This is a genomic window from Paracoccus zeaxanthinifaciens ATCC 21588 (assembly GCF_000420145.1).
Taxonomy (GTDB): domain Bacteria; phylum Pseudomonadota; class Alphaproteobacteria; order Rhodobacterales; family Rhodobacteraceae; genus Paracoccus; species Paracoccus zeaxanthinifaciens.
In genome coordinates, this window is sequence record NZ_ATUJ01000005.1 from 112739 (window position 1) to 225028 (window position 112290).

107 protein-coding genes, 1 tRNA gene, 2 pseudogenes and 3 riboswitches (2 of these 113 only partly in view) are annotated in these 112290 nt (G+C 68.9%); of the genes and pseudogenes, 60 read left to right on the plus strand and 50 right to left on the minus strand.

Annotated features, from left to right (window positions below):
* Together F804_RS17645 and cobA are read right to left on the minus strand one after the other, a co-directional pair.
* A protein-coding gene (locus F804_RS17645) for a calcium-binding protein (protein ID WP_022707002.1) crosses the window boundary here: on the minus strand, window positions 1–41 show its 5' end (the start). It extends 1645 nt beyond the left edge of the window; the window shows 41 of its 1686 coding nt (coding positions 1–41); the start codon lies at window positions 39–41; its stop codon lies beyond the left edge, outside the window.
* Between the two features lie 122 nt (window positions 42–163).
* Window positions 164–919 carry a uroporphyrinogen-III C-methyltransferase gene (gene cobA / locus F804_RS0106845; protein ID WP_022707003.1) on the minus strand — a complete coding sequence of 252 codons (756 nt, stop codon included), beginning with the start codon at window positions 917–919 and terminating at the stop codon, window positions 164–166.
* Between the two features lie 151 nt (window positions 920–1070).
* Between cobA and F804_RS0106850 the strand changes: the two genes are divergently transcribed.
* Both F804_RS0106850 and F804_RS0106855 read left to right on the plus strand, forming a co-directional pair.
* Window positions 1071–2447 (plus strand): cryptochrome/photolyase family protein, encoded by a 1377-nt coding sequence (locus tag F804_RS0106850; protein ID WP_022707004.1) that lies wholly within the window; start codon window positions 1071–1073, stop codon window positions 2445–2447.
* 6 nt (window positions 2448–2453) lie between these two features.
* On the plus strand, window positions 2454–3122 hold the full coding sequence (locus F804_RS0106855; RefSeq protein WP_022707005.1) for an SDR family NAD(P)-dependent oxidoreductase: 669 nt from the start codon (window positions 2454–2456) through the stop codon (window positions 3120–3122).
* Here the strand turns inward: F804_RS0106855 and F804_RS0106860 are convergent.
* On the minus strand, window positions 3104–3814 hold the full coding sequence (locus F804_RS0106860) for a TspO/MBR family protein (protein ID WP_022707006.1): 711 nt from the start codon (window positions 3812–3814) through the stop codon (window positions 3104–3106). The genes F804_RS0106855 and F804_RS0106860 overlap by 19 nt on opposite strands.
* Before the next feature lie 139 nt (window positions 3815–3953).
* Between F804_RS0106860 and F804_RS0106865 the strand changes: the two genes are divergently transcribed.
* Window positions 3954–4976 (plus strand): LacI family DNA-binding transcriptional regulator, encoded by a 1023-nt coding sequence (locus F804_RS0106865; protein WP_022707007.1) that lies wholly within the window; start codon window positions 3954–3956, stop codon window positions 4974–4976.
* Here F804_RS0106865 and mobA read toward each other — a convergent pair.
* A complete protein-coding gene (gene mobA / locus F804_RS0106870; RefSeq protein WP_028725727.1) occupies window positions 4949–5572 on the minus strand; it encodes a molybdenum cofactor guanylyltransferase MobA in 624 nt (207 codons plus the stop codon). The two genes, F804_RS0106865 and mobA, sit on opposite strands and share 28 nt — an antisense overlap.
* 118 nt (window positions 5573–5690) lie before the next feature.
* Between mobA and F804_RS15870 the strand changes: the two genes are divergently transcribed.
* The 4 genes from F804_RS15870 to F804_RS16900 are packed head-to-tail and all read left to right on the plus strand — an operon-like array spanning window position 5691 to window position 8070.
* Window positions 5691–6371: a MotA/TolQ/ExbB proton channel family protein gene (locus F804_RS15870; protein WP_022707009.1), complete on the plus strand. Its 681-nt coding sequence runs from the start codon at window positions 5691–5693 to the stop codon at window positions 6369–6371.
* Complete coding sequence (locus F804_RS0106880; protein WP_022707010.1) at window positions 6368–6775, plus strand: ExbD/TolR family protein; 408 nt, start codon at window positions 6368–6370, stop codon at window positions 6773–6775. Before F804_RS15870 ends, F804_RS0106880 begins: the two co-directional genes overlap by 4 nt.
* A gap of 16 nt (window positions 6776–6791) precedes the next feature.
* A complete protein-coding gene (locus tag F804_RS0106885; RefSeq protein WP_245540327.1) occupies window positions 6792–7160 on the plus strand; it encodes a biopolymer transporter ExbD in 369 nt (122 codons plus the stop codon).
* Between the two features lie 4 nt (window positions 7161–7164).
* Complete coding sequence (locus tag F804_RS16900; RefSeq protein WP_022707012.1) at window positions 7165–8070, plus strand: TonB family protein; 906 nt, start codon at window positions 7165–7167, stop codon at window positions 8068–8070.
* Between the two features lie 4 nt (window positions 8071–8074).
* On the opposite strand, the gene F804_RS0106895 is transcribed toward F804_RS16900, so the two are convergent.
* The 4 genes from F804_RS0106895 to F804_RS0106910 are packed head-to-tail and all read right to left on the minus strand — an operon-like array spanning window position 8075 to window position 11631.
* Window positions 8075–8833: an iron ABC transporter ATP-binding protein gene (locus tag F804_RS0106895; protein ID WP_022707013.1), complete on the minus strand. Its 759-nt coding sequence runs from the start codon at window positions 8831–8833 to the stop codon at window positions 8075–8077.
* The gene (locus tag F804_RS0106900; RefSeq protein ID WP_022707014.1) at window positions 8830–9786 is read right to left on the minus strand and encodes an iron chelate uptake ABC transporter family permease subunit; all 957 of its coding nucleotides are present in this window, start codon (window positions 9784–9786) and stop codon (window positions 8830–8832) included. Before F804_RS0106900 ends, F804_RS0106895 begins: the two co-directional genes overlap by 4 nt.
* Complete coding sequence (locus F804_RS0106905) at window positions 9779–10732, minus strand: ABC transporter permease (RefSeq protein ID WP_022707015.1); 954 nt, start codon at window positions 10730–10732, stop codon at window positions 9779–9781. Before F804_RS0106905 ends, F804_RS0106900 begins: the two co-directional genes overlap by 8 nt.
* Window positions 10732–11631 carry a siderophore ABC transporter substrate-binding protein gene (locus F804_RS0106910; RefSeq protein WP_022707016.1) on the minus strand — a complete coding sequence of 300 codons (900 nt, stop codon included), beginning with the start codon at window positions 11629–11631 and terminating at the stop codon, window positions 10732–10734. The genes F804_RS0106905 and F804_RS0106910 overlap by 1 nt, the downstream gene beginning before the upstream one ends.
* A 213-nt stretch (window positions 11632–11844) precedes the next feature.
* Between F804_RS0106910 and F804_RS0106915 the strand changes: the two genes are divergently transcribed.
* Window positions 11845–12135 (plus strand): DUF2218 domain-containing protein, encoded by a 291-nt coding sequence (locus F804_RS0106915; protein ID WP_169447684.1) that lies wholly within the window; start codon window positions 11845–11847, stop codon window positions 12133–12135.
* Here F804_RS0106915 and F804_RS15880 read toward each other — a convergent pair.
* Window positions 12125–12664, minus strand: a complete 540-nt coding sequence (locus F804_RS15880) for an ImuA family protein (protein WP_022707018.1) — start codon at window positions 12662–12664, stop codon at window positions 12125–12127. The two genes, F804_RS0106915 and F804_RS15880, sit on opposite strands and share 11 nt — an antisense overlap.
* Before the next feature lie 109 nt (window positions 12665–12773).
* On the opposite strand from F804_RS15880, the gene F804_RS0106925 reads away from it, so the two are divergent.
* On the plus strand, window positions 12774–13616 hold the full coding sequence (locus F804_RS0106925; protein WP_022707019.1) for a glucosamine kinase nucleotide-binding domain-containing protein: 843 nt from the start codon (window positions 12774–12776) through the stop codon (window positions 13614–13616).
* Window positions 13613–14764, plus strand: a complete 1152-nt coding sequence (gene nagA / locus F804_RS0106930) for an N-acetylglucosamine-6-phosphate deacetylase (protein WP_022707020.1) — start codon at window positions 13613–13615, stop codon at window positions 14762–14764. Before F804_RS0106925 ends, nagA begins: the two co-directional genes overlap by 4 nt.
* Here nagA and iolB read toward each other — a convergent pair.
* The 9 genes from iolB to iolG form a co-directional block, all read right to left on the minus strand.
* Window positions 14761–15567 carry a 5-deoxy-glucuronate isomerase gene (iolB, locus tag F804_RS0106935; RefSeq protein ID WP_022707021.1) on the minus strand — a complete coding sequence of 269 codons (807 nt, stop codon included), beginning with the start codon at window positions 15565–15567 and terminating at the stop codon, window positions 14761–14763. The two genes, nagA and iolB, sit on opposite strands and share 4 nt — an antisense overlap.
* A gap of 22 nt (window positions 15568–15589) precedes the next feature.
* Window positions 15590–16501 (minus strand): myo-inosose-2 dehydratase, encoded by a 912-nt coding sequence (iolE, locus tag F804_RS0106940; RefSeq protein WP_022707022.1) that lies wholly within the window; start codon window positions 16499–16501, stop codon window positions 15590–15592.
* A gap of 7 nt (window positions 16502–16508) precedes the next feature.
* Window positions 16509–18341 carry a 3D-(3,5/4)-trihydroxycyclohexane-1,2-dione acylhydrolase (decyclizing) gene (gene iolD / locus F804_RS0106945; protein ID WP_022707023.1) on the minus strand — a complete coding sequence of 611 codons (1833 nt, stop codon included), beginning with the start codon at window positions 18339–18341 and terminating at the stop codon, window positions 16509–16511.
* Window positions 18338–20272, minus strand: coding sequence for a bifunctional 5-dehydro-2-deoxygluconokinase/5-dehydro-2-deoxyphosphogluconate aldolase (locus tag F804_RS0106950; protein WP_022707024.1), 1935 nt, complete (start codon window positions 20270–20272; stop codon window positions 18338–18340). Before F804_RS0106950 ends, iolD begins: the two co-directional genes overlap by 4 nt.
* Before the next feature lie 226 nt (window positions 20273–20498).
* A complete protein-coding gene (locus F804_RS0106955; RefSeq protein WP_022707025.1) occupies window positions 20499–21275 on the minus strand; it encodes an ATP-binding cassette domain-containing protein in 777 nt (258 codons plus the stop codon).
* Window position 21276: 1 nt separating this feature from the next.
* Window positions 21277–22383 carry an ABC transporter permease gene (locus F804_RS0106960; protein ID WP_022707026.1) on the minus strand — a complete coding sequence of 369 codons (1107 nt, stop codon included), beginning with the start codon at window positions 22381–22383 and terminating at the stop codon, window positions 21277–21279.
* Window positions 22384–22453: 70 nt separating this feature from the next.
* Window positions 22454–23377, minus strand: coding sequence for a sugar ABC transporter substrate-binding protein (locus tag F804_RS0106965; RefSeq protein WP_022707027.1), 924 nt, complete (start codon window positions 23375–23377; stop codon window positions 22454–22456).
* An 87-nt stretch (window positions 23378–23464) separates the two neighbouring features.
* Window positions 23465–24277, minus strand: coding sequence for a sugar phosphate isomerase/epimerase family protein (locus F804_RS0106970; protein ID WP_022707028.1), 813 nt, complete (start codon window positions 24275–24277; stop codon window positions 23465–23467).
* Window positions 24270–25361, minus strand: a complete 1092-nt coding sequence (gene iolG, locus F804_RS0106975) for an inositol 2-dehydrogenase (protein WP_281166814.1) — start codon at window positions 25359–25361, stop codon at window positions 24270–24272. Before iolG ends, F804_RS0106970 begins: the two co-directional genes overlap by 8 nt.
* Before the next feature lie 63 nt (window positions 25362–25424).
* Here iolG and F804_RS0106980 point away from each other — a divergent pair, with 63 nt between their 5' ends.
* The 3 genes from F804_RS0106980 to F804_RS0106990 are packed head-to-tail and all read left to right on the plus strand — an operon-like array spanning window position 25425 to window position 28307.
* Window positions 25425–26435, plus strand: coding sequence for a LacI family DNA-binding transcriptional regulator (locus F804_RS0106980; protein WP_022707030.1), 1011 nt, complete (start codon window positions 25425–25427; stop codon window positions 26433–26435).
* 41 nt (window positions 26436–26476) lie between these two features.
* Window positions 26477–27712 carry a glutathionylspermidine synthase family protein gene (locus F804_RS0106985; RefSeq protein WP_028725730.1) on the plus strand — a complete coding sequence of 412 codons (1236 nt, stop codon included), beginning with the start codon at window positions 26477–26479 and terminating at the stop codon, window positions 27710–27712.
* Between the two features lie 19 nt (window positions 27713–27731).
* Window positions 27732–28307, plus strand: a complete 576-nt coding sequence (locus F804_RS0106990) for a DUF1190 domain-containing protein (protein ID WP_022707032.1) — start codon at window positions 27732–27734, stop codon at window positions 28305–28307.
* Here F804_RS0106990 and F804_RS0106995 read toward each other — a convergent pair whose 3' ends face one another.
* Window positions 28308–29327, minus strand: coding sequence for a LacI family DNA-binding transcriptional regulator (locus tag F804_RS0106995; protein WP_022707033.1), 1020 nt, complete (start codon window positions 29325–29327; stop codon window positions 28308–28310). It abuts the gene before it with no gap.
* Between the two features lie 104 nt (window positions 29328–29431).
* Between F804_RS0106995 and F804_RS0107000 the strand changes: the two genes are divergently transcribed.
* The 8 genes from F804_RS0107000 to F804_RS0107035 all read left to right on the plus strand — a co-directional run bounded on the left by F804_RS0107000 (window position 29432) and on the right by F804_RS0107035 (window position 36734).
* Window positions 29432–29959, plus strand: a complete 528-nt coding sequence (locus F804_RS0107000; protein ID WP_022707034.1) for a gluconokinase — start codon at window positions 29432–29434, stop codon at window positions 29957–29959.
* Window positions 29956–30975, plus strand: coding sequence for a TRAP transporter substrate-binding protein (locus F804_RS0107005; protein ID WP_022707035.1), 1020 nt, complete (start codon window positions 29956–29958; stop codon window positions 30973–30975). Before F804_RS0107000 ends, F804_RS0107005 begins: the two co-directional genes overlap by 4 nt.
* A 57-nt stretch (window positions 30976–31032) precedes the next feature.
* A complete protein-coding gene (locus F804_RS0107010) occupies window positions 31033–31599 on the plus strand; it encodes a TRAP transporter small permease subunit (protein ID WP_022707036.1) in 567 nt (188 codons plus the stop codon).
* A complete protein-coding gene (locus F804_RS0107015) occupies window positions 31599–32915 on the plus strand; it encodes a TRAP transporter large permease (RefSeq protein ID WP_022707037.1) in 1317 nt (438 codons plus the stop codon). The genes F804_RS0107010 and F804_RS0107015 overlap by 1 nt, the downstream gene beginning before the upstream one ends.
* Window positions 32916–33038: 123 nt before the next feature.
* Window positions 33039–33950 carry a glycine betaine ABC transporter substrate-binding protein OsmF gene (osmF, locus tag F804_RS0107020; protein ID WP_022707038.1) on the plus strand — a complete coding sequence of 304 codons (912 nt, stop codon included), beginning with the start codon at window positions 33039–33041 and terminating at the stop codon, window positions 33948–33950.
* A complete protein-coding gene (locus F804_RS0107025) occupies window positions 33947–35089 on the plus strand; it encodes an ABC transporter permease (RefSeq protein ID WP_022707039.1) in 1143 nt (380 codons plus the stop codon). Before osmF ends, F804_RS0107025 begins: the two co-directional genes overlap by 4 nt.
* Window positions 35086–36003, plus strand: a complete 918-nt coding sequence (locus F804_RS0107030) for an ABC transporter ATP-binding protein (protein ID WP_022707040.1) — start codon at window positions 35086–35088, stop codon at window positions 36001–36003. Before F804_RS0107025 ends, F804_RS0107030 begins: the two co-directional genes overlap by 4 nt.
* Entirely contained in the window at window positions 36000–36734 is a 735-nt protein-coding gene (locus F804_RS0107035) for an ABC transporter permease (RefSeq protein WP_022707041.1), read from the plus strand. Before F804_RS0107030 ends, F804_RS0107035 begins: the two co-directional genes overlap by 4 nt.
* On the opposite strand, the gene glgX is transcribed toward F804_RS0107035, so the two are convergent.
* The 4 genes from glgX to glgB are packed head-to-tail and all read right to left on the minus strand — an operon-like array spanning window position 36731 to window position 43692.
* The gene (gene glgX, locus F804_RS0107040; RefSeq protein ID WP_022707042.1) at window positions 36731–38815 is read right to left on the minus strand and encodes a glycogen debranching protein GlgX; all 2085 of its coding nucleotides are present in this window, start codon (window positions 38813–38815) and stop codon (window positions 36731–36733) included. The genes F804_RS0107035 and glgX overlap by 4 nt on opposite strands.
* The gene (glgA, locus tag F804_RS0107045; protein ID WP_022707043.1) at window positions 38812–40245 is read right to left on the minus strand and encodes a glycogen synthase GlgA; all 1434 of its coding nucleotides are present in this window, start codon (window positions 40243–40245) and stop codon (window positions 38812–38814) included. Before glgA ends, glgX begins: the two co-directional genes overlap by 4 nt.
* Window positions 40242–41501, minus strand: coding sequence for a glucose-1-phosphate adenylyltransferase (glgC, locus tag F804_RS0107050; protein WP_084686509.1), 1260 nt, complete (start codon window positions 41499–41501; stop codon window positions 40242–40244). The genes glgA and glgC overlap by 4 nt, the downstream gene beginning before the upstream one ends.
* 37 nt (window positions 41502–41538) lie before the next feature.
* Window positions 41539–43692, minus strand: a complete 2154-nt coding sequence (gene glgB, locus F804_RS0107055) for a 1,4-alpha-glucan branching protein GlgB (RefSeq protein ID WP_245540328.1) — start codon at window positions 43690–43692, stop codon at window positions 41539–41541.
* Between the two features lie 169 nt (window positions 43693–43861).
* Between glgB and F804_RS0107060 the strand changes: the two genes are divergently transcribed.
* Complete coding sequence (locus F804_RS0107060; protein ID WP_028725734.1) at window positions 43862–45457, plus strand: alpha-glucosidase; 1596 nt, start codon at window positions 43862–43864, stop codon at window positions 45455–45457.
* Here the strand turns inward: F804_RS0107060 and F804_RS15885 are convergent.
* A complete protein-coding gene (locus tag F804_RS15885) occupies window positions 45436–46377 on the minus strand; it encodes a LysR family transcriptional regulator (RefSeq protein ID WP_022707047.1) in 942 nt (313 codons plus the stop codon). The genes F804_RS0107060 and F804_RS15885 overlap by 22 nt on opposite strands.
* A 116-nt stretch (window positions 46378–46493) precedes the next feature.
* Between F804_RS15885 and F804_RS0107070 the strand changes: the two genes are divergently transcribed.
* From F804_RS0107070 to F804_RS15895, 4 genes are all read left to right on the plus strand, one after another.
* Window positions 46494–47432, plus strand: coding sequence for a ring-cleaving dioxygenase (locus F804_RS0107070; protein WP_245540329.1), 939 nt, complete (start codon window positions 46494–46496; stop codon window positions 47430–47432).
* A 24-nt stretch (window positions 47433–47456) separates the two neighbouring features.
* The gene (locus F804_RS15890) at window positions 47457–48359 is read left to right on the plus strand and encodes a LysR family transcriptional regulator (RefSeq protein WP_022707049.1); all 903 of its coding nucleotides are present in this window, start codon (window positions 47457–47459) and stop codon (window positions 48357–48359) included.
* Between the two features lie 100 nt (window positions 48360–48459).
* Window positions 48460–48870 (plus strand): DoxX family protein, encoded by a 411-nt coding sequence (locus F804_RS0107080; protein WP_051142320.1) that lies wholly within the window; start codon window positions 48460–48462, stop codon window positions 48868–48870.
* Window positions 48863–49606: a VOC family protein gene (locus F804_RS15895; RefSeq protein ID WP_022707051.1), complete on the plus strand. Its 744-nt coding sequence runs from the start codon at window positions 48863–48865 to the stop codon at window positions 49604–49606. The genes F804_RS0107080 and F804_RS15895 overlap by 8 nt, the downstream gene beginning before the upstream one ends.
* A 36-nt stretch (window positions 49607–49642) precedes the next feature.
* On the opposite strand, the gene F804_RS0107090 is transcribed toward F804_RS15895, so the two are convergent.
* Window positions 49643–51139, minus strand: a complete 1497-nt coding sequence (locus F804_RS0107090) for a VOC family protein (RefSeq protein WP_022707052.1) — start codon at window positions 51137–51139, stop codon at window positions 49643–49645.
* Window positions 51140–51293: 154 nt separating this feature from the next.
* Here F804_RS0107090 and F804_RS0107095 point away from each other — a divergent pair, with 154 nt between their 5' ends.
* From F804_RS0107095 to F804_RS0107115, 5 genes are read left to right on the plus strand one after another with little or no spacing between them, the layout of a single operon-like run.
* Window positions 51294–52226, plus strand: a complete 933-nt coding sequence (locus F804_RS0107095) for a pirin family protein (RefSeq protein WP_022707053.1) — start codon at window positions 51294–51296, stop codon at window positions 52224–52226.
* 35 nt (window positions 52227–52261) lie between these two features.
* Window positions 52262–52804 carry a DUF924 family protein gene (locus tag F804_RS0107100; protein ID WP_022707054.1) on the plus strand — a complete coding sequence of 181 codons (543 nt, stop codon included), beginning with the start codon at window positions 52262–52264 and terminating at the stop codon, window positions 52802–52804.
* Window positions 52805–52841: 37 nt separating this feature from the next.
* Window positions 52842–53885, plus strand: a complete 1044-nt coding sequence (locus F804_RS0107105) for a histone deacetylase family protein (protein WP_022707055.1) — start codon at window positions 52842–52844, stop codon at window positions 53883–53885.
* A gap of 27 nt (window positions 53886–53912) precedes the next feature.
* Entirely contained in the window at window positions 53913–55349 is a 1437-nt protein-coding gene (locus F804_RS15900; RefSeq protein ID WP_022707056.1) for an asparaginase, read from the plus strand.
* Window positions 55350–55397: 48 nt separating this feature from the next.
* Window positions 55398–55826 carry a type II 3-dehydroquinate dehydratase gene (locus tag F804_RS0107115; protein ID WP_028725737.1) on the plus strand — a complete coding sequence of 143 codons (429 nt, stop codon included), beginning with the start codon at window positions 55398–55400 and terminating at the stop codon, window positions 55824–55826.
* 247 nt (window positions 55827–56073) lie between these two features.
* Here the strand turns inward: F804_RS0107115 and F804_RS0107120 are convergent, their stop codons facing one another.
* From F804_RS0107120 to cobO, 3 genes are all read right to left on the minus strand, one after another.
* A complete protein-coding gene (locus F804_RS0107120; RefSeq protein ID WP_022707058.1) occupies window positions 56074–57447 on the minus strand; it encodes an alpha,alpha-trehalose-phosphate synthase (UDP-forming) in 1374 nt (457 codons plus the stop codon).
* 9 nt (window positions 57448–57456) lie between these two features.
* The gene (gene otsB, locus F804_RS15905) at window positions 57457–58185 is read right to left on the minus strand and encodes a trehalose-phosphatase (RefSeq protein WP_022707059.1); all 729 of its coding nucleotides are present in this window, start codon (window positions 58183–58185) and stop codon (window positions 57457–57459) included.
* Window positions 58186–58298: 113 nt separating this feature from the next.
* Complete coding sequence (gene cobO, locus F804_RS0107130) at window positions 58299–58943, minus strand: cob(I)yrinic acid a,c-diamide adenosyltransferase (protein WP_040595770.1); 645 nt, start codon at window positions 58941–58943, stop codon at window positions 58299–58301.
* Between the two features lie 16 nt (window positions 58944–58959).
* Window positions 58960–59148, plus strand: a riboswitch (cobalamin riboswitch).
* A gap of 95 nt (window positions 59149–59243) precedes the next feature.
* Here cobO and F804_RS0107135 point away from each other — a divergent pair.
* The 7 genes from F804_RS0107135 to cobJ are packed head-to-tail and all read left to right on the plus strand — an operon-like array spanning window position 59244 to window position 67025.
* The gene (locus F804_RS0107135; protein WP_022707061.1) at window positions 59244–59597 is read left to right on the plus strand and encodes a DUF1636 family protein; all 354 of its coding nucleotides are present in this window, start codon (window positions 59244–59246) and stop codon (window positions 59595–59597) included.
* Between the two features lie 3 nt (window positions 59598–59600).
* A complete protein-coding gene (cobW, locus tag F804_RS0107140) occupies window positions 59601–60644 on the plus strand; it encodes a cobalamin biosynthesis protein CobW (RefSeq protein ID WP_022707062.1) in 1044 nt (347 codons plus the stop codon).
* Window positions 60644–63826 carry a cobaltochelatase subunit CobN gene (cobN, locus tag F804_RS0107145; RefSeq protein WP_022707063.1) on the plus strand — a complete coding sequence of 1061 codons (3183 nt, stop codon included), beginning with the start codon at window positions 60644–60646 and terminating at the stop codon, window positions 63824–63826. The genes cobW and cobN overlap by 1 nt, the downstream gene beginning before the upstream one ends.
* Complete coding sequence (locus F804_RS0107150) at window positions 63823–64911, plus strand: precorrin-3B synthase (RefSeq protein ID WP_022707064.1); 1089 nt, start codon at window positions 63823–63825, stop codon at window positions 64909–64911. The genes cobN and F804_RS0107150 overlap by 4 nt, the downstream gene beginning before the upstream one ends.
* Window positions 64911–65540, plus strand: coding sequence for a precorrin-8X methylmutase (locus F804_RS0107155; RefSeq protein WP_022707065.1), 630 nt, complete (start codon window positions 64911–64913; stop codon window positions 65538–65540). Before F804_RS0107150 ends, F804_RS0107155 begins: the two co-directional genes overlap by 1 nt.
* A 4-nt stretch (window positions 65541–65544) precedes the next feature.
* Entirely contained in the window at window positions 65545–66297 is a 753-nt protein-coding gene (locus tag F804_RS0107160) for a precorrin-2 C(20)-methyltransferase (protein WP_022707066.1), read from the plus strand.
* Window positions 66294–67025, plus strand: a complete 732-nt coding sequence (gene cobJ, locus F804_RS0107165) for a precorrin-3B C(17)-methyltransferase (protein ID WP_022707067.1) — start codon at window positions 66294–66296, stop codon at window positions 67023–67025. Before F804_RS0107160 ends, cobJ begins: the two co-directional genes overlap by 4 nt.
* Here the strand turns inward: cobJ and F804_RS0107170 are convergent.
* Window positions 66998–67729, minus strand: coding sequence for a cobalt-precorrin-6A reductase (locus F804_RS0107170; protein WP_022707068.1), 732 nt, complete (start codon window positions 67727–67729; stop codon window positions 66998–67000). The two genes, cobJ and F804_RS0107170, sit on opposite strands and share 28 nt — an antisense overlap.
* Between F804_RS0107170 and F804_RS0107175 the strand changes: the two genes are divergently transcribed.
* From F804_RS0107175 to cobF, 6 genes are all read left to right on the plus strand, one after another.
* Complete coding sequence (locus F804_RS0107175) at window positions 67728–68891, plus strand: bifunctional cobalt-precorrin-7 (C(5))-methyltransferase/cobalt-precorrin-6B (C(15))-methyltransferase (RefSeq protein ID WP_022707069.1); 1164 nt, start codon at window positions 67728–67730, stop codon at window positions 68889–68891. The two genes, F804_RS0107170 and F804_RS0107175, sit on opposite strands and share 2 nt — an antisense overlap.
* On the plus strand, window positions 68888–69211 hold the full coding sequence (locus F804_RS0107180; protein WP_022707070.1) for a cobalamin biosynthesis protein: 324 nt from the start codon (window positions 68888–68890) through the stop codon (window positions 69209–69211). The genes F804_RS0107175 and F804_RS0107180 overlap by 4 nt, the downstream gene beginning before the upstream one ends.
* Entirely contained in the window at window positions 69208–69981 is a 774-nt protein-coding gene (gene cobM / locus F804_RS0107185) for a precorrin-4 C(11)-methyltransferase (RefSeq protein ID WP_022707071.1), read from the plus strand. Before F804_RS0107180 ends, cobM begins: the two co-directional genes overlap by 4 nt.
* Entirely contained in the window at window positions 69978–71303 is a 1326-nt protein-coding gene (locus F804_RS0107190) for a cobyrinic acid a,c-diamide synthase CobB (RefSeq protein ID WP_022707072.1), read from the plus strand. The genes cobM and F804_RS0107190 overlap by 4 nt, the downstream gene beginning before the upstream one ends.
* 18 nt (window positions 71304–71321) lie before the next feature.
* Window positions 71322–71539, plus strand: a riboswitch (cobalamin riboswitch).
* A gap of 35 nt (window positions 71540–71574) precedes the next feature.
* Window positions 71575–72240 carry an energy-coupling factor ABC transporter permease gene (locus F804_RS0107195; RefSeq protein ID WP_022707073.1) on the plus strand — a complete coding sequence of 222 codons (666 nt, stop codon included), beginning with the start codon at window positions 71575–71577 and terminating at the stop codon, window positions 72238–72240.
* Window positions 72237–72968 (plus strand): precorrin-6A synthase (deacetylating), encoded by a 732-nt coding sequence (gene cobF, locus F804_RS0107200; protein ID WP_022707074.1) that lies wholly within the window; start codon window positions 72237–72239, stop codon window positions 72966–72968. Before F804_RS0107195 ends, cobF begins: the two co-directional genes overlap by 4 nt.
* A gap of 67 nt (window positions 72969–73035) precedes the next feature.
* On the opposite strand, the gene carB is transcribed toward cobF, so the two are convergent.
* The 7 genes from carB to F804_RS17650 all read right to left on the minus strand — a co-directional run bounded on the left by carB (window position 73036) and on the right by F804_RS17650 (window position 79668).
* The gene (gene carB / locus F804_RS0107205) at window positions 73036–76374 is read right to left on the minus strand and encodes a carbamoyl-phosphate synthase large subunit (protein WP_028725738.1); all 3339 of its coding nucleotides are present in this window, start codon (window positions 76372–76374) and stop codon (window positions 73036–73038) included.
* A 108-nt stretch (window positions 76375–76482) separates the two neighbouring features.
* Window positions 76483–77259 (minus strand): DUF1217 domain-containing protein, encoded by a 777-nt coding sequence (locus F804_RS0107210; RefSeq protein WP_022707076.1) that lies wholly within the window; start codon window positions 77257–77259, stop codon window positions 76483–76485.
* Window positions 77256–77672 (minus strand): flagellar biosynthesis repressor FlbT, encoded by a 417-nt coding sequence (gene flbT, locus F804_RS0107215; protein ID WP_022707077.1) that lies wholly within the window; start codon window positions 77670–77672, stop codon window positions 77256–77258. Before flbT ends, F804_RS0107210 begins: the two co-directional genes overlap by 4 nt.
* Window positions 77669–77986, minus strand: coding sequence for a flagellar biosynthesis regulator FlaF (flaF, locus tag F804_RS0107220; protein WP_022707078.1), 318 nt, complete (start codon window positions 77984–77986; stop codon window positions 77669–77671). Before flaF ends, flbT begins: the two co-directional genes overlap by 4 nt.
* Window positions 77987–78100: 114 nt before the next feature.
* Window positions 78101–78943 (minus strand): flagellin N-terminal helical domain-containing protein, encoded by an 843-nt coding sequence (locus F804_RS0107225; RefSeq protein ID WP_022707079.1) that lies wholly within the window; start codon window positions 78941–78943, stop codon window positions 78101–78103.
* 168 nt (window positions 78944–79111) lie between these two features.
* Window positions 79112–79429, minus strand: a complete 318-nt coding sequence (locus F804_RS0107230; protein WP_022707080.1) for a hypothetical protein — start codon at window positions 79427–79429, stop codon at window positions 79112–79114.
* Window positions 79426–79668, minus strand: a complete 243-nt coding sequence (locus F804_RS17650; RefSeq protein ID WP_022707081.1) for a flagellar protein FlgJ — start codon at window positions 79666–79668, stop codon at window positions 79426–79428. Before F804_RS17650 ends, F804_RS0107230 begins: the two co-directional genes overlap by 4 nt.
* 100 nt (window positions 79669–79768) lie before the next feature.
* On the opposite strand from F804_RS17650, the gene F804_RS0107240 reads away from it, so the two are divergent.
* The 12 genes from F804_RS0107240 (at window position 79769) to F804_RS17140 (ending at window position 92880) form a co-directional block, all read left to right on the plus strand.
* Complete coding sequence (locus F804_RS0107240; protein ID WP_169447685.1) at window positions 79769–80935, plus strand: flagellar hook-length control protein FliK; 1167 nt, start codon at window positions 79769–79771, stop codon at window positions 80933–80935.
* An 11-nt stretch (window positions 80936–80946) separates the two neighbouring features.
* Complete coding sequence (locus F804_RS0107245; RefSeq protein ID WP_022707083.1) at window positions 80947–81612, plus strand: flagellar hook capping FlgD N-terminal domain-containing protein; 666 nt, start codon at window positions 80947–80949, stop codon at window positions 81610–81612.
* 59 nt (window positions 81613–81671) lie between these two features.
* Window positions 81672–82349, plus strand: coding sequence for a ribulose-phosphate 3-epimerase (gene rpe, locus F804_RS0107250; protein ID WP_022707084.1), 678 nt, complete (start codon window positions 81672–81674; stop codon window positions 82347–82349).
* 56 nt (window positions 82350–82405) lie between these two features.
* Entirely contained in the window at window positions 82406–83185 is a 780-nt protein-coding gene (locus F804_RS0107255) for an SDR family oxidoreductase (RefSeq protein WP_028725741.1), read from the plus strand.
* A 19-nt stretch (window positions 83186–83204) separates the two neighbouring features.
* Window positions 83205–84293: an ABC transporter ATP-binding protein gene (locus tag F804_RS15910; RefSeq protein WP_022707086.1), complete on the plus strand. Its 1089-nt coding sequence runs from the start codon at window positions 83205–83207 to the stop codon at window positions 84291–84293.
* 89 nt (window positions 84294–84382) lie between these two features.
* A riboswitch (glycine riboswitch) is annotated at window positions 84383–84472 on the plus strand.
* A gap of 153 nt (window positions 84473–84625) precedes the next feature.
* Complete coding sequence (gene gcvT / locus F804_RS0107265) at window positions 84626–85747, plus strand: glycine cleavage system aminomethyltransferase GcvT (RefSeq protein ID WP_022707087.1); 1122 nt, start codon at window positions 84626–84628, stop codon at window positions 85745–85747.
* An 11-nt stretch (window positions 85748–85758) separates the two neighbouring features.
* A complete protein-coding gene (gcvH, locus tag F804_RS0107270) occupies window positions 85759–86118 on the plus strand; it encodes a glycine cleavage system protein GcvH (protein ID WP_022707088.1) in 360 nt (119 codons plus the stop codon).
* A 76-nt stretch (window positions 86119–86194) separates the two neighbouring features.
* The gene (gene gcvP, locus F804_RS0107275) at window positions 86195–89032 is read left to right on the plus strand and encodes an aminomethyl-transferring glycine dehydrogenase (protein ID WP_028725743.1); all 2838 of its coding nucleotides are present in this window, start codon (window positions 86195–86197) and stop codon (window positions 89030–89032) included.
* 159 nt (window positions 89033–89191) lie between these two features.
* The gene (locus F804_RS0107280; protein WP_022707090.1) at window positions 89192–89554 is read left to right on the plus strand and encodes a hypothetical protein; all 363 of its coding nucleotides are present in this window, start codon (window positions 89192–89194) and stop codon (window positions 89552–89554) included.
* 5 nt (window positions 89555–89559) lie between these two features.
* On the plus strand, window positions 89560–91467 hold the full coding sequence (locus F804_RS0107285) for a pyrroloquinoline quinone-dependent dehydrogenase (protein ID WP_022707091.1): 1908 nt from the start codon (window positions 89560–89562) through the stop codon (window positions 91465–91467).
* A gap of 65 nt (window positions 91468–91532) precedes the next feature.
* A tRNA-Ala gene (locus F804_RS0107290) sits at window positions 91533–91608 on the plus strand.
* 192 nt (window positions 91609–91800) lie between these two features.
* Complete coding sequence (locus tag F804_RS17140; protein WP_022707092.1) at window positions 91801–92880, plus strand: Hint domain-containing protein; 1080 nt, start codon at window positions 91801–91803, stop codon at window positions 92878–92880.
* 43 nt (window positions 92881–92923) lie between these two features.
* Here the strand turns inward: F804_RS17140 and F804_RS15920 are convergent.
* The 14 genes and pseudogenes from F804_RS15920 to ubiE form a co-directional block, all read right to left on the minus strand.
* Window positions 92924–93322, minus strand: a pseudogene (locus F804_RS15920) (N-acetyl-gamma-glutamyl-phosphate reductase); the annotation flags it as partial.
* A gap of 60 nt (window positions 93323–93382) precedes the next feature.
* Window positions 93383–94429, minus strand: coding sequence for a Hint domain-containing protein (locus tag F804_RS17145; RefSeq protein WP_022707094.1), 1047 nt, complete (start codon window positions 94427–94429; stop codon window positions 93383–93385).
* A 142-nt stretch (window positions 94430–94571) separates the two neighbouring features.
* On the minus strand, window positions 94572–95489 hold the full coding sequence (gene argC, locus F804_RS0107310; protein WP_022707095.1) for an N-acetyl-gamma-glutamyl-phosphate reductase: 918 nt from the start codon (window positions 95487–95489) through the stop codon (window positions 94572–94574).
* A gap of 71 nt (window positions 95490–95560) precedes the next feature.
* Window positions 95561–95890, minus strand: a complete 330-nt coding sequence (locus F804_RS0107315; protein ID WP_022707096.1) for a DUF779 domain-containing protein — start codon at window positions 95888–95890, stop codon at window positions 95561–95563.
* Entirely contained in the window at window positions 95887–96960 is a 1074-nt protein-coding gene (locus tag F804_RS0107320) for a DNA topoisomerase IB (RefSeq protein WP_022707097.1), read from the minus strand. The genes F804_RS0107315 and F804_RS0107320 overlap by 4 nt, the downstream gene beginning before the upstream one ends.
* A gap of 101 nt (window positions 96961–97061) precedes the next feature.
* Complete coding sequence (gene adh / locus F804_RS0107325) at window positions 97062–98588, minus strand: aldehyde dehydrogenase (RefSeq protein ID WP_022707098.1); 1527 nt, start codon at window positions 98586–98588, stop codon at window positions 97062–97064.
* A 129-nt stretch (window positions 98589–98717) separates the two neighbouring features.
* Window positions 98718–99674 carry a GAF domain-containing protein gene (locus F804_RS0107330; protein WP_022707099.1) on the minus strand — a complete coding sequence of 319 codons (957 nt, stop codon included), beginning with the start codon at window positions 99672–99674 and terminating at the stop codon, window positions 98718–98720.
* 207 nt (window positions 99675–99881) lie between these two features.
* Window positions 99882–100973 (minus strand): annotated as a pseudogene (locus F804_RS15930) (ABC transporter ATP-binding protein); the annotation flags it as partial.
* Between the two features lie 14 nt (window positions 100974–100987).
* Complete coding sequence (locus F804_RS15935) at window positions 100988–102532, minus strand: alpha-amylase family glycosyl hydrolase (RefSeq protein WP_211214615.1); 1545 nt, start codon at window positions 102530–102532, stop codon at window positions 100988–100990.
* Window positions 102525–103652: a carbohydrate ABC transporter permease gene (locus F804_RS0107345; protein ID WP_022707102.1), complete on the minus strand. Its 1128-nt coding sequence runs from the start codon at window positions 103650–103652 to the stop codon at window positions 102525–102527. The genes F804_RS15935 and F804_RS0107345 overlap by 8 nt, the downstream gene beginning before the upstream one ends.
* Window positions 103652–104647, minus strand: a complete 996-nt coding sequence (locus F804_RS0107350; protein WP_022707103.1) for a carbohydrate ABC transporter permease — start codon at window positions 104645–104647, stop codon at window positions 103652–103654. Before F804_RS0107350 ends, F804_RS0107345 begins: the two co-directional genes overlap by 1 nt.
* 67 nt (window positions 104648–104714) lie before the next feature.
* Window positions 104715–106070, minus strand: a complete 1356-nt coding sequence (locus tag F804_RS0107355) for an ABC transporter substrate-binding protein (RefSeq protein WP_022707104.1) — start codon at window positions 106068–106070, stop codon at window positions 104715–104717.
* A 592-nt stretch (window positions 106071–106662) separates the two neighbouring features.
* Complete coding sequence (gene ubiB / locus F804_RS0107360) at window positions 106663–108201, minus strand: 2-polyprenylphenol 6-hydroxylase (protein ID WP_022707105.1); 1539 nt, start codon at window positions 108199–108201, stop codon at window positions 106663–106665.
* A 4-nt stretch (window positions 108202–108205) separates the two neighbouring features.
* Window positions 108206–108952 (minus strand): bifunctional demethylmenaquinone methyltransferase/2-methoxy-6-polyprenyl-1,4-benzoquinol methylase UbiE, encoded by a 747-nt coding sequence (ubiE, locus tag F804_RS0107365; protein ID WP_022707106.1) that lies wholly within the window; start codon window positions 108950–108952, stop codon window positions 108206–108208.
* A 76-nt stretch (window positions 108953–109028) separates the two neighbouring features.
* On the opposite strand from ubiE, the gene mutM reads away from it, so the two are divergent.
* The 4 genes from mutM to dnaA all read left to right on the plus strand — a co-directional run.
* Window positions 109029–109874: a bifunctional DNA-formamidopyrimidine glycosylase/DNA-(apurinic or apyrimidinic site) lyase gene (gene mutM / locus F804_RS0107370; RefSeq protein ID WP_022707107.1), complete on the plus strand. Its 846-nt coding sequence runs from the start codon at window positions 109029–109031 to the stop codon at window positions 109872–109874.
* A 73-nt stretch (window positions 109875–109947) separates the two neighbouring features.
* Complete coding sequence (locus F804_RS0107375) at window positions 109948–110724, plus strand: enoyl-CoA hydratase (protein WP_022707108.1); 777 nt, start codon at window positions 109948–109950, stop codon at window positions 110722–110724.
* A 154-nt stretch (window positions 110725–110878) separates the two neighbouring features.
* Window positions 110879–111145, plus strand: a complete 267-nt coding sequence (rpsT, locus tag F804_RS0107380) for a 30S ribosomal protein S20 (RefSeq protein WP_022707109.1) — start codon at window positions 110879–110881, stop codon at window positions 111143–111145.
* A gap of 539 nt (window positions 111146–111684) precedes the next feature.
* On the plus strand, window positions 111685–112290 hold the 5' end (the start) of the coding sequence (gene dnaA / locus F804_RS0107385) for a chromosomal replication initiator protein DnaA (RefSeq protein ID WP_022707110.1). It continues 747 nt past the right edge of the window; the window shows 606 of its 1353 coding nt (coding positions 1–606); its start codon is at window positions 111685–111687; the stop codon falls past the right edge of the window.

Sequence of the window (112290 nt, forward strand, 5' to 3'; positions counted from 1 at the left end):
TGCGTGACACCGAAGGTGGTCACGTGGCGATAGGCGATCATGGGATTTCAGCTGGGTTCGGAAAGGCGGATTCGGTTGCGGAACTATCCTAAGGAATAGGGCCGTCAGGCTTTCTGAACAAAGGATGGATGGCTTGCATTTTATGCAAGCCGGGCGCGGAGCCTCAGATCGGCGTCGCGTCCGGGGTGTCCGCCAGCGGACCGTAGAGGATCAGCCCCGGCTGGACCGCAGGCCCCTCGGCCAGCATCCGGGCCAGCCCCTCGACCGTGCTGCGCAGAAGCCGCTGGCCGGGATGGCCGACGGCCTCGGCGAACAGGGCGGGGGTGTCGGCGGGCAGGCCGTGGGCGATCAGCCCCTCGGACAGGCGGGGCCAACTGCGCTGCCCCATGAAGACCGCCGTGATGACGCCGGGATCGGCCAACGCGGCCCAGTTGATGTCCTCGGGCAGCTGGCCCGTGATGTCCGCCCCGGTGACGAACTGCACCCGCCGCGCGGTCAGGCGGCGCGTCAGCGGCATCCCCGCCGCCGCAGCCGCCGCCGAGGCCGAGGTCACCCCCGGCACGATCTGGAACGGGATGCCCGCCTGCGCCAGGGCCACGATCTCTTCCTCGAGCCGGCCGAAGATGCCGCTGTCGCCGGATTTCAGGCGCACCACGCGACGGCCCGCGCGGGCATGATCGACCAGAAGCGCGTTCACGGCCTCCTGCTTGGCCGAGGGGCGGCCCGCACGCTTGCCGACCGCGATCAGGTCCGCATCGGGATGGGCATGGTCCAGCACCGGCCCCGAGGCCAGGTCGTCGAACAGCACGACCTCGGCCTCGGCCAGAAGGCGGGCGGCCTTCAGGGTCAGCAGCTCGGGGTCACCCGGTCCCGCCGACACGAGCGAGACGAAGCCGGATTGTTCAGCGATGTCGGACATGTCGGAAAATGCCTTGCGGAACAGCGTTTCATCCCAGCTATACCACGATGACAGGTGTGACAATGCCGCGCATTTGCATGGCATCCATGCCGCGCGATGAAACCTTTCGGCCCCCATGCGTTGGGTGGGCAGAGGAGTTCGGAGGAACGGAATGACGGTGATCTGCTGGTTTCGGCGCATGTTGCGGCTGGACGACCATCCTGCGCTGGTCGCGGCGGCACGCGAAGGCGCGGTGATCCCGCTGGTCATCCTCGACCCCCAGGAGGCACGCCTGCGCCCCGCCAGCGCGCAGCGGCAGGCCATGTCGCTGCCCCGGCTGGAGGCATCGCTGAAATCGCGCCACAGCCGCCTGATTGTGAGGCGCGGCGACCCCGCCGAGGTGCTGGAGGCCATCGCCCGAGAGACCGGCGCCGACACGGTGCACACCACCACCGGCTTTCCCTTCTACAGCGATCACGGGCTGAAGGCCGCCGTCGAACGCGGCGGCGCGACCCTGTGCCTGCATCACCCCGCCGACCTGATCCCGCGCGGATCGGTCACGACCAAGACCGGCGATCCCTACAAGGTCTTCACCCCGTTCTGGAAATCCATGCGCCAATGCGACATCGCGCAGCCGCTGGATGCGCCCTCGCTGTCTTCGCCCGACAGCTGGCCCGACAGCGACGGGCTGGACTGGCCCGAGGCCCGCAATGCGATGCGCCGTGGCTGGGATGTCATGGCCGATCACATCCGCGCGGGCGAGGACGAGGCCCTGGACCGGCTGGACGCGTTCATGTCCGACGACATGGCCGACTACAAGGCGAACCGCGACTTGCCCTGGCGCGAGCACGGCACGTCGGAACTGTCCGACAGCCTTGCCGTGGGCGAGATCAGCGCCCGCCGCATCTGGCATCGCTGCCTGCCCGCGCTGCACGATGGCCGCAAGGGCGCCGAGACCTTCATGTCCGAACTGGCCTGGCGCGAATTCGGGCGCGAGCTGATGCATCAGAGCCCGAAGATGGACAGCGACAACTGGCGCGACGAATGGGCCGATTTCCCGTGGAAGCGCGACAACAACGATGCCGAGGCATGGAAGCGCGGCCAGACCGGCATCGCCATGGTCGATGCGGGCATGAGAGAGCTGTATGTGACGGGTCGCATGCACAACCGCGTGCGGATGATCACCGGCAGCTATCTGACCAAGAACCTGCTGACGGATTGGCGCGTGGGGCTGGAATGGTTCGAACATGCGCTGATCGACTGGGACGCGGCCTCGAACGCGATGAACTGGCAATGGGTCGCGGGCAGCGGGGCGGATGCCGCGCCCTTCTTCCGCATCTTCAACCCCGACACCCAGGCCGAGAAGTTCGACGCCAAGGGCAGGTATCGCGACTTCTGGCTGAACCCCGAATCCCAGGGCGCCAGAAGCTTTGCCGAGGCCGCGCCCGAATCCTGGAAGATCGACCTGAAGAAGAAGCACTATCCCGCCATGTCCCTGGGCGAGAGCCGCAAGCGCGCGCTCAGCGCCTACCAGGACCTGAAGGGCTGAACGGGCATGAGGGACGCGCTGATCATCGGGGCCTCGGGGGGGATCGGACAGGCGATGACGCGGCTGCTGGAATCGCGCGGCGTCGCGGTGACCGGACTGTCGCGCAGCCGTGACGGGCTGGATCTGACCGATGCCGCATCGGTCGAACGCCACGCCGGGGCGTTGCAGGGTCGCAGCTTCGATCTGGTGATGAACACGACCGGCGCGCTGGTGATCGACGGGCAGCAGCCCGAAAAGACCACCGCCGCCATCGACGCCGATGCCATGGCCGCGCAGTTCGCGCTGAACGCCACGGGGGTCGCACTGGCCGTTCGGCATTTCGCACCCCTGATGCGGCGCGACGCGCGGGCGGTCTTTGCCACGCTGTCGGCGCGTGTCGGCTCGATCGGGGACAACCGGCTGGGGGGCTGGGTCGCCTATCGCGCCGCCAAGGCCGCGCAGAACCAGATCCTGCGCACGGCGGCGATCGAATGGTCGCGCCGCAACCGGCATTCGGTCTTTCTGGCGCTGCATCCCGGCACGGTCGAAACGCCCCTGACCGAGAAATACGCGGCCCGCCACCCGACCATCACGCCCGAACGCAGCGCCGAAGCGCTGCTGGGGGTGATCGAACGCGTCCCCCCCGAGGACAGCGGCAGCTTCTGGGACTGGAAGGGTCAGCGCGTCCCCTGGTAGGCCAGCGCGCGCCAGCCGATCACCAGCGCGGCCACCGATGCCACGACCACCGGCAGCCATGCCCCTCGACCCGCATTTGCCGCGACGATCCCCACCAGCGCCCAGATCACGGCCAGGGAAAAGGCGGGCTCGTCCCGGCGCAGCGACTGGACGGCCAGCGCGATGGCCGTCACGGCAATCAGGCAAAGGATCGCCGCCACCATCGCGGGCAGCACCCCGTGCCCCGCCAGCCAGATCCCGACCGACACGCCCGACGCCGCCGTCAGCCAGCCCGCAAGGACCGCGACGGGGCGCCCCTCGAACCAGGGGTCGCGGCGACCGGCGCAGATCATCGCAAGGCACGAGGCCGCCCACATGATCAGGATCAGGATCGTCGCCAACCCCGGCAGCACCTGCGCCACGGGGATCCACAGGAACCCGACCACAAGCGCCACCAGAAGCGGCGCGCGCATGGGCAGCCAGTCCTCGTCCCCCGCGCGCCGCCACAGCCCGAAGCCCGCGCCGACGATCAGCCACAGATAGATCGGCCCCCAGATCGCGAAGGCCCAGCCCGAGGGCTGGATCGGCGGATCGTCCTGCGGGATCGGGAACAGATCGGCAGAGTAGCCCGCGAAGCCGGGAAAGATCACCGGCGACAGGGCAAAGGCGATGGCCGCGACCAGCACCGCGGCGGCAAGGGTGCGATTGGACATGTCCTTGGTCCTTCGGGTCGTTCTCAGGGCCAACCCCGGCGCGGCGGCGAATGTTCCCCCGGCCTTGACCCCGCAAGGGCCCGCGTGAATGAATGTCAGCCCGCACCCAAGGCCAGCCGCACGAAGATCGACGCACCGCATGAAGCTCAAGGAATTCGCCAAGCTGGTCGGCATGTCGCCCACCACCGTCAGCCGCGCCCTGAACGGCCACCCCGAGGTCAGCGACCGGACGCGCCTGCGCATCGTCGAGGCCGCCCGCGAGCACGGATATTCGGCCAACGCGCATGCCAGCTTCCTGGCCAAGGGGCATGGCAATATCATCGGCTGCGTCATCCCGATCACCGGCCGGAACGAGATCGTGAACCCGATCTATGCCGATTTCCTTGCGGGCGTGGGCGAGGAATGCGCCGCCCGCCGGTTCGAGATCAACCTGTCGGTCGTGCCCGACGACGACCAATCCGACGCCTACCGCGCGCTGCATTCGCGCGGGCTGATCGGTGGCGTGATCGTGCAGTTCCCGCGCCACGACGATGCGCGCCCGGCGCTTCTGGATGCGCTCGGGCTGCCATATGTCGTGCATGGGCGGGTCAGCGCGCATCGCGCGGATTACGGCTGGGTGGACGTGAACAACCAGCGGGCCTTCGAACGCGCGGCGGGGTTCCTGATCCAGCTGGGGCACCGCCGCATCGCCCTGCTGAACGGGGACGAGCGGCTGGACTTCGCCTTCCGCCGCCGCGAGGGGTATCTGAAGGCCCTGCGCGACGGCGGCATCGCGCCCGATCCCGCGCTGATGACCGCGGACGAGATGACCTCGGCCCAAGGATATGCCAACGCGCTGCGGCTGCTGGACGCGCCGAACCCGCCGACCGCGATCCTGTGCTCGGCCACCATGATCGCCATCGGCGTCCGGCAGGCGCTGGAGGAACGCGGCCTGCAGCTGGGCCGCGACCTGTCGGTCGTGACCTTCGACGACGACCTGTCCTATTACGCCAATCGCGACGGCGTGCCCGTCTTCACGGCCATGCGATCCTCGGTGCGCGAGGCGGGCAACCGCTGCGCGGGCCTGCTGATCGACCGGATCGAGAATGGCGGCGCACCGCGCCAGGACCTGCTCGAGGCCGAGCTGGTCGTCGGTCAGTCCACCGCCCCGCCCCCGGCCTGAGAAACCGCACGACGCGCCGCGCGCAGGTCGTCGGGCGTGTTCACGTTGCGGAACGGGTCCTGCGGCAGGGCGGGCCATTCCACCAGCACCGCGCCATGCGCACGGGTCAGGTCGCGCACGCGCCGGTTCCCCGCCATCAGCCGCGCCCGCAGATCGTCCCGCAACCCGACCGGCCACAGCCCGATCACCGGGTGTTCGTGCAATCCCGCCTCGTCGCGGCTGGCGGCCAGCGCCAGCCCGCCATCGCCCGCCGCCCCGGCCAGCCGTTGCACCAGGTCGGGCGGCAAGAACGGCGTGTCGCCCGCCACCGTGACGACCTGGGACGCACCGCCTGCGGCCGCCCATTCCATCGCCGCAAGAATGCCCGCCAGGGGGCCATGACTGCCCGCGATATCATCCGGGATCACCGGCAGGCCGTGATCCGCGAAACGCGCGGGATCGCCGTTCGCGTTGATCGCAAGCGGCCCCGCCTGCGGTGACAACCGCCCGACGATCATCGACAGCATCGAGGTTTTCCCCAGCATCAGCAGGGGCTTGTCGCCGCCGCCCATGCGGGTCGCGCGGCCTCCGGCAAGGATCACGGCGGGTGTCTTCATCCCGCGATCAGTGACCGCAACCGGCATCGCTGGCAAGAGGCGCGATTCTTGACTTCTTTCGTCGGAATCGTTACCCGCCGGAAACAGTCAAGTAATCCCATGCCGACGGAGATCGAAGATGACCGGACTTGGAGCAACCCTGACGGCCCTGCCGCTGTTCGGCATGATTCGCGACGGCGGCTGGACGATGTGGCTGATCGCCGCGCTGTCGGTCGTGACCGTGGCGGTGATCCTGTGGAAGATCTTCGCGCTGTGGCGCATGGGCGTCTGGGGCGGCTCGCATTCGCGCCGCGCCGTGACGCTGTGGTCGCAGGGCCGTGGCCGCGATGCGCTGATGGCCGTGCGTGGCCGCCCCTCGGCGCGGGCGCGCGTGGCGCAGGCCGCCATCGGCACCTCGCTCGATCCGCGCTTCGACGACCGCGCCGCCCGCGAGGAGACCACCCGCGTCGCGCGCCAGACCCTCTATCGTTCGCGCGAAGGGCTGCGCGCGTTGGAGCTGATCGCCACCATCGCGCCGCTTCTGGGCCTGCTGGGCACGGTTCTGGGCATGATCAGCGCGTTCCAGGTCCTGCAGAGCAGCGGCAACCAGGCCGACCCCTCGGACCTCGCCGGCGGCATCTGGGAGGCGCTGCTGACCACCGCCGCGGGCATGGCCGTCGCCATCCCGGCAGGGGTCGCGCTGTCCTGGTTCGAAAGCATCGCCGACCGCCTTCAATCCGACCTGGAAGATCTGGCCAGCCGCGTCTTCGTCAAGCGTGACGCCCCCGACACCGCCCCCATGCTGCAGGCCGCGGAATGAGCCATTCGCCCGAGGACACGGCGATCGACCTGGGCCCGCGTCGGCATCCCCGCCGGATGTCGCTGACGCCCATGATCGACGTTGTCTTCCTGCTGCTGATCTTCTTCATGCTGGCCTCGCGCTTCGGCATGGACGCGGTGCTGCCCATCGCGGGCGGGTCCGAGGGGGCCGCCAGCGAATGGCAAGGCGCGCCGAGGCTGGTCGATATCCGCCCCGACGGGCTGGCGCTGAACGGCACGCCGGTCGATCCCGCCGACCTGCCCGATGCGCTGGCGCGGATCATGCCGGACCCGACCGCGGGGGTCATCCTGCGCGCGCAGGATGACGCGCAGCTGCAGCGGCTGGTCGATGTCATGGACCTGCTGAACGGCGCGGGTCTGAACAACCTCATCCTGATCGAGTGATCCCATGCGCATCGACATGCCCCCAAGGCGCCCGCGCGGCGAATCGATCATCCCGATGATCAACGTGGTGTTCCTGCTGCTGATCTTCTTCCTGCTGACGGCGCAGATCGCCCCCTCGACGCCGTTCCCGCTGACGCCCCCCGACAGTTCCTCGGATATCGAGGCCGAGGCCCGCGACGTGCTGTTCCTGTCGGCGGATGGCGAACTGGCCTGGAACGACGCGCGGGACGAGGCCGTCTGGCCCGCCATCGCCGCGCGCGAAGCCGATGGCCCGATCGAGATCCGCGCCGATGCCGCCACCCCCGCCGCCACGCTTGCGGCGCATCTGAAGACGCTGCGCGAACTGTCGGATGGCGGCGCGCGCCTTGTCGTCAGCGGAGGTTGACCCCATGCCCACGCGCCGCCTTGCCGAAACCGCCGGGTTCTTCGTGATCGCAGCCTCGTTGCATGTCGCGGCCTTCGCGGCGTTCCTGCCCGATGACGGCCCGCAGAAGGGGGTCGCCGCCGATGCGCCCCCCGCCCAGCTGGCCGCGGGCGGCGCCGAGGTTCAGGCCATGGTCGCCGAATGGGAGGCCCCGCCCGAGATCGCCGAACCGGCGCCCGCACCGCAGCCCCAGCCGGAACCCGTGGCCGAACCCGCACCGCAGCAGCCCGAGCCTGCACCCGAACCCGTCCGCACGGCGGCCCTGCCGCAGCCCATGCCGGCCCAGCCCTCGATGTCGCAGCCGAACCTGCCCGAGCCGCCCGAAGCGCCCGAGATCGAGGCCCCCTCGGAACTGGCGCTCAGCAGCTCGCCCCGGCCGGATGCCCGCCCCGAGCGTCCCGCGCCGCGCCGTCAGCCCGAGCCGGAACCGGAACTGGACCCCCAGCCGCGCCGCGAGCCGCAGCGCCAGGCCCAGCCCGCGCAGCAGCCCCAGCAGCGCCAGGCGGCCCCCGCCCCGCAGCGCGCGGGCCAGGGCGGCGCGTCGCAATCCTCGCGGTCGGGCGGCGGTGGCGGCGTCAGCGCCGCACAACGCCAAAGCGCGATGAGCCGTTGGGGCGGGCAGGTTCAGTCCTGCATCGCACGTCGGGCGCAGCGTCCGCGCGGCATCCGGGAATCGGGCACGACGCTGCTGTCGATCAATATCGGCCGCGACGGCACGATCCGCGGCATCGGCGTCGCGCGGTCGTCGGGCAGCGCCGCGCTGGATCAGGCGGCGGCGCAGGCCGCGCAGCGCGCACGCCGCTGCCCCGCCGCCCCGCCCGAGCTGACGGATGCAAGCTATGCCTTCACGCTTCCGGTGACGCTGAACTGATCCGTCAGACGTGATGCAGGACCAGCGGTCGCCCCTGGTGGCTGGCGACCGCGATGGGCGCATCGTACAGATCGGACAGCACGTCCTCGGTCAGCACCTCGTTGGCACTGCCCTCGGCCACGATGCGGCCGTCCTTCATGGCGATGACGTGGTCGGCCCATGCGGCGGCATAGTTGATCTCGTGCACCACCAGGCCGACGCTGCGGCCCTGCCGGTCGACCAGGTCGCGCAGCCGGCCCATCAGGGCGCGGGCATGCGCCATGTCCAGGTTGTTCAACGGCTCGTCCAGCAGCAGCCAGTCGGTATCCTGCGCGAAGGCCATCGCGATATGGGCGCGCTGCGCCTGCCCACCCGACACCTCGTCCAGGAAACGGTCGGCCATGGGGGTCAGCGCGAAGGCCTCCAGCGCCTCGGCGACGCGGGCGTGGTCATGGGCCGTGGGGCGGCCCCGGTGATGCGGCCAGCGCCCGAAGCCCACCAGCTCGGACAGGCGCAGGCGGCTGGCGATGCTGGTCTGCTGCCCCAGGATCGCCATGACGCGGGCCAGGTCCTCGGTCGGGGTGGCGGCGATGTCGCGCCCCGCGACCGACACGCGCCCCTGCTGCAGCGGCTCGAGCCGCCCGATCAGCCGCAGCAGCGTGGACTTCCCCGCCCCGTTCGGGCCGATCAGCGCGGTCAGCCGCCCTTCGGGCAGATGCGTGGTGATGTCGTGCAGGATGGGCGCCTTGCCGATGCGGTGGCTGACCCCGTCGATACGGATCATCGGATATGCCCCCTGAGCAGCAGGTAGAGGAAGAACAGCCCGCCCGCGAACTCGACCACGACGGACAGGGTCGCGCCCTGGTCCAGCACGCGTTCGAACAGCCACTGGCCGCCGACCAGCAGGATGGCGCCCGACAGGGCGGCGGCGGGCAGCAGCGCGGCATGGCGAGTGGACCGCATCAGCCCATGCGCCAGCCCCGCGACGATCAGCCCGAAGAAGGACACCGGCCCGACCAGCGCCGTGGAAACCGAGACCAGCACCGCGATCAGCGCCAGCACCTGCAGCACGGTGCCGCGATGGCGCAGCCCAAGCGATACCGCCGGATCGCGCCCCAGTGCCAGCACGTCCAGCCGCGGGGCCAGCCGCCAGGCCGCAAGGCAGGCCAGCGCCGTGATCGCCGCCGCGAAGGGCAGCAGCCCCGGCTGAACCTTGTTGAAGCTGGCGAAGCTGACCGATTGCACCACCGCATAGGCATTGGGATCGAGGATGCGCCCGACGAAGCTGGACAGCGCCCGGAACAGCACCCCCAGGATCACGCCCGTCAGGATCATGCGCGGCAGGTCGCGCGACCCCTTCAGCAGCAGGACGCCGAACAGAAGCGATGCCATCGCCGTCATCAGCGCGATCTCGGCCATGAATTTCGGCCCCGGCGGCAGGCTTGCGAAGCCCGCCGTCCCGAGGGACGCGACCAGCAGCGTCTGCAGCAGCACGTAAAGCGCGTCGAAGCCCATGATCGACGGCGTCAGCACGCGGTTCGCGGCGACCGTCTGGAACAGCACCGTGGACACGCCGATCGCGAAGGCCACGACCACCAGCGCCGCCAGCTTGGACGCCCGCAGCGACAGGATGAAGCCGCGATTGCCGCCGCCGAGGCCCTGGAACATCCACAGCCCCGCGCACAGCAAAAGGCAGGCCGCAAGCGCCAGCAGGATCGACAGGCCGCGCTTATCCATGGCGGGGCCTGCGATAGAGCAGCCACAGGAACAGGACCGAGCCGACGCCCCCCAGGATCAGGCCCGCCGGAACCTCGTAGGGGTGGATCACCAGCCGCCCCGCAAGGTCGCAGGCCATGACCAGCACCGCGCCCGACAGCGCGACCACCGGAAGGGTGCGCCGCAGGTTGTCGCCCATGATCCGCGCGACGATGTTCGGCACGACCAGCCCGACAAAGGGGATCATCCCCACCGTCGTCACGACCATCGCCGTCACGACCGCCACCACCGCAAGGCCCAGCCGCAGCACGGCCCGCGTGCCCAGCCCCAGCCCGGTCGCGACCTGGTCGCCCAGCCCGATGATGGCAAAGCGGTCCGCCGCGAACCAGGCCAGCACGGCCGCGCCCCCCGCGATCCACAGCAGCTCGTACCGCCCCGAGATCACCCCCGAGAACTCGCCGCTGAACAGCCAGGTGCCGATATATTGCATCAGGTCCGTCTGCCAGCCGATGAAGGTCACGACCGAACCCAGCACCCCCGACAGCACGAGACCCGCGATGGGGACCAGCATCACCTCTCGGACGGGCAGGCGGCGGATGATCGCGATGAACAGCGCGGTCGTCGCCATGGCCGAGACGCTGGCCGCGACCATGCGCAGCCATAGCGGGCTGGCGGGCCACAGGATGGTGATGGCCAGCAGGCCCAGTGCCGCGCCCTCGGCGGTGCCGGCGGTGTCGGGACCGACGAAGCGGTTGCGCACCAGCGCCTGGATCAGCACGCCCGCCACCGCAAGCGCCGCGCCGGTCAATGCCACTGCCAGCGTGCGCGGCAGTCGCGATTCCAGCAGGACAAGCATGGTCCGCGGATCGCCGAAGGCATGGACCAGGTCGACGCTGGCGGCGCCGATGGTCATGCTGACCAGCATCATCGCGGCCAGCGCCACGGCAAGGGCGGGCGTGGGACGCATCACTCGGCGGCCGCGAAGGCCTCGGTCAGGCGGTCCAGCGTGCCGGTCAGCGCCCGGAAGCCCCCGGCCGAGATATAGGCCGCTGCCGGGTCCAGATAGATGACCTGCCCCTTGGACCAGGCCTTGGTGCCCGCGACCAGATCCGAGGACAGCGTCTGTTCCGCACCCTGCGATTCCTCGCCGATGGCGGCGCTGCGGTCGATCACGACCAGCCAGTCGGGATCGGCCTCGGCGATGAATTCATGGCTGATGCCCTGCCCGTGATCGGCGCGATCCACGCCCTCGACGGCCTCGGGCAGGCCGGTCGCCTCGTGGATCCAGCCGAAGCGCGAATCCGCGCCATAGGCGGCCATCTTGGGCCCGTTCGTCATGACGACCAGCAGATCGCCCTTGCCTGCGGAAGCGGATTTCGCGGCCTCGATGCCGGCGTCGATCTGGGCGATCATCTCGGCGGCGCGATCCTGACGCTCGAACAGGGTGCCATAGGCCGCGATGCGCTCCTCGGCCGAGGCCAGCAGGTCGTCGCCGAAGGTCATGTCGATGGCGGTGCCCACCTGCGACACGGCATCCAGCTGGGTCGAGGACCGCCCGCCCACGATGGTCAGGTCGGGGCCGACCCCGGCCAGCGCCTCGAGGTCGGGTTCGAACAGCGTGCCGACGCGCGCCGCATCGGCCACGCCGTCGCGCAGTTCCGGGACCAGGATCTGGTCGATGGTGGCCGTGGGCACGACGCCCAGGGCGGTCAGCGAATCCAGCGCCGCCATGTCGTAGACGGCAACGGTTTCGGGGTTCGCGGGCAGGGTGACATCCCCCCGCGCGGTGGTGATCGAGACGTCCTCGGCGAAGGCGGCGGTGCTCATGGCGACGGCCATCAGGCCGGACAGCGCGGCTTGGCGCATGGCAGATCCTTTCATGGTTTCCCCGCGTGTGGCTGGACGTCTGGCTTCACGCTTGCTGGCGGATTAGCGCGGCGGCACAGGGACGTAAAGCAAGCGGGGGCCGTTCCGGGGCCGGTTTGCACAAATTGTTGACGAAAATGCTTGGGAGACCTAGCTCCTGTGGCAGGAAGGTCGCGAAACGCGCCTTCGACACATATGCGAAAGGAAGACATGATGCAGATGGATGCCGCCTTTGCCTCGGATCGGGCACCCTCGCTCATGGCCACGATGGCCAAGCATTTCGGCCACAAGATCGAGGTCGAGCACACCGACACCGGCGCGATCCTGCATTTCGAGATGGGCGACGCCACGCTTGGCTGCGACGACAAGGTGCTGCACCTGTCGCTTCAGGCCCCGGACGAGGACCGGCTGGAAACCATGCGCCAGGTCGTCGAGAGCCACCTGATGCGCTTTGCCCACCGCGAGAACCCGCGCGCGCTGGACTGGAACCGCGTCAGCGGATGAACACCGGATCGCCGCCCCGTTGCGGCATCCAGCGCAGCCGCCATTCGCCGGTCGGTCCGCGCTTGTTCTTGACCGTCGCCCAATGATGCGCCCAGCCCTTGGGGTGGACGATCGGGCGGCAGTCCCACCGCGTCTCGGTCGCGTTAGATCCGTGCCCCGGCGCGATCAGCATCAGCCCGGTCGTGCCGCCCTGCTCGGCCGCCAGCTGCAGCCTGCGCCCCGCGGTCAGCGACAGGGGGCGCTGCGGTTCGGACACGACAAGCCCGGTGACGCTGGCGCGCAGCGCCTCTTCGGTGGCCCATAGCAGGTCCACCTCGGACCGGGCGCGCATCAGGTAGATGCGGCCGCCCAGCCCCTCGGGCATGCCGGGGGGATAGAGCATGGCGCGCTGGTTGATCGGGCATGCCCAGAAGACCGGCCCCGGATGACGTGCCGCCTGGAAGATCGTGAAGGCGTCGCGGCCCGTGCCCTGCACCTCGTGGATGCGGGCGTGGCGCAGTCGAAGGGGGTCGGGGTCGGCTGATTCCATACATGAACAATACCAGAACATTCATCCGCCGACAGCCCGCCCCGCACGAAACAGGGGCTTTTCATTTCCGCGCCGCTGGCGTTCCCTGTGGGCCAAAGACGGGGGCGACATGGTTCTGTATCTGGGCATAGACGGCGGCGGCACTGGCTGCCGGGCGGCGATCGCCGACGCGCGCGGGCGCATCCTGGGCCAGGGCACCGGCGGGCCCGCGAACATCAACTCGGACCCCGAGGGCGCGGTGGTCAGCATCCTTGCCGCGGCCACCGGCGCGATGGTGCAGGCCGATGCCACGCCCGCGCAGGTCATCGCCGTGCTGGGCCTTGCCGGCGGCAACATGACCGAGGCCGCCCGCCGGACCGAGGCCAGCCTGCCCTTCGCCCGCTGCCGCGTCCTGAACGATGCCGTCATCGCCGCGCGTGGCGCGATCGGGGAAGGCGACGGGATCCTGGTCGCGATCGGCACCGGCTCGATCTTCGCGGTCCAGCAGGGCGGCGCGCTGCGCCTGCACGGCGGGCGCGGATTTCTTCTGGGGGACGAGGGCAGCGGCGCGGTCCTGGGCCGCACCCTTCTGTCCGAGGCGATGCGCGCGGGCGACGGGTTCGCCCCCGACAGCCCCCTGCTGCGCGACCTGCGCGACAGGATGGGCGGGTTCGAGGGGATCATCGCCTTCGGCAACCGCGCCGCCCCCGCCGAATTCGCCCAGCTTGCCCGTCGGCTGGTCGAGGATCGCGACGACCCCGCCGCGATGCGCATCATGGAGGCCGCCGCCGCGCAGGTGTCCCACGCGGTCGAGGTGCTGCAGGGCACGGGCGATCTGCCCGTCACCTGCACGGGCGGCCTGGGGCCCTTCTATGCGCAGGTGCTGGAGCGGCGCTGGACCGTCGCGCCCGCTCAGGGCAGCGCGACGGACGGCGCAATCGCCATCGCGCGCGAGTTGGGCGTTCCGGCATGACCCGCTGGTACACCGCCGACCTGATCTTCGACGGCCATGAACTGCGCCGCGATCTTGCCATCGGGATCGAGGATGGCCGCATCGCGGGGCTGAAGCCCGCCGACCGTCTTCCGCTTGCGCCCGCGCCGCGCGCGGACGGGTCGCCCGGTTCGGACCACCTGCGCGGCATCGTCGCGCCGGGCTTCGTCGACCTGCAGGTGAATGGCGGCGACGGCGTCATGGTCGGGCCGGAAACCGATGCCGACGCGCTGCGCCGGATCTGCGCCGCGCATCGCGGGCTTGGCTGCGCGGGCGTCCTGCCTACGCTGATCACCGACCGCCCCGAGACCACGGCCCGCGTCATCGACGCCGCGATCCGCGCCCAGGGCACGCCGGGCCTTCTGGGACTGCATCTCGAGGGGCCGCACCTGGATCCGCGCCGCGCGGGCGCGCATGACCCCGCACTGATCCGTCCCATGACCCCCGAGGATCTTGCCGTCCTGTCCGAGGCCGCCCGCGCCCTGCCCGCGCTGATGGTGACGGTCGCGCCCGAATCGGTGACGCCCGACCAGGTGGCGACGCTGACCCGCGCGGGGGCGGTGGTCAGCCTGGGGCACAGCGACTGCGACCTGGCCGACGCGATGCAGGCCATCGCGGCGGGCGCGGGATGCGCGACGCATCTGTTCAACGCCATGAGCCAGCTGGGCCATCGCCAGCCCGGGCTGGTGGGCGCGGTGCTGTCGTCGGACCTCCATGCGGGTCTGATCGCGGACGGTGTGCATGTATCGCTGCCCGCGCTGCGCATCGCGCTGGCCGCAAGGCCCGAGGGGCTGTTCCTCGTCAGCGACTGCATGGCCGTGGCGGGCACCGACGCGGACGAGTTCACGCTGCAATCGCGGCGCATCCTGCGGCGGGACGGGCGGCTGACGCTGGCGGACGGCACGCTGGCGGGGGCCGACCTGCGGCTGGACCGCGCGATGCAGGTCGCGGTGCAGGCGGGGGCAAGCCGCGAACGGGCGCTTGCGATGGCCTCGCGCATTCCGGCGGACCTGATCGGCGCACCCCTGGGGCGCATCGCGCAGGACCGGGCCGCCGACCTGGTCCTGCTGGATCACGACCTGTCCCTGACCGCCATCTTCGACGGCCGGGACTGGGTCGCGCCGCGCTAGGCGTCGCGGGCGATGATCGCCTCGACCTCGGGGGCGGGGACGAAGCGCCAGTTGCGGCGCGGGCCCGCCATGACGTTCAGGTAATACAGCTCGAAACCGTAGGGCGCGCCGCAGGGGTGATGCCCGCGCGGCACCAGCGTCACGTCGTGATCGCGCACGGCCATCACCTCGTCCAGGCTGCCATCGTCGGTATAGACGCGCTGCACCGCCCAGCCATCCGCCGGGTTCAGACGGTGATAATACGTCTCCTCGAGATAGGTGATCCGGGGGAAGTCGTCCTCGTCGTGGCGATGGCTGGGAAAGGACGACCAATGGCCCGCCGGGGTGAAGACCTCGGTCACCAGCAGGCTGTCGCAGTAATCCTCGTTCTCCATGGCGATGTTGTTGATGTGGCGGGTGTTCGTGCCCTTGCCGCGTTCCGTCAGGCTGATGCCGTCAGGACCGATGCGCCGCGCCTGATGGCCGCCGCGACCGGGGGCCGAACAGACCGCGATGGTGCAGTCGGTCACCGCCGTCGCCTGCCATTCCTGCCCGTTCGGGACATAGAGGCAGTGCGGCGGCGTCTTCTCGAACACGTCCATCCGGTCGCCAAGCGTGCCCCAGTCGCGGCCCGCGGCGGTCATGTCGGCCTTGCCCTCGACTATGACCAGGACGACCTCGCGGTCGCCGGTGACATCGACTGCGGTTTCGCCGGGGCGCAGGCGGTGCAGCGCGAAACCGACATATCGCCAGCCCGCGTCCTCGGGGGTGATGCGGTGGGTTTCGCCATGGGTGCCGAAGGGACGGCGCAGCAGATCGGGCATCTTCTCCTCCTCGTGGTTCGGGTCAGGCCGGGACGGTCTGGTCCAGGCCGGCCTCGCGGGCCGCGGCCTTCAGCGCCTTCAGGCCCATCGTCTGGTATTCCAGCGGGTTGCGGATCTCGGGGTCCTGCTCGGCCTCGATCACCAGCCAGCCATCATAGCCCGCATCGGCAAGGATGCGCATCAGCGGCACGAAGTCGATCTCTCCCTCGGGGTCGCCCGGAACGGTGAAGGCACCGGCCAGCACGCCCTGGATGAAGGACATCCCTTCGGCGCGGACGCGTTCGGTGACGGGGCGGCGGATGTTCTTGGCGTGGAAATGCGCCACGCGACCCACATGGCGCGCCAGGACCTCCGCGGGATCGCCGCCGCCGAAGGTGCAGTGCCCGGCATCGAACAGCAGATGCGTCGCAGGCCCGGTCGCGGCCATGAAGGCTTCGATCTCGTCCGGGGTCTCGACCACGGTGCCCATGTGGTGGTGATAGGCCAGCGTGATCCCCTGCTTCGCCAGGTAGGCGGCGAACTGCTCCATCCGGGCGCCGAACTCGGCCATCTCGTTGGCGGTCAGGCGGGGACGGTCGTTCACGGCGACATCGGGGCTGCCATGGACCGTGTTGGAACATTCGCAGACGATGCAGACCTTGCAGCCATTGGCCTTCAGCCGCGCCAGGTGGCCCTGGACGGACGCGATCTCGTCCTCGACCGAGCGGGTCAGCAGGTGGGTCGAATACCACCCCGAGACGAAGCGCAGGCCGTAGCCCGCCAGCAGGGATTTCAGCTCGGACGGATCCTCGGGCCAGCGATGCCCGTTCTCGATGCCGTCGAAGCCGATCAGGCGGCCGGCCTCGTGCAGGATCTGTTCCGTCGGGATATGGGCGCCGATGGACTGGTCGTCGTCATTGGCCCACGCGATGGGGTTGGTGCCGTAAAGGATCATGGCTGCCTCAATTCGCCAGGGATTGCCGCGCCGCGCCGTCGAGATAGCGGGCATAGGCCTGTTTCAGCTTGTCGGTATGGGTCGTCTCGGGGACGGCGACGTCCCACCAGTTGCCCGCCTCGCCGAAGCCGGGGCCGGGAACTGCGGTGGTGTCGATGACGATCACCGTCGGGATGTCGCGCCCGCGGGCGGCGGCGATCTGCGCCTGAAGATCGGGGATGTCCTTCGCCTTGACGGCATGGGCACCCATCGCGCCCGCATGGGCGACGAAGTCGATCTGCGGCTGCGCCTCGATGTTGCAATCCTTGTAGAGGTTGTTGAACTCCTCTCCTCCGCAGCCCTGCTGCAGGCGGTTGATGCAGCCATATCCGCGGTTGTCGGTCAGGATCACGGTGAAGGGCACGCGGCGCATGACCGCCGTCGCCAGTTCGCTGTTGGCCATCATGTAGCTGCCGTCGCCCACGAAGCACAGCACCTCGCGGTCGGGGCGGGCCAGCTTCAGCCCCATCGCGCCGGCCAGCTCGTAGCCCATGCAGCTGAAGCCGTATTCCATGTGATAGCCGCCCTGGGCGGGCTGCCACAGCAGCTTCAGCGCGCCGGGCATGGTGCCCGCGGCGCACATGGCGATGCTGGCGGGCGTCGAGGCCCGCTGCACCGCGCCGATCACCTGCGCATCGGTCGGCAAGCCGTCGCCCGATGGCGCTGCGCAATGCGCGTCCACGGCGGCCAGCCATTCCGCGCGCGAGGCGACGTCCACCTCGGGCAGGCGATGATCCCCGAGCGCGCCGCCCAGGGCCTCGATCGCGACGCGCGCATCGGCGACCAGGCTGGTGCCGCCATGCTTGAACGCGTCATAGGGCTGCACGTTGATCCCGACCAGGCGGGCATCGCCGAACAGCGTCCGCGACCCGGTGGTGAAATCCTGCATCCGCGTGCCGATGCCCAGGATCAGGTCGGCCTTGCGCGCCGCGGCATTCGCCGCAGCCGAGCCGTCCACACCCGCCGCGCCAAAATTCATCGGGTGGCTCTGGGACAGGGCGGACTTGCCGGCCTGGGTCTCGATCACCGGGATGTTGTGGCGCGTGGCGAAATCGGCCAGCGCCTTCTCGGCCCCGGAATAGATCACGCCACCGCCCGCGACGATCACCGGCGCATGGGCCGCGCGGATCAGGTCCACGACCTCGGCCAGTTCGCGGGCATCGGGCTCGGGGCGGCGAATATGCCAGACGCGCGGCTCGAAGAAGGCCACGGGCCAGTCCCACGCCTCGGCCTGGACATCCTGGCAGAAGGACAGCGTGACGGGACCGCAATTGGCGGGGTCCGTCATCACGCGCATCGCGCGCGGCAGCGCGGTCAGCAGCTGTTCGGGGCGGGTGATGCGGTCGAAATAGCGGCTGACGGGGCGGAAGCAGTCATTCGCGCTGACGGTGCCGTCGTCGAAATCCTCGATCTGCTGCAGCACGGGGTCGGGGCGGCGATTGGCGAAGACGTCGCCGGGGATCAGCAGCAGCGGCAGCCGGTTCACATGCGCAAGCGCGGCGGCGGTGACCATGTTCGTGGCCCCCGGCCCGATCGAGCTGGTGACCGCCTGCGCGCGACGCCGGGCATGGCCCTTGGCAAAGGCGATGGCGGAATGCGCCATGGTCTGTTCGTTCTGGCCGCGCCATGTGGGCAGGGCATCGCCGATGCCGTGCAGCGCCTCGCCCAGGCCCGCGACATTGCCATGCCCGAAGATGGCCCAGACGCCCTCGATGAAGCGTTCGCCGGTCTCGGTCATCTGGACGGACAGCCAGCGCGTCATGGCCTGCGCGGCGGTCAGGCGGATGGTCATGCCGCTCATGCGTGCTCCTCCTGCTTGCGGGTATTGGTGTTCGCGCGCGCACGGTCCCACAGGGCCGACAGGCGGGCATAGCGTTCGGCCATCTGTTCGACGGCGGCGGCATCGTCCATCGCGCCCTGCATCCACGCGCGGGCGGCGTCGCCGAAGATGGTGCGCCCGACGGCAAAGCCGCGCACCAGGTCGAAACCGGCGGCGACCTCGAAGCTGGCCTGCAGTTCGGCCTCGGGGGCATCGAGGCCCAGCACCACGATGCCGCGCGTGTGGCGGTCGTGATCCTCGATGGCGGCGATGGCGTTCTGCCAGCCCGCGCGGGTCTTCATCGGCTCCAGCTTCCACCAGTCGGGATAGACGCCCGCGGCATAGAACTGGCGGATCAGCGTGGCGGTGGTGGTGTCGTCCACCGGACCGACCTTCGAGGGGATCACTTCCAGCAGGAATTCCAGCTGGTTGCGGCGACCGGCCTCGAACAGGCGCCTGACCGTGGCCTCTTGCGCGGCGCGAGTCTCGGCATCGTCGTCGGGATGGCAGAAGCACAGGACCTTGATGACGTTCTCGCGGGCCCATTCGACCAGCGTGCCGCAATCGCTGCCCAGTTCGGGTTCCAGCTGCAAGGGACGCGATCCCGGCCATTCGCAGGGGCGCCCGATCCACAGCCCGCTGCCGCTGGCACGGTGCAGGGCGCTGCGGCCGATGCGGTTGTCGCACAGGATCCCGTATCCCGAACCGCCATCCGCGACGCGCAGCGCCGCATCCAGGCACAGCTCCTTGAACCGCGCACCCTTGGCTTGGTCGTAACCGGGCATCTCTTCCAGTTGCAGGCGGTGGTCGAAGGCGAAGACGCGCATCTCGGACCAGTCGCCCGCGTTGCGGCTGGCGCGGGTCGTGGACCAGTGGATCTGTTCCAGTTCGGGATCGTTGCGCAGATCGGGGCGGACAACGCCGCGCTGCAGGAAGAAGTCCAGTTCGGCAAGGCTGGGATAGGCCGGGGTGCAGCCGTGGCGGCTGACGGCGAAGGCCCCGCAGGCATTGGCGTATTTCAGCGCGGTCGGCCAGTCGGCATCCTCCAGCCAGCCCTTCATCAGCCCGGAAAAGAACCCGTCGCCCGCGCCCAGCACGTTGAACACCTCGATCGGGAAGCCGGGACCGGCCTCGCCGTCGTCCAGGCTGTCGGGGATGTCGCCGGTAAAGGCCACGGCCCCCTTCGCGCCGCGCTTGCAGACCAGCGTCGCCCTGGACACCGCGCGGACCGCGCGCAGTGCCGCGACCGTGTCGGTGGTGCCGCCCGCGATGTGGAATTCCTCTTCGGTGCCGACGATCAGGTCGAACAGATGCAGCGTGCCCTGCAGCTTGGCGGTGACGGCGGCGCTTTCGACAAAGCGGCTCTCGCCGTCGCCATGACCCGCGACGCCCCACAGGTTCGGGCGATAGTCGATGTCCAGCGCGGTGCGCGCGCCATGCTTGCGCGCCAGTTCCAGCGCCTTCAGCACGGCGGCCTCGGTCTGCGGATGGCTCAGATGGGTGCCGGTCGCCAGAACGCTGCGGGCCCGGGCGATGAAGCCCTCGTCGATATCCTCGGGCGACAGGGCCATGTCGGCACAGTTCTCGCGGTAGAAGATCAGCGGAAACTGATCCTCGTCGCGGATGCCCAGCAGGACCAGCGCGGTCAGGCGTTCGGGATCGGTCGCGACGCCCGCGGTCTCGACCCCCTCGCGGGCCAGCTGCTCGCGGATGAAGCGGCCCATATGTTCGTCGCCGACCCGCGTGATCACGGCCGAACGCAGCCCCAGCCGCGCCGTCCCGCAGGCGATGTTCGTCGGGCTGCCGCCGATATATTTCGCGAACGAGCCCATGTCCTCGAGGCGGCCACCCACCTGCTGGCCATAGAGATCGACCGACGAACGGCCGATCGTGATCACGTCGAGCGTCTTCATTGCAAACTTCCTTCCGGGCAGAGGGCACGCCCGCCGGGCGCCGCGCCTTCGCAAGAGATGATTTCGGTCGGGCCCCACCCGCCGCAGGTTCGTGACACTCACGGGGTGGCGGTCGCGGATGATGGGCATCCATCGACCGCCGACCCCGTGGGTCATCCGCCGGAACCAGGGGAGGTGCTGGCCCGCGGAATTGCCGGACCCGGCCCCGGGCGGGGCCGGGCACCGATCAGATGGTGCCGCCCAAGCTGCCTTCCAGGGTCGCAAGCTCCTGCCCGCCGGCCATCAGGTCCTGCAGCTCGGCGGCGTCGATCTCGCCCTTCATGGCCGTGCCCAGGGTCTGGCCGCGGTTCAGCACCGTGAAGCGGTCGCCCACCGCCAGCGCGTGGCGGACGTTGTGGCTGATGAAGACCACGCCGACCCCCTGGCTGCGGACCCGCGCGATGGTCGCCAGCACGTTCGAGGTCTGGCGCACGCCAAGCGCGCTGGTCGGCTCGTCCAGGATCAGCACCTTGGCCCCGAAATAGACCGCCCGCGCGATGGCGACCGTCTGGCGTTCGCCGCCCGAAAGGGTGCCGACCGCCTGGTCCGGTGCACGCAGGTTGATGCCCATCTTGCGCATCTCCTCCATGCAGATCGCGTTCGCGGCATCCAGGTCGAAGCGCTTGACGAAGCGGCCCTTCTTCGGCTCTCGGCCCATGAAGAAGTTGCGGGTGACCGACATCAGCGGGATCATCGCAAGGTCCTGGAAGACGGTTGCGATGCCCGCCTCCATCGCGTCGCGGGGGCTGTCGAAGGACATCGGCCTGCCCTCGAAGCTGATGCTGCCCGCCGTCGGCTTGTGGACGCCCGACATGGTCTTGATGAAGGTCGACTTGCCCGCACCGTTGTCGCCCAGCAGGCAGTGACATTCGCCGGGGCGCACGTCGAAGGTGACGCCGTTCAGGGCGATGACGTTGCCGAAGTGCTTCTTGATGCCTTCCATGTGGATGATGGGATCGGTCATGTCAGCGCTCCCCCGTCACGCGCTTGCGGATCGCGTTGTTGAAGACCACGGCCAGAAGCAGCATCGCCCCCAGGAAGACCTGGAACCAGTCCTGGTCGAAGCCGGTATAGGTTAGCCCGATGGTGACCATGCCGAAGATGATCGCCCCGAAGAAGGCACCGATGGCCGACCCGTAGCCGCCGGTCAGCAGGCAGCCCCCGATGACGGCCGCGATGATGGCCTCGAATTCCTTCATGAAGCCGCGGCGGGCATCGGTCGATCCGGTGTCGATCACGGTGATGATGGCGACCAGGGCGGCCGCGCAGGCGGTCAGCATGAACAGCGAGATCTTGACCCGCCGGACCGGCACGCCCGAATTGCTGGCCGCGTTCTTGTCGCCGCCGGTGGCGAAGATCCAGTTGCCGGCAGGCGTGCGCAGCAGGATGAAGGTCGCGATCAGGGCCATGGCGATGAACCACAGGATCTCGACCGGGATGCCGGGGATGCTGGGGGCGCCGTTGCGCAGCGTGGGCACGATGCCCGCATCCGCCAGCCACACGAACAGCCAGCCGAACGCATCCCCCGAGAACAGCGGCGTCAGCCAGTCGCCCTCGACCGCGTCGCGCACGCCGCGCAGCTGGGTCGAGCCGCCGGTGAACAGCTTCAGCCCGACCAGCGAGGCACCGCGCAGGATGAACAGGAAGGCCAGCGTCACGATGAAGCTGGGCAGGCCCGTCTTCAGCACGATGGCGCCGTTGACCGCGCCCATCGCGGCGGCAAAGCCCAGGGTCAGCGGGATCGCGAAGATCAGCGGCAGGCCCATGTTGACCACCAGCACCCCGAAGATCATGCCCGCGAAGGCCACCATCGAGCCGATGGACAGGTCGAACTCTCCGCCGATCATCAGCATGGCGGCGGCGATGCCCAGGATGCCCAGCTGCGCGGCGGGCGTCAGGAAGTTCATGACCCCGGCCAGCGTGAACATGGAACCGCTGGCGGTCACCATGAAGAAGATCGTCACAAGGATCACGCCGCCGATCGCGCCCAGCTCGGGCCGCTTCATCATGCGGGTCGTGAATGATTCGGACTTGATGCGCTCGTCCGTCTGCGCGGTGGCATCCACTGCCATGGGTTCTCCCCTCCCCTGCCCTTGGATCGTGGAGCGGGCGCGCCGGAACGCGCCCGCGGCTGTCACGTGATCAGCGAATGCCCTGTGCGGACAGTTCGATGACCTGTTCGGCGGCCTCCTGGGTGACCAGGTTCGGACCCGAAGGCACGTCGCCGCCCGGCACCAGGCCGTATTCGGCGTTCAGCGCCAGGAACGTCACCGGCAGGTAGCCCTGCAGGAACTGCTGCTGGTCGATGGCGAAGGCGGCCTTGCCGTCCACGATCGCCTGCAGGAAGCCCGCCGACAGATCGAAGCTGGCAACCAGCACGTCGTCGCGGCCCAGCATGTCGACGGCGGCCACCGCGGGCTCGCCCACCAGGCTGGCGCCGAGGCCCAGCACGGTGTCCACCTCGGGATCGGATTCAAGCGCGGCACGGACCTTGGACTGGACCTCGGTCGGGTCGGCCATGGTCGGGATCACCTCGACCGGGTTGCCGAAACCCTCCGCGAAACCCTCGCAGCGCATGTCCAGCGCGACGTTGCCGACCTCCTGGTTGATGCAGACGCCCTTGGTGCCGCCCATCTCGGCCAGCTTCTCGCCCGCGGCCTTGCCGGCATCGAATTCCGACTGGCCGACATGCAGCAGCGCGCCCAGTTCCTCGGCCACGTCCGAACCCGAATTCATCGAGATAACCGGAATGCCCGCATCGACCGCACGCTGGATCGACGGCCCGAGCGCGTCCGCATCCGGGATCGAGACGACCAGCCCGTCGGGCTGCTGGTTCACGGCGGCGTCGATCAGCTGGCTCATGGCCACCATGTCGAACACCTCGGGCGAGCGGAAATCGACGGTCGCGCCGGTATCCTCGCCCGCCTTGGCGGCACCGTTCTTGACAACCGACCAGAAGGGGTCGTTCGCCTGGCCGTGCGCCACGACGATGATGTTCTGCGCCATTGCCGGGGCGGCGATGGTCATCAGTGCTGCAACGGCGGCTGCGGTCTTCAGTTTCTTCATTCTTTCCTCCCTGGTTTCAGACTGCGCGAAGGGGACTCCTCAAACCCCTCCGGCGGGTTCAACCGCGCCCTGATGCGGGCGCGGATCTCAGCTGCCCATGGCCCTGATCGCCCGGACCGACCGGGCAAGCATGTCCTCGAGCGTATCACGGAAACCCTCGCCCTTGTCCGTGTTGAACGGATCGGGGCCGGGGGCCGCGGGTTCGATGATGACCGGGCCGGCATAACCGATGGCATCCAGCGCGGCGAATTGCGCGGCGAAGTCGGTATGACCGTCGCCCAGCCCGCCCCGGTTGGAATCGGCCGCATGGTACAGCCCGATCCGGTCGCCCCCGGCACGCAGCGCGGCGGCGGGATCGGCCTCTTCGATGTTCATGTGATAGGCGTCGGGCAGAAGCGTCAGGTTTTCCGCGCCGACACGGTCCAGCAGCGCCAGACCTTCGGCGACGGTGCGGACCTGGTGGCTTTCATAGCGGTTCAGGATCTCGAAGACGACGGGCAGGCCCGCATCCGCGGCCCAGCCGCAGATCTTGCGGACGCTGTCGTCCAGCAGCGCATCCTCGGTCGCCTGGTCGGCGACGGGGCGGATGCGCTGGACCAGGCCGTGGCAGCTGATGCGCGGCTGGTGGCCAAGCGCGACCGCCCAGTCCATCAGCTTGCGATAATAGTCCAGCGCCTCGGCGCGGACGGCCTCGTCGGGATGGCTGATATCGGCGTCGCCCGGCGTGATCGAGAAGATCCGAAGCCCCGCGTCCCGGAAGATCCGGCCCGCCTCGGCAGGGTCCAGCGACAGGTCGCCATGCAGCTCGACCCCGTCCATGCCCGCGCGACTGACGCGGGCGGCGATGCCGGCGAGGTCCTCGTTGCCGAAGATCCAGGTGCAGCAGCCGGTATCACGCATTGCCGCCACCCAGCATCTCGGGGGTGATCTCGACCGGCTGACCGGTGGCCTGCGACCGGGTCGCGGCCTCGGCGCAGGCAAGGGCCGCGACGCCGTCGCGCAGGGTCGCGGGCATCTCGGTGCCGTTCTCCAGCGCCTCGACGAAGGCGTTCCACTCGATCTCGTAGGCGCGCATGTAGCGTTCGAGGAAGAAGTAGACCGGCTTGGCCGATGCCGCGCCCTCGGTCGTGATCTTCTCGACCGTGTTCTCCAGCACGTTGCGCGCCGACAGCAGCCCGTCCGAGCCCAGAAGCTCGATCCGCTGGTCGTAGCCGTAGCCCGCGCGGCGCGAGTTCTTGATGACGGCGATGCGCCCATCGTCCCAGGTCATGGTGACGGCGGCGGTATCGACATCGCCCGCGGCGCCGATCTCGGGATCGACGATCGACGACCCGACGGCGGTGACGCGGCGCGGCGCGCCCCCGAACAGCCAGCAGGCGATGTCGAAATCGTGGATCATCATGTCGCGGAACAGGCCGCCCGACACCTTGATGTAGCTGACCGGCGGCGGGGCCGGATCGAACGAGGTGATGGACAGCAGTTCGCCCTTGCCGATCTCGCCCGCGGCGAAGGCGGCCTTGAGCGCGGCGAAGTTCGGATCGAAGCGGCGGTTGAAGCCGATCATCACCGGCTTGCCCGTCGCCTCGGCGCGGTCCAGCGCCTGCAACGCGCGCTCCAGCGACAGGTCGACCGGCTTCTCGCACAGGACGGCCTTGCCGGCGGCGGTCGCACGCTCGATCAGGTCGGAATGCGTGTCGGTCGAGGTCGCGACCAGCACCGCGTCGATCGACGGATCGGCGATGATGTCATCGACGCTCCGGGCCTCGGCACCGATCTGGGCCGCAAGGGCCTCGGCCGCGGCATGGTTCACGTCGGCGATGGCCACGACCTTGCTGGCCTTGGTCGCCGTCATGGATTTGGCATGGACCTGGCCGATACGGCCAGCCCCAAGAAGCGCCACCTTCAGCATCCTGCACTCCCCCCTCGAATCACTTGCAGAACTATCTCCTGACGCAACGTCGCACGTCTTTGCACGCGCGTGCAATCATTTTCTGCACGCGCGTGCAAATCGCTTTGCCAGAAGCCCTCGGCAGGATAAGGTCGGCACATGGAAGACATTCGGGACAATGACGGCGCGGTCACCGCGGACGATGTCGCGGCGGCGGCAGGCGTGTCGCGCTGGACGGTGGCGCGCGCGTTCAAGAAGGACGCATCCATCTCTCGCAAGACGCGGGACAGGGTGCTGGCGGCGGCGGATACGCTTGGCTACGTGCCGGACCTGTCGGCGGCATCGCTGGCATCGGACCGGTCGAACCTGGTGGCGCTGCTGACCAACGATTTCAACAACCCCCACAAGCTGGTCCTGCTGGAACGCCTGACGCGCATGCTGTGGGGGCGCGGCTGGGGCACGCTGCTGGTGCACATGTCAGAAAGCGAGGATGCGTCGGCCGCGCTGATGGCGGCCAGCCAGCGCCGCGTGGATGCCGCCGTGGTGATCGGCACGCGATACGACGACACGCTGCTGGAAACCGCCCTTGGCGCGCGGCGCGTGAAGAAGCTGGTGATCTTCGCCCGCTACAGCCAGAATCCGAACACGCTGACCCTTGCCTGCGACGACGAACTGGCGATGCGCGACATCGCGGACCACCTGCTGGACAAGGGGTATCGCAGGCCGGTCTTCCTGGCCGGTCCCGACACGCAATCGGCCAAGCTGCTGCGCAAGCCGACCTTCACCTCGTACTGGCAACAGCGGACCGGGACCGAGGTTCCCGCCATCCATGCCGACGCCTATGCCTTCGATCCCGCGATCGACCGCGTCTGCGCCATGCTGTCCGAGGCCCCTGCCGAAACCCGCCCCGATGTCCTGGTCTGCGAGAACGACATCCTGGCCATCGGCGCGATGGACGCGATCAGGTACCGGCTGGGCCTGCGGGTTCCGCAGGACATCGCGGTGACGGGGTTCGACGACATCCCGCTCTGTGCCTCGCCGGCCTACGGGCTGACGACCTATCGCCAGCCGATCACGCAACTGGCCGAGAAGCTGCTGGACGTGCTGGAGGGCACCCAGACCGAGAACGTGTTCCTGCCGGGCCGCTTCGTCGCACGCGAATCGACCTGAATGCTCTGGCCCTCGGGGCGGGCGGCGCTTATGTCTTGGCCATGCAAAAGCTTGACCTGCCCGAACGCCCCGACCTTGCACGCATCGCCGACGAGGCGGGCTTCACCTTCGCCAGCATGCATGGCGAACCCTATTGGGACGAGACCAGCGCCTATCGCCTGACGCTGGCCCAGGTCGAGAACGACATCGAGGACCCCGCGACCGAGCTGCACGCCATGACGCGAGAGGCCGTGGCCCGCATCGTGACCGACCACAAGCTGATGGCGCAGATGGGCATCCCCGAGAACCGGATGGACCTGGTCTCCGACAGCTGGAACCGCTCCGAGCCCGAGCTCTATGGCCGGATGGACCTGGCCTATGACGGGACCGGGCCTGCCAAGCTGCTGGAATACAACGCCGACACGCCGACCTCGCTGTACGAAAGCGCGGCGTTCCAGTGGCAATGGCTGGAAGATCAGCTGGCGGCGGGGCACCTGCCGCAGGGCGCCGACCAGTTCAACGGCATCCACGAGGCGCTGGTCGAACGGCTGCGCGACCTGTTCCCCGAAGGCACCGACCTGCATTTCACCGGCGCCCCCGACAACCCCGAGGATTACGCCACGGTCGAACAGATGGGCTGGGCCGCGCGCGAGGCGGGCCTGGGTGCGCATTACCTCGACCTGGACAAGGTCGGCGTCAGCAAGGGCGGGCAGTTCGTGGACGACCAGGACCGCGTGATCGGCACGCTGTTCAAGCTGTATCCTTGGGAAGACCTGCTGCGCGACGATTATGCCCGCCACATCAAGGGCGCGGGCTGCCTGTTCATCGAACCCGCGTGGAAGGCGGTCGTGTCGAACAAGGGACTGCTGCCGGTCCTGTGGCAGATGTTCCCCGGCCATCCGAACCTGCTGCCCGCCTTCTTCGCCGATGACGTGGCCGATGCGCTGGTCGCGGGCGGACGCCCGGCCCCGCATGTCGGCCGCGCCTTCGACGCGGTGGCGGGCGATTTCGCACGCGCCCACGTGGTCAAGCCGATCTTCTCCCGCGAGGGGGCGGGCGTCGGCATCGTCGAGAACGGCACCGTGACCGAAGCCTCGCAGAACCGCGACTACGACGATCATCCCCGCATCGTGCAGGGCTATGCCCCCCTGCCCGAATTCGGCGGCTTCCGGCCCGTGATCGGTGCCTGGATCGTGGGCGAGACCTGCGTGGGCATGGGCATCCGCGAGGATGCCAGCCGCATCACCCAGGACCTGTCGCGCTTCAAGCCGCATTTCATCGCCGACCCCGCGGCATAGGGCGGCAAAGGAGGAGAGCATGAGAAAACGTTCGAGAACCGTCGCGCTGACCATCCTCGGCGCAGCAGCCTTCACCGTCGCGGGCTGCCGCGACGAACAGGTCGAGGCCCAGGCCTATCCCGATCTTGCCAGCTGCCAGCAGGCCGCCGCGAATGGCGGGCTGTTCACCGCTGACCAATGCGACCAGGCCTTCGCCGAGGCCGAGGAGCTGCATGTCGAATCCGCCCCCCGCTATGACAGCCTTGCCGTGTGCGAGGAACAGCATGGCGAAGGCAATTGCGGGTCCGAGGCGCAGCAGAACGCGGGCGGCGGGGGCAGCATCTTCATGCCGCTTCTGGCAGGCTATCTGATCGGGAACATGCTGGGTGGCGCGGGTCGCGGGATGGCGGCGTCGCAGCCCATGTACAACAACGGCCAGGGCGGATTCACCAACGCCTCGCGGACGACGAATTTCGGATCGAACGCGGGCCGCGCCACGATGGCCAGCCAGCAGTTCACCCGCCCCGCCGCGACCGCCGGCAAGGCGCCGATGACGCGGGCGACGGCCACGTCGCGCGGCGGTTTCGGCAGCGGCACGCGCAGCTTCGGCGGCTGATCAGCCCCCGCGGCGCGTGCTGTCGCGGGTCATCAACCTGAACCCCAGGTCCAGCGCATAGCCGCGCGGCTGGCCGCGACCCTCCAGCCGGTCGCGGATCAGCCCGATCGCATCGCGCCCCATGCGCAGCCGGTCCACCGCGACCGAGGTGACCGACGGCTCGGCCGCGGACATCATCTCGAGGTCGTTGAAGCCGCAGATGCCCAGGTCCTGCGGCACGCGGATGTTGCGGCGGCGCGCCTCGAACAGCACGCCAAGCGCGATGTCGTCATTGTTGCACAGCACCGCATCCGTGCGCGGGCTGCGCGACAGCAGGTCCGCGAACAGCCGGCACCCAAGGCTGACCGAGGACGGCTCGGGCGTGGTCACGACCGGATCGTCGGTGCCGATCCCGGCCTGGGCCAGGCAGTCGCGGAACGCCTGCAGGCGCTGCTGGCTGCGCGGGTCCATCTGCGCGCCCAGGAAGGCCGGCGCACGGTAGCCCTGCGCCAGCAGATGCGCCGCCCCCGCGCGCGATGCCTCGTAGTGGGACAGGCCCACGGCCATGTCGATCGGCGCAGGCCCGACCTCCATCAACTGCACGACGGGACATTCCGCGGCGATCAGCGCCGCGCGGGCGGCGGGCGACTGGTCGTGACCGGCCACGATCAGGCCAGCAGGCCGCTGCGACAGGAAGACCCGAATCAGCTCCTCCTCGGTCAGGGGGGAATACCGGGTGTTGCCCATCTGGACGCTCAGCGCGCTGCCTTCCAGCGCGTCATAGATCCCGCGCGTCACATCCGCGAACACATTGTTGCTGACCGACGGGATGATCACCCCGACGACATCCGTCCGCCCGGACGCCAGCGCCCGCGCGGCAGGGTTCGGGACATAGCCCAGTTCGCGAATCGCCTGGTCGATCCGGGCGCGGGCCTCGGGGGACACCTTGGCCGGATCGCGCAGCGCACGCGACACTGTGATAGGGCTAACACGGGCCTGGGCGGCAACCTCTGACAGCGTGATCTTGCGCGATTTTTCCATGATTTGGCAAACTAGCGCCAGTTGCGGGAAAGGAAAGCCTCTTGACGGATGACAGCGCTGTCATCAGTATCGCAAGTCAATTCGAAGGGGGGAGGGATACCGGCATGAGCGCACGGCCCGTTCTGGTCATGGGCATCTGCGGCGTCGGCAAGACGACCGTGGCGCAAGGCATCGCGGACCGCATCGGCGGCACCTATGTCGAGGCCGACCTGTTCCATGACGATACCAGCGTCGCCCATATGCGGGCGGGCAAGCCCCTGACCGACGACATGCGGTGGGGCTGGCTGGACCGGCTGGGCGCGGCCATCGCGGCCGAACCGGGCCGTGCCGTGCTGGCATGTTCGGCCCTTGGCCGCGCACATCGCGACCGGCTGCGCGCCGGGGCGGGCCCCCTCGACATCGTGTTCCTGCATGGCGACCGCGCCCTGATCGAGGCGCGGATGTCGGCGCGGCAGGGGCATTACATGCCCACCAGCCTGATCGACAGCCAGCTTGCCGCATTGCAGCCCCCCTCGCCCGAGGACGAGGGCGCGCTGTGGATCGACGTCGCGCTGACGCCCGACGCGATCATCGACACCGCCGCCAAGGCGCTTGGCGCGGACAAGGTTTCAACCGGAGGAGAACCGAAATGACCAACATGACCCGTGGCCTTCTGGCCGCCACCGCGGCCATCGCGCTGGCAGCCCCCGCCTTCGCGGCGGATTACACCTTCCGCTTCCAGTCCTCGGACCCGGCGGGCAACCCGAACTTCGTCCTACACCAGAGCTGGGCCGAAGAGGTGACCGAGCTGACCGACGGCCGCGTCGAGATCGAGCTGCTGCCCGTCGAATCCATCGTCGCCCATAACGAGACGCAGGACGCGGTCGCGACCGGCATCCTGGACGGCCACATCACCGACCTGTCCTATTTCTCGGGCAAGGACCCGGCATTCGGCCTGATGGGCAACCCCGTCGGCGCATGGTCCGACCCCGAGCAGATGCTGGACTTCATCGAGAACGGCGGCGGCGGCGAGCTGCTGAACGAGATCATGAACCCCTATGGCCTGCATTTCGTGGGCGCCATCACGCCGGGCCTCGAGGCGCTGGTCAGCGCGGTTCCGATGGACGGCGTGGACGACCTCAAGGGCGTCAAGATCCGCGCCCCCGAGGGGCTGGTCCAGAACGTCTTCGCCGCCGCGGGCGCGTCGCCCGTGAACCTGCCCGGCTCCGAGGTCTTCACCTCGCTGGACAAGAAGGTGATCGAGGCCGCGGATTATACCGTCTTCTCGACCAACCAGGCGCAGGGCCTGAACGACATCGCGCCGCATCCGGTCTATCCGGGCTTCCACTCGATGCCGCTGGTCGAGATCTCGATGAACAAGGCCAAGTGGGACGCCATGCCCGCCGATCTGCAGGACATCCTGACCCAGTCGGTGCAGGACTATGCCCGCCGCCTGATCCAGTCGCTGGCAGAAGCCGACGAGGCCGCCGTGGCCGAGGCCGAGGCAAGCGGCGAGATCACCATCCACGACTGGTCGGACGAGGAACGCGCCAAGTTCCGCGGCATCGCGCAGGGCGAATGGGAAAAGGTCGCAAGCCAGTCCCCCGCCGCGCAGCGCGTCTATGACACGCTGACCACCTATCTGAACGACAAGGGTCTGATTCAGTAACAACCCGAAGCGGGCCGGAACGATGTCCGGCCCCTTCCCTCCGGGAGGATTCTTCTGATGGCCGAACATGACACCGTGCCCGACGCGGCACCGGTCGAGGAACATGTGGCAATTCCGCAGGCGGGCCGTCTGGGCCGCTGGATCGACCGGCTGGCGCTGCTGCCCGCGATGGGCCTGGTGGTGGCCATGCTGATCCTGATCCAGGAGGTCGTGCTGCGCTACGTCTTCGGGCGCCCGACGATCTGGGCCCACGAGACGACCGTGTTCCTCTGCGCGATCTCCTTCGTCTATGGCGGCATCCTGTGCACGGCACGCGACCGCCACATCCGCGTGGTGCTGGTCTACGACCTGCTGCCGCCCGCCGCCCGCCGCGTGGCGGACATCCTGATCTCGGCCGTCTGCGCGGTCGCATCCGCAGCCTTCGCATGGGCCGCCTGGCAGATGGTCCAGCGCGCCGCATGGCGCCCCGATGGCAGCTTCCATCTGGAAACCTCGGGCAGCGCGTGGAACCCGGCATTTCCGGGCATGCTCAAGGTGCTGCTGATGCTGGCGCTTGGCGTGATGGCCGTCCAATTCCTGATCCTGACCGTGAACTATGCGCGCGGCACCAAGGGGGCCCGCTGATGGAGTTCTTCGGTTCGCTTTCATCCATGGGCATCGAGACGGGGACGCTGGTCCTGTTCGCGATGCTGCTGGGTCTTCTGGTCACGGGCATCCCGCTGGCCTTCGTCACGCTGCTGGTCACGCTGGTCTTCGCCCTGGGCTGGTTCGGGCCGATGGTGGTCCCGCTGATCACCAGCCGCGTCTATTCCTTCGTCAGCAGCTTCGTCTTCGTGTCGGTGCCGATGTTCGTGCTGATGGCCGCGATCCTGGATCGCAGCGGCATCGCGCGCGACCTGTTCGAGGCCATGCGCCTGATCGGCGGCCGCATCCGCGGCGGCGTGGCCGTCCAGACGATCTTCGTGGCCGTGATCCTGGCCGCCATGTCCGGCATCATCGGCGGAGAGGTCGTGCTGCTTGGCCTGATCGCGCTGCCGCAGATGCTGGCGCAGGGCTATGACCGCAAGCTGGCCATCGGCGTCGTCTGCGCGGGCGGCAGCCTGGGGACCATGGTGCCGCCCTCGATCGTGCTGATCATCTATGGCCTGACGGCCAACGTCTCGATCGGCGAGCTGTTCACGGCGGCCTTCGTGCCGGGCTTCATGCTGGCGCTGCTGTATGTGGGCTATGTGCTGGCGCGGGCCTTCCTGACGCCGGGCGCCGTGCCCCCCGCCGTCACCGACCCCGTCCCCACGTCCGAGAAGATCCGCCTGCTCAAGGGCCTGTTCCTGCCGATCCTGGTGGTCGTGATGGTGCTGGGCTCGATCTATGGCGGGATCGCATCGGTGACCGAGGCCAGCGCAGTCGGCGTGGCGGGCGTGCTGCTGTCCACCATCCTGCGCGGCGAATTCAGCTGGGGCCTGCTGAGGGGCGCGGCCATGCAGACGCTGCAGACCGTCGGCATGATCGTGTGGATCGGCATCGGGGCATCCGCGCTGGTCGGCGTCTTCAACCTGATGGGCGGGATCAACTTCGTGTCGGACCTGATCACCGGGATCAGCGACAACCCCACGATCATCATCCTGTTCATGATGGCGATCCTGTTCGTGCTGGGCATGTTCCTCGACTGGGTGGGGATCGCGCTGCTGACCATGCCGATCTTCGTGCCCATCGTGGTCGAGCTGGGCTACGACCCCGTCTGGTTCGGGGTGCTGTTCGCGATGAACATGCAGGTCAGCTTCCTGTCGCCGCCCTTCGGGCCCGCCGCGTTCTACCTGAAATCGGTCACGCCGCCCGACATCTCGTTGGGAGAGATCTTCCGCGCGCTGCTGCCCTTCATCGGGCTTCAGATCATCGCGGTCGCGCTGCTGATCCTCTTCCCGCAGATCGCGGTCTACTGAGCCTTCGGGGCCGGGGTGCAACACCCCGGCCCTTTTTCGTTGCGCCCGGGGGAACCCGCGACGACGGTCGGGGCTTGGAACATGAATTCACCCCCGGACCCACGCGCGACAAGGACCACCCCCATGCCCGCACGCACGACCGCATTCGCCGCCGCCCTCATGATGCTTGCAGGCGCCTCTGCCGCGCAGGACATCCGCGTCTCGTCCAAGATCGACACCGAAGGGGGGCTTCTGGGCAACATGATCCTGCTGGCCCTGTCCGAGGCGGGCATGCCCGTGCAGGACCGCCTGCAGCTGGGCGGCACGCCCATCCTGCGCGACGCGATCACCTCGGGGCAGGTGGACATCTACCCGGAATACACCGCGAACGGCGCCTTCTTCTTCAATGAGGCCGACAGCGAGGTCTGGAAGGACGCGCAGGCGGGCTATGACCGCGTGGCCCAGCTGGACCTGGAACAGAACGACATCACCTGGCTGACCCCCTCGCCCGCGAACAACACCTGGGCCATCGCCCTGCGGCAGGACGTGGCGGATGAAAACGACCTGACCACCATGAGCGGCTTCGGCGAATGGATCGCGGCGGGCGGCAACGTCAAGCTGGCCGCCTCGACCGAGTTCGTGACCTCGGCCGCGGCGCTGCCCGCCTTCCAGACGACCTATGACTTCCAGATGCGCCCCGACCAACTGGTGCAGCTGTCGGGCGGCGACACCGCCGCCACCATCGCCGCCGCAGCACAGCAGACATCGGGGGTGAACGCGGCCATGGTCTATGGCACCGATGGCGGGATCGCCCCGGCAGGGCTGGTCGTTATGGAGGACGACAAGGGCGTGCAGCCCGTCTATCAGCCCGCCCCCATCGTCCGCACCGAGGTCCTGACCGCCTATCCCGAGATCGGGACCGTGCTCGAGCCGATCTTCCGCTCGCTCGATCTGGAAACCCTGCAGGAGCTGAACGGCCGCATCCAGATCGGAGGAGAGCCGGCAGCCACGGTCGCGCGCGACTATCTGACGGCGCAGGGCTTCATCGCGGGATGATCCCGCGGATCGACCGACCGGGCATCCTGTTCGCTGTGATCGGCGGGGCCGGGCTGGCCCTGCCGCTGGTGCAGTTCAAGGCCAACCGCATCGTCGCGGGCGAGGGGCTGGCCCTGCCTGCCGCCCTGCCCCTTGGCTGGGTCGCGACGGTCGTGATCGCGGCGGCGCTGGCGGCGGGGCTGATCCTGCGAGCGCCCTGGCTGCGGCTGGGCGCAGCCGTCTTGGGGCTGGGCGCGACCGTGTCGGCGCTTGGCGGGGCCGCGACCGCGCTGACGCCGCCCGACGACACGCTGGCGCGGGTCGCCCCCGCTTCGGGCTTCTGGCTGATGATGCTGGCCCTGTCGCTGATGACGGCGGATGCGCTGACGCGCCTGCGCCCGCCGCTGGCGCTGCGTTGGCTGCTGCTGGGCGCGGCCATCGCCGCCGTCGCGGGGGTGCTGTCCTCGGGGATGCTGGACGGGATCTCGGTCATGCGCGAATACGCCGCGCGGCAGGACATGTTCCTGCGAGAGGCGTCTTCGCACCTGGTCCTGGCCTTCGGATCGCTGGCGCTGGCCCTGCTGGCCGGGCTGCCCGTGGGCGTCGCGATCCACCAGCGCGCGGCATGGCGCGGGCCGGTCCTGTCGGCGCTGAACGTGATGCAGACCATCCCGTCGCTGGCGCTGTTCGGCATCATGATCCCGATCTTCGGCTGGATCGCCGCCACATGGCCCGCCGCCGCCGCAGCGGGCGTATCGGGGATCGGCATCTTTCCGGCGCTGGTCGCGCTGTTTCTCTATTCGTTGCTGCCTGTCGTGGCGAACACCCTGACCGGGCTGAGCGCGGTCGACCCCGCCGCGACCGAGGCCGCGCGCGGGCTGGGCATGACCCGCCCGCAGGTGATGACCCGCGTGCTGGTCCCGCTGGCCCTGCCCGTGCTGCTGGCCGCCATCCGCATCGTGCTGGTCCAGAATATCGGCCTTGCGGTGATCGCGGGGCTGATCGGCGGGGGCGGCTTCGGCACCTTCGTCTTCCAGGGGCTGAACCAGACCGCGATGGACCTCGTGCTGCTGGGCGCGCTGCCCACCATCTCGCTGGCACTGGTCGCGGGCATCGCGATGGACCTGACCGTCGAGGCAAGCCACAAGGGGGCCGCATGATCCGAATCGAGAACCTTTCGCGCAGCTTCGACGGCAAGCCCGCGGTGCAGGACGTGTCCCTGACCGTGGAACGCAACCAGATCGCGGCGCTTGTCGGCACCTCGGGGTCGGGCAAGACCACGCTGCTGCGCATGATCAACCGCCTGGTCGAGCCGAGCGCGGGTCGCGTGCTGATCGACGGGCAGGACAGCCGCGACATGCCCGCCCACCTGCTGCGCCGCCGCATCGGCTATGCCATCCAGGGGCACGGCCTGTTCCCGCATCGCAGCGTGGCGCAGAACATCGCCACCGTGCCGCGCCTGCTGGGATGGGACAAGGCCCGCATCCGCGTCCGCGTGGACGAGTTGCTGGGCCTGTTCGGGATGGAGCCCGCCGATTTCCGCGACCGCATGCCGTCGCAGCTGTCGGGCGGCCAGCAGCAGCGCGTGGGCGTGGCCCGCGCCCTTGCCGCCAAGCCCGACCTGCTGCTGATGGACGAACCCTTCGGCGCGCTGGATCCGGTGATCCGCGCCAAGGCGCAGGCGGATCTGCGCCAGATCCAGCGCCGCTTGGGCACGACGCTGGTCCTGGTCACCCATGACATGGACGAGGCGATCACCCTCGGCGACCGCATCGCCGTGATGGATGCGGGACGGCTGGTCCAGTACGACACGCCCGCGCAGATCCTGACCGCCCCCGCGACGCCTTTCGTGCGCGACCTGACCGGCAGCGGCCAGCGCGCCTTCCAGCTGCTGTCGCTGACCCCCGTGGCCGATCTGCGCCGCCCGGGCGAGGCTTCGGGCACCCCCATCGCCACCGACGCCACCCTGCGCGATGCGCTGTCGGAATGCCTGACCTCGGGGCGCGAGGCCCTGCCCGTCGCGGGCGGCGGCATCGTCACGCTGGACGCGATCCGCGGGGCGGCGGCGGAATGACGGGCCGCGCGATCCTTGCGGTGGCGACTGCGGCGCTGCTGGCCTTCCTGGCCAGCCCCGCCAGCTTCGCGCCGGTCTTCGCGCCCTTCACCCGCAACGGCGCGCCCGCGATCTATACCCAGACGCCGATCCTGTCGCTGACGCTATCGCACCTGGCGCTGGTGGCCGCTGCCGTCGCGGTCTCGACCGTGGTGGCGCTGGCGCTGGCCATCGCCGTCACCCGCCCCGCGGGCCGCGAGTTCCTGCCGCTGGCCCGCACGATCACGGCGGTCGGCCAGACCTTTCCGCCCGTCGCGGTGCTGGCGCTTGCCGTGCCGATCATGGGCTTCGGCGCGGGTCCGACGCTGATCGCGCTGTTCCTCTACGGGTTGCTGCCCGTGTTCGAGAACGCGCTGGCGGGCCTGACCGGCCTGCCCCGCAGCGTGACCGAAGCCGCGCGCGGCATGGGCCTGACCCCGCGCCAGCGCCTGTGGCAGGTCGAGCTGCCGCTGGCCCTGCCCGTCATCCTGACCGGCATGCGGCTGACGGCGGTCATTTCGCTTGGCACCGCGACGATCGGATCGACCGTCGCCGCCCGCACTCTGGGCGAGGTGATCATCGCGGGCCTGCTGTCCTCGAACACAGCCTTCGTGCTGCAGGGCGGCGCGGTGGTGGGCGTCATGGCGGTCCTGATCCATGCGGGCTTCCAGGCGGTCGAACGGCTTGCCGCCAGCCGCGCGGGCCGCGCCTAGTCCCGGGGCTGGAGGGTGAAGGCCACGATGCTTTCGGCGGCGATCACCTCCAGGTCCGAGGCGGGCCGGTCGATGTCGTGGATGGCCGCGCTGTCCAGCTGCCGCCGCCACGCGCCGCGCCGCGCGGTCACCGGCAGGCGGACGCGGGCCTCGGGGCCGTTGTTGAACACCAGGAAGACCGCGCCCGGCAGCGCCGCGTAACCGGGCGTCCCCGAGGCCATGCGCATCTCGGCGGTCAGCAGGCGCAGATCGGGGTCGGACCAGTCGTCATGCGTCATCGGATGCCCGTCGGCACGACGCCAGAACAGGTCGGGCAGCCCGTCCTGTTCGCGCGGCCGGCTGTGCAGGAACCGCTTCTGCCGCAGGATCGGATGCGCCCGCCGGAAGGCCGCGACGCGCTGCACGAAGGCCAGGAACACCGGGTCCGCACCCTCCCAGTCGATCCAGCCGATGGGGTTGTCCTGCGCATAGGCGTTGTTGTTGCCGCCCTGCGAATTGCCCAGCTCGTCCCCGCCCAGGATCATCGGCGTTCCTTGGGACAGCAGCAGCGTCGCGATCAGGTTGCGCCGCCTGCGGTCGCGCCGCGCGCGGATCTCGGGGTCGTCCGTCGGCCCCTCGACCCCCATGTTGTCCGAGATGTTGTGATTGTGCCCGTCGCGATTATCCTCGCCATTGGCATCGTTGTGCTTCTGGTCGTAGCTGACGGTGTCCATCAGCGTGAAGCCGTCATGCGCCGACACGAAGTTGATCGAGGAGGTCGCGGGCCGCCCGTCATGGTCGAAGCGCACCGCCGATCCCGCGATCCGCTTGGCCAGCTTGCCGATCATGCCCTGATCGCCCCGCCAGAAGGCGCGGATCTGGTCGCGATACCTGTCGTTCCATTCCGTGAACGGCGCGGGATAGGCCCCCAGCTGATAGCCCCCCGGCCCCACGTCCCACGGCTCGGCGATCAGCTTGACGCGGTTCAGGACCGGATCCTGACGGATCGCGCGGAAGAACGGCCCGTCGCGGTCGAAGGCGCCGCGCGTGCGGCCCAGCACGCTGCACAGATCGAAGCGGAACCCGTCCACATGCATGACCTCGACCCAGTATCGCAGGCTGTCCATGACCAGCCGCAGCGCAAAGGGATTGTCCAGGTCCAGCACGTTGCCCGTGCCCGCATCGTCCACATAGTAACGCGGATCCTCGGCCAGCCGGTAATAGGACGCGTTGTCCAGCCCGCGGAAGGACAGGGTCGGCCCCATCTGGTTCCCCTCGGCGGTGTGGTTGTAGACCACGTCCAGGATCACCTCGATGCCCGCCTTGTGGAACCGCGCGACCATCTGCTGGAACTCCGCAATGTCGTTCGACTGCATGTAGCGCGGCTCCGGGGCGAAGAAGCCGTGGGACATGTAGCCCCAGTAGTTCCGTAGCCCCTTTTCCAGAAGGAAACGGTCGTCGTTGAAGGCATGGACGGGCAGCAGCTCGATCGCGGTGACACCCAGGCGGTTCAGATGCTCCAGCACCGGGTCCGAGGCCATCGCCAGGTAGGTGCCGCGCAGGGGCACATCCTCGCGTGCGGCGGTCAGGCCCTTCACATGGGCCTCGTAGATCAGGGTATCGGACCAGCTGTGACCGGGCGCGCAGTCCTCGCCCCAGGCGAAGCTGGGATCGACCACGACAGATTTCGGCATGTATTGCGCGCTGTCGCGCCGGTCGAAGGACAGGTCCGCGTCGCGATGCCCCACGCGATAGGCGCAGAGCGCGTCATGCGGGCGCGGGCTGCCCGTCAGCTGCTTGGCATAGGGGTCGATCAGCAGCTTGTTGGCGTTGAAGCGGTGGCCATCCTGCGGGCGCCAGGGGCCGTGGACACGGAAGCCGTATCGCTGCCCGGGCCGCAGCCCGGGGATGTAGCCGTGCCAGACATGGCCCTCCCGCTCGGGCAGGTCGATGCGGGTCTCGCGGCCGCGCTTGTCGAAAAGGCACAGCGCCACGCGTTCGCCATGCTGGCTGAAGACGGCGAAATTGACCCCCGCCCCGTCGAATGTGGCCCCCAGGGGCGTCGGACGCCCGGCGGTGATCGTCGCGTAATCCCTGCTCATCCGGTCGTGGCACCCAGTTCTGCATAGAGCGCGGCATAGGCGCGCGCGGATTCCTCCCAGCCGACGGGCTGGGCCATAGCATTGCGCTGGATGCGGGCCCAGACCTTCTTCTGCCGCCACAACGCGCCCAGCCGCATCAGCGCCCCCGACAGCGCATCCGCCGTGACCGGCGCGAACTGGATCCCCGTCGCCGCCCGGACCGCCAGCGCGGCGGGCGACGCGTTGATGACCGTATCGGCCAGCCCGCCGGTCAGCGCCACCACGGGCACCGTGCCGTATCGCAGGGCATACATCTGGGTCAGGCCGCAGGGCTCGAACCGCGACGGCACGAGGATCGCGTCGCCCCCCGCCATCATCCGGTGCGACAGCGCCTCGTCATAGCCGATGCGGATCGCCACGTCGGGATCATGCGCCGCCAGGTCGCGGAACGCGGATTCCAGCGCGGGATCGCCCGATCCCAGCAGGGCCAGCTGCCCCCCGATGGCCCGCAGCGCCGGCAGGGCCTCGAGCACCAGGTCCAGCCCCTTCTGGTCGGTCATGCGGGACACGATGACGCAAAGCGGGCCGTCGGAGTCCGGCAGGCCCATCTCGGCGCGCAGGGCTGTGCGGTTCGCGGGCTTGCCCGTAGCCGTCGAATAGGGCGCGATGGCCGGATCGGTCGCGGGGTTCCAGGCGTTGGTGTCGATGCCGTTCAGGATGCCCCGCAGATCGGCCCGGCGGTGGCGGATCAGCCCGTCCATGCCCATGCCGAATTCGGGCGTCGTCAGCTCTTCGGCATAGGTCGGGGACACGGTCGTCAGCACGTCCGCCCCGATCAGCCCGGCCTTCAGCGCCGAGATCCGGCCCCAGTACTCGTACCCCTCGCTGTGGAAACGCGCGGGGTCCAGGCGCAGCGAATCCAGCCGCATCGGGTCGGCGGGCCCGCTGAAGGCGATGTTGTGGATCGTCATGACCGTGCGGACCTGCGGCGCGTCCATCCGGCGCAGGTATTCGACCATGAAGCCCGCCTGCCAGTCGTGCCCGTGCAGCACCTGCGGGTGCCAGCCCTCGGCCCCGTCGGCCGCGATCTGCGCCGCGACCCATGACAGCGCGGCAAAGCGTTCGGGATTGTCCGGCCAGTCGCGCCCGTCCGGCCCCAGATAGGGGCTGCCCGGACGCTGGAACAGGTGGGGCGCATCGACGACCAGCAGGTCCAGCCCCGCGGCCATGCCCGCCAGCACCCGCGCGGGACCGCCGAACAGGTCGTCGATCGACAGCACCGCCCGCGCATCGGCCAGCGCGCCCGTCACTGCCGGATAGCCCGGCAGCAGCACCCGCATCTGCACCCCCTGCCCCGCCAGCGCGGCAGGCAGCGCGCCCACCACGTCGGCAAGCCCGCCCGTCTTGACCAGCGGCGCGCATTCCGAGGCGACCGACAGGACGCGCATCACAGCGATGCCGCCCGCTTGTCCAGCATCTCCTGCGTGATCAAGGTCACGCCCTTCTCGCTGACGCGGAACCATTCGGCGTCGTCCTTCGGATCCTCGCCCACGACCAGCCCCTCGGGGATGACGACGCCGCGGTCGATCACCACGTTGCGCAGGCGCGCGCTGCGATGCACCGTGACCGAGGGCAGCACGACCGCGTTCTCCAGGATGGCATAGCTGTTGGTCCTGACCCCCGTGAACAGGACCGAGTTGCGGATCTCGGTCCCGGAAATGATGCAGCCGCCCGACACCATCGACGACACCGCGATGCCGCGACGGTCCTTCTCGTCATGGATGAACTTGGCGGGGGGCACGACCTCGGAATAGGTCCAGATCGGCCACTCGTTGTCCCAGAGGTTCAGCTCGGGCGTGAAGTCGGTCAGGTCGATATTCGCGCGCCAGAAGGCGTCCACGGTGCCCACGTCCTTCCAATAGGCGGGCGCGTCCGCATCCCTGACGCAGGACGTGTCGAAGCGATGCGCCATCGCTTTGCCGTTGCGCACGAGGTCGGGGATCAGGTCATGGCCGAAATCATGGCTGGACGACGTGTCCTCGGCGTCCTTCAGCAGCAGGTCGCGCAGGAATTTCCAGTTGAAGACATAGATCCCCATCGAGGCCAGCGACTTGGTCGGATCGTCGGGCATCCCGGGCGGATCGGCTGGCTTTTCCAGAAAGGACACGATGCGCCCCGTCGCATCGACATCCATGACGCCGAAGGCGCTCGCCTCCTCTCTCGGGACGGTCAGGCAGCCGACGGTGACGTCTGCGCCGCTGTCCACATGCTCTCGCAGCATGATCTCGTAATCCATCTTGTAGATGTGGTCGCCCGCAAGGATCACGATGTAGTCGACGCCGTAATCGTCCACGATGTCGATGTTCTGGGTCACCGCGTCGGCGGTGCCGCGATACCAGTGCTGTTCGGACATGCGCTGGCTGGCGGGCAGGATGTCTAGGAACTCGTTCCGTTCGGCGCGGAAGAAGTTCCAGCCCCGCTGGCAGTGGCGGATCAGGCTGTGGGCCTTGTACTGGGTGGCGACCGCGATCTTGCGGATGCCGCTGTTCATCGCGTTCGACAGGGCGAAGTCGATGATGCGCGCCTTGCCCCCGAAATAGACGGCGGGCTTCACGCGCCTGTCCGTCAGTTCCTTCAGCCGGCTGCCCCGTCCCCCCGCCAGGACGAATGCCATCGATCTGCGTGCAAGTCTCTGGTTCTCGGCCATGTCGTTCCTCCCCCAATGTCGCCCGGACGGGCGACGGTCAATCGCCCGCCACGAAGAAGATCGTGGCAAGCGGCGGCAGCGTGATCGAGATCGACGCATCCATGCCGTGGCACGGAATGTCGTCTGCCCCGGTCCCGCCCATGTTGCCGGCACCGCTGCCGCCATAGGCGGCGGCGTCGGTATTCAGAACCTCGTGCCAGCGGCCCCCGCGGGGCACCCCGATGCGGAAATCGTGGCGCGGCACGGGCGTCATGTTGGACACGACCACCACCGGCGGATCGCCCGCATCGCCGAAGCGCGCCCATGCCATCACCGATTGCGCGGGATCGTTGGCGATCCAGCGGAACCCCTCCGGGACGGCGTCGGCCACGTGCAGCGACGGCTGTGCGCGATAGAGCGCGTTCAGATCCCGCACCAGCGCCTGCACGCCCCGGTGCATCGGCTGTTCGGCGGCGTGCCAGTTCAGCTCGCCATCGTGGTTCCATTCCTCGGGCTGGCCCCATTCGCAGCCCATGAACAGCAGCTTCTTGCCCGGATGGCCCCACATGAAGCCGTAATAGGCGCGCAGGTTCGCGAATTGCTGCCATTCGTCGCCCGGCATCTTGCGCAGCATGCTGCCCTTGCCGTGGACCACCTCGTCATGGCTGATCGGCAGGATGAAGTTCTCCGAGAAGGCATAATGCAGCCCGAAGGTCATCAGGTGGTGGTGATGGCTGCGATGGACCGGATCATGCGCCATGTAGCGCAGCGTGTCGTTCATCCAGCCCATGTTCCACTTGAACCCGAAGCCCAGGCCCCCCGCATCGACCGGCGCCGAGACCTGCGGGAAGGACGTGCTTTCCTCGGCCACGGTCATGATGCCGGGATGTTCGCCATAGGCGGCGACGTTCATGTTCTTCAGGAAGTCGATCGCCTCGTAATTCTCGCGGCCGCCGTCGCGGTTGGGCACCCATTCCCCGTCCCGGCGCGAATAGTCGCGATAGAGCATCGAGGCGACCGCATCCACGCGCAGCCCGTCCACGTGGTATTCGTCCAGCCAGTAGATCGCGTTGGCGATCAGGAAGTTCTGCACCTCGGTCCGGCCATAGTTGTAGATCAGCGTGTTCCAGTCCTGGTGGAACCCCTCGCGCGGGTCGGCATGTTCATAGAGCGCGGTGCCGTCGAACTGCGCCAGCCCGTGCGCGTCGGTCGGGAAATGCCCCGGCACCCAGTCGAGGATGACCCCCAGCCCCGCCTGGTGCGCGGCCTCGACCAGGTCGCGGAATTCATGCGGCGGCCCGAAGCGGATCGTCGGCGCATAGAGGCCCACGGGCTGATAGCCCCAGGACCCGTCGAAGGGAAACTCGCTGACGGGCAGCAGCTCCAGGTGGGTGAAGCCCATGTCCCTGGCATATCCGACCAGGTCGCGGGCCAGCTCCTTGTAGGACAGCGGCCTGCCGTGATCGTCCCACCGCCTGCGCCAGCTGCCCAGGTGCACCTCGTAGATGCTGACGGGGGCGCGGCGGTCATGGGCTGCCGCGCGGTCGCGCATCCAGTCGCCGTCCTTCCAGCCGAAGCCCGACAGGTCGCGGACGATGCTGGCTTTCTCGGGCGGGTGCTGGCTGCCGAAGCCCACGGGGTCGGCCTTCTGGCGCACGGCGCCGCGCGCGTCCAGGATCTCATACTTGTACAGCTCTCCCTCGGTCAGGTCGGGCAGGAAGATCTCCCATATGCCCTGGCCCAGGCGGCGCATGGGATGGCGGCGCCCGTCCCACCGGTTGAACTGCCCCACGACCGAGACCCGGCGCGCATTGGGCGCCCAGACCGCAAAGCGCGTGCCGCGCACGCCTTCATGCGTGACCACATGCGCGCCCAGGGCGTGCCACAGCCGCCGATGCGTCCCCTCGGCCAGCAGGTGCAGGTCCAGATCGCCCAGCATCGGCCCGAAGCGATAGGGGTCCTCGAACTCCCATTCGACGCCGCCCCCGCTGGTGGCCCGCAGCCGATAGGGGCCGTCGGGGACCGGACCCGCGAAGACATCGCCCGCGACGCGCGGCAGATCGACCGCGCCGCCATCGGCCATCACCGCGCGCAGCGATGCAAGATCGGGATGGAAAACGGCCAGCATCCGGCCCGCCTGCGTCATATGCGGACCCAGCACGTCGAAGGGGCGATCGCAGCATGCGGCGGCAAGGGCATCGATATCGGCCATGCTCGGCCATTCGGTCGCTGCCATCGGATCTGCCATCGCTGCCCGTCCTTTCGCTGTCCGGTGCGGATTCGCCGCCCGGCCTTTCACCCAACGCTAATGTGTCCTTTTCGATCCTGCCAGAGTCATGCATGACTTCGGGGGAATCCCAGACACCAGAGAGGTGACGACGATGACGGAATGGTGGCGCGACGCGGTGATCTACCAGATCTATCCCCGCAGCTTTCAGGACGGAAACGGCGATGGCATCGGCGATCTTGCGGGCATCACCCGCAGGCTGGACCACGTGGCATCGCTTGGGGTGGACGCGATCTGGCTGTCGCCGATCTTCACCTCGCCGCAGAAGGACATGGGCTACGACGTCTCGGACTATACCGATATCGACCCGCTGTTCGGGGACCTGGCCGATTTCGACGCGATGGTCGCCCGCGCGCATGACCTCGGGCTGAAGGTCATCATCGACCAGGTCATCAGCCATTCCAGCGACAAGCACCCCTGGTTCGCCGAAAGCCGCCGGTCCCGCAGCGGACCCAAGGCCGACTGGTATGTCTGGGCCGACCCGAACCCGGACGGCACGCCCCCGAACAACTGGCCCTCGGTCTTCGGTGGCCCCGCGTGGGAGTGGGAGCCGCAGCGGCGGCAGTACTACCTGCACAACTTCCTGGCCGAACAGCCCGATCTGAACATGTGGAACCCCGCCGTGCAGGACGCGTTGCTGGACACGATGCGCTTCTGGCTGGAACGCGGCGTGGACGGGTTCCGGCTGGACACGGTCAACTACTATTTCCACGACGCGCAGCTTCGCGACAACCCGCCCAATCCCGATTACGACGGGCCGGAAACCTATCCGCGCCAGCTGCATGTCCATTCCAAGAACCAGCCGCAGAACATCCCCTTCCTGAAACGGATGCGCGCGCTGACGGACGAATATCCCGACCGCATGATGGTGGGCGAGGTCGGCGACGGCGGCGAGACCTCGATCCGGATCATGTCGGAATACACCGCGGGCAGCGACCGGCTGCACATGTGCTACAGCTTCGAGATGCTCAGCCCCGAATTCACCGCGGCGCATTTCCGCAACGTGATCGAGGGGGTCCAGCAGGGCGCGCCCGACGGCCACAGCTGCTGGAGCTTCTCGAACCACGATGTCGTGCGCCACGTCACGCGTTGGGCGGGTCACGCCGTCGACCAGGACCGCATGGCCGCGCTGTCGGCCGCGATGCTGATGTCCTTCCCCGGCACGATCTGCATCTATCAGGGCGAGGAACTGGGCCAGTCCGAGACCACGCTGGTCTACGAGGAACTGACCGATCCCCCCGCCCTGCGCTTCTGGCCCGAGGTAAAGGGCCGCGACGGCTGCCGCACCCCCATGACATGGGAGGCCGGGGCCGCGAATGCGGGCTTCTCGGAGGTGGCGCCCTGGCTGCCGGTCAAGGACGCGCAGGCCGCGCGGGCGGTGGATGCGCAGGGCAACGACGGCCCGCTGGCGGCCTATCGCGCGATCATCGGCCATCGCAAGGCGCAGGATGCGCTGCGCTTCGGGGCGACGCGGTTCCTCGACCTGCCCGAGCCGATCCTGGCCTTCGCCCGCGGCGAGGGCGATGACGCGCTGACCTGCGTGTTCAACCTGTCGCCCGAACCCGCGATCCTGCGCGGCGCGGTCTCGGACCCGGTCGGCCCCTCGGATGCCAGCCGCAAGGGCGACGAGCTGCACCTGCCGGGCAACGGCTTTGCCTGGCTGCCCGGTCAGGTCGCGCTGCGCGCCTGATCCCCGGCCAGCCCCGGCAGCGCAAGATCGCGCTGCCAGGGCGGGTCCTCGGCAAAGGCGCGGGCGATGTGGTCGATGAAGGCCCGCGTCTTGCGCGGCATCGGGCGGACCGGCGGCCAGACCACGCTGATCGGCAGCGGGTCCTGTTCCAGCTGCGCCAGCACCGGCACCAGCCGCCCGTCGCGCACCGCGTCGTGGCAGATGAACAGCGGCAGCAGCGCAAGACCCAGCCCGCCGATCGCCATGTCGCGCATCGCCTCGCCGTTATTGGCGGTGATGCGACCGTGGGCGGGGGCGGGCACGCCCGCGAAGGGCCAGATGTCCCCCAGCCGCGCGTTGAGATAGCTGATGACCCCGTGCCCCGACAGATCCTCGGGGTGGGTGACGGGGCCGTATTGCGCAAGATAATCGGGGCTGGCGACCAGAAGGCGCGGATCGTGGCACAGCCTGCGCGCCATCAGGCTGCTGTCCTTCAGATGCCCGATCCGCAGCCCCAGGTCGAAGCCCGCGCCGCGCAGGTCCACGTGGCGGTCGTCGTAATCCAGCACGATCTCCAGCCCCGGATGGGCACGGGCGAAGCCCGCGATCACCGGGCCCAGATGGCGGATGCCGAAGCTCATGGGGGCGGCGATGGCCAGGCGGCCGCGCAGCTCGGTCTCGGGGGCGGCGATGCTTTCGGTCGCGGCCACCAGTTCGGCCAGCGCGGGGCGCAACCGCTCGGACAGGTCCAGCGCGGCATCGGTCGGCGTGATCCGGCCCGCATGGCGCGTGAACAGCGCGGCACCGATGGCCGTTTCGAAATCGCTGATCCGCTTGCTGACGACGGATTTCGACAGGTCGGCACGCGCCGCCGCCCCCGAGATGGTGCCCGCATCCATCACGGCCAGGAAGGTGCGTATGTCCGACAGGTCCCAATCCATCGTCCGACCATGCACCCGGGCGGTGCCGTTCGGCAACGGCGAACGCGGCGTTTCCTGCGCGACGCCTGCCGGGAACGGACGAAAGCGTGCATATTGCACCGCAACGCATTCGGACAATGGGATCACGCATCATGCAGCTGACCGGCATCCACCACCTGACGGCGATCACCGCCGACGCCCCCGGCAACAACCGCTTCTATACCCAGACGCTCGGGTTGCGGCGGGTCAAGAAGACGGTGAACCAGGACGACACCTCGGCCTATCACCTGTTCTTCGCGGACGGGGCGGGCAGCCCCGGTACCGACATCACCTTCTTCGACTGGCCCGCCCCGCCCGAACGGCGCGGCACCAACGCGATCACCCGCACCGGGATGCGCGTCGCCGAATCCAGCCTGGATTACTGGGCCGACCGGCTGGGCGGCAGCATCGTCACGCTGGACGGTCGCCCCACGCTGGACACCGAGGACCCCGAGGGTCAGCGCCTGCGCCTGGTCGCGGCACCCCACCCCGCGGGCCAGCCCTGGGACCGCAGCCCGGTTCCGGCGGAACACCAGATCCACGGGCTGGGGCCGATCACCATCTCGGTCCACGACCTTGGCCCGACCGAGGCGGTGCTGACGCAGGTGATGAACATGCGCAAGGTGCGCGACTATGCCAGCCCCGACGGCAGCGGCCATGTCCATGTCTTCGAGATGGGCGAGGGCGGCGCCGCGTCCGAACTGCATGTCGCGGTCCAGCCCGAACTGCCGCAGGCGCGCCAGGGCGCGGGCGGTGTCCACCACGTCGCCTTCCGCGTGCCCGACCAGGCCGCGCTGACCGAGTGGACGCAGCGCGTCGGCCGCTTCCGCGTCCCCAATTCCGGCGAGGTCGAGCGCTTCTACTTCCGCTCGCTCTATTTCCGTGAACCGGGCGGCAACCTGTTCGAGCTGGCGACCGACGGCCCGGGCTTCGACGTGGACGAACCCCACGAGACGATGGGCGAGGCCCTGTCGCTGCCGCCCTTCCTGGAAGGCAAGCGCGACCGGATCGAGGCCGGGCTGAAGCCCCTTGCCTGACCTGCACGCCCCCCGGGGACGGCCATGGACCGGCTGAGCGCCGACCGCATGTTCGTCGAGGTCGCGCGCCGCGGCAGCTTCTCGGCTGCCGCGGCGCGTCTCGGCTGTTCGGCGGGGCAGGCATCGAAGCTGGTCTCGGCGCTCGAGGCGCGGCTGGGCGTGCGCCTGCTGATCCGCACCACCCGCGCCGTCAGCCTGACCCCCGAGGGCGAGGAATACCTGCCGCGCATCGCCGCCATCCTCGACCAGATGACCGAGCTGGACGACCGGCTGCGCAGCAATGACGGCCAGCCGCGCGGCCTGTTGCGGCTGACCGCGCCCCTGACCTTCGGCACCGTGCAGCTGATGCCCGCGCTGGCCGATTTCGCGCGCGCCCATCCCGCGATCCGCCTGGACGTGGATTTCACCGACAGCATCGTCAGCCTGGCCGAGGGCGGCTTCGACGCGGCGATCCGCGTGGGCCAGCCACGCGACAGTGCGATGGTCGCCCACCCCCTGGGCGTGATGACCGTCGGCGCCGTCGCCTCGCCCGCCTATCTGGACGCGCGCGGGACGCCCCGCACGCCCGACGCGCTGGAGGGGCACGACTTCATCACCGACATGAACTTCGTCCGCCCCGACGACTGGACCTTCGGCGAGGGGGGCGATGCGGTCACCATCCGCGCGACGGGCCGGCTGCGGTTCTCGAATGCCGAGGCCTGCGTCACGGCGGCGATCGCAGGGCTGGGCATCACCCGCGTGCCGGATTTCATCGCGGCGCCGCATCTTCGGGACGGCAGGCTGGTGCAGGTGCTGGGCGATTTCCATCAGGGGCAGTCGCCGGTCATGGCGCTGGCGGCGCAGGGGCGGCACATCCCGTCGCGGCTGCGCCTGCTGATCCGGTTCCTTCAGGACCGGTGGGGGCCGGGTCACGGCTGGGCCGATTGATTCCGAAACGGAAGCAATCATCTTCCAAAAGACCGGATTATCGCCGCCGCCGCAACATGCGATCTTCGCCTCGATGATGACCACCCGCACGAGGTTTATGATGCTTGCGACCCTGAATTCCCGCCTTCACGCCCCCGAAACAGCCGCGCTGATCCTGCGCGTGGCGATGGGCATCCTGTTCTTCGCCCATGGCTGGGTGAAGCTGACCGTCTTCACGCCCGCGGGCACGGCGGGCTATTTCGCCTCGCTCGGGCTGCCGGGGGGGCTGGCCTATCTGACCATCGCCGCCGAGCTGCTGGGCGGGATCGCCCTGATCGTCGGCTGGCAGGTGCGGCTGGTGTCGCTGGCGCTGGTGCCCGTGATGCTGGGCGCGCTGTTCTTCGGCCATGCGCATGCGGGCTTCATGTTCAGCAACGAGGGCGGCGGCTGGGAATACCCCGCCTTCTGGACCGTCGCGCTACTGGTCCAGGCCATGATCGGCGCGGGCAAGCCCGCCATCGGCCATGACTGATCGGCGCGGCATCGCCCGCGTCGTCCTGCGGGTGCGCGATGCCGGAACGGTCGGCGCGTTCTATCGCGATGCGATCGGCCTGCACCCTATGGGGGCGGGCCGGTTCGGGGATGGCAGCAGCGTCCTGGTCGAGCTGATCGACGACCCCGCGGCCACCCCGCGCGATCCGCAGGCGGCGGGCCTGTTCCACACCGCGATCCTGCTGCCGGACCGGGCCGATCTGGGCGCATGGGGGACCCATGCCGCGCGGTCGGGGCTGCAGCTGACGGGGGCATCTGATCATGGCGTCTCCGAGGCGATCTATCTGAACGACCCCGAGGGCAACGGGATCGAGATCTATCGCGACAGGCCGGCTGCCGAGTGGATCCGCGATGGCGACCGGGTCGAGATGTTCACCCGCAGGCTGGACCTGACCGATCTTGCACGCGCGGCCCATGGCGACTGGGTCGGCGTCCCGCGCGGCACGGTCGTGGGCCATGTGCACCTGCAGGTCGGCGATCTTCCGGCGGCGGCGGGGTTCATGACCGGCGACCTGGGCCTGACACGGACCTTCGCGGCGGGTGGCGGCGAATGGTTCGGCTGGGACGGCTATCACCACCACCTGGCCGTCAATACCTGGAACAGCGCCGGGGCCGGTCCGCGCGATGCGCGGATGGCGGGGCTGGAAAGGATCGTACTGAATGGCGTCGCCATCGATGCGCAGGACCCCTGGGGCACGCGCTTCAGCGGCGAATGAAGACGGGCCCCGGCAGCGATGCCGGGGCCCTTTGCGTCAACCGGGCAGCCAATCGGTCGCAAGATCCAGGTCCGCCTGCGTGATCTCGTGGCCCGCATCCAGAACCTCGGCCCGAAGGTCGGCACCGTTGGCGGCCAGCCATTCGTTCAGCGCGGACGCGTGGGTGCCATAGGGGTCGCGCGCCCCCTGCAGGGTCAGGACGCGGCTGCCCGACAGGTCGGTCGCGGGCGGATCCTCCAGCGCCAGCATGGGACGGATCAGCACGGCCCGGTGGATCAGCCCCGGATGCAACGCCATCACCGCGCCCGCGAAATTCGCGCCGTTGCTGTAGCCCAGCACCGTCATGCGCGCCGGATCCAGGTCATAGGCCCGGATCGCGCCATCCCAGAATGCGGCGAAGGCGCGGGCCTCGGCGCGGATGTCGTCCTGGTCGAACCGCGCCATCGACAGGCGGCGAAAGAACCGGGTCACGCCCTCGTCGGTGGAACGCCCGCGCAGGCCCAGCAGCGTTGCGCGGGGGGCGATGCGATGGGCCAGCGGCATCAGGTCGGTCTCGGACCCGCCGGTGCCGTGCAGCAGGACGATGGTGCTGCCATCGGGATCGTCGGGCCGATGGATGCGGTGGACGAAGGGCAGGTCGCGCATGGGAATCCTCCTGTCGCCCGGGCGGGCGAATTGCGGCAGTTGCAGCCGAAGCTGCAGGTCGTCGGTGACATGCGGCGGGACCATCAGGGTCCGGCCAAGCGCGTCGGCAGGCTCGTCCACGGTCATGCCGGGACCGTCGGTCGCGAACTCGATCAGCGCGCCCCCCGGTTCGCGGACATAGGCCGAACTGAAATAGCGCCGGTCGTGCATCGTGGTCCCGCCCAGCCTTGCGGCATGGGCGTCCAGCGCCGCCGCGTCGGGCACGCGCAGGGCGACGTGGTCGATGACGCCCGTACCGGGAATACCCGCCACGAAGCCCCGCGTATCGCGGATGTCCAGGACCCCCGCATCGGCGGCAAGGCGCGTCACGGCGCCTTCGCGACCGACGGGGCGGAACCCGGCGGGGGCCAGCCAGTCGATGGTGGCATCGGCATCCTCGGACCAGATCGTCGCGCCGAAGATGCGCGCGGGCGGCGCGGGCCAGCCCGCATCGGGCGCATCCGTGCCCACCAGCCTGACCGTGATCCCGTCGGGATCGCGCAGCCGCAGGACGGGGTCGCCGAACTCGTGCAGCGGCCCCTCGATGCGGATGCCGCGCTGCATGGCGCGGGTCAGCCAGTCGCCGATGCGCCGGCGCGGGATGGCCAGCGCGATCTCGGTCGGCTGGCCATGGCCCACGCGCCCCGCCGACCCGTCCTGCCAGACGAGGAAGCTGACAAGCGTGCCGGGCGATCCCGCCGCGTCGCCATAGAACAGGTGCAGCTGGCGGGCATCCTCGAAGCCAGCGGTCTGCTTGACCAGCGCCAGCCCCAGAAAGCCCATCCAGAAATCGACATTCGCCTGCACGTCGCGCGTGATGGCGGTGATGTGGTGAAGTCCTGTCGTCATCGCGGACCTCCTTTCCCCGCGAATGTGCCAGCGCGGGTCGTTCCCCGCCACTGAACGCATACGCAACCCGGCGTTCGCGCAGGCCGAACGCCCTGGCGCTTGTCCCGCATGCGATTCGCGCCCACCCTTGCTGCAACACAACGGAGGAACGCAGATGAGCTGGAACCCCGCACTGACCCCCGGCTGCCCCGACATGGTCGGTCCCGACGCCATCGAGACGCTGATCATCCCCCGCGCCCGCGACCTTGGCGGCTTCGAGGTGCGCCGCGCCCTGCCCGCCCCTCGCCGGCAGATGGTCGGGCCCTTCATCTTCTTCGACCAGATGGGCCCGGCCGAGTTCCTGACCGGCCACGGCATCGACGTGCGCCCGCATCCCCATATCGGGCTGGGCACGGTGACATATCTCTATCGCGGGGATTTCCACCACCGCGACAGCGTGGGCTCGGACCAGGTGATCACCCCCGGCGCGGTCAACTGGATGGTGGCCGGGCGCGGCGTGACGCATTCCGAACGCAGCAGCAGCGCGACGCGCGACGGGCCCAGCAGCCTGTTCGGCATCCAGACCTGGATCGCCCTGCCCGAATCCCACGAGGACATGGCCCCCAGCTTCGAGCATCACGGCAAGGACAGCCTGCCCGTCATCCGCGACCAGGGCATCGAGGCCCGCCTGATCCTCGGCCGCGCCTATGGCGAGACGGCGCCGGTGACGATGTATTCCGACACCTTCTACCTGGACGTTGTGCTGGGCGCGCGGGCACGGTTCCCCCTGCCCCGCGACCACGAGGATCGCGGCATCTACGTCACCGAAGGCTCGATCACGGTCGCCGGGCAGGAATTCGAGGCGGGCCGGATGATGGTCTTCCGCCCCGGCGACGAGATCACCGTGGCCGCAGGCGATCGCGGCGCGCGGCTGATGGCCCTGGGCGGCGAGACGCTGAACGGTCCGCGCCACATCTGGTGGAACTTCGTCGCATCCTCGCGCGAGAGGATCGAGGAGGCGAAACGCGAATGGGCCGCCGGACGTTGGGGAGAGGGGCTGTTCGACCTGCCCACCGGCGACCGCGACGAATTCATCCCCCTGCCCTGACACGGGCGCGACCCGATGCGACAAGGAACGGCGACATGACCAAGACCCCGCAGGATGTTCTGGATTTCTGGTTCGACCCGGCCATGTGGCCGTGGTGGTTCAAGAAATCCGACCAGGTCGATGCCCGTATCGCCGACCTGTTCGGCCCCACCTACGAGGCCGCCCATGCGGGCCAGCTGGACCACTGGCGCGACGACCCCCAGGGCGCGCTGGCGCTGGCCATCGTGCTGGACCAGTTCCCGCGCAACATGTTCCGGGGCAGCGGGCGCGCCTTCGAATCGAACGACCATGCGCTGGCGGTGGCCCGCCACGCGCTGGACCGGGGCCATGACGCGCAGACCGACCCCGACGCGCGGCAGTTCTTCTACCTGCCCTTCATGCATTCCGAGGACCTGGCGGACCAGACCCGCTCGGTCGCGCTGTACGAGGACCTGGGCAACGCCCATTCGCTGCATTTCGCCCGAGAGCATCGTGACATCGTTGCCCGGTTCGGTCGCTTTCCGCATCGCAACGCGGCACTGGGACGACAGACCACCGAGGAAGAGGCCGAGTTCCTGAAGCACCATTCGGGGTTCTGACTTGCGGGGCCGCGCGCCCCGCCCTAGCCTGCCCGACATGAGCGATCTTCCCTGCTTCTACGCCCCCGAGACCGCCGACCACGACCCGCAGTTCTGGATGCTGCGCGGCGTGCCTTCGCGCAACAAGGAAACCGCCGAGCGCGCCGAGCGCCTGCTGGCCGGGATCGCCGATGCGGGGCTGACCGTGCATCCCGTGCCCCCGACCGACCGCGCCGCGATGCACGAGGTCCATACCGCGCGCTATCTGGAATTCCTGCGCGACGGCTGGGCGGAATGGCAGAAGGCCCCCGGCGCGGGCCCCGAGGTCGTCGCGAACCTGCATCCGCAGAAGGTCGGCCAGACTTATCCCGAAGGGATCACCGGGCGCGCGGGCTGGCACATGGCCGATACGGGCTGCCCCCTGGGTCAGCACACATATGCCGCCGCGCTGCGCGGGGTCGATACCGCGCTGGCCGCGACCGAGGCCGTGCGCAAGGGCGCCCGCGCCGCCTATGCGCTGTGCCGTCCGCCGGGGCATCACGCAGATGCCGATACCGCCGCGGGGCACTGCTTCCTGAACAATTCGGCCATCGCGGCGCAGACGCTGCGCGGCGATCACGACCGGGTTGCGATCCTCGATATCGACGTGCATCACGGCAATGGAACGCAGGCGATCTTCCACGACCGGGCCGATGTGTTCACCGTCTCGATCCATGCCGATCCGTCGAACTTCTATCCCTTCTACCTGGGCCACGCGCACGAGGTCGGGCAGGGCGCGGGCAAGGGCGCGAACCTGAACCTGCCGCTGCCGATCGGATCGGGCGACGAGGACTGGCTGGCCGCGCTGGACCGGGCCCTCGCGCGCATCCGCGACCATGCGCCCGGCGCGCTGGTCGTGGCGCTTGGACTGGATGCCCATGAGAACGACCCCTTCAAGGGCCTGGCCGTCACCACCCCCGGCTTTGCCGAGGCCGCCCGCCGCATCGCCGCGCTGAACCTGCCCTCGGTCATCGTGCAGGAGGGCGGCTATGTGTCGGAGGACCTGACGCGCAACCTGTCATCCTTCCTTCGGGGCTGGATCGGCGTCCGTCAGCCCGTATAAGGGCCTGCGACAGGACGGGGGCATCGCATGCGCATCTGCATCATCAATACCGGCGGAACGATCACCAGCCTGGGGCAGCCGCTGGCCCCCATGCACCCGGCCGATTTCGCCGACGCGATGCGCCGGCTGGTCGAACCGGCGATCCGCGCCACCATTCCCGGCGTCACCCTGCACGTGGACGACACGCTGCGCTTTCCGGGCAGCGGGAACGGCACGCTGGACAGTTCGGGCCTCGTGCCGCGCGACTGGTGCCGGATGGCCGCGCATCTGCTGTCGCTGCATGACGATTACGACGGCTTCGTCATCCTGCACGGCACCGACACGATGGATTATTCGGGCGCGGCGCTGTCGATGCTGCTGGGCGAATGGGACGCGGACGGGATCGCGGTGCAGGCGCTGTCCAAGCCGGTGATCCTCACCGGATCGCAGGTCCCGATCTTCGTCGACTCGGCCGGGGGGGTGGTGCTGAACGCGCTGTCGGACGCGCTTGGCAACGTGGCGGGCGCGATCCGGGCCGCCACCCTGCGCATCCCCGAGGTGGGGCTGTTCTTCGACGGCAGCCTGCTGCGCGGCAATCGCGCGCTCAAGGTCTCGAGCACGGATTTCGCGGCCTTCGACAGCCCGCATCTGCCCCCGCTGGCCCGTGGCGGCATCGGCATCCGCCGCATGGCCGCCGCCCTGCCCGAACCGGCCACGCCCGCACGCGCGCTGGACCCCGCCCGCGCCCTTGCGCGGCTGGACGACACCGCCTGTCGGATCGAGGCGCAGCAGGTCGTCATCCTGCCCGCCATTCCCGCCGGCACGCCCGTCCTTGCCCGCATGATCGACGACGCGCTGGAACGCGGCGCGACGGGCCTGATCGTCGAGGCCTTCGGCGAGGGGAACCTGCCCGAGGGCGACGGCAGCCTGCAACGCGCCCTGTCGCGCGCCGCGCAGACGGGGGTGCCGGTCGTGCTGACCAGCCGCGCCATCGGCGGCGCCGTGGGCGCGCTGCATTACGCCGCGGGCACCTGGATCACCGCGACGGGGGTGATCATGGGCGGCGACATCACCGCCGTCGCGGCGCTGGCCAAGCTGACGGTCCTGCAGGCGCAAGGGCTGCGCGGCGATGCGCTGGCCACGGCCATGCGCCGCGCGCTGGCGGGCGAATGCCACGCGACCGACCGCATGACGGATGCGCTGCATCCCGGCCAGGCGCTGCAGGCCGCCGATTGCGACGCGGAACTGGTGAACGACCCCCGGACCGGCCCCGCCCTGCATCGCGGCGGGCGGGTCGCCTGGCAGGCGCCCGGTCCCGGCACGCTGCGGCTGGCGGGCAGGCTGCTGGTCGTCGGGCATGACGGTCAGGTGCTGTGGTCCGGCCCCGAGACGCCTGCGGGCCACCTTGCGCTGCTGGATGCGCGGGGGCTGGTGCAGATCGATCCGGCGGGCGGGTCCGCGGACCATGTGCTGCTGCCCTGCTGACAGCGGCCGCGCCGCAGGCTAGGCATGAACGAAACGCACGAGGTCCCGATGTCGCAGATTTACGTCCTGAACGGTCCGAACCTGAACCTGCTGGGCCAGCGCCAGCCCGAAATCTATGGCCACGAGACGCTGGCCGATATCGAGGCCCTGTGCCGCGAGGCCGCAGGCCCGCACGAGATCCGGTTCCTGCAGACGAACTGGGAAGGCCAGCTGATCGACTGGATCCACGAGGCCCGCCTGCAGGCCGCGGCCATCGTGATCAACCCCGCCGCGCTGACCCATACCTCGGTCGCGGTGCTGGATGCGCTGAACGCCTTCGACGGCCCCGTGATCGAGGTGCATATCAGCCAGGTCCACAAGCGCGAGGCGTTCCGGCACCATTCCTATGTCTCGCATCGCGCGGATGCGGTGATCGCGGGGATGGGTGTCCACGGCTATGGCGCGGGCGTCGCCCATGCGGTGCGGCTGATCGGCTGATCGGCTGAGGAACGATCGGCCGCCGGTCTGTCCGCAGGGAGGAGGGGTGCGTCAGATCCGGCGGCCTACTTCGCTGGTCCAATCCAGAAGGCCAGGAGGCCCGGAACCGGTGGGTTGAACACTCGAGGTGGCGCGACCTCGTAACCCAAGGTTGCGCCCGTTTTCCCGCCTCGTCACGCATCACCGCATCCTGTCGGGGGCACGGGCGCGATCTGCCGCGCGGGGCGGCAGAAACGCGGCGCGCTGCCTATTCGGTCAGCGCGTCCTGCGCGGCTTCCTGGTCCAGCGCCTTCAGATAGGCCGCCGACCACCAAGCGACGTCCTTCTCCAGCACCACCGACAGCAGCTCCTGATGGCGGGACTTGCGCTCGGCCTTGGACATTCGCATGGCCGAGGCCATCGCGGCGGCGGTCTCGTGGGCGTCATGGGGGTTGATGACCAGCGCCGCGGGCATCTGCTCGACCGCGCCGGCAAAGCGCGACAGGATCAGCACGCCCGGATCCTCGGGGTCCTGGGCCGCGACGAATTCCTTGGCCACCAGGTTCATGCCGTCGGCCAGCGGCGTCACCAGCCCGATGCGCGCCTGCCGGTACAGCCCCGCCAGAACCTGCCGCGGATAGGGGCGGTTGATGAAACGGATCGGCGTCCAGTTCAGCGTGGCGAACTGCCCGTTGATGCGGCCCGCGAGATGCTCGGTCTCCTCGCGGATGTCGTCATAGGCCTGCACGCCGCTGCGCGTGGGCGGGGCGATCTGCAGGAACGAGATCTGCTCGTGCAGGTCCGGGATCTTGTCCAGAAGCTGCTGGAATGCGCGGAAACGCTGCGGGATGCCCTTGGAGTAATCCAGCCGGTCCACGCCGATCATCAGCCGGGCATTGGTCAGGAAGCGGACGCGGTCGGCATCCGGCGCATCGCGCGCCTCCTCGACGAAGGATCGCGCGTCGATGCCGATGGGGAACACCTCGGCGCGCAGGGTCCGTCCGCCAAGGGCGAAGCGGTTCTCGTCCGTCTGCTCCATTCCGGTCATGTGGTGGCCGCTGGCCGCGAAATTGTCCAGGTCGCGGCGCGCCTGGAACCCCACGAGGTCATAGGCCATCATCCAGTCGAACAGCTCGGCCGGGTTGGGCAGGGTCGCGCATTCGGCGGGCGCCGGGAAGGGGATGTGCAGGAAATGCCCGATGGCGTTCCGCACCCCCAGCTTGCGCAGCTCGGCCCCAAGGGCGAACAGCTGGTAATCCTGCACCCAGATGCGGTCGTCGGGGCGCAGATGCGGCACCATCAGCCGCGCGATGCGGGCGCTGACCTTGCGGTATCCGTCCAGATAGACCGGATCCAGATGCGCGAGATCCGCCCGCCCGTGGCAGATGGGCCAGAGGACCGAGTTCGAGAACCCCAGATAGTAGTTGTGGTGATCCTCGGGGGACAGGTCGAAGGACAGGCGGTCGAAGGCCGCGCCGGGATGGTCGATCAGCGCATCGGCGGGATCGTCGACCGGCTCGCCGGAAAAGCCGATCCACAACCCGCCGGAGCTGCGCAGCGCATCGTCCAGCGCCACCACGAGTCCCCCCGACGGATTGTCACCAAGGGGAAGACGGTTCGAGACGACGACAAGCCGGGACATGATGTTCTCTCAGTTCTTCTGCAATGCTTCGTCCAACCAGCCGGCCAGCGCCGAGGGGTCGGGAAGACGGTGGCGGGCGGCGGTCATGCCGTCCCCGATCTTGATGGCAAAACCGCCGCGCGACTGGGCCTCGGCCATGGCGGGTTCGTCGGTCGTGTCGTCGCCCGCGAAGACGGGCATGCGCCCCGCGAAGGGCGGATGCTGCATCAGGCGGGCCATCGCGGTATCCTTGCCCACCCCGCCCGGACGCAGCTCCAGCGCCATCTTGGCAGGTTGCAGCTGCAGGTGGGGATGCTCGGAGGCCAGTGCGGCCATCGCATCCTCGACGAAGCCGCGCAGCGCGGGGTCGGCGCGGTAATGCATGGCGACGCCGTGGGTTTTTTCCTCGACCAGGATGGCGGGATGGGGGGCCGCCAGTTCGCGGGTGCGGGCATGCAGCGCGGGCGCGTCGAAGGGATGTTCGTGCAGCGGCTCCACGTGGCCCGGCCCGGTGGACAGCTCGGACCCGTGGCTGCCCGCGATCCAGCCGTCGAACTCGGGCAGCATCCGGCGCAGGTCGCCCACGTCCCGCCCCGAGATCAGCGCGACCGCGCCCCCCTGTCGGTCGTGCAGCAGCGCAAGCCTGCGCCGCAGCGCGTCGGTGATCACCACCGCATCGGGTCGCGGCGCGATATCCACGAGACAGCCGTCGAAATCGAGGAACAGGGCGGCATCCGCAGGAAGGACTGGGGGCGTCATGTCTGGCCTTTCGTTTCTTGCGAAAGATGAACACGCAGCCCCGGCCTTGGGTTCACCCTGTCGTGACCACAATGCCGCATTGCGGCACCGCGGTCAAAGAAAGGCCGCGGGGATCAGAACTCGACCCCGGCCTGCGCCTTGATCCCGGCCCGGAACGGATGCTTCACCTGGCCCATCTCGGTCACCAGGTCGGCGGCCTCGACCAGGGCCTCGGGGGCGCCGCGCCCGGTCAGCACGACATGGGTCATGGGCGGCTTCTCGGCCGCAAGGAAATCCAGCACCTGCTGCACGTCCAGATAGCCGTAGCGGAAGGCGATGTTGATCTCGTCCAGCAGGACCATGCGGATCTCTGGGTCGCGGATCAGCTCCTGCGCCTTCTGCCAGCCGGCCTCGGCCATGGCGATGTCGCGGGCGCGGTCCTGGGTTTCCCAGGTGAAGCCCTCGCCCATGGCGTGGAACTGGCAGAGATCCGCGAAATGCGTGGTCAGCAGCGTGCGCTCGCCCGTGTCCCACGCACCCTTGATGAACTGCACCACCGCGCAGGGCATTTCATGGGCGATGCAGCGCATGATCATGCCGAAGCCGCTGCTGGACTTGCCCTTGCCGGGGCCGGTATGGACGATGATCAGCCCCTTCTCGCCGGTCTTCGTCTCCATCATGCGGTCGCGGGCGGCCTTCTTCTTGGCCATCTTGGCGCTGTGGCGGGCCTCGGTTTCATCGCTCTGTTCCGTCACGGCCTTGGTCCTTTCGGTTGACATTCGGGGGCGGTCCGGACTTTGGTAAACCCGCGCTGGTTCCCGCCGCAAGGCGGGCGAAGAGGGAATGCGAAGGGCCACCGCCCGAACGCAGCCGCCCCCGCGACCGTGACCGGAGAGGTCGCCCGTTCCACTGGCCCCGTGCCGGGAAGGTGGGCCGACCGTTTGATCCGCAAGCCGGGAGACCTGCCAGCGCCGAACGATCACGGGCGGACGGGGTGTTTTCCGCAACCGGCAGCCGACGGCCATGGGGGCCGTCCTGTTGGCCATGCCCTGCCGCCGCAGCGAAAGGACGGGCCCGCGATGCGCGCCATTCTGCATGTCTGCACCACCTGCCGGGGCACCGACCCGGCGGCAGACCCCGAAGCGCCCCGCCCCGGCGCGACCCTGCACGCCGCCCTGTCCGAGGCACCGCCCGAAGGGGTCGAGGTGCGCGCCGTCGAATGCCTGTCGGCCTGTTCGCAGGGCTGCTCCGTCGCGCTGAATGCCCCGGGCAAGTGGTCCTATGTCTATGGCCGCCTGGGCCCCGAGGATGCCGCCGACATCCGCGAGGGTGCCTCGGCCTATGCCGCGACGCCGGACGGGCTGGTCCCGTGGCGGCAGCGCCCCGTCATCTTCCGCAAGCAGAGCCTTGCCCGCATCCCCCCGCAGGAGTGATCCATGACCGACCTCACCAAGACCCCCGTCACCGTCATCACGGGCTTTCTGGGCGCAGGCAAGACGACCCTGATCCGTCACCTGATGCAGAACCCGCAGGGCAAGCGGCTGGCCGTTCTGGTCAACGAATTCGGCACGATGGGCGTCGATGGCGACATCCTGAAGGGCTGCGCCGACGACAACTGCCCCGCCGATGCCATCATGGAGCTGTCGAACGGCTGCATCTGCTGCACCGTGGCCGACGATTTCATCCCCACGCTGGAACGGCTGATGGCCCTGCCGCAGAAGCCCGACCACATCCTGATCGAGACCTCGGGGCTTGCCCTGCCGAAGCCCCTTCTGAAGGCGTTCGACTGGCCCGCGATCCGCTCGCGCATCACCGTGGACGGGGTGATCGCCCTGGCCGATGCCGAGGCCGTGGCCGCGGGCCGCTTCGCCCCCGACGAGGATGCCGTGCAGGCGCAGCGCCTGGCCGATGAGGGGCTGGATCACGACACCCCCCTGGCCGAGGTCTTCGAGGACCAGATCGCCTGCGCCGACGTAGTCCTGCTGACCAAGGCGGACCTTGCGGGCGAGGACGGCCTCGCCGCTGCCCGCGCCGTGATCGAGGCCGAGGCCCCGCGCAAGCTGCCCATGCTGGCCGTGACCGAAGGGGCGATCGACCCGCGACTGATCCTGGGCCTGAACGCGGCGGCCGAGGATGACATCGACGCCCGCCCCAGCCACCATGACGGTGCCGACGACCACGAACACGAGGATTTCGACACCATCGTCGTGGACCTGCCCGAGATCGACGATCCGCAGGCGCTGTCGGACCGCATCGCGGATCTGGCGCGGACGCATGACATCCTGCGCGTCAAGGGTCACGTCGCCGTTCAGGGCAAGCCGATGCGCCTGCTGGTGCAGGCCGTCGGCGCGCGGGTCCGCCACCAGTACGACCGCCCCTGGGGCGACGCGCCCCGCACCTCGCGGCTGGTGGTGATCGCCGAACACGACCGCATCGACGCGCCCGCGATCCGCGCGATGCTGCAGGCCGTGCCCGCCTGATGCATGTGGTCTTCCGCGAACGCGTGGGGCTCGAGGAAACGGACGCCCCCTATGATCCCGGCCAGACGCCGGGGGACCTGGTGGCGCTGTCCTTCTCCGACAGCGACCTGGGCGCGTTCGCGGCGGGCTGGCACCGGGCGGATGGCGGGCTGCCGTCGCTGCGGCTGTGCAACCTCGTGGCGCTGCGGCACCCGGTCTCGGTCGATACCTATGTCGATCAGACGCTGTCGGGGGCCAGGGGCATCCTGATCCGCCTGATCGGCGGCGAGGCCTATTGGCCCTATGGCCTTGCATCCGTCCAGGATCTGGCGCGGCGCAAGGGGATCGCCCTGGCAATCCTGCCTGCCGACGGGCGCGACGATCCCCGGCTGGAGGAGATGTCCACCGTTCCCGCATCGGTGCTGCGCGTGCTGCGCCGCCATTGCGACCAGGGCGGCGCGGTGGCAGCGCAGGCGGCGCTGGCGCAGATGGCCATCGCGGCGGGGCTGCACGCGGCACCGGTCGCGGGCCGCACCGCCCTGCCGCAGATGGGGTTCCACGACCCCGATCTGGGCGTCGTTCCGGCACCGCCGCAGGGGGCCGTGCTTGTCACCTTCTATCGCAGCTGGCTGGCCGCCGCCGATACCGCCGCCATCGACGCGGTGATCCGCGCGCTGCGCGACCGCGGCATCCCGGCAATCGGCGTCTTTACCCCCTCGCTCAAGTCCGAGGGCTTTGCCGATTTCCTGCGCGGGGCCGACCTGCGCCCGCGCGCCATCGTCAACGCCACGGGCTTTTCCGCCGCGCCCTTCGGCGGGCTGACCTGCCCCGTCTTCCAGATCGCGCTGTCCACCAATCGCCGCCGCGAATGGGCCGAGGCCGAGCGTGGGCTGTCGCCATCCGATCTTGCGATGAACGTCGTCCTGCCCGAGGTGGACGGGCGCGTCTTCGCGGGCGTCGTCAGCTTCAAGTCCCCCGCACCGCGCGATCCCCTGCTGCAATATTCGCGCTTCGCCCATCGGCCCGACCCCGCCATGGTGGACGCCGCCTGCGACCGGATCGCGGCATGGCTGCGCCTGTCGGAACGCGAGGGGCCGCGCGTGGCGATGGTTCTGTCCACCTATCCGGGGCGGGACTGGCAGATGGCCCATGCGGTGGGGCTGGATTCGCTGGCATCAGCGGATGCCGTGGCGGGGATGCTGGGGCACGCCCCCCTTGCGGCGGATCTGGCCGAGGCCGCGATCCGCTGGCCGCTGGACGATTACCGCGCGGCGCTTGGGACGCTGCCGCAGGTGCTGCGGGACCGGCTGCGGGCCGAATGGGGCGATGCGGCGGACGACCCCGATTGCCGCGACGACGCGTTCCACCTGCGCGCGCTGGTCCGCGACGACCTGATCCTGGCGCTGCAACCCGAGCGCAGCCACCGAAAGGGGCGCGAGGACGAATACCACGACCTGACCCGCGTGCCCCGCCACGCCTATGTCGCCTTCTACCTGTGGCTGCGGGCGCAGGCACCCGATGCGCTGATCCACATGGGCGCTCATGGCACGCTGGAATGGCTGCCGGGCAAATCGGTCGCGCTGTCGGGCGAATGCTGGCCGCAGGCGCTGACCGGGGCGCTGCCCGTCATCTATCCCTTCATCGTCAACGACCCGGGCGAGGCCGCGCAGGCCAAGCGCCGCCTGGGCGCGGTCACGTTGGGGCACATGCCCCCGCCGATGCGTGCCGCCAGCCTGCCTGCCGGCATGACCGCGCTGGAACGCCTGCTGGACGAATATTCCACCGCCGACGGGCTGGACCCCGCCCGCCGCGACCGCCTGATCGCGGATATCCGCGACGAGGCCCGCGCATCGGGCGTGGAAACCGACTTGGGCATTCCCGCCGATGCCTCGGCCGCCGAGGCGATCACCCGGATCGACCGCTTCGTCTGCGACATCAAGGAAAGCCAGTACGGCGAGGGGCTGCATGTCTGGGGCAGCGGCCCCTGCGGCGATGCCGAGCGTCGGGGCCTTGCGACCGCGCTGGCGGGGCGCTTCGTGGCGCCCGGGCCGTCCGGCTCGCCCGCACGGGGCCGGTCCGACGTGATGCCCACGGGGCGGAACCTGTTTTCCACCGATCCGCGCGCGGTCCCGACGCCCGCCGCCCATGCGCAGGGCGTGAAACTGGCCGAGGAACTGCTGCGCCGCCACCTGCAGGACCACGGCGACTGGCCGCGCGGGCTGGTCGTCGATCTGTGGGGCAGCGCCACGATGCGCACCGCGGGCGAGGAATTCGCCATGGCCCTGCACCTCGCCGGTCTGCGCCCCGCCTGGGACGAAGGCTCGGGCCGCGTAAGCGGGGTCGAGGTCGTGCCCCTTGCGCTGCTGGGCCGCCCGCGCATCGACGTGACGCTGCGGGTCTCGGGGCTGTTCCGCGACGTGTTCCCGGTGCTGGCGCAGATGTTCCAGACCGGCATCCGCGCCTTGGCCGAACGCGACGAGGCCGCGGACCAGAACCCCTATGCCACCGATGCGCCGCGCGTCTTCGGACCCGCGCCCGGCAGCTATGGACTGGGGATGGGGACCGCGCCCGACAGCTTTACCGATGCCGCGCGCGCCGCCGCGGGCGAGGCGTGGCTGGCCGCGTCCGAATGGGCCATCGGCGCGGACGGGCAATCGCACCGCGACCGCGAGGCGCTGGACCTGCGCATGGCCGGTGCCGACAGCTTCGTCCACGCGCAGGACCTGCCGGAATCGGACCTGCTGCTGGCCGCCGACTATGCCGCGCACGAGGCCGGTTTTGCCGCCGCCGTCGCGCGGATCGGGGGCGCTGCGCCCGCGCTCTATCACCTGGACGCGACGCAGCCCGACCGCCCCCGCGCCCGCACCCTGACCGAGGAGATCGCCCGCACCGTCCGCGCCCGCGCCGCCGATCCCGCATGGGCCGACGCGATGACCCGCCACGGTTTCCGCGGCGCGGCCGAGATCGCGGCGACGCTGGACCACATGGCGGCCTTCGCGCATCTGGCGGGCGCGGTGCCGCCGCATCTGTTCGACCTCTATCACGACGCGACGCTTGGCCGCCCCGAGATCGAGCGTTTCATGGCCGAGGCCAACCCCGCGGCCCTTCAGACGATGCGCGACCTGTTCCGCCGCCTGCACGATGCGGGCCTGTGGGTGACGCGCCGCAACTCCATCGCCGCAACCCTGGGGGCCGCCGAATGAGCGGGATCCGGGGATGGTGTCCCGGCGCCCTGCGCCCGATGGAATCCGGCGACGGGCTGGTCGTCCGCATCCGCCCGCGCGGCGGCAGGCTGACCCGCGCGCAGGCCGAAACCATCGCCGACGCCGCCGAGGCATGGGGCAACGGCACGATCGAGCTGACGGGACGCGCGAACCTGCAGCTGCGCGGCGTCACGCAGGCCACCCACGCCCCCCTGCTGGACGCGCTGAGCCAGGCGGACCTGCTGGACCCCGACCCCGCGACCGAGCAGCTGCGCAACATCGTCGTCACGCCCTTCGCCACGCCCGCGACCGACCGGCTGGCCGCCGATGTCGCCCGCGCCCTGACAGACAGCCGCCTGCCCCTGCCCGCCAAGTTCGGCATCGCCATCGACGACGCCCAGCCTGTCCTGACCGACGCCCCCGCCGACATCCGGGTCGAGGGCGACCTGATCCGCGCCGACGGCATGCCGCTTGCCGCCCCCCTGCGCGGGCCGGACGACGTGGTCGCGATGGCCCGCTGGTTCCTGGACCAGGGCGGCGCGCCGGGCGGTCGGGGCCGCATGGCCGCGCTGATCGCCGCGGGCATCCGCCCTGCCGCCGACACTCCCGCGCGCCCCCCCGTCGCGCGCCCCGCCCCCGGCGCGACGCCTGCCGGGATGCTGGCGGGGTTCGAGTTCGGCCAGATCCCACCCGAGACGCTGCGCAGGCTGTCGCGCCTTGCCCCCCTGCGGATGACACCCTGGCGCATGATCATGGTCTGCGCGGCCCGCAGCCTGCCCCCGATGCCGGGGCTGATCCTGCGGCCCGACGACCCGCTGCTGCGCACCCATGCCTGCCCCGGCGCCCCCGCCTGCGCCTCCGCCCATGCACCCGTCCGCCAGCTGGCCCGCGACCTTGCGCCCCTGATGCCGCAGGGCGCGGTGCTGCATGTCTCGGGCTGCGCCAAGGGATGCGCCTGCCCGCGTCCCGCCGACCTGACCCTGACCGCGACGCCGCAGGGCTTCGACGTGATCCGCCACGGACGCGCCTCGGACCCAGCCGGGCTGCGCGGGCTTCACCCCGACCAACTGACCAAGGTGCCCTGATGCCCCACCACTATGAAACCGACGGGGCCGCGATCTATCGCCAGTCCTTCGCCACGATCCGGGCCGAGGCCGACCTGGCCCGCTTCGACGCGGACGAGGAACCGGTCGCCGTGCGGATGATCCACGCCGCGGGGCTGGTCGGGCTGGAACGCGACATCCGCTTCACCCCCGGCATGGCCGCCACGGCGCGGCAGGCGCTGGCGGATGGCGCGCCGATCCTCTGCGATGCGCGCATGGTCAGCGAGGGGATCACCCGCCCCCGCCTGCCCGCGCAGAACCCCGTCATCTGCACGCTGAACGATCCGCGCACGCCCGAACTGGCGCAGCGGATGGGCAACACCCGCAGCGCCGCCGCGCTGGAGCTGTGGCGCCCCCATCTGGCGGGCGCGATCGTCGCCATCGGGAACGCGCCCACCGCGCTGTTCCACCTGCTGAACATGCTGGAAGATCCCGACTGCCCGCGCCCCGCCGCCATTATCGGCTGCCCCGTGGGCTTCGTCGGCGCGATGGAATCGAAGGACGCGCTGATGGCCGCGCCGCCCGTGCCCTCGCTGATCGTGCAGGGGCGGCTGGGCGGATCGGCCATCACCGTCGCCGCCGTCAACGCGCTGGCCAGCCGGAAGGAGTGATCGGATGGGACGCATCATCTGCGCGGGGCTGGGGCCGGGCGATCCGGACCTGATATCCGTCCGCGCCGACCGCGCGCTGCGCGGCGCAAGGCAGGTGGCCTTCTTCCGCAAGCCGGGGCGTCAGGGGCAGGCCCGCCGCATCGTCGAGGGCATCCTGCCCGCGGGCATCCCCGAACACGCGATGGAATACCCCATCACGACCGAGATTCCCTTCGACAGCCCCGCCTATAACGACGCGCTGGCGCGGTTCTACGACGATTGGGCCGATCGGCTGGCGGCGCTGGCCGCGACCGACGATCTTGTCGTCCTGTGCGAGGGGGATCCGTTCTTCTACGGATCGTTCATGCATCTCTATGTCCGCCTTCAGGGCCGCGTCGAAACCCAGGTGATCCCAGGCATCACCGGCATGTCGGGCTGCTGGACCGCGACCGGATCGCCCATCACCTGGGGCGACGACGTGCTGACGGTGCTGGCCGGGACGCTGCCGCAGGCCGAGCTGGAACGGCGCATGGCCATGTCGGATGCCATCGTGGTGATGAAGACGGGCCGCAACCTGCCCCGCATCCGCGCCGCGCTGCAGGCGACAGGCCGCCTGGACGACGCCTGGCTGATCGAGCGTGGCACCATGCCCGACCAGCGGCTGGCGCGGCTGCGCGACGTGGACGCGGCCGACTGCCCCTATTTCGCGATCGTCATGGTCCACGGCCATGGGCGCCGCCCCGAGATCCGGTGCCCCGAGATCAGGTGCCCGGAATGAGCGGTCGGATCACTGTCGCGGGCCTGGGCCCCGGTGCGGATGCGCTGGTCACCCCCGAGGTGACGCAGGCCCTGGCGGAGGCGACCGATGTCATCGGCTATATCCCCTATGTCGCGCGGGTGGCGCCGCGTGCGGACCTGCGGCTGCACCCGTCGGACAACCGGGTCGAGCTGGACCGCGCCCGCCACGCGCTGGACCTGGCCGAGGGCGGCGCGCGGGTGGTCATCGTGTCCTCGGGCGATCCGGGGGTCTTCGCCATGGCCGCCGCCCTGTTCGAGGCGCTGGAGGAGCGCGACACAGATCCCGACATCCGCATCCTGCCGGGGATCACGGCCATGCTGGCCGCCGCCGCCCGCGCGGGGGCGCCCCTGGGCCATGATTTCTGCGCGATCAACCTGTCGGACAACCTCAAGCCCTTCGCGCTGATCGAGAAGCGCCTGCGCCACGCCGCAATGGGCGATTTCGCGATGGCCTTCTACAACCCGCGTTCGAAATCGCGCCCCGAGGGGTTCGCCCGCGTGCTGCAGATCCTGCGCGAGGAATGCGAACCCGAACGCCTGCTGATCTTCGCCCGCGCGGTCTCGACCCTGGACGAGGAACTGCGCATCACCACGCTGGCCCGGGCCACCCCCGAGATGGCCGACATGCGCACGGTGGTGATCGTCGGCAATTCCGCGACGCGCCGTGTGGGGCGGTGGGTCTATGCGCCCAGATCGGCGGGGGCGTGATGCAGCCAGTCCAGCACCTCTGCCGGATGGGCCGCCTGCGGGCGCGGCGGCAGGACGGGGCGGTCGATCATCACGACCTGCACGCCCAAGGCGCGCGCGGCATGCAGCTTGGCCTCGGCCCCCGCGCCACCGCTGTTCTTGGCCACCAGATGCGTCATGCCGTGGCGGCGCATCAGATCCAGGTCGCCATCGACGGTAAAGGGGCCGCGGTCGATCACCAAGTTTGCGCGGGGCAGCGGCGGGGCGGCGGGCGCATCGACCAGCCGCAGCAGCCAGCGATGCGGCAGATGCGCGAATTCCGACAGGTGCATCCGTCCGATCGCCAAGAAGACCCGCGCCGGATCGCGCGGCAGCGCCGCGGCGGCGGCGGCCATGTCGGGCACGTGCAGCCACCCCTCTCCGCGCCATGGCGGGCGGATCAGCCGGATCAGCGGCAGGTCCAGCGCATCGCAGGCCGCATGGGCATTGGCGCTGATCCGCGCGGCAAAGGGATGGGTCGCGTCGATCACATGGGTGATGCCCTCGCGGCGCAGGTAATCCGCCAGCCCCTCGGGACCGCCGAAGCCGCCGATGCGCATGGGGATGGGCATGGACAATGGCTGCGCCGTCCGGCCCGCAAGGCTGTAGATCGCATCCATACCCGCCAGCGCATCCGCCATGCGGCGGGCCTCGGTCGTGCCGCCCAGAAGAAGGATGCGCGTCATGTCTGAACCCTGGCTGTCGATCATCGGTCTGAACGAGGATGGCCTGCCGGGCCTTGGTGCCGCAAGCCGGAAGGCGCTGGAGGACGCGCGCATCGTCTTCGGCGGGCCGCGTCACCTGGCGCTGGCGAAGGTCGGCGCGCGGGGCCGCGAATGGCCCGTGCCCTTCGATCTGGCCCCGATCCTTGCGCTGCGGGGGGAACGGGTGGCGATGCTGACCTCGGGCGATCCGTTCTGGTTCGGCGCGGGCGGCAGCATCGCGGCGCATCTGGACCCGTCGGAATGGCGGGCCTTTCCGGTCGCGGGGGTCTTCTCGCTGGCCGCCGCGCGCATGGGCTGGCGGTTGGAACATTGCGCGACGCTTGGCCTTCATGCCGCGCCCTTCGCGCAGCTTCGCCCGCATCTGCATCGCGGCTGCCGCATCATCGCGACCCTGCGGGACGGCAACGCGCCTGCCGCGCTGGCCGAATGGTTGCGCGACATGGGCGCGAATGCGGCGCGGCTGACGGTGCTGGAACGCCTGAGCGGCCCGCGCGAACGCGTCGGCCCGCTGCGGGATGGGCACGAGGCCCCCGTGGCCGTCGCCATCGACGGCGACGACCTGCCTGCGGGCTTCGGACTGCCCATGGCGGCGGGGCGGGCGGACGAGTTGTTCGACCATCGCGGGCAGATCACGAAATCGCCCGTCCGCGCGATGACGCTGGCGGCGCTTGCCCCCCGCCCGGGGGAGCTGCTGTGGGATATCGGCGGCGGGTCGGGGTCGATCTCGGTCGAATGGGCACTGGCGGGGGGACGCGCCATCTGCATCGAACCGCGCGAGGATCGGCTGGACCTGATCCGCAGCAACCGCGACCGCTTCGGCGTGGCGCAGCGCATTGAGGTGGTGCAGGGCGCCGCGCCCGATGCGCTGCGCGATCTGCCCGCACCCGACGCGATCTTCGTGGGCGGGGGCGGCAGTGCGGGTCTGTTCGACGCCATCCTGCCCCTGCCCGCCCGCATCGTCGCCAATGCCGTGACGTTGGAGACCGAGTCCCTGCTGGCCACTTTGCACGCCCGCCATGGCGGAAGCCTGACCCGCATCGCCCTCAGCGAGGCCGCGCCCCTTGGCGGCATGCGCGGCTGGCAGCCCGCCCGCCCCGTCACCCAGTGGAGCCGCCCCGCATGAGGATCGCGGGCATCGGATGCAGGCCGGGCACGCCGCCCGCAGCCATCGCCACCGCGCTGACCCGCGCGGGCGGGGCCGACCTGCTGGCGGGCATCGCGGAACGCGCGCCCGAATTGCGGGCCGCCGCGCAGGCGCTGGCCCTGCCCCTGCGGCTGGTCGATGTCGCGGGCATCGCAACCCCCACGCAATCGCCCCGCATCCTGGACCTCTTCGCCACCGGATCGGTGGCCGAGGCCGCAGCCATCGCCGCAGGGGGCCGCCTTCTGGGGCCGCGCACCGCCTGCGGCCCCGTCACCATCGCCATAGCCGAGGTTCCATGACCGTCCACTTCATCGGCGCCGGACCGGGCGCCGCCGACCTGCTGACCATTCGCGGGCGCGACCTGATCGCCGCCTGCCCCGTCTGCCTCTATGCCGGCAGCCTGATCCCGCCCGCGCTGCTGGATCACTGCCCCGAGGGCGCGCGGATCGTGAACACCGCCCCCCTCAGCCTCGACCAGATCATCGACGAGATCGCATCCGCCCATGCGGAGGGACATGACGTCGCGCGGCTGCATTCGGGCGATCTGTCGGTCTGGTCGGCGATGGGCGAGCAGCTGCGCCGCCTGCGGGCGCTGGACATCCCCGTGCAGGTCACGCCCGGCGTGCCCAGCTTTGCCGCTGCCGCCGCGGCGCTGCAATCCGAACTGACCCTGCCCGGCCTTGCGCAATCGGTCGTCCTGACCCGCACCCCCGGCCGCGCATCCGCCATGCCCGAGGGCGAGAGCCTGAGCGCCTTCGCCGCCACCGGCGCCACGCTGGCGATCCACCTGTCGATCCATGCGCTGGACCGCGTGGTGGCCGATCTGTCCCCCCATTACGGGCCGGATTGCCCGGTGGCGGTCGTCTGGCGCGCAAGCTGGCCCGACCAGCGCGTCATCCGCGCGACCCTTGCCACCATCGCGCAGGCGGCGCAGGGCATCGACCGCACCGCGCTGATCCTTGTCGGCCCCGCACTTGGCGCCGAGGGGTTCCAGGAAAGCCGCCTCTATGCCGCCGATTACGACCGCCGGTACCGCCCGACCGGCCCCAACCCCAGGTTCCCCGAATGACCCCCGGACTGATGATCTCTGCCCCCGCATCGGGCACCGGCAAGACGGTGCTGATGCTGGGCCTTTTGAACGCGCTGCGCCGCCGCGGCATGGATGTGCAGCCCTTCAAGTCGGGGCCGGACTATATCGATCCCGGCTTCCACCGCGCGGCCTCGGGGCGGCCCTCGTTCAACCTGGATGCCTGGGCGATGGAGCGGGGGCGCATCCTGACCCATGTCACCGCCCAGCCGGATGCCGACCTGGTGCTGGCCGAAGGGTCGATGGGCCTGTTCGACGGCGTTGCGCATCGGGGCGAATCCGGCATCGGCGCCAGCGCCGAGATCGCCACGCTGATGGGCTGGCCGGTGGTCCTGATCATCGACGTGTCGGGGCAGGCGCAATCGGCGGCGGCGGTCGCGCGGGGCTTCGCCACGCTGCAGCCCGACCTGCCCTTTGCGGGGGTGGTGCTGAACCGCGTGGCCTCGGCCCGGCATGAAACCCTGATCCGCGAGGGGATGGAGCGTGGGGGCATCCGCGTGCTGGGCGCGCTGCCGCGACAGGGCAACATCACCCTGCCCGAACGCCACCTGGGTCTTGTGCAGGCCGAAGAGACCGAGGGCCTTCAGGCGATCCTGGACCATGCGGGCGATTTCATCGGCGCGCATTGCGATCTGGACGCGATGCTGGGCGCGGCGGCGGCCCGCCCCCTGCCGCCCGCCGATCCGCCCACCGCGATGACGCCCCCCGGCGGACGGATCGCGCTGGCGCGGGATGCCGCGTTCTCCTTCACCTATCCGCATGTGATCGACGCGTGGCGGCGGGCGGGCGCGACGATCCTGCCGTTCTCGCCGCTGGCCGACGAGGGGCCGGACGACAGCGCGGATTGCTGCTGGCTGCCGGGCGGATACCCGGAACTGCACGCCGGACGGCTGGCCGCAGCGGACGGGTTCCGGCAGGCCATGCACCGCTTTGCCCGCACGCGGCCCGTGCATGGCGAATGCGGCGGCTACATGGCGCTTGGCGCGGGGCTGGTCGATGCCGATGGGCAGCGTCACGCGATGCTGGGGCTGCTGGGGCTGGAGACCAGCTACCACAAGCGGCGGATGCACCTGGGATACCGCCGCGCGACGCCGCTGGCGCCGCTGCCGGGCCTGGGACGCGCCGCACTGCGGGGGCACGAGTTCCACTATGCCTCGATCCTGTCCGAACCCGATGCGCCCCTGGCCCATGTCACCGACGCAAATGGCCGCGAGGTCGCGGAAACCGGCAGCCACCGCACGACCGATGGCGGCGGGCAGGTCAGCGGGACGTTCTTCCACCTGATCGCGCCCGCCGCGACTTGACGGAAGCGTGATCGTCGTGTCTGGCTGAGGACGCATGGTGCCCGGATGACGCGATACGCGTCGGGCTTCATCGGGAATGGGGAAGGGCGGACCAAATCGCGGCGCCCGAAGCCCCAGCCGCCCCCGCGACTGTATGCGGAGAGCGGGCGTCACGCGCGCCACTGGATCCGTCCGGGAAGGCCGACGCCCCGCCACGACCCGCAAGCCAGGAGACCGGCCATGCATCGCAAATGCCACGGCCGTCGGGTGTGACGGCGACAGGAGAACGACAATGCATATCGAACCGGGCGTCGTGAACGGCGCGAAGATCATCCTCAGCTATGCCACCGCGGCGACCGCGGGCCTCTATGCGCTGCGGCTGGCGGCAAAGGACCACGGGCTGCGCGGGCTGCCCTCGCTTGCGGCGCGGGCGGCGATCGCCACGGCGCTGACCTTCGTCTTCTTCCAGGTCCTGCCGAAATTCCCCGTGGGCGTCTCCGAGGTTCACCTGATCCTGGGTTCCACCCTGTTCCTGCTGCTGGGCGCCGCCCCCGCCGCAATGGGCCTTGCCGCGGGCCTTGCGCTGCAGGGGCTGTTCTTCGCCCCCGCCGACCTGCCGCAATACGGCATGAACGTCACCACGCTGCTGGTGCCCCTGTTCCTGCTGCGCGAGATCGCGGGCCGGATCATCGCGCCCGGCACCGCCTATGTCGATCTGCGCTATGGCCAGGCGCTGGCGCTGTCGACGGCCTACCAAGGTGGAATCGTCGCCTGGGTCGCCTTCTGGGCGTTCTGGGGTCAGGGCATGGCCGCGATCGACGGCGTGATGGCCTTCGGCGCGGCCTACATGCTGGTCATCGCGCTCGAACCGCTGGTCGATCTGGCCGTGCTGGCCGGCGCGAAGTCGCTGCGCGGCCTGCGCGGCAGCCCGCTGGTGACGGACCGCCTGTTCGCGTGACCGAGCTTTCGCTGATCGGGATCGGGGCCGGAAACCCCGATCACCTGACCTTCCAGGCGGCCCGGGCATTGTCCCGGGCCGATCTGATCCTGATCCCCCTCAAGGGCGAGGAGAAGGCCGACCTTGCGGGCCTGCGCGCGCAGATCGTGGCCACCCATGCGCCGCAGGGCCGCGTGGTGCGCTTCGACCTGCCACAGCGGGCATCGGGCGGCAATTACCTGTCCCATGTGAACGACTGGCACGATGCGATCGCGGACGCGTGGCGGGCGCAGATCGACGCGCATCTGCCGGGCGGCGGCACGGTCGCGGTGCTGGTCTGGGGGGACCCGTCGCTTTACGACAGCAGCCTGCGGATCGCGGAACGGCTGGGCCTGCCGGTGCGCGTCGTGCCGGGGATCACCGCGATCCAGGCGCTGTGCGCGGCCCATGCGATCCCGCTGAACGATCTTGCCGCCCCCGTGCAGATCACCACCGGACGCCGGTTGCGCGACGAGGGCTGGCCCCCCGGCGCGGACCGCGTCGTCGTCATGCTGGACGGTCATTGCGCCTTTGCCGACCTGCCGCCCCACGGCCTGCACATCTGGTGGGGCGCCTATCTGGGGATGGAGCGCGAGATCATCGCGGAAGGCCCGCTGGCCGAGGCCGCCCCGCGCATCAGGACGATGCGCGCCGAGGCCCGCGCGCGGCATGGCTGGATCATGGACTGCTATCTTCTGGCGCGCGGCTGAGAAATCGCGGGCCTAAAAACGAAGGCGGCCCCGAAACCGGGGCCGCCTTTGATCGTCTACAGAAGGCTCAGGCCTGAAGCGAGCGGACGCCGACCTCGCCCTCGCCCCGCGACTTGATCGCCGCCACCGCCGCGATGCTGCCCGCGGCCGTGGTGAAATACGGGATCTTGTCATACAGCGCGACGGCGCGGATCTCGCGGCTGTCGGCGATGGCCTGCGCGCCCTCGGTCGTGTTCAGCACCATCGTGATCTCGCCGTTCTTCAGGCGGTCCACGATGTTCGGGCGACCTTCATAGACCTTGTTGACGCGCTGCGTCTCGACCCCGTGGCCCGCCAGGAAGTCCGCCGTCCCCGAGGTCGAGACCAGCGTGAAGCCCATCTGCGTCAGGTCGCGCGCGGCCTGCGCCAGGGCTTCGCTCTTGTCGGAATCCTTGACCGAGACGAAGACGCGCCCCTCGTGCGGCAGGTGCGTGCCCGCACCCACCTGCGCCTTCAGGAAGGCGCGCGGGAAGTTGCGGTCCCAGCCCATCACCTCGCCGGTGGAACGCATCTCCGGCCCCAGCAGCGTGTCGACGCCCGGGAAGCGGGCGAAGGGCAGCACGGCCTCCTTGACCGAGAACCAGGGCGTGATCGGATCGGCCAGGGTCATCGGGTCGGCGAAGGGCAGGTCGTCCTCGGGGCCGACGCCCTCGGGATAGGGCGCGCGGGCGGGGAAGTTCGACATCGGCTCGCCCGCCATCAGGCGCGCGGCGATCGAGGCGATGGCGCTGTCGGTGGCCTTCGCGACGAAGGGCACCGTGCGGCTGGCGCGCGGGTTCACCTCCAGCACGTAGATCTCGTCGCCCTTCAGCGCGAACTGCACGTTCATCAGGCCGACGACCTTCAGCGCGCGCGCCATCTCGACGGTCTGGCGCTTCAGCTCCTCGATGGTGGGGGCGTCCAGCGTGTGCGGCGGCAGCGAGCAGGCGCTGTCGCCCGAATGGACGCCGGCTTCCTCGATATGCTCCATGATGCCCGCGACATGGACGGTCTTGCCGTCCGACAGCGCGTCCACATCGACCTCGATCGCGCCGGCCAGATAGCTGTCCAGCAGGACCGGGTTCTTGCCCGACACCGTCACCGCCTCGCGGATATAGCGCTTGAGGTGGTCCATGTCGCGCACGATCTCCATCGCGCGGCCGCCAAGGACATAGGACGGGCGGATCACCAGCGGGAAGCCGATGCGGCCCGCGATCTCGATCGCCTGCTCGTCGGTGCTGGCGATGCCGTTGATCGGCTGCTTGAGGCCCAGGTCGTTCAGCAGCTTCTGGAACCGCTCGCGGTCCTCGGCAAGGTCGATCGCGTCGGGGGTGGTGCCCAGGATCGGGATGCCCTCGGCCTCGAGATCGTTTGCCAGCTTCAGCGGCGTCTGGCCGCCGAACTGGACGATGACGCCGTGCAGGGTGCCGTTCTCCTGCTCGGTGCGCAGGATCTCCAGCACATGCTCCAGGGTCAGCGGCTCGAAATACAGGCGGTCGCTGGTGTCATAGTCGGTGCTGACCGTCTCGGGGTTGCAGTTGACCATGATGGTCTCGTAGCCCGCGCCGGTCAGCGCGAAGCAGGCGTGACAGCAGCAATAGTCGAACTCGATCCCCTGGCCGATCCGGTTCGGACCGCCGCCCAGGATGACGACCTTCTTGGCGTCCGAGGGGCGCGATTCGCATTCCACCTCGCCCATCGCGGGGGCTTCGTAGGTCGAATACATGTAGGGGGTCTGGGCCTCGAACTCGGCGGCGCAGGTATCGATGCGCTTGAAGACGGGCTTGATGTCCAGCGCGCGGCGGGCGCGGCGGATCTCGGCCTCGTCCCGGCCGGTCAGATGCGCAAGGCGGGCATCGGTGAAGCCCATCATCTTGGTCGCGCGCAGGTCGTCGGCATCCTCGGGCAGGCCGCCCTCGCGGATGCGATGCTCGGCGTCCACGATTTCGCGGATGCGGGCCAGGAACCAGGGGTCGAAACTGGTGACGCGCTGGATCTCGTCATTGGTCATGCCGAAGCGCATCGCCTCGGCGATGATGCGGATGCGGTCGGGCGTCTGCTTGGACAGCGCCGCGATCACGGCGGGCTTGCCCTGCTCGGCGGCGCCCTCGATCACGATCTCGTCCAGGCCGGTCAGCCCGTTCTCCATCGAGGTCAGCGCCTTCTGCAGCGATTCGTGGAAGCTGCGGCCGATGGCCATGACCTCGCCCACCGACTTCATCGCGGTGGTCAGTTCGGGCTTGCTGCCGGGAAACTTCTCGAAGGCGAAGCGCGGGATCTTGGTGACGACATAGTCGATGCTGGGCTCGAAGCTGGCGGGCGTCACCTTGGTGATGTCGTTGTCCAGCTCGTCCAAGGTATAGCCGACGGCCAGCTTGGCGGCGATCTTGGCGATGGGGAAACCGGTGGCCTTCGACGCCAGCGCCGAGCTGCGCGAGACGCGCGGGTTCATCTCGATCACGACCATGCGGCCGTCCTCGGGGTTGATGGCCCATTGCACGTTCGAACCGCCGGTCTCGACGCCGATCTCGCGCAGGACCGCGATCGATCCGTTGCGCATGCGCTGGTATTCGCGGTCGGTCAGGGTCAGCGCGGGGGCGACGGTGATCGAATCGCCCGTGTGGACGCCCATCGGATCGACGTTCTCGATGGCGCAGACGATGATGGCGTTGTCGGCGCGGTCGCGCACGACTTCCATCTCGTATTCCTTCCAGCCCAGCAGGCTTTCGTCGACTAGCACCTGCGCCATGGGCGATGCGTCCAGCCCCGAGCGCACGATGCGTTCATAATCGTCGCGGTTGTAGGCCACGCCGCCGCCGGTGCCGCCCAGCGTGAAGGCGGGGCGGATGATCGCGGGCAGGCCGATATCCTCCAGCGCCTCCATGGCCTCGGCGACGCCCGCATTGATGTCGTACTTGCCGTTGGCCAGCTTGGGCGCCGCGACGATGGTGGCGCGCGGGTTCTCGATGCCGATGCGGTCCATCGCCTCGCGGAACAGCTTGCGGTCCTCGGCCATCTCGATGGCGCTGCGCTGCGCGCCGATCAGTTCCACGCCATAGCGGTTCAGCGCGCCGTTATCCGCCAGCGCCAGGGCGGTGTTCAGGCCGGTCTGACCGCCCATGGTCGGCAGCAGCGCGTCGGGGCGTTCCTTGGCGATGATCTTCTCGACCATCTCGGGGGTGATCGGTTCGATATAGGTCGCGTCGGCCATTTCCGGATCGGTCATGATCGTGGCCGGGTTCGAGTTGACCAGGATGACGCGATAGCCTTCCTCGCGCAGGGCCTTGCATGCCTGTGCGCCCGAGTAGTCGAATTCGCAGGCCTGCCCGATGACGATGGGGCCGGCGCCGATGATCAGGATGGATTTGATATCGGTTCTTTTCGGCATCATGGCCTCCGCGGCTGGCTGAGATTGGCGCAAATCGTCCGGGGTTATAGCCAAGACAGGTCAGGACGCAAGGTGCCGCGGACCCTGCACGACCCTATTTCGCGGGCCTCAGCCGCCCGACAGCAGGGCCAGCGCGGTGCTGTAGCGGTTCTGCACCTCGCCAGTCTGGATCTGGCTGCGCGCCAGGAAGTTGACGATCAGCTTGTCGATGGTGCCCGCCTCGGTCAGATCCGCGAAGCTGGAGCTGCCGAGATACCGCTCGGATGCGTTCATGAACTCCTCCAGCTGCCGGTCGACGTCCAGCTGGCCATAGCTGTCGCCGAAACCGAACGCGCCTTCGAAGACCTCGCGCAGGGGGGCGTTGCCCATGACCTCGTACCACAGGGTCTTGTCGGTCGAACTTCGCCCGGCCATGTCCTCCAGCTCTCGCCGCGCATTCAGGGCAAGGCGCAGGTTCTCGTCCCCCTCGCCGATGCGGCGTTCGAATTCGCGCTGGACGAAGGCCTTGCCGATGGTCTGCCCCAGATCGGCGGGCTGCGTGGCGGACCCGAAGCCGAACGCCTCGGCCATGCGCTTGTAGCGCTTGTCCGACAGGCGGTTCACGAGCGAGTTGGCGTCGGACACGTCCGATTCCAGAACCTTGCGAATGAAGGCCTTGTTGGCGATGTCATCTTCCAGCCCGAAGGCGGACAAAGCGGTGCTGAGAAGGCGATAATCGTCGACCAGATCGGCGGCACCCGTGACGCCGCCGATCTTGTCCTGGAAATACGCGGTCGAGCGCTGGACGATGGGGTCGGCCTCGACCGCCATGATCTGCCGTTCCTCGCTGCGCTGGACGATCTTCCAGCCGGCGATCCCGCTGCTTCCGATGAAGATCGCCGTCATGCCGGTCGGGGCGTGGCCGCGCGTGCGAACAGGCGCGTTTCCCGCGGCAGCAATTCGCGCAGCCTGCGCATCGCATGATAGGGGTTGTCCTCGACCGCGGCCTCGGTCGCCTGGCCGAGGATGATGCGGCTGTCGCGGTCGTCGAAGACCTGGCTCAGCTGTTCGATCGCCAGAAGCAGCTGTCGCTTGCCCTCGGTGGGTTCGGCATCGCCCGACAGGATCAGCTGCGCGATATAGCAGGCGCGCGCGACCGGGGTTCCGGCATCGTCGGGATGGATCGCGTCGCGCAGGCGCAGGACGTTCACGTTCGGCGTCTTGATCGCGATCTTGCTGCGCCGGTCGCCATTCTCGATGACCGCGCCATTGATCAGGACACGCTCGTTCGGGGCGAGTTTCAGGACCAGGCCGCTCATGCGCCCACCTCTCCGCGAAGACCGCGCATGACGGTCATGTTGATGTCGATCAGCGGCTGGGTGACTGCCTCGCCCGCCATGACCGATTGCCCGTGGCGGATCTGGAAACCGGCCAACGAGATCAGCCCGGCCTTGGCATCATCGGGCAGCCCGTTGCCGGGTTCGGCCAGATCGAAGGCAAGCAAGGTCCAAAGTTCGGTGTTCTTTGCGACGGCGGCGATGATGTCGCGCCTGTCCTTGCGATCGGATGCCTGTCGCAGCATGCGCGTGACGCGGGCAAAGACGTCGTATTCCGCATCGCGCGTGCTGCGCATCCCGGGGTTCCTGTAGCCGTGTTCGGCCAGTGGCGTTACCGCGTTCAAGATCGTGCATCCCGTTCTGGAGAAGTGTTGGGGTGGCGGGCGCCGTCATGGCGCCCGCCCTGTTCATCAGCGGAACAGCGACATGACGGCCGACGGCGACTGGTTCGCGATCGACAGCGCCTGGATGCCCAGCTGCTGCTGGGTCTGCAGCGCCTGCAGGCGGGCAGAGGCTTCTTCCATGTCGGCATCGACCAGCGAGCCCATGCCGGTGCTGAGCGAGTCCGCCAGCTTGCCGACGAAGCTCGACTGGTCGGTGATGCGCTTGCCCGCCGAACCCAGGTCGGCGGCGCCCTGCACCGCGACGTCGATCAGGGCTTCGATCTCGCCGATGGCGGTCTGGGCCGAGGCACGGTCGGTGATCGCGGTCAGGCCCGCAACGTTCAGCCCGGCCTCGAAATCGACCGAGTCGACCGAGATGTTGTTGGCCGAGGTCGCCGCAGCGCCGTTGGTCCGATCCAGCGAGCCCAGCACGGTGAAGCTGGTATTGCCCGCGGTCGGGTTGGTCTTCAGCAGGTTCACGCCGTTCATCTGCGTGCCGCCGATGATCGAGGTGATCTGTTCGACCTTCTTCGAGATATCCGTCTGGATCTTGGCGTGATCGGCCGCGTCGTTCGCGCCGCCGATGGCCAGTTCCTTCATCTCGTTCAGCAGGTTGGTGATTTCTTCGGCCCCGCTGCGGGCGGTCGAGACGACGGCATCCGCGACGTTCAGGTTCGACTGGATGGTCTTGAAGCCCGTCTGGTCCGTTTCCATGACCTTCGAGATCGCCCAGACGGCCGCGTTGTCCTTGGCCGTCGCGACCGATTTGCCGGTCGAGATGTCGGACTGGGTCTTGCCCAGTTGCGAGTTGATGCTCTTCAGGGTCTGAAGGGCCACCATCGCGCTGTTGTTGGTCAGAATGCTGGACATGTTATCCTCCGGTAAACGGTGCTTTGCACCAGGGTTTGCATGAGCGGCCTTCTGACCTGGCGGGGTCCTGCCCCGTGCCGTGATCGGCATGTCACCGTTCTAGCTGCCGGTGATTGACAACTAGTGAACGGCGCCGATTCCACGAAGCGCCATTCACTGCGCATTTTACTAAAACCGCTGCGGGGCGGTCGCGACGACGGCGGTCACGTTGCGGCGCCCGACCTCGTCATAGGTCTGCAGGCTGCGCGCGGCGCGGATGATCGCGCGCACCTCCTCGGCGGCCTGGCGCGCACCGGCAAGCGACGCCTCGGCCAGGCTGCGGATCTGCATCACCTGCGGCTCGATCGCGGCGCGGTCCGCCTCGGACAGGCCCTGCCGGGCGGCAAGGCGGCCGAATTCCTCGATCGCGCGTAATGCGGCGGGCGCGTTTCCGGACAGGATCGCCGCGCGAATCGCGGCCAGCTGTCGGCCGGTCCCGCGGTTCATGCGCCACCCCCGACGATCCCGTCGAAGCCGAGGTCCAGGCGGTCAGCCAGCACCGCGGCATGTTCGCGGGTCAGGAAGCTTGCGAAATGATCCTCGCCCGCGCCGCCGGAAAAGGGGCCCTCCATCGGGGCGGGGCCTGCATGTTTCAACATCTCCTCGAGGAAGGCCCGTTCGAGGTTCTGCACCGCGACCGCGCGGTCGGGCGCGGTTGCGGCAAGGGTCGGGGAAGTGATCTGCACGCGACTCTCCTTTTCACGTCATGCCCCATGCCTAGGCCTTGCGCGGTAAATAATTGGTAAGGAGTTCAGGATATTCCGGTCGGGACGCGGGAGGATGCAGATGACCGAGATACCGATGATCATGCTTCCGGGGCAACCGGACCCGACACTGATCCTGTCGCCCAGGCTGGCGCTGCCGGTCGCGGACGCACCCGCGATCAAGATGGGCGAGGGCTTCGAGTTCTCGCTGCCCGAGGATCCCGCCTTGCCGTCCGGGCCGGGCACGATCTCCCTGCCCCAGACCGAGGATCCGTTGATCCGGTTGCTTGCAGGCTGGTCGGGGATCAGCGCCGACTATGCCCCGCCCCGGACGTCGGGGGACAGCGTGCCCGAAGCGCCGCTGTTGGCCGAGGCCCTGCCGTTGGACCCGACCCCGCAAGTGGCCGACGCCGAGAATGCCGTCCCGCTGCAAGATGATGTGCCGACGGACGAACAGGCCGAATCGCCACCCGCCCCCGACGAGCCGTCGGCTCCGGGGCCGGATCCCGTCGTCGCCCTGCCCACACAGGAAGCCATGCCAAAGCCCCCGGCGATTATGAAAGCCGAAGCTTCGCGGCCCTCGAACACCGCGCGAACGGAACCGGCGGTCGCGCTTGCGCAGCCCTCGGTCGAGCAGGCACCTGCGGACCGCATGTCACCGCCGGTCGGAACGGCAACGCATATCGCGCCCGAACCGCTCGGCGATACGCGGCAGACCCCCGCCCCCCTGGCAGCGGAAACCGAACGCCCGATCAATCCCGAGCCGCTCGAACAGCTGGAAGCGCGCCCAGCCCTTGCCGCGCGTGCCGATGCCCCGCAGCCCGAAGCCCCCCGCACCGAGACCGTGCAGCAGCCGCGCAGCGCACCGCAGCACGACCCCAGACCCGTGGCGCGCCAGATCGCCGATGCCGTCGTGACGACCCGGGAGGGCGAGACCGAGATCGCCCTCGCCCCCGAGGAGCTGGGCCGCCTTCGTCTGGTCATGACCGGGGCCGATCGGGGGCATGTCACGATCTTTGCCGAACGCCCCGAGACGCTGGACCTGATCCGCCGCAACGCGGACCTTCTGACCCAGACGCTGGCGGATGCGGGGATCGAACAGGGATCGCTCGATTTCCGCGAAGAACGTCGGGATTCCGCGCCCGCCCCGCATGACGACGCCCCCGAGGGCTCGCCCGCCGCCACGGTCGAGCATGTGGCCACGCGGCCACGACCGCTCAGCGATCGCCGGCTCGACATCAGGATATAGGAGATACACATATGGTCGATGCCATCGGCGCGACGACGACACAGACGGCAACGGCCTCGACCAGCCTTGGAAGCGCAGGCACCGGGGCCGATTTCGAGACGTTCCTGACCATGCTGACCGCGCAGCTGCAGAATCAGGATCCGCTGAACCCGATGGAGAGCACGGACTTCGCGGTGCAGCTTGCGACCTTCGCGGGGGTCGAACAGCAGGCCCTGGGCAACCAGCTGCTGGGCCAGCTGGTCGCGCAATCGGGCGCGGGCGGCATCGGCGGCGCTGCGGACTGGATCGGCAAGGAGGCCCGCACCACCGCCCCGGTGCATTTCGGCGACACCCCCCTGACGCTGGAGGTCGCGCCCCACGCGCTTGCCGACAGCGTGACGCTGATCACCACCACCGCCTCGGGGCAGGAGATCATGCGCGAGGAGATCGGCCCCGGCCAGGGGCAGATCGACTGGTACGGGCGCGACGACATGGGAAACAAGCTGCCGGACGGGCTCTATGGTTTCCGGATCGAGAGCAGCCGCGACGGGCAGACGATCGGCACCGGCGCGGTCGAGACCTATGCCCGCGTCACCGAGGCGCAGGTCGGGGCGCAGGGGACGATCATCGTGCTGGAAGGCGGGGCGACGGCCTCGGTCGATCAGGTGACGGGCCTGCGAGAGGCCCCGGACGCTTGACCGGATGCGCATTGCGGGCATAAGCCCCGGCTGACCGAACACCCGGAGGGAGCCCCGCAATGTCCAAGATCCTGATCGCCCCGTCGATCCTGTCCGCCGATTTCGCCGATTTCGGCAACGAGATCCGCGCAATCGAGGCGCAGGGCGCCGACTGGGTCCATGTCGACGTGATGGACGGCCATTTCGTGCCGAACCTGACCTTCGGCCCCCCCGCGGTGAAGGCCTTCCGCCCGCATGTGAAGACCTTCATGGACGTGCACCTGATGATCGCGCCGGTCGATCCCTTCATCGAGGCCTATGCCGAGGCGGGCGCGGACATGATCACCGCCCATGTCGAGGCAGGCCCCCACCCGCACCGCACCCTGCAGGCGATCCACGCGACGGGCGCCAAGGCGGGCATCGCGCTGAACCCCGGCACCCCCGCCGAAGCGGTCGAGCATCTGCTGGACCTGTGCGACATGGTGCTGGTGATGACCGTGAACCCCGGCTTTGGCGGGCAGAAGTTCATCCACAGCCAGATCGCCAAGATCGAGCGGATCCGCGCCATGATCGGCGACCGCCCGATCCACATCCAGGTCGATGGCGGCGTCGATACCGAGACCGCACCCCTGGTCGCGCGGGCCGGGGCCGATGTGCTGGTCGCGGGGTCGGCGGTGTTCCGCGGCGGCTCGGTCGACCGGGCCGACATCTATGGCGCGAATATCGACGCCATCCGCAAGGCGGCCGAAGCAGTTTGACAAAGCCTGCCCGCGCGCGTTTGCTGCGCGGGCAATTCAGCGAACCGGGGGGCGGAATGGATCTGGGCATCAAGGGCAAGCGCGCATTGGTCTGCGCGGCATCGAAGGGGTTGGGCCGCGGCTGCGCCGAGGCGCTGGCCGAGGCGGGCGTGGACCTGGTGATCAACAGCCGCACCGAATCCGAGATCACGAAGACCGCGTCCGAGATCGCCGCGAAATACGGCGTCAGCGTCACGCCCGTCGCCGCCGACATCACCACCGAGGAGGGGCGCGCCAAGGTGCTGGCCGCGCTTGGCGATGCTGACATCCTGGTGACCAATGCGGGCGGCCCTCCGCCGGGCGACTGGCGCGACTGGGACCGCGACGACTTCATCCGCGCGCTGGACGCCAACATGCTGTCGGCCGTGGCGCTGATGCAGGCGCTGGTGCCGGGCATGATGGATCGCGGCTGGGGCCGGGTCGTGAACATCACCTCGCAGTCGGTCCGCTCGCCCATCCCGGCGCTTGGGCTGTCGAACAGCGCGCGTGCGGGGCTGACCGGCTTCGTCGCGGGCATGTCGCGCCAGGTCGCGGGCAGCGGCGTCTGCGTGAACAACATCCTGCCGGGCATCCACGCCACCGATCGCGCCAACAGCCTGGACGACGGCGTGGCCGGTCGCCAGGGCATCACCCGCGACGAGGCCCGCAAGCAGCGCGAGGCGGGCATCCCCGCAGGCACCTATGGCACCGCCGAGGATTTCGGCGCCACCTGCGCCTTCCTCTGCAGCCAGCAGGCGCGGTTCATCGTCGGGCAGAACATCCTGCTGGACGGTGGGGCGCTGAACGTCACCGTCTGAGGAACGAACGGAAGCCCCCTTGCCCGATGCGCCCAGACTGGAGGTCAGGAACCTGACCCGCCGCTTCGACGGCTGTGCCGTCGTCGACGATGTCGACTTCGCCGTCGAGGCAGGCCAGGTCGCCTGCCTTCTGGGCCCGTCGGGCTGCGGAAAATCGACCACGCTGCGCATCGTCGCAGGCGTGGACATGCAGGATCAGGGGCGGATCTTCGTCGATGGCAACCTGATCTGCGACACCGATTTCCGCGTGCCGCCGGAACGCCGCGCCATCGGTCTGATGTTCCAGGACTTCGCCCTGTTCCCTCACCTGCCCGTGCGCGAGAACGTGGCCTTCGGGCTGAAGGGCGGTTTCGCGGCCAATCGCGACCGCGTGCTGGACCTGCTGGCGCGCGTGCAGATGGGCGCGCATCTCGACAGCTTTCCGCACGAGCTGTCGGGCGGCGAACAGCAGCGGGTCGCGCTGGCCCGTGCGCTGGCCCCGCGCCCGCGCGTCCTGCTGATGGACGAACCCTTCAGTGGCCTGGACGAACGTCTGCGCGACGGCATCCGCGACGAGACGCTGGCCCTGCTGAAGGAAGAGGGTACCGCCGTCCTGCTGGTCACGCACGAACCGCACGAGGCCATGCGCATGGCCGACCAGATCCTGCTGATGCGCGACGGGCGGATCGTGCAGCAGGGCGCGCCCTACAATCTCTACAATGCGCCGGTGGACCGGCAGGCCGCCGCGTTCTTCAGCGACATCAACCTGCTGACCGGCCGCGTGTCCGGCGCGCTGACCCGCACGCCCTTCGGCGAATTCCTGACCCCCGGCCTGCCCGACGGGTCCGAGGTGGACATCGTCATCCGCCCCCAGCACCTGAAGATCGACTTCGACCGCGCGGGCCAGGGCCCCTCGCCCACGGTCGAGAACGGCACCGCCGCCCGCGCGCGGGTCCGCAGGGCGCGTTACCTGGGCCGCGAATCGCTGGTCGAATTCGCCACGGACGAGGGCGGGATCCTGCTGAACGCCACCGTTCCCGGTGTCTTCCTGCCCCCCGAGGGCACGCCCATGTGGCTGATGCTGCGCCGCGACCGGGTCTTCGTCTTCCCGCGCAAGCCCCGGACCTGAGCTGCCCGTTCCGAAGGCGGAAAACGCCGCTTCGGGGTCCGGATGCGACAAAATCCTTGCCTTGCGCCCGCACCGCCGCTAGCAGCGGGAACAGGAATTCGGGAGACACCGGCCATGCGCCGGGGCCGAAGGAGCAGCCGCCCCGGCGAACTCTCAGGCAAAAGGACCGTCTTCCACCAGAACTCTGGAGAGTGGCCGCAAGGCCCGCCGAAGGGATAACGATCTCAGGCGTCCGCAAGGACAGGGACAGAGGGGGCATCGACACGCGGGGGCGACCCCGCAGGACCGATGCCGGCTGACCGGCAGCAAGCGATGACAGGGGAGGGCCGCGCATGGCCGACACGCGTCGAACCGGACTGAACGAACTGCACAGGGAACTGGGCGCCCGCATGGTGTCCTTCGCGGGATGGGACATGCCCGTCCAGTTCCCGATGGGCGTCATGGCCGAACATCTGCACACGCGCGAAAAGGCGGGCCTGTTCGACGTGGGCCATATGGGCCAGGTGCTGATCCGCCCGCAGGACGGCGACATCGCCAGCGCGGCGCTTGCGCTGGAAACGGTGATCGCGGCCGACGTGCTGTCCCTGCCCGAGGGGCGGCAGCGCTACGGACTGTTCACCAACGACACGGGCGGCATCCTGGACGACCTGATGTTCGCCAATCGCGGCGATCACTTTCTGCTGGTCGTCAACGCCGCCTGCGCCCAGCAGGACATCGCCATCCTGAAGGGCCTGGCCGGCGTCACCGTCACCCCCGTCACCGATCGCGGCCTTCTGGCGCTGCAGGGTCCGCAGGCCGCCGAGGTGCTGGCGCGGATCGTCCCGCAGGCTGCCGACATGCGCTTCATGGACAGCGTGACGCTGGACTGGCAGGGGCACGCGCTCTGGGTCTCGCGCTCGGGCTATACGGGCGAGGACGGCTACGAGATATCGGTCCCCGAGGCGCAGGTCGAGGCCTTCGCCCGCGCGCTTCTGGAGCACCCAGAGGTCGCGCCGATCGGCCTCGGGGCCCGCGACAGCCTGCGGCTGGAGGCGGGGATGCCGCTTTACGGCCACGACATGGATGCGGGCGTCACGCCCGGCGCGGCGGGGCTGGGCTGGGCCGTGTCCAAGGCCCGCAGGCAGGGCGGCGCGCGCGAGGGGGGCTTTCCCGGCGCCGGCGTGATCCTGCCCGAACTGGCGCGGGGCGCCACCTCCGTGCGCCGGGGCCTGCGCCCCGAGGGCCGCGCGCCCATCCGCGAGGGCGTCGTGATCTTTGCCGCGAACGAGGGCGGAGAGCCCTTGGGCCAGGTCAGCTCGGGCGGGTTCGGCCCCTCGGTCGGCGGACCGGTCGCCATGGCGCGCATCCCCGCCGACATCCCCGAGGGCACGACCGTCTTCGCCGAACTGCGCGGCAAGCGCATTCCCGCGACGGTCGCGGCCCTTCCCTTCATCACCCCAAGCTACAAGCGCTGAGGAGCTTCCCCATGCTGAAATACACCGAAGATCACGAATGGCTGCGCAGCGACGGCGACGAGGTCACCGTCGGCATCACCAAGCATGCCAGCGAGCAGCTGGGTGACGTCGTTTTCATCGAGCTGCCCGAAGAGGGCCGCGAGGTCGAGGCCGGCGAGGAGATCGTCGTGATCGAATCGGTCAAGGCCGCGTCTGACATCACCGCCCCCGTCGCGGGCGTCATCACCGCCGTGAACGCCGATCTGGCCGACGCGCCCGCCACCGTGAACGAGGACCCGATGGGCACCTGGTTCTTCCGCATCAAGCCCGCCGATGCCTCGGCCGTCGAGGGCTTCATGGACGAAGCCGCCTACCAGGCGCTGATCGGCTGACATGATCCTGCGGGGGCCCATCCGGCCCCCGTTCCCACACCAAGGCAAGGGGCAACCGCCCCGGATGGATGCGCGCATGACCCGCTGGAACCCCACCGACTACAACCCCGACGATTTCGCGAACCGCCGCCATATCGGCCCCTCGCCCGCCGAGATGGCGCAGATGCTGTTCGCCGTCGGCGCCGACAGCCTGGACGCGCTGATCGACCAGACCGTGCCCAGGGCGATCCGCCAGTCGGACAGCCTCGACTGGCCCGCCCTGTCCGAGGCCGCTCTTCTGGCCCGGATGGAGGAGGTCGCGAAGAAGAACCGCGTCATGACCAGCCTGATCGGGCAGGGTTACTACGGCACCGTCACGCCGCCCGCGATCCAGCGCAACATCCTGGAAAACCCCGCCTGGTACACGGCCTATACCCCCTATCAGCCCGAGATCGCGCAGGGCCGGCTGGAAGCGCTGCTGAACTTCCAGACGATGGTCGCGGATCTGACCGGCCTGCCCGTCGCCAATGCCAGCCTGCTGGACGAGGCCACGGCGGCGGCCGAGGCGATGGCCATGGCGCGGCGTCAGTCGAAATCCAAGGCCGATGCCTTCTTCGTGGCCCATGACCTGCATCCCCAGACGATTTCCGTGATCGAGACGCGCGCCGCCCCCCTGGGCATCCGCATCGTCACCGGCTCGATCGACGATCTGCAGGCCGATCAGGTCTTTGGCGCGATCTTCCAGTATCCGGGCACCTATGGTCATATCCGCGACCTGACCCCCGAAATCGAGGCGCTGCACGACGCCAAGGCGCTGGCCATCGTGGCGACCGATCTGCTGGCGCTGTGCCTGCTGAAGGAACCGGGCGCGATGGGCGCCGACATCGCGGTGGGCAGCGCGCAGCGCTTCGGCGTGCCGATGGGCTATGGCGGACCGCACGCCGCCTTCATGTCCTGCCGGGACGAACTGAAGCGCGCCATGCCCGGCCGCATCGTGGGCGTCAGCGTCGATGCGGCCGGGAACCAGGCCTATCGCCTGTCGCTGCAGACCCGCGAGCAGCATATCCGCCGTGAAAAGGCCACGTCGAATGTCTGCACGGCGCAGGCGCTGCTGGCGGTCATGGCCAGCTTCTATGCGGTGTTCCACGGCCCCGTGGGCCTGCGCGCCATCGCGCAGCGCGTGCATCTGAACGCGGTCGCCATCGCCGATGCGCTGCGCGCCGCCGGGGCCGAGGTCGCGCCCGATGCCTTCTTCGACACCGTAACCGTCAAGGTCGGCGTCGGCCAGCAGGGCATCATGGCCGCCGCCCGCCATCGCGGCATTAACCTGCGCCGCGTGGGCCGCGACCGCGTGGGCATCAGCGTCGACGAGACGACCGATGCCGGCGTCATCGCCCGCCTGCTGGACGCCTTCGGGATCGAGGATCAGGCCGCCCGCGCAGACCACCCCGCCATCCCCGAGGCGCTGCTGCGCGACAGCGACTACCTGACCCATCCGGTCTTCCACATGAACCGCGCCGAATCCGAGATGATGCGCTATATGCGCCGCCTGTCGGATCGCGACCTGGCGCTGGACCGCGCGATGATCCCGCTTGGCAGCTGCACCATGAAGCTGAACGCCGCGGCCGAGATGATGCCCATCACCTGGCCCGAATTCGGCGCGCTGCATCCCTTCGCCCCCGCCGATCAGGCCGCCGGTTACCACGAGGCGATCACCGACCTGACCGAGAAGCTGTGCCGCATCACCGGCTATGACGCGTTTTCCATGCAGCCCAACAGCGGTGCGCAGGGCGAATATGCGGGGCTGCTGACGATCCAGGCCTATCACCGCGCCAACGGCGACGATCAGCGCGACATCTGCCTGATCCCGATGTCGGCGCATGGCACGAACCCCGCATCCGCGCAGATGTGCGGGATGAAGGTCGTGGTCGTGAAATCGGCCCCGAACGGCGATATCGACGTTCAGGATTTCGCCGATAAGGCAGCCAAGGCGGGCAACAAGCTGGCCGCCGTCATGATCACCTATCCCAGCACGCATGGCGTCTTCGAGGATACGGTGCGCGAGGTCTGCGACATCACGCATGAACATGGCGGGCAGGTCTATATTGACGGGGCCAACATGAACGCGCTGGTCGGCTTGGTGAAACCCGGCGAGATCGGCGGCGATGTCAGCCACCTGAACCTGCACAAGACCTTTGCGATCCCGCATGGCGGCGGCGGTCCCGGCATGGGCCCCATCGGCGTGAAATCGCATTTGGCGCCCTTCCTGCCCGGCGATCCGCGCACGGGCGACGGCGCGGTCAGCGCGGCACCCTATGGCAGCGCCTCGATCCTGCTGATCAGCTGGGCCTATTGCCTGATGATGGGCGGCGAGGGGCTGACCCAGGCGACCCGCGTGGCGATCCTGAACGCGAACTATATCGCGTCGCGGCTGGCCGGGGCCTATCCGATCCTGTTCATGGGCAATCGCGGGCGCGTGGCGCATGAATGCATCATCGACACCCGCCCCTTCGCGGATCACGGCGTGACGGTCGATGACATCGCCAAGCGCCTGATCGACAACGGCTTCCACGCGCCGACCATGTCCTGGCCCGTCGCCGGAACGCTGATGGTCGAACCCACGGAATCCGAGACCAAGGCCGAGATCGACCGCTTCGTCTCCGCCATGCTGTCGATCCGGGACGAGATCACCGACGTGGCCGAGGAGCGCATCGCGGTGGAACACAGCCCCCTGCGCCATGCCCCCCACACGGTCGAGGATCTGGTCAAGGACTGGGACCGCCCCTATTCGCGCGAACAGGGCTGCTTCCCCGCCGGATCGTTCCGCGTGGACAAGTACTGGCCGCCCGTCGGGCGCGTGGACAACGCCTATGGCGACCGCAACCTGATCTGCACCTGCCCGCCGCTGGAAACCTATGCCGAGGCGGCCGAGTGACATGACGAGGGGGGCGGCATTCGGGCCGTCCCTGCACATGCGCGGGGCAGCGGGCCGCCAAACGCATGAAATCTTGGAACGATCGCGGCGCTCACGCGCTATTGATGGGTAAGACCGCAGGCTTCACGCCGCCGTGACCCCCAGTTCCACGAGGTTCCCATGCCCCAAAGCGCCCTTGCCCCCGACGACAACGCCCGGGAAGAGCTTGCCGCAAGGCTCATGGCCATCCCGGCCCTTCTTGCCCTGATCGCCGCCCTGACCGAGCTGCTGTGGCGCGGGTCCGGCATCGCGCATACGCCCGGCGCGTGGCTGGCCGTGGCCGCGACCGCCGCGCTGTTCCTGGGGGCGCTGCTGACCGGCGCGCTGCGCCCCGGCGGGTTTCGCACCTTCCTGACCGTGATGCTGCTGGTGGGCGGCCTGCTGACCATCCTGTGTGCGTGGTTCCTGGAATCCGGGCTGGTCATGGCCGCCGTCGCCGTCATGCTGGTGGCATGGCTGATCTTCATCCTGATCGCGAGGTAACGGCCATGAAACTGCGCATAGCCCTTCTGACGATGACCGCCCTGCCCGCTGCCGCCCTGTCCCCTGCCGCCATGGCCCAGCAGACCGAATGGACCGCCTTCCACGGCAACGGGATGGCGCAGAAATACAGCGCCTCGACCCAGATCACCCCCGAGAACGTGGGCCAGCTGGAAAAGGTGTGGGAGGTGCATACCGGCGACGTTTCCGACGGATCGGGCGATCTGCCTGGCACCGTCTGGTCCGCGACGCCGATCCTGGCGAACGACCTTCTGTATATCGGGACGCCCTTCTATCGCATCCTCGCCGTCGAGCCCGACACCGGCGAGATCGTCTGGACCTACGAGCCCGACAGCACCGTCCTTGAACCCCTGACCCAGCCCGAGCTGAAGAACCGCGGCGTCACCTATTGGCAGGACCCCGAGGGCGGCGACGGCCCCTGCACGCGGCGCGTCATCATCGGGACGATGGACGCGCATCTGCATGCGGTCGATGCCGATGACGGCCAGCTGTGCGAGGGCTTCGGCGAAAGCGGGATCCTGGACGTGAACCAGTGGAACACGCCGGACGCGAACTTTCCGTTGTCCCAGCTGCAACCGCCCACCGTGTTTCGCGACAAGCTGATCGTCGGCTGGGCGGGCAAGGACTGGCACGATGCGGACAATCCGCTCGGCTCGGTCTTCGGGGTCGATGCGCGGACCGGCGAACGCGTCTGGACCTTCCATTCCATCCCCGAGGATTACGAGGGTCTGACTGGCACCTCGAATGTCTGGACCGCCATGTCGGTCGACGAGGAGAACGGCCTCGTCTACCTGCCCGTCTCCAGCCCCAGCCCGGATTTCTATGGCGGCACGCGCCTGGACGAGATCCCGCTGGCGACCTCGGTCACGGCGGTGAACGGCGATACCGGCCAGGTGGAATGGTCGCGCCAGCTGGTCCATCACGACATCTGGGATTACGATACCGTGTCGGCCCCCACGCTGGTGGACATCCCCGGCGAAGGCGGCAGCACGCCCGCGCTGGTGCAGCCCACCAAGATGGGGCTGGCCTATGTCCTGAACCGCCTGACCGGAGAGCCGATCTTCCCCATCGAGGAACGCGAGGTTCCCCAGACCGATGTCGAGGGCGAGGTGTCCTCGGCCACCCAGCCCTATCCCACCCTGCCGAAATCGCCCATCGGCGACGATTGGGGCGGGGTCTTCGGCCTGGCCGATATCGCCTCCTTCGGCTACTGCTCTCGCAAGTTCGAGGATCTGCGCTACGAAGGGCGCTTCACCCCGCCCTCGACCGAAGGGTCGCTGGCCTTTCCGGCCACGGCGGGCGGGATGCAATGGGGCGGCGGCGCGGTCGATCCCGAAAACGGCATCCTCTACATCAACAGCTCTCGCGTGGCGCAGATCTATCAGTTGATCGAGCGCGAGGAGTATTCCGAGCTGACCTCGGGCGGGTCCGAGGCGACGGGCGGGCTGTTCCCGCAGAACGGCGCGCCCTACGGGTTCCGGCTGACGAATTTCCTGAACCCGATGGGCATGCCCTGCTGGAAGCCCCCCTTCGGCATCATGAGCGCGATCGACCTGAAATCGGGCGAGACGCTGTGGGAACGCCCCTTCGGACAGGTCCAGAAATGGGGCTTCTACATGCCCGAAAGCTGGGGCTCGCCCACCATAGGGGGACCGGTGGCCACGGCCTCGGGGCTGATCTTCATCGGGGCCTCGATGGATGCGCGGGTCCGTGCGCTGGATGCGGCGACGGGCGACACGCTGTGGAAGGCGCAGGTGGACGCGCCCGCGGTGTCGATCCCGGCGGTCTACGATTACGACGACCGGCAATATGTCGTCTTCGCGGTGGGCGGAAACTCGATCATCAAGCCGCAGGTCTCGGACCAGCTGGTGGCCTTTGCCCTGCCCGAGGATTGAACGCGCAAGGCCCCCTTCCGGGGGCCTTGACAAGCTTCGGACCCCGCGCAACAAATCATGCCGATGGGGCCGTAGCTCAGTTGGTAGAGCGCGTCGTTCGCAATGACGAGGTCAGGGGTTCGATTCCCCTCGGCTCCACCATCCCTCCGCATTTTGCCGGTTTCATGGGCGCCCCCGCCTTGGTCGCTGCTGATGTGCTTTGCGCAACACCTGCCACGACAAATGATCGCACACGATAATATCCCTACAGCTTGACCGATGTTCGGGTAAACGCGAAGCGAACAGCCCGAAGCAGATTGCCGACGGCGATTGAACCCATGCAGGAGACTTGCCGTGGCAAGCTTTTCGACCATCGTGCCGCTTTTCTCGTTCGGGCAATGGACCGGCGCATCGACCGTCAGCACGGTCGGCTATCCTGCCGGGACCCGGTTCACGCTGAACGAACCCGCATCGCTGTCGCTTCTGGTCGTGAACGACGATGACGGGCTTCCGGCGGATTCTCCGGACAACCTGTTCTCGGACGGCTTCCTCGACACGCCGGCCGACGGGTCCGCACCTTCGACCGCGAACAACGACCAGCTGCTCGGCTCGCCGGTCACGCTGGACGGCATCACCTATCCGGCAGGCAGCCAGGTCGAGCTGGAATTCGGCTTCACCACCGTTTCGGGCGATCTGTTCTGGGTGATCCGCATCAACGGCACCAATGTGGGCATCAGCGGACCGGAGCTGCCGATCCCCGGCACGACCTATACGGTCGCCTCCAGCCTTGATTCGCAGCAGACCCCCTATTCGGCGATCCCCTGCTTCGTGACCGGCACCTTGATCGCGACCCCCCGCGGGCAGGTCGCCGTCGAGGATCTGGCGGTGGGCGACCACGTGCTGAACCGCGACGGGGCCGCCTGCCCGATCCGCTGGATCGGCCGCCGCGATCTGACCGAGGCCGAGATCGCCGCGCAGCCCAACCTGCGCCCGATCCGCATCGCGCGCGGCGCGCTTGGGCAGGGGCTGCCGTCGCAGGATCTGATGGTATCGCCGCAGCACCGCGTCCTGGTGCGGTCGGGCATCGCACGGCGGATGTTCGGGACCGACGAGGTGCTGGTCGCGGCCAAGTCGCTGGTCGGCCTGGAGGGCGTCGAGATCTGCGCCGACGGCCCCGCCCCATCCTATGTCCACATCCTGTTCGACGATCACCAGATCATCCTGTCGAACGGCGCACCGACCGAAAGCCTATTCACCGGCACCGAGGCATTGAAGGCGGTCGGCGCCGCCGCCCGGGCCGAAATCCTGGCCCTGTTCCCGCAGCTTGCCGAAACCGGCTTCCAGCCGCTGCCCGCAGCGCCGATCCCCTCGGGCAGCCGCCAACGAGGGCTGATCGCGCGCCATATCCGGAACGGTCGCCCCCTGCTGGGGTGATGTCGCAGGACGGGGGCCGGTCGCCGGACCGGCCCCCGAACGATCAGAGGCCCAGCCCCTCGGGCAGGCCCAGCATGATGTTCATGTTCTGCACGGCCGCACCCGACGCGCCCTTGCCCAGGTTGTCGAGAACCGCCACGATCAGCGCGCAGCCGCCATCCTCGTCGCCATGGACGCTGATGCGCATGCGGTTGGTGCCGTTCATGTCCTGCGGGTCGATGCGCGCGCCCAGGGTGTCGGCGCGCACGACCTGCACGAATTCCTGCCCGGCATAGTGATCGGCCAGCGCCTGGTGCAGCGCGCCGATGCTGCGGTCGTCGTCCAGATGCAGCGGCAGCTGCACCGCCATGCCCTGCGCGAAGCTGCCGACCGAAGGTGCGAAGACTGACTGCATCAGCAGCCCGCCATGCGTCATGATCTCGGGGATGTGCTTGTGGCGCTGTCCTGACCCTAGACGGCGGATATTCATCCAGTCGACAGAAAACGGTCGTTCTTGTCGCCTTCACCGCGCCTGCAGCAGGCTCCGCGAATTTGCGGCGTGACGCCGCGCAAGGTTCCTGCCGACACGCCCTCCGATCAAGGGCCTTGCCGGTACCGGGCGATATGCACGATCCCGCAACTCGGGGAAGATCGCGAAAATCTCGTCCCGGGCCGCGGGCCCGACCGACCTGAGCGCTTCAGCCCCGGTATGCAGCGATTCCGACGCAGCTGATTCGGCAAAGACCACCTCGTGGCGGTCCATCAGGAAATGCACGTAGACGGGCGCGGCGACATCCTCAGCAACAGCGATCCCCGGCATGCCGCACAGATGCTTGGCCGCGACCAGAACCTCGGGGACGCCCGCCATGCGCTGCGCGATCTTCGAACGAACAAGGATCCGGTGCTGCGGAGAAACCACGAGGTCTCTTGCCGGCAGACCGTCCCCCAGCGCCCCAGCGCTGATCCGTATCGGACGCAAGGCGGGTTTGGCCGCAACCTCTTGCCATGACAGATGGCGCGTGCCGATCCAGCGGATCGGTTGCAGGCAGTGATCGGCCGTACGGATTAGGGAACCGACGTCAAGCCGCTCGACCGGCACTTCGCCGCTGTCCGTCATGATCATGGTACCCGCATGGAAGCAGGGAACGATGTCGGCATAAGCCTCGACCCCGGTGAAGCTGAAGCCCGATATCGTGAAGCTGTCGCCCGGGCGCAGCGGGATCGTCGTTGCGTAGCTGACGAAATCCGTGACCGCGGTCCCGCCCACGGTGACATACAGCAACCGTCCCGTTTCGCCGGTGGTGTCGTTCACCACGGTCGCCTCGGCGGCGTTGTAGATGATCTGTCCGGTCGTGCCTTCCACGACGCCGTCGATCACCAGATCCTCGGTCAGGTATTGCAGCGCGCCGGGTTCGTCCGGGCTGTCGGGATCCGCGGTCGCATCGTTGAACAGCGGATCGTCGTCGCTGAACCGCGCCACGTCGCCGGTCGAGACGACCGTATAGGTGCCGACCGCGGCCGGCGCGGCCTGCCCGAAATCGGCAGGCGAGAAGAGGTAGATGCTGGGCATTCCGGGGCTCTCCCTGATCAGTGGCCGACTGCCCGTTACCCTCGAACGGGGCATCGGGCACACGACCTTGGATCAGGATGCACCTATTATGTACGCTTGGAAGCTGTCCAAGGGTACAGGTTTTCGGGTCAGCCCCTGTGGATTAGAGGCCCAGACCCTCGGGCAGGCCCAGCATGATGTTCATGTTCTGCACGGCCGCACCCGACGCGCCCTTGCCCAGGTTGTCGAGAACCGCCACGATCAGCGCGCAGCCGCCATCCTCGTCGCCATGGACGCTGATGCGCATGCGGTTGGTGCCGTTCATGTCCTGCGGGTCGATGCGCGCGCCCAGGGTGTCGGCGCGCACGACCTGCACGAATTCCTGCCCGGCATAGTGATCGGCCAGCGCCTGGTGCAGCGCACCGATGCTGCGGTCGTCGTCCAGATGCAGCGGCAGCTGCACCGCCATGCCCTGCGCGAAGCTGCCGACCGAGGGCGCGAAGACCGGCTGCATCAGCAGCCCGCCATGCGTCATGATCTCGGGGATGTGCTTGTGGCGCTGGTTGAGGCCATAGACGAAATGGGCGGGCGCGGTGCCGGCATCGTATTCGGCGACCAGCGCCTTGCCGCCGCCGGTATAGCCGCTGACGGCATGGACGGACAGCGCCTCGGTTTCCTCGATCAGGCCAGCCGCGACCAGCGGCGCGATCATGGCGATGGCGCCGGTACTGTAGCAGCCCGGGTTGCTGACGTGACGCGCCGCGGCGATCCGCTCGCGCATCTCGGGGGCCAGTTCCGCGAAGCCGAAGACCCAGTCGGGGTCGATCCGATGCGCGGTCGAGGCGTCGATCAGGCGCACATCCATGTCGCGCGTCAGCTCGACCGCCTCGCGGGCGGCATCGTCGGGCAGGCACAGGATGGCGATGTCGGCCCGGGCGAATGCCTCGGCGCGGGCGGCGGTTTCCTTGCGTCGTGCAGGATCGACCTGAACCAGGCGGATGTCGTCGCGGCGCTCCAGCCGCTCGCGGATCTGCAGGCCGGTGGTGCCGGCTTCGCCATCGATGAACACACTGTAGGTCATGGGCAATCCCTTCGGTCGAACCGCCACAGCCTTAGACGATCCGGCGCCGCGCGACAACGTCTGGCCCTGGTTCAGGTCGCACAGATGTCCGAGCGTGTCAGGAACCGCCTCTCGCGGCCGTTATCCAGGCTGAACATCCCCCCGCGCCCCGGCACCACATCGATGATCAGGTCGGTATGCTTCCACGTCTCGTACTGGCTGCCCGAGATGTAGAAGGGCGCATCGCCCACATGGCCCAGCTGCACGTCGCGCTCGCCCACCCGGAATTCCCCCTGGGCATAGCACATCGGCGACGAGCCGTCGCAGCACCCGCCCGACTGATGGAACAGGACGGGGCCGTGATCGGCCTCGATCTCGGCCAGAAGGGCCAGTGCCTCGGGGGTCGCGGTGACCTTGCTCATGACTTCAGCCTCCTCCTCAGAAATGCTAGGACCCTGCGTTCGTCCGGGTCGAGCCCCGTCCCCGCAAGGTCGCGGTCGATGCGGTCGCGGATGTCCAGGACCAGCTCGTCCGCCAGCCATGCCTCGATCACCTCGGGGTGGACATAGCATTTGCGGCAGATCGCGGGCGTGTTGCCCAGCCGCGCGGCGACCGATCCGATGACCTCGCGCAGGGTGCGGTCGCATCCGGTCCGCGATCCTTCGCGTTCGCATTCCGCAAGGGCCAGCGCGGCCAGGACGGTACCGGTCCATGTGCGGAAATCCTTGGCCGAAACGTCCCGCCCCGAGATCCGGCGCAGATAGTCGTTCACCTCGCCCGAGGTGATGGGACGGCGCTTGCCGTCATCGTCCAGGTACTGGAACAGGTGCTGGCCGGGGATGTCCTGCAGGTTGCGGATGACGCGGGCGACGCGGCGGTCGGTCAGGCGCAGGTCCCATTCCTTGCCCGACTTGCCGGTAAACCGGAACCGGATACGGCTGCCCGACAGGTCCACGTGGCGTTCCCGCAGCGTCGTCAGCCCGTGGGACCGGTTCGTCCGGGCATAGCGCGCATTGCCCACGCGGATCAGGCTGTGTTCCAGCAGGTGCACGATGGTCGCCGCGACCTTGTCGAAGCCCAGCCCCCGCTTGCGCATGTCGGCATCGACATGGTCGCGGATGGCCGGAAGGGCTGCGGCGAATTCCATCATGTGGTCGTATTTCGCGGATTCGCGCAGGGCGCGGAAATCGGGGTGATAGATATACTGTTTGCGCCCCTTGGCATCGCGGCCCGTGGCCTGGATATGGCCGCGCGGATCGGGGCAGATCCACACCTCTCGCCAGGCGGGCGGAATGGCCAGCGCATCTAGACGCCTGCGCAGCGCCTTGTCGCGGATGACGGACCCGTCCGCCGCAAGATAGCTGAATCCCTTGCCGCGACCGCGCCTGCCCAGGCCCTCCATGTCGGGGCCGACATGGAACAGCCCGATCGAGCGGGCGGCATCTTCGGGATCGACGATATCGGCGTCCCGGCTGGCCGTATCCTTGGGCATGGGGTCGTCCGCGAACAGGGAAACTGGTCCGGCCCAACGTCGCCATCCCCCCGGCGGTTGCGACGGAAAGGCGGCCCACGCAAGGGCCGCCCCGGTCCGCATCAGAAGAAGCCCAGCTTCTTCGGGCTGTAGCTGACCAGCATGTTCTTGGTCTGCTGGTAATGGTCCAGCATCATGCGGTGATTTTCCCGCCCGATGCCCGACTGCTTGTAGCCGCCGAAAGCCGCATGGGCCGGATAGGCGTGATAGCAGTTCGTCCAGACGCGCCCGGCCTGGATCGCCCGCCCGAAGCGGTAGCAGGTATTGGCATCTCGCGACCACACGCCCGCCCCCAGGCCATAGAGCGTGTCATTCGCGATCGACAGCGCCTCGGCATCGTCCTTGAAGGTGGCCACCGACACGACGGGGCCGAAGATCTCCTCCTGGAAGACGCGCATGCGGTTGTGCCCCTTGAGGACCGTAGGCTTGACATAGAAGCCGCTCGACAGCTCTCCTCCGTGGTCGGCGGCGGCACCGCCCGTCAGCACCTCGGCGCCTTCCTTCCGGCCGATGTCGAAATAGGAGAGGATCTTCTCCTGCTGCTCGCTGCTGGCCTGCGCGCCGATCATCGTGCCCTCGTTGCGCGGATCGCCCTGCACGATGGCCTCGACCCGCTTCAGCGCGCGGTCCATGAAGCGGTCGTAGATCTTCTCGTGGATCAGCGCGCGCGACGGGCAGGTGCAGACCTCGCCCTGGTTCAGCGCGAACATCACGAAGCCCTCGATCGCCTTGTCGAGGAAATCGTCATCCTCGCGGCAGACATCCTCGAAGAAGACGTTGGGGGACTTGCCGCCCAGTTCCAGCGTGACGGGGATCAGGTTCTCGGACGCGTATTGCATGATCATGCGGCCGGTCGTCGTCTCGCCGGTGAAGGCGATCTTGGCGATGCGCGGGTTGCTGGCCAGCGGCTTGCCGGCCTCCAGCCCGAAGCCGTTCACGATGTTCAGCACCCCCGGCGGCAAGAGGTCCGCGATCAGTTCGGCAAAGATCATCACCGTGGCCGGGGTCTGTTCGGCCGGTTTCAGGACGACGCAGTTCCCTGCCGCCAGCGCGGGCGCCAGCTTCCAGCAGGCCATCAGCAGCGGGAAGTTCCACGGGATGATCTGCCCCACCACGCCAAGCGGTTCGTGGAAATGATACGCGATGGTGTCGTGGTCGATCTCACTGATGCCACCCTCCTGCGCACGCAGGACACCGGCGAAATAGCGGAAGTGATCGACCGCCAGCGGCAGGTCGGCGGCCATCGTCTCGCGGATGGGCTTGCCGTTGTCCCATGTCTCGGCGGTGGCAAGCAGCTGCAGGTTCTGCTCCATCCGGTCGGCGATCCTCAGCAGGATGACCGACCGTTCGGTGGCGGACATCCGGCCCCAGCCGTCCTTGGCGGCATGGGCGGCATCCAGCGCGGCCTCGATGTCGTCGGCGTTCGAGCGGGCGATCTCGCCTATGGCGGCGCCGGTGATGGGGGTGACGTTGGTGAAGTACTTGCCCGAACGCGGGGCGACGAACTTGCCCCCGATGAAGTTGTCATAGCGGCTGGCAAAGGGCATCACGCCCACGCCCTTGAATTCATGCGTCTGGTCGTTCGGCATCCTATCCTCCCTTGGATGTGCGTGCCCGGATCTCCCGTTCCGGGTGTGGTCCAAGGGTTGCGGCGGGCGCGATTCGGGGCAATCGCCCGGACATGCCGCGCCGCAGAAGATGTCTCAGGGGTGGGACAGTCAGCCCTCCTGATGCCCGATGCCCAGCCGTGCCATGCGCCGGTACATGGTCGCGCGCCCGATCCCCAGGGCCCGGGCGGCGCGCGACACGTTGCCGTCGGCCCGCGCAAGCGCGCGCATCAGCGCCGCGCGTTCGGCCCGGTCCAGCGCCGGCAGGTCGGCCTGCCCGCCCAGAAGATCGGCGGCGGGACGGGGCCTGATCGTGCCCTCGCGTTCCAGGCCCAGCATCCGCCGCGCCGCGCGCGTGGCCCCCACCGCCAGATCGTCGCGATCCACCGCCAGCAACGCCGAGGCGTCGCCTGCCACGTCCGATGCCATGACGATCCGCGCGCCCGCAAAGCTCATGCGGAAGAACACGGCCTCGATCGCGCGGGCGGTCTGCTGCACCTGCGCCGAGATCAGGCGGTTGTAGCGCTCCGTCTGGTCGGCCCGCGCGCTGCTGACATCCAGCGCGGCCAGAAGCCGCCCGTCCGGCCCCCAGATCGGCGCGTCCATGCAGGACATGCCGGTATTGCGGGTGTGGAAATGTTCGTCGCGATGGATGGTGACCTGCCGCCCCTCGGCCAGGCAGGTGCCGATGCCGTTGGTGCCCTGCGCCGCCTCGGACCAGTCGGCGCCGACCCACAGGCCCCAGTCGCGGAACTGCGGCGCATCCCCGTCCGAGACCCGCTGATCCAGCACGATCCCCTGCGCATCGGTCAGCATGACGTTGCAGCCCGACAGGCCGACCAGGTTGTACAGCTGGTCCAGCTGCGGCGAGGCGACATCCAGGAACCCCGCCATCGCCCGTCGCCGGTCGGCCAGCGCGGCCTCGGTCAGGCGGTCGGGGGCGCGGCGGTCGGCCGGGTCCAGCCCGTGTTTCAGAAGGGACCGGCGCCATGACGCCGCAAGGGCCGAGGTCGCGGAATTGGACCGCGACCGCGCGGCGACAAGCTCCGCGTGGTTTCGTTCGCTCATGTGATCCTCCCACCGGGGATCATAGCACGGCATGGGCGTCGCGGGCTGCAGCTTTTGCCGCAGCCCGCGAATGGGCGGATATCAGCGGACGGGACCTTCGGGCTTGATGGTCCCGCCCTGTTCCGAAACGTCCTGCGCAGGGGCCGCCGCACCGCCCGGCGCACCCGAGGGCGCGACGCGCGGGCTGTAGGGGGGCAGCCCTTCGGGACCGTCGCGATAGAGCAGCGATTCCCCCTTGTGGAACAGGTGCAGCGCCTGCGGATCGGCGGTCAGCCGGACCGTGCGCCCGTTCAGCCCCGGATGGATGCCCGGCAGCTTGGCGATGATCGGGACCACCTCGGCATCGCCCGTCCCGAAATAGAGAAGCGTGACCTCGCCCAGGGCCTCGGTCAGATCGACCTTGCCCTCGAACAGCGCGGGGCCGTCGGTCTCTCTCATGTCCTCGGGGCGGACGCCCAGGTTGACGGGCATCCCCTCGTCGCCCGCGCGCGTGGGGATCGCCACCTGGGCGGTCAGCCCGCCATCCAGCTCGACCGTGGTGACCGGCCCGACGGACGTCACGCGGCCGGGCAGCAGGTTCATGGCGGGGCTGCCGATGAACTGCGCCACGAACTCGTTGACCGGACGCTCGTACAGCTCCAGCGGCGCGCCGACCTGCGCGATGCCGCCGCCCGCCAGGACCACGATCCGGTCGGCAAGGGTCATCGCCTCGGTCTGGTCATGGGTGACATAGATCATCGTGCGGTCGGGCATCGAGGCCTTCAGCTGCGCGATCTCGATCCGGGTGGCGACGCGCAGCGCCGCGTCCAGGTTGGAAAGCGGCTCGTCGAACAGATAGACCTTGGGGTCGCGCACGATGGCCCGCCCGATGGCCACCCGCTGACGCTGCCCGCCCGACAGCGCCTTGGGCAGGCGGTCCAGATAGGGCGTCAGCTGCAGCATCTTGCCCGCGCGGTCGGTCGCCTCGCGGATCTGGTCCTTGGACTGGCCCGCGATCTTCAGCGCGAAGGCCATGTTGTCGCGCACCGTCATGTGCGGGTACAGCGCATAGGACTGGAACACCATCGCGATGCCGCGCTGGCTGGGCGGGATGTCGTTCATCCGCTGCCCGTCGATGTCCAGCGTCCCGCCGCTGATCCGTTCCAGCCCCGCGATCATGCGCAGAAGCGTGGACTTGCCGCAGCCCGAGGGCCCGACGAAGACGATGAACTCGCCCGAACGGATGTCGAGGTCGATATCGCTGAGGACCTGCACGTCGCCATAGGACTTGGCGACGCCGGTCAGCTTCAGATCGGCCATCTTCGGTTCCTCCCCTAACCTTCGATGATCTGGACCTGCCAGGGCCGCAGCCCGCCTGCCTCGTCGTCGGACAGGTTGGCGCGGACCAGCAGGCTCTGCTCGGCATCGCTGCGGCGGAAGGACAGGATCGGCCCTTCGGATGCCATCTCGGTCATGTCGCCGTGGCGCAGCGCGCTGTGCTTGCGGCGCAGGCCGATGGCCCAGCGATAATGATGCAGGACCGACTGGGCGTCGGCCTCTTGCGCGACGGCGGTGCGCTGCAGATGGGTATGCGGCACCGGCAGCCACGGCTTCGAGGTCGAGAAGCCGCCGTTCACGCCCATGTCCCAGACCATCGGGGTGCGGCAGCCGTCGCGGCCCTTGAACTCGGGCCAGAACTCGATGCCATAGGGATCGCACAGATCCTCGAAGGCGATGTCGGCCTCGGGCAGGCCCAGTTCCTCGCCCTGGTACAGGCAGACCGAGCCGCGCAGGCACATCAGCACCGTGCAATAGGCCTTGGCGGCCTGGTCGGTCAGGTTCCAGCGGCTGATATGGCGCACCACGTCGTGGTTCGACATGGCCCAGCAGGCCCAGCTGTTCGGCGCGACCTCGAGCATGCGCTCGAAGACCTGCACGATGCGGTCGGCGGGCAGATCGTCGCCCGACAGGAAGTCGAAGACATAGGACATCTGCACGCGACCCGGCACGCCGGTATATTCCTCGAGCAGTTCCAGCCCGCGTTCGCTGTCGCCGATCTCGCCGACGACGACGGCACCCCAGGGGGCGATCGTCTCGCGGAAGCGTTCAAGGAAGGCCAGGTTCTCGGGCTGGGACTTCGAGAACCGGTGGCTCTGGTGGTTGTAGGGGTTCACGGCGGGCGCGGTATCGGCCTTGCGCAGTTCGGGCGCCAGCGGCGGGTTGTCGCGCAGCTGGGCGTCGTGGAAGTAGAAGTTGATCGTGTCCAGACGGAAGCCGTCCACGCCGCGATCCAGCCAGAACTTCGCCATGTCCAGCAGGGCGTCCTGCACTGCGGGGTTGTGGAAGTTCAGGTCGGGCTGCGACGACAGGAAGTTGTGCAGGAAATACTGCTCTCGCCGCGCATCCCACTGCCAGGCGCTGCCGCCGAAGATCGACAGCCAGTTGTTCGGCGCGGTCCCGTCGGGCTTCGGATCGGCCCAGACATACCAGTCGGACTTGGGGTTGTCGCGGCTGGAGCGGCTTTCCTTGAACCATTCGTGCTGGTCCGAGGTATGCGACATCACCAGGTCGATCATCACCTTCAGGCCCAGTTCATGGGCGCGTTCGATCAGCCAGTCGAAATCGTCCATCGACCCGAACAGCGGGTCGATGCCGCGGTAATCGCTGACATCGTATCCGAAATCCTTCATCGGGGACGTGAAGAAGGGAGAGATCCAGACCGCGTCCACGCCCAGCGAGGCGACATAGGGAAGGCGCTGCGCGATCCCCGCAAGGTCGCCCACGCCGTCGCCGGTCGTGTCCTGGAAACTGCGCGGGTAGATCTGATAGATGATCCCGCCCTTCCACCAATCCGTCGTCTGTTCCGTCAAGTCATCCACCTTTCACGGAGCCGGCCAGCAATCCGCGGACCAGGTATTTCTGCATTGCGAAGAAGACCGCCAGCGGCACCGCGATCGAGATGAACGCGGATGTCGCCAGGATCTCCCATTCCCCCCCGCGAGAGCCCATCAGCTCTCGAAGAAGGCCGGTCATCACCAGCTGTTCGCGGGTGTTGCCCAGGAAGACGGTGGCCACCAGAAGATCGTTCCAGACCCACAGGAACTGGAAGATCGCGAAGCTGGCCAGTGCCGGGAACGACAGGGGCAGGATGATGCGGCGGAAGATCTGGAAATCCGTCGCCCCGTCCACGCGCGCGGATTCGATGATCTCGCGCGGCAGGCCCACCATGTAGTTGCGAAGAAGATAGACCGCCAGCGGCAGGCCGAAGCCGGTATGCGCCAGCCAGATCCCAAGGTATCCCTTGCCGATGCCCATCTCGTTGTGCATCCGCAGAAGCGGGATCAGCGCGACCTGCAGCGGCACGACCAGAAGGCCGACCACCGCCGCCGTCAGCAGCGCGCGGCCCGGAAACTGCATCCATGCCAGCGCATAGGCCGCGAAGGCCGCGATCATGATCGGGATCACCGTCGCCGGGATCGTGACCGTCATGGTGTTCATGAAGGCCCGCCCCAGTCCCGTGGCCGACAGCACGCGGGAATAGTTGTCGGTCGTGAAGCTGGGCGGCGAGGAGGTGGTGACGAAGATCCGCTCTCCTCGGCGCATGTCGAACTCCGTGTCCGACACCATGCGATAGCTGCCGTCATCGGCCACGGTGATGTCGATACCTTCGTCGATCTCGACCGTGTCGCCGGGCGCATGGGCACCCGGTTCGCGGGCGCTGGTGCCCCAGGCGACCAGTTGTTCGCCATCCGCGGTGACGCTGCCCTCGATCACCCAGACGCCGTCCTGCAGGGCACCCTCGGTGCCCGAGCGCACGAAGCCGGTCTGCTCGGATCCCGAGAAGCTCTGCCACCAGCCCGATTGCGCGATCTGGTCGCGGTCGCGGAACGAGGACACGAACAGGCCGAGCGTCGGGATCGTCCACAGCAGCACCAGGAGGAACGCCGCGATGTTCACCGCCCAGCCGAGCGAGGATTTCTGTCCGGCCATCCCCTCCATCAGCGGACCTCCTTGCGGGCGTTCCAGATGTTCCAGACCATGATCGGCGTCACGAGGATCATCAGCACGATGGCGATGGCCGAGCCGCGCCCGTAATCGGGCGTGCCGCGGAACATCCAGTCATACATCAGGTTGGCCAGCACCTGCGTGCCCCATTGCCCGTTGGTCATCACGAAGACGATGTCGAAGACCTTCAGCACGACGATGGTGATGGTGGTCCAGACCACCGCGATGGTGCCCATGATCTGCGGCACCTTGATCTTGAAGAACACCTGCAGGGGCGATGCGCCGTCCAGGATGGCGGCCTCGACGGTTTCCTCGGGGATGCCGCGCAGGGCGGCCGACAGGATGACCATGGCAAAGCCGGTCTGGATCCAGACCAGCACGATCATCAGGAAGAAGTTGTTCCAGAAGGGCAGGCTCAGCCAGATCTGCGGCTCGGCGCCCATCTGCGTGACGATCCAGTTCAGAAGGCCGATCTGGGCCTCGCCCGAGGCGCGGTATTCGTAGATGAACTTCCAGATGACGCCCGCGCCGACGAAGCTGATCGCCATGGGCATGAAGATCAGCGACTTGCCGATATTGCCCCAGCGGATGCGGTCGGTCAGCTGCGCCGCCAGCAGGCCGAACGCCGTGGAGGCCGCGGGCACGAACAGCAGCCACAGCATGTTGTTCAGCATGGATTCGCGGAACTTGCCGTCGCTGAGCAGCCAGGCATAGTTGTCGGCCCCCACGAAGCGCGTGCCGTTGGAATTGAACAGCGACCGCCACAGGCTGTCGAAGACCGGATAGACCAGGTACATCCCCAGAAAGACGATCGCGGGCCCCAGGAACAGCCATGGCCTGATCTGGTTGGCGCGGCGGATGTTGTCCCCCGCATTCGGCCCCTTGGCCGGAAGGATCCTGTCGAGGACCCAGTTCGAGCCCCAGAACCACGCCACGCATCCGAAGACGCCGATGGCGATGGTGCTGATGGCCAGCCAGAACAGTTCCATGTCGTCCTACCCCCTGCGGTATCGCGTCGGGCATGGCGCGATCGCCATGCCCCGTTTCAAGGCCGGATCAGTCCAGCGAGGCCCAGGTCTCCTGGATGCGGTCGGCAACGTCCTGCGCGGAATCGCCGCCGACGAAATCGACCATGCCGGTCCAGAAGGCTCCCGCGCCGATGGCGCCCGGCATCAGGTCCGACCCGTCGAAGCGGAAGACCGTCGCATCCAGCAGGATCTGGCCCATGCGCTTCAGCGTCTCGTCGCCATAGGCGTCGGGATTGGCGCCCGAATGCGGCGTGACGAAGCCCTTCTGCGCCATCCAGATCTCGTGTGCGGCGGGGGTCTTCAGGAACTCGACGAAGGCCATGGCGGCGGGGTTGTCGCTCATGACGGCGAACATGGTGCCGCCGCCCAGCACGGGCTGGCCGAACTCGCCCGATTCGGGGGCGGGCATGTAGAAGAAGTCCGCATCCTCGCCGATCATCGTGCCCTCGGGGAAGAAGGTCGGGATGAAGCTGGCCTGGCGGTGCATGTAGCAGCCCGGAGGGCTGTCGAAGAGACCGGCGGGGCTCTCGCGGAAATCGGTCACCGGAACGGCACCCACGCCGCCCGCGACGAAGTCCTCGTTCTTGGCGAACCAGCCGAATTCCTCGATGGCGGCGACGACCTTGGGATCGTTGAACGGCATCCCGTTCGTGGTCCAGGCGTCGTAATCCTCGGGGGTGGCGGTGCGCAGCATCAGGTCCTCGACCCAGTCGGTCGCGGGCCAGCCGGTCGCGCCGCCCGATCCCAGGCCGATGCACCACGGCGTCTCGCCATCCTCGACCATCTGCTCGGTCAGGGCCTTCAGATCCTCGTAGGTCTCGGGCACGTCATAGCCGAAATCCTCGAAATTCTCGGGGACGTACCAGACCAGCGACTTCACGTCGGCCTTGTAGGGGAAGGCGAACAGCTGCTCGGTCCCGTCCTGCCCGGCATAGGTGCCAAGCTTCGCCCAGCTTTCGCCGGCGGCATAATTGTCGACCAGCCACTGGCGGGTCTCGTCGCCCAGCGGCTGGAGATAGCCGCGCTTGGCCAGGTCCGACGCAAGCCCCGGCTGCGGGAAGACGGCGACATCGGGCGGCGAGCCTGCCTCGCTGTCGATCACGATCTGCTGCTCGAAGCTGTCGGACCCGGAATAGCTGGCATTCGCGCCGGTGGCCTCGTTGAAATAGGCGATGACCGAGCTGAACAGCTCCTGGTCGCCGCCCAGCCAGGGGCCGAGGATGTCGAAGCTTTCCCCCTCGAGGCCGGTATGCGCGGCCTTGAACTCCTCGAGGCTGGCCCAGTCGATGCGGTCGTCGCTGCCCGGCTCGATCACCAGCTGCGCCTGCGCGGTTCCCGCCAGCAGCGCCATGGCTGCCGCGGTCGTCATGATCTTCTGTTTCAACTCGTCCTCCCTGACTGTCGATGCCGCCCCTTGCCGGGCGGGTATTGGGGCGAAGCTTCGGGCAGAACAGGTCGGAATGTCAAACGCTTCCGGAAGCTGCCGGACCCGTGCAGCGCGGGCGATTCCTGCACCCGTTCCGGCGATTCCAGCGATTTCCGGATCGTCCTGCCAGAAGCATGCTGCAGGCTGCGGGCGGCGACGTTGCGGCATTCCGCCCAAGCGTTTCGAAACCGCTTTCGATACGGTTCCCCGAAGGCCATGCCGGTTCGTCCATCGCGCACCCCCTGCCATCGCGGGACCACCGGCCCCAGGCCTTCATTCAGCCCGCGCACATGCCTCGCGTCAAGCGTGCATCGCGGCGCGCTTCACGGGATTTTGTACGACCCTCTTGATTTTGGATTTCAGGTGCCTAAGCTGGCCTTCCATCGACGCCCCCAAGGGGGATGCACGATGACGGAACACCGCCCGGGGGCGATGGAGGGCGCCCACGGACGGTTCACGCGCAGGCCGATCGCATCGGCATGACCGATCCGCTGAGCGGCCTGCGCGCTTATTCCACAAGCTTGTTACATCGGTAAGACGAGAGACGGTTTCAGCCGGCCAGGGCCAGCCCGATTCCCGTGCCCGCGGCCAGGGCCAGCACGGTCACCAGCCAGATCGGCAGCGCCGGGCGGGGCGCCACGACCGTCAGGCGGGCCTCTTCGGGGTGGGCGCGTTCCCACAGGGCCTGTTCGACCATGCGCGGCAACAGCGGGCCGAAGCGGGCGACGGTCTGCGCGACCTCGCCCAAATCATGGGCCACGGCCTTGGGACCGATGCTTTTCTTGATGTAATCCGACACGACCGGCTTGGCGGCATCCCAGATGTTCAGCTGCGGGTCCAGCGACCGGGCGACACCCTCGACCACGACCATGGTGCGCTGCAGCAGGATCAGCTCGGTCCGGGTGGGCATGCCGAAACGCTCGGTCACCTCGAACAGATAGGACAGCAGATTCGCCATGCTGATGCGGCTGGCATCGGCGCCGAAGATCGGCTCTCCCACGGCGCGAAGGGCGCGGGCGAATGCGGCCTCGTCGCGGTCGCGGGGGACGTAACCGGCTTCGAAATGCACGCGCGCCACGCGGCGATAGTCGCGCTGGATGAAGCCGTAGAGGATCTGGGCATAGACGCGGCGGGTATATTCGTCGATCTCGCCCATGATCCCGAAGTCATAGGCGATCACGTCGCCATTCGCCGCAACCTTGAGGTTGCCGTGATGCATGTCGGCATGGAAGAAACCGTCGCGCAGGGCGTGGGACAGGAACAGCTGGATGACCCGGCGCGCGATGTCGGTGACATCGTGGCCCGCGGCGATCAGCGCGTCGCGGTCGCCCATGGGCAGACCCTCGGCCCAGTCCGCGCTCATGACCCGGCGGGCGGACAGGCCCCAGTCGGGGCGCGGCACCTGGAAGCCCGCATCCTCGGTCGTGTTCTCGGCGAATTCGGATGCGGCGGCGGCTTCCAGCCGCAGGTCCTGTTCGGCGGTGACGGTCTGTTCGAAATGGCGCACCACGTCGCGCGGGCGCAACCTGCGCGACGACGGGGCGATGATCTCGATCATGCGGGCGCCGAAATGGAAGGCGTCGATGTCGCGCTTGAAGGCGGGGCCGATGCCGGGGCGGACGACCTTGACGGCGACCTCGCGGCCGGTTTCGCGGATGCGGGCACGGTGCACCTGCGCGATGGAGGCCGCGGCCACGGGCTCGGAAAACTCGCTGAACAGTTCGTCCACGGGGGCGCGCAGCTCGGCCTCGATGACCTTGCGGGCGGTGGCGGTGTCGAAGGGCGGCAGGCGGTCCTGCAGCATCCGCAGCTGGCCGGCCAGTTCGGGCCCCACGACATCGGCGCGCGTGGACAGGATCTGGCCGAACTTGATGTAGGCCGGACCAAGCGCGGTGATCGCCCGCGTGATCGGCGGCAGGTTCGGATCGCCCTTGTAGCCCAGCCAGCGGAAGGGCCAGCCCATGACACGCGCCGCCATGCGCAGCCGGATCGGTGCATCGACCGCGTCCAGCACGGCGGCCATCGCGCCGGTCCGTTCGAAGGTCGCGCCCGTGCGGATCAGCCGCAGGATGTTCAGGGGGCCGCGCATGGGCTCAGATCTTCCAGCCCGAATGCAGCGCGGCGATGCCCATCGACAGGTTGCGATACTGGACCCGACCGAAGCCCGCATCGCCGATCATCCGCGCGAAGGTCTCCTGGTCGGGGAACTTGCGGATCGATTCGACCAGGTACTGATAGCTGTCGCGATCGCCCGTCACCGCCTGCCCCATCGCGGGGATCACGTTGAAGCTGTAGCGGTCATAGGCCCATTGCGCGGCGGGCACCGGGATCTGGTTGAATTCCAGCACGACGATCCGCCCGCCGGGGCGCAGGACGCGGTATGCCTCGGCCAGCGCGTCGGGGATGCGGGTGACGTTGCGGATGCCGAAGCTGATCGTGTAGCGGTCGAAGCTGTTGTCGGCGAAGGGCAGCTTCATCGCGTCGCCGGTGACCCAGGCCAGCCGGTCGGCGCGCTCGACGGCCTCGGCGCGCTTCTGACCCTCGACCAGCATGGATTCGGTCATGTCGCAGACGGTGACGCGCGCGCCGGGCGCACGTTCCAGGAAGCGGAAGGCCACGTCGCCCGTGCCGCCCGCCACGTCCAGCAGGTGCTGCCCGTCGCGGGGCGCAAGCCAGTCCATCAGCGCGGTCTTCCACAGGCGGTGGATGCCCGCGCTCATCAGGTCGTTCATCAGGTCATAGCGGGACGCCACGCTGGAGAAGACGCCGTGGACCATGCCCGCCTTCGCGTCCTCGTCGACCGTCTGGAAACCGAAATGTGTCTGCTTGCCGTGTGTCATGCCGCTTGCCGTTTGTCCGTTCAGACGCCAGATAATCCCGGCCCGCCGCGGGCACAATGCGACGAAAGGGAATGGATTGCCAGAACTGCCGGAAGTCGAAACCGTCAGGCGCGGCCTTCAGCCGCACATGGAGGGGCTGCGCATCGCGGATGCCGATATCCGCCGCCCGGACCTGCGCTGGCCGCTGCCGCCCGACCTGCGGCAGGTGATGACGGGCGCGCGCGTCACGGGCCTGCGGCGCCGGTCGAAATACCTGCTGACCGACATCGGCGACCGGGGCACCGTCCTGTGGCACCTGGGCATGTCCGGCCGCATGCTGATCGAGGGCGCCAGCCAGGGCGAGTTCCACCGCGACCCCGCCGTCTATGCCCGCCACGATCACGTGGTCCTGCGAATGGAGACGGGGACGACCATCACCTTCAACGACGCGCGGCGCTTCGGCATGGTGGACCTGATCCGTCCGGGCCAGAGCCACCCGCTGCTGGACCATTTGGGCCCCGAGCCGCTGGATCCGGGCTTCACCGCCGACCACCTGGCCGCGGCCTTCGCGGGGCGGCGCGTGCCGGTCAAGCAGGCGCTGCTGGATCAGCGCATCGTGGCGGGGCTGGGCAACATCTATGTCAGCGAATCGCTGTTCCGGGCGGGGATCGACCCGCGCCGCGCGGCGGGCCGGATCGGGCGGGCGCGCATCGCCGATCTTGTCGGACATGTGCGCGACGTGCTGGCCGACGCGATCGAGGCCGGGGGATCGTCCCTGCGCGACCACCGCCAGGCCACCGGAGAGCTGGGCTATTTCCAGCACAGCTTCCGCGTCTATGACCGCGAGGGACAGCCCTGCCTGCGCGCAGGCTGCGCGGGAACCGTGCGCCGGATCGTGCAATCGGGCCGGTCCAGCTTCTGGTGCGCGTCCTGCCAGCGCTGAACGCTTGGATTTCCGCGCCAAGTGCTGCTAGGACTCGCACGCAGTGCAAAACGGCAAGGGGTCCAAAGGCACCATGGCTTACGAAACCATCATCGTGGAGATCGAGGACGAGATCGCCCTGATCCGGCTGAACCGTCCCGAGGCGCTGAACGCGCTGAACGCCACGCTTCTGGAAGAGCTGTCCTCGGCCCTGACCGAGGCCGACCGCAACGACAAGGTGCGCTGCATCGTCCTGACCGGCAGCGAGAAGGCATTCGCCGCAGGCGCCGACATCAAGGAGATGTCCGACAAGAGCTTCGTCGATGTCAGCGACGAGGACCTGTTCGGCGCGCAGATCGAACAGATCACCCGCGTCCGCAAGCCGCTGATCGCGGCGGTCAGCGGCTATGCCCTGGGCGGCGGCTGCGAGCTGGCGATGGTCTGCGACTTCATCATCTGCGCCGAGAACGCCAAGTTCGGCCAGCCCGAGATCAACCTGGGCGTCTGCGCCGGCATCGGCGGCACGCAGCGCCTGACCCGCTTCGTGGGCAAGGCCAAGGCCATGGACATGAACCTGACCGGTCGCTTCATGGATGCGGCCGAGGCCGAGCGTTCGGGCCTGGTCAGCCGGGTCGTCCCGACCCCCAAGCTGATCTCCGAGGCGATGACCGCCGCGCGCAAGATCGCCGAGAAGTCGATGATCGCCGCCCGCACCGTCAAGGAATCGGTCAACCGCTCCTACGAGACGACGCTGCAGGAGGGCCTGCTGTTCGAGCGTCGCGCCTTCCATTCGCTGTTCGCCACCGAAGACCAGAAGGAAGGCATGGCCGCGTTCCTCGAAAAAAGAGAGCCTCAGTTCCGCGATCGCTGATCGGGGCTTTCCTTCCGGGCCGCTTTGTCCTATAGGCCCTGTCCTACATGCGCGTGGGCCCGCTTAAGGCAAGAATCAGGACGGCTTTTCCGAAAGCCGTTGCCTTGGGTCTTTTGCGCGACGAAACGCAACAGACCCGTAAGGAGCCACCACAATGGCCAATACCGCCCAGTCCAAGAAGCGCGCCCGCCAGGTCGAGCGTCGCACCGACGTCAACAAGGCACGCCGCTCGCGCATCCGCACCTTCCTGCGCAAGGTCGAAGAAGGCATCGCCTCGGGCAATGCCGAGACCGCACGCGCAGCCCTGCTGAGCGCCGAATCCGAGCTGATGCGCGGCGTCACGAAGGGCGTCGTCCACAAGAACACCGCTGCCCGCAAGATCTCGCGCCTGGCAGCGCGCGTGAAGGCGATCAACGCCTGATCGCGACCGCCGTTTCAACGGCGGATTCCAAGCCGATTCTACCGGAAACGGATAAGAGGGGTGCATGCGTTTCGCATGTGCCCCTTTTGCATGCGCAGAATAACCGTTTCAAAAAATTCAATGTTTTCAGTGGTGTGTCTTTTTTGTCCGAAGACTCAACGACCTCCGAGATTCGAATCTGGAAACTCGCTGTCAAGCGCATAGTTCGGTTGCGGCAGCCCGAGGGCTGGGGCTAATTTCCATCCTGCGATTCACGTCGCTGTCGGGGGACGGGCCGAACCTGATGCATGGATTTCCACGCATCGCACGGCCGGGCGTTCAAGCGGTTCGCGCTGCTTACGCCCCTCGGGTCCGCATCGGTCGGCTGCCACCGGTCGGTTCGGGTCCTGTGTCTTTGAAGGTTAGCGGGCAAATGCCCTGAAACGGTCGCTTCGACCGTCAGGGATCCTTTGTCCGTTCCGCACCCCGACAGCGCGCGCAACAATTCTGTCCCGCCGGATGAACCGGCGGGGATCGGGGACAGGCACGGGAAACGGGCGATGATGGACAAGATCTGGGGTCAGGCATGCGCAGAGCTGGAAAGCAGCGTGGGGCCGCATAATTACAATCACTGGATCAAGCCGCTGCGCCTCACCTCGATCGACGAGGGCGCCGCGCGCCTGGTCAGCCCCACGCGCTTCATCTCGGACTGGGTGAACCGCCATTACGGCAACCAGATCCTCGAGGTGCTGAACCGCCAGGGCGCCACGGTCGAGCGTCTGCGCTTCGACGTGGGCAGCGCCGCGACCAAGCCCGTTCCCGCCAACGATCCGGCCCCCGCCCAGCCGACCACGCGCATCGCCCCGCGTGCCGATCTGGGTGCGCCGCTGGACCCGCGCTACACCTTCTCGAACTTCGTCGTCGGCAAGCCGAACGAGCTGGCCCATGCCGCCGCCCGTCGCGTGGCCGAGGGCGGCCCCGTCGGCTTCAACCCGCTGTTCCTCTATGGCGGCGTGGGCCTGGGCAAGACGCACCTGATGCATGCGATCGCGCATGAATACGGCGTCCGCCATCCGAACGCGCAGGTGCTGTACCTGTCGGCCGAACAGTTCATGTACCGCTTCGTGCAGGCCCTGCGCGAAAGCTCGATCATGGATTTCAAGAGC

Excerpts from the sequence above, each read along its gene's own strand:
- F804_RS0107035 (WP_022707041.1), top strand. The coding sequence starts at position 36,000 with ATGACGGGCCGCGCGATCCTTGCGGTGGCGACTGCGGCGCTGCTGGCC.
- iolD (WP_022707023.1), bottom strand. The coding sequence starts at position 18,341 with ATGAGCGGCATGACCATCCGCCTGACCGCCGCGCAGGCCATGACGCGC.
- F804_RS0107090 (WP_022707052.1), bottom strand. The coding sequence starts at position 51,139 with ATGACGACAGGACTTCACCACATCACCGCCATCACGCGCGACGTGCAG.
- F804_RS0107095 (WP_022707053.1), top strand. The coding sequence starts at position 51,294 with ATGAGCTGGAACCCCGCACTGACCCCCGGCTGCCCCGACATGGTCGGT.
- F804_RS0107195 (WP_022707073.1), top strand. The coding sequence starts at position 71,575 with ATGCATATCGAACCGGGCGTCGTGAACGGCGCGAAGATCATCCTCAGC.
- F804_RS0106905 (WP_022707015.1), bottom strand. The coding sequence starts at position 10,732 with ATGCGTCCCACGCCCGCCCTTGCCGTGGCGCTGGCCGCGATGATGCTG.
- F804_RS15890 (WP_022707049.1), top strand. The coding sequence starts at position 47,457 with ATGGACCGGCTGAGCGCCGACCGCATGTTCGTCGAGGTCGCGCGCCGC.
- F804_RS0107375 (WP_022707108.1), top strand. The coding sequence starts at position 109,948 with ATGGCTTACGAAACCATCATCGTGGAGATCGAGGACGAGATCGCCCTG.
- F804_RS0106860 (WP_022707006.1), bottom strand. The coding sequence starts at position 3,814 with ATGTCCAATCGCACCCTTGCCGCCGCGGTGCTGGTCGCGGCCATCGCC.
- F804_RS16900 (WP_022707012.1), top strand. The coding sequence starts at position 7,165 with ATGCCCACGCGCCGCCTTGCCGAAACCGCCGGGTTCTTCGTGATCGCA.
- F804_RS0107120 (WP_022707058.1), bottom strand. The coding sequence starts at position 57,447 with ATGTCCCGGCTTGTCGTCGTCTCGAACCGTCTTCCCCTTGGTGACAAT.
- F804_RS0107225 (WP_022707079.1), bottom strand. The coding sequence starts at position 78,943 with ATGTCCAGCATTCTGACCAACAACAGCGCGATGGTGGCCCTTCAGACC.
- F804_RS0107115 (WP_028725737.1), top strand. The coding sequence starts at position 55,398 with ATGTCGCAGATTTACGTCCTGAACGGTCCGAACCTGAACCTGCTGGGC.
- F804_RS0107330 (WP_022707099.1), bottom strand. The coding sequence starts at position 99,674 with ATGAGCGAACGAAACCACGCGGAGCTTGTCGCCGCGCGGTCGCGGTCC.
- F804_RS0106865 (WP_022707007.1), top strand. The coding sequence starts at position 3,954 with ATGAAGCTCAAGGAATTCGCCAAGCTGGTCGGCATGTCGCCCACCACC.
- F804_RS0107170 (WP_022707068.1), bottom strand. The coding sequence starts at position 67,729 with ATGACGCGCATCCTTCTTCTGGGCGGCACGACCGAGGCCCGCCGCATG.
- otsB (WP_022707059.1), bottom strand. The coding sequence starts at position 58,185 with ATGACGCCCCCAGTCCTTCCTGCGGATGCCGCCCTGTTCCTCGATTTC.
- rpsT (WP_022707109.1), top strand. The coding sequence starts at position 110,879 with ATGGCCAATACCGCCCAGTCCAAGAAGCGCGCCCGCCAGGTCGAGCGT.
- F804_RS0106900 (WP_022707014.1), bottom strand. The coding sequence starts at position 9,786 with ATGGATAAGCGCGGCCTGTCGATCCTGCTGGCGCTTGCGGCCTGCCTT.
- F804_RS15895 (WP_022707051.1), top strand. The coding sequence starts at position 48,863 with ATGACTGATCGGCGCGGCATCGCCCGCGTCGTCCTGCGGGTGCGCGAT.
- F804_RS0106880 (WP_022707010.1), top strand. The coding sequence starts at position 6,368 with ATGAGCCATTCGCCCGAGGACACGGCGATCGACCTGGGCCCGCGTCGG.
- F804_RS0107210 (WP_022707076.1), bottom strand. The coding sequence starts at position 77,259 with ATGACGGCGATCTTCATCGGAAGCAGCGGGATCGCCGGCTGGAAGATC.
- F804_RS0107175 (WP_022707069.1), top strand. The coding sequence starts at position 67,728 with ATGTCTGAACCCTGGCTGTCGATCATCGGTCTGAACGAGGATGGCCTG.
- ubiB (WP_022707105.1), bottom strand. The coding sequence starts at position 108,201 with ATGCGCGGCCCCCTGAACATCCTGCGGCTGATCCGCACGGGCGCGACC.
- glgC (WP_084686509.1), bottom strand. The coding sequence starts at position 41,501 with ATGGCCGAGAACCAGAGACTTGCACGCAGATCGATGGCATTCGTCCTG.
- F804_RS0107315 (WP_022707096.1), bottom strand. The coding sequence starts at position 95,890 with ATGAGCAAGGTCACCGCGACCCCCGAGGCACTGGCCCTTCTGGCCGAG.
- F804_RS0107245 (WP_022707083.1), top strand. The coding sequence starts at position 80,947 with ATGGTCGATGCCATCGGCGCGACGACGACACAGACGGCAACGGCCTCG.
- cobM (WP_022707071.1), top strand. The coding sequence starts at position 69,208 with ATGACCGTCCACTTCATCGGCGCCGGACCGGGCGCCGCCGACCTGCTG.
- F804_RS0107320 (WP_022707097.1), bottom strand. The coding sequence starts at position 96,960 with ATGCCCAAGGATACGGCCAGCCGGGACGCCGATATCGTCGATCCCGAA.
- rpe (WP_022707084.1), top strand. The coding sequence starts at position 81,672 with ATGTCCAAGATCCTGATCGCCCCGTCGATCCTGTCCGCCGATTTCGCC.
- F804_RS0107190 (WP_022707072.1), top strand. The coding sequence starts at position 69,978 with ATGACCCCCGGACTGATGATCTCTGCCCCCGCATCGGGCACCGGCAAG.
- F804_RS0107060 (WP_028725734.1), top strand. The coding sequence starts at position 43,862 with ATGACGGAATGGTGGCGCGACGCGGTGATCTACCAGATCTATCCCCGC.
- F804_RS0106960 (WP_022707026.1), bottom strand. The coding sequence starts at position 22,383 with ATGGCAGTGGATGCCACCGCGCAGACGGACGAGCGCATCAAGTCCGAA.
- F804_RS0107180 (WP_022707070.1), top strand. The coding sequence starts at position 68,888 with ATGAGGATCGCGGGCATCGGATGCAGGCCGGGCACGCCGCCCGCAGCC.
- F804_RS0106850 (WP_022707004.1), top strand. The coding sequence starts at position 1,071 with ATGACGGTGATCTGCTGGTTTCGGCGCATGTTGCGGCTGGACGACCAT.
- gcvH (WP_022707088.1), top strand. The coding sequence starts at position 85,759 with ATGCTGAAATACACCGAAGATCACGAATGGCTGCGCAGCGACGGCGAC.
- cobA (WP_022707003.1), bottom strand. The coding sequence starts at position 919 with ATGTCCGACATCGCTGAACAATCCGGCTTCGTCTCGCTCGTGTCGGCG.
- osmF (WP_022707038.1), top strand. The coding sequence starts at position 33,039 with ATGCCCGCACGCACGACCGCATTCGCCGCCGCCCTCATGATGCTTGCA.
- F804_RS15885 (WP_022707047.1), bottom strand. The coding sequence starts at position 46,377 with ATGGATTGGGACCTGTCGGACATACGCACCTTCCTGGCCGTGATGGAT.
- F804_RS0107230 (WP_022707080.1), bottom strand. The coding sequence starts at position 79,429 with ATGAACCGCGGGACCGGCCGACAGCTGGCCGCGATTCGCGCGGCGATC.
- F804_RS0106955 (WP_022707025.1), bottom strand. The coding sequence starts at position 21,275 with ATGACCGATCCCATCATCCACATGGAAGGCATCAAGAAGCACTTCGGC.
- gcvP (WP_028725743.1), top strand. The coding sequence starts at position 86,195 with ATGACCCGCTGGAACCCCACCGACTACAACCCCGACGATTTCGCGAAC.
- F804_RS0106925 (WP_022707019.1), top strand. The coding sequence starts at position 12,774 with ATGGTTCTGTATCTGGGCATAGACGGCGGCGGCACTGGCTGCCGGGCG.
- adh (WP_022707098.1), bottom strand. The coding sequence starts at position 98,588 with ATGCCGAACGACCAGACGCATGAATTCAAGGGCGTGGGCGTGATGCCC.
- F804_RS0107135 (WP_022707061.1), top strand. The coding sequence starts at position 59,244 with ATGCGCGCCATTCTGCATGTCTGCACCACCTGCCGGGGCACCGACCCG.
- F804_RS17145 (WP_022707094.1), bottom strand. The coding sequence starts at position 94,429 with ATGCCCAGCATCTACCTCTTCTCGCCTGCCGATTTCGGGCAGGCCGCG.
- F804_RS0107155 (WP_022707065.1), top strand. The coding sequence starts at position 64,911 with ATGCCCCACCACTATGAAACCGACGGGGCCGCGATCTATCGCCAGTCC.
- F804_RS0107160 (WP_022707066.1), top strand. The coding sequence starts at position 65,545 with ATGGGACGCATCATCTGCGCGGGGCTGGGGCCGGGCGATCCGGACCTG.
- cobN (WP_022707063.1), top strand. The coding sequence starts at position 60,644 with ATGCATGTGGTCTTCCGCGAACGCGTGGGGCTCGAGGAAACGGACGCC.
- F804_RS0107080 (WP_051142320.1), top strand. The coding sequence starts at position 48,460 with ATGCTTGCGACCCTGAATTCCCGCCTTCACGCCCCCGAAACAGCCGCG.
- F804_RS0106965 (WP_022707027.1), bottom strand. The coding sequence starts at position 23,377 with ATGAAGAAACTGAAGACCGCAGCCGCCGTTGCAGCACTGATGACCATC.
- F804_RS0107240 (WP_169447685.1), top strand. The coding sequence starts at position 79,769 with ATGACCGAGATACCGATGATCATGCTTCCGGGGCAACCGGACCCGACA.
- F804_RS0107105 (WP_022707055.1), top strand. The coding sequence starts at position 52,842 with ATGAGCGATCTTCCCTGCTTCTACGCCCCCGAGACCGCCGACCACGAC.
- F804_RS0106895 (WP_022707013.1), bottom strand. The coding sequence starts at position 8,833 with ATGATCCGTATCGACGGGGTCAGCCACCGCATCGGCAAGGCGCCCATC.
- F804_RS0107030 (WP_022707040.1), top strand. The coding sequence starts at position 35,086 with ATGATCCGAATCGAGAACCTTTCGCGCAGCTTCGACGGCAAGCCCGCG.
- F804_RS0107280 (WP_022707090.1), top strand. The coding sequence starts at position 89,192 with ATGCCCCAAAGCGCCCTTGCCCCCGACGACAACGCCCGGGAAGAGCTT.
- flaF (WP_022707078.1), bottom strand. The coding sequence starts at position 77,986 with ATGCGCAGCACGCGCGATGCGGAATACGACGTCTTTGCCCGCGTCACG.
- F804_RS0106885 (WP_245540327.1), top strand. The coding sequence starts at position 6,792 with ATGCCCCCAAGGCGCCCGCGCGGCGAATCGATCATCCCGATGATCAAC.
- F804_RS0106970 (WP_022707028.1), bottom strand. The coding sequence starts at position 24,277 with ATGCGTGATACCGGCTGCTGCACCTGGATCTTCGGCAACGAGGACCTC.
- F804_RS0106980 (WP_022707030.1), top strand. The coding sequence starts at position 25,425 with ATGGAAGACATTCGGGACAATGACGGCGCGGTCACCGCGGACGATGTC.
- F804_RS0107255 (WP_028725741.1), top strand. The coding sequence starts at position 82,406 with ATGGATCTGGGCATCAAGGGCAAGCGCGCATTGGTCTGCGCGGCATCG.
- ubiE (WP_022707106.1), bottom strand. The coding sequence starts at position 108,952 with ATGACACACGGCAAGCAGACACATTTCGGTTTCCAGACGGTCGACGAG.
- F804_RS0107350 (WP_022707103.1), bottom strand. The coding sequence starts at position 104,647 with ATGGAACTGTTCTGGCTGGCCATCAGCACCATCGCCATCGGCGTCTTC.
- F804_RS0107070 (WP_245540329.1), top strand. The coding sequence starts at position 46,494 with ATGGGATCACGCATCATGCAGCTGACCGGCATCCACCACCTGACGGCG.
- cobO (WP_040595770.1), bottom strand. The coding sequence starts at position 58,943 with ATGTCAACCGAAAGGACCAAGGCCGTGACGGAACAGAGCGATGAAACC.
- F804_RS0107005 (WP_022707035.1), top strand. The coding sequence starts at position 29,956 with ATGACCAACATGACCCGTGGCCTTCTGGCCGCCACCGCGGCCATCGCG.
- glgB (WP_245540328.1), bottom strand. The coding sequence starts at position 43,692 with ATGGCCGATATCGATGCCCTTGCCGCCGCATGCTGCGATCGCCCCTTC.
- F804_RS0107285 (WP_022707091.1), top strand. The coding sequence starts at position 89,560 with ATGAAACTGCGCATAGCCCTTCTGACGATGACCGCCCTGCCCGCTGCC.
- F804_RS0107150 (WP_022707064.1), top strand. The coding sequence starts at position 63,823 with ATGAGCGGGATCCGGGGATGGTGTCCCGGCGCCCTGCGCCCGATGGAA.
- nagA (WP_022707020.1), top strand. The coding sequence starts at position 13,613 with ATGACCCGCTGGTACACCGCCGACCTGATCTTCGACGGCCATGAACTG.
- F804_RS0106985 (WP_028725730.1), top strand. The coding sequence starts at position 26,477 with ATGCAAAAGCTTGACCTGCCCGAACGCCCCGACCTTGCACGCATCGCC.
- F804_RS0106990 (WP_022707032.1), top strand. The coding sequence starts at position 27,732 with ATGAGAAAACGTTCGAGAACCGTCGCGCTGACCATCCTCGGCGCAGCA.
- F804_RS0106910 (WP_022707016.1), bottom strand. The coding sequence starts at position 11,631 with ATGCGCCAAGCCGCGCTGTCCGGCCTGATGGCCGTCGCCATGAGCACC.
- F804_RS15870 (WP_022707009.1), top strand. The coding sequence starts at position 5,691 with ATGACCGGACTTGGAGCAACCCTGACGGCCCTGCCGCTGTTCGGCATG.
- glgX (WP_022707042.1), bottom strand. The coding sequence starts at position 38,815 with ATGAGCAGGGATTACGCGACGATCACCGCCGGGCGTCCGACGCCCCTG.
- F804_RS0106855 (WP_022707005.1), top strand. The coding sequence starts at position 2,454 with ATGAGGGACGCGCTGATCATCGGGGCCTCGGGGGGGATCGGACAGGCG.
- F804_RS0106995 (WP_022707033.1), bottom strand. The coding sequence starts at position 29,327 with ATGGAAAAATCGCGCAAGATCACGCTGTCAGAGGTTGCCGCCCAGGCC.
- F804_RS15880 (WP_022707018.1), bottom strand. The coding sequence starts at position 12,664 with ATGGAATCAGCCGACCCCGACCCCCTTCGACTGCGCCACGCCCGCATC.
- F804_RS15900 (WP_022707056.1), top strand. The coding sequence starts at position 53,913 with ATGCGCATCTGCATCATCAATACCGGCGGAACGATCACCAGCCTGGGG.
- gcvT (WP_022707087.1), top strand. The coding sequence starts at position 84,626 with ATGGCCGACACGCGTCGAACCGGACTGAACGAACTGCACAGGGAACTG.
- F804_RS0106950 (WP_022707024.1), bottom strand. The coding sequence starts at position 20,272 with ATGAAGACGCTCGACGTGATCACGATCGGCCGTTCGTCGGTCGATCTC.
- F804_RS0107015 (WP_022707037.1), top strand. The coding sequence starts at position 31,599 with ATGGAGTTCTTCGGTTCGCTTTCATCCATGGGCATCGAGACGGGGACG.
- F804_RS0107000 (WP_022707034.1), top strand. The coding sequence starts at position 29,432 with ATGAGCGCACGGCCCGTTCTGGTCATGGGCATCTGCGGCGTCGGCAAG.
- argC (WP_022707095.1), bottom strand. The coding sequence starts at position 95,489 with ATGACCTACAGTGTGTTCATCGATGGCGAAGCCGGCACCACCGGCCTG.
- F804_RS0106915 (WP_169447684.1), top strand. The coding sequence starts at position 11,845 with ATGCAGATGGATGCCGCCTTTGCCTCGGATCGGGCACCCTCGCTCATG.
- flbT (WP_022707077.1), bottom strand. The coding sequence starts at position 77,672 with ATGAGCGGCCTGGTCCTGAAACTCGCCCCGAACGAGCGTGTCCTGATC.
- F804_RS0107025 (WP_022707039.1), top strand. The coding sequence starts at position 33,947 with ATGATCCCGCGGATCGACCGACCGGGCATCCTGTTCGCTGTGATCGGC.
- F804_RS0107345 (WP_022707102.1), bottom strand. The coding sequence starts at position 103,652 with ATGGAGGGGATGGCCGGACAGAAATCCTCGCTCGGCTGGGCGGTGAAC.
- iolE (WP_022707022.1), bottom strand. The coding sequence starts at position 16,501 with ATGATCCTTTACGGCACCAACCCCATCGCGTGGGCCAATGACGACGAC.
- mobA (WP_028725727.1), bottom strand. The coding sequence starts at position 5,572 with ATGAAGACACCCGCCGTGATCCTTGCCGGAGGCCGCGCGACCCGCATG.
- iolB (WP_022707021.1), bottom strand. The coding sequence starts at position 15,567 with ATGCCCGATCTGCTGCGCCGTCCCTTCGGCACCCATGGCGAAACCCAC.
- F804_RS0107010 (WP_022707036.1), top strand. The coding sequence starts at position 31,033 with ATGGCCGAACATGACACCGTGCCCGACGCGGCACCGGTCGAGGAACAT.
- cobW (WP_022707062.1), top strand. The coding sequence starts at position 59,601 with ATGACCGACCTCACCAAGACCCCCGTCACCGTCATCACGGGCTTTCTG.
- carB (WP_028725738.1), bottom strand. The coding sequence starts at position 76,374 with ATGCCGAAAAGAACCGATATCAAATCCATCCTGATCATCGGCGCCGGC.
- cobJ (WP_022707067.1), top strand. The coding sequence starts at position 66,294 with ATGAGCGGTCGGATCACTGTCGCGGGCCTGGGCCCCGGTGCGGATGCG.
- F804_RS0107100 (WP_022707054.1), top strand. The coding sequence starts at position 52,262 with ATGACCAAGACCCCGCAGGATGTTCTGGATTTCTGGTTCGACCCGGCC.